This window comes from Streptococcus salivarius (assembly GCF_009738225.1).
Classification (GTDB): Bacteria; Bacillota; Bacilli; order Lactobacillales; family Streptococcaceae; genus Streptococcus.
Genome location: NZ_CP018187.1, coordinates 993,290 through 1,108,632, shown reverse-complemented (window position 1 = coordinate 1,108,632; position 115,343 = coordinate 993,290). Strand labels below are relative to the sequence as shown.

The window sequence follows — 115,343 nt, the reverse complement described above, 5'->3', positions numbered from 1 at the left end:
ACTCGTGGCACGTATTAAATCTGCCTTCCCTTCAGACAATATTTTCGCTGAAGAAAATGGCTTGGTGCATAATATCAAAGATGGAAATGTCTGGGTCTTGGATCCTATTGATGGAACGGTCAATTTTATTGTCCAACAAGATAATTTTTGTGTGATGATTGCCTACTATGAAGAGGGACAAGGAAAATTTGGTCTCATTTATAACGTCATGGCTGATCAACTTTTCTATGGTGGTGGCCAGTTTGATGTGTATTGTAATGACAAATTGCTTCCAGCCTATAAAAGTCGACCATTAGACCGTTGCCTAGTCGCTAGCAATGGAGCCATGTACGCTAAAAATTTTCATGGCTTAAAAGACCTTATTGATAAGACCTTGGGTGTTCGTGTCTACGGTGGTGCCGGTTTAAGCATGTCAAAAGTCCTATCTGGCCAAATTTTAGCTTACTTTTCAGTTATTTACCCATGGGACTATGCCGCAGCAAGTATTATGGGAGAAAAATTGGGTTATCACCTTGAGACCATTACTGGAGAACCACTGGATTATTCTAGTCGTCAAGCTGTGATGCTTGTCCCTAAAGACAGACTTGAAGAAATCAAGCATATTATGGGCTCAGAAAATTAATTTGAAACATAAAACCATACTGGACAAATCAGAACAGCAAGTTCTCTTGGTTAGTCCAGTTTTTTGATAGAAAGGAAACTATGCAATTTCCATTAGACTTTATAGAAAAATATAATAAGCTCCTTGGAGATGAAGCGAAGGACTTCTTTGCATCTTTTGATCAAGAAGCCGTATCCGCCTACCGTACCAACCCTCTTAAAAAGCAACAGAAGGACTTTCCTGATGCTATCCCTGAAACACCTTGGGGCCATTACGGTAAAATTTCCGGAAAATCTGCCGACCATGCAACTGGTTTGGTTTATTCTCAGGAACCAGCTGCTCAAATGGTTGCTCAAGTGGCAGCACCATCCAAGGGAAGTCGTGTCTTAGACTTGGCAGCTGCTCCAGGCGGAAAGTCTACTCATCTTCTTAGTTACCTAGATAATACAGGACTGCTGGTCAGCAATGAAATCAATCCAAAGCGTAGCAAAATTCTGGTTGAAAACATTGAGCGTTTTGGAGCGAGAAATGTTATTGTGACAAACACGTCAGCTGATAAACTAGCCAAAGTTTTCAAAAATTATTTTGATACGATTGTCTTTGATGGACCATGTTCTGGAGAAGGAATGTTTCGTAAGGATCCTGATGCAATCCAATATTGGCATAAGGAGTATCCTAGTGAACTGGCACAATTACAGAAGGACATCTTATCAGACGGTTTGAAAATGCTCGCTCCTGGTGGACAATTGATCTACTCAACCTGCACATGGTCTCCTGAGGAAAATGAAGGTGTTGTTACTTGGATTTTAGAAAATAATCCTGATCTTGAATTGGTGGCAATCCCTAAATTGAATGGCATGAGTGATGGAATTGATTTTCCAGAAACAGCTCGAATGTATCCACACCATTTCAAAGGTGAAGGCCAGTTTGTGGCAAAATTCCAGGATAAGCGCGTGCCTGAGCAAACACGTATCAAAGAGGGAAAATCTAACCTAAACAAGGAGCAGAAGCAACTTTGGGAAGATTTTGCAAAAAAACACCTTAAAACTAGACTGGATGGTTTGCTGCAAGTTTTTGGGGACAATCTCTACCTGCTTCCAAAAGGGCTCCCAGACCTTTCTAAAGTTAAAATCGCTCGTAACGGTTTGCATCTTGGTGTCTTCAAGAAAAAACGTTTCGAACCAAGTTTTGCTCTTGGAATTGCTTTAACATCTGATGAAGTTGTTTCAAGTATAGAGCTAAGTCAAGACCAGTTTGCCCAATACGTTTCTGGTAATGTGGTTACTCTAGATCAAACTCATCCTAACGGTTGGTATCAGCTTTTAGTGGACGGCAATGGTTTTGGGTTTGCTAAAGTTGTTGGAAATACGGTTAAAAACTACTATCCTAAAGGATTAAGATTTCACATTTAAGAACCTGTAACCAAACTTTAATATGACTTAGTTATCCTATACTTGTTATAATTAGATAGGTGTCTTTTAACAGCATATCTATGAGACACTTTCTTACTTATGTTACAAAATGTCGGAGGACAAAAATGAAAAAAACAAAAGTCCTTGCAGTGATTCTGTCACTGGCAATGGCCATGCTGGTTTTAACTGGCTGTGCCTCTTGGATTGACCGTGGCCAGTCCATTACAGCAGTTGGTTCTACGGCCCTTCAACCCCTAGTGGAGGCGGCAGCAGATGGCTTCGCTGAAAAGAACCCTGACAATATCGTTAACGTTCAGGGAGGCGGTTCTGGTACTGGACTTTCTCAAGTACAATCCGGTGCCGTTCAAATTGGTAACAGTGACCTTTTTGCCGAGGAAAAATCGGGAATTGATGCTAGTAAGCTTGTTGACTTTCAAGTTGCCGTTGCTGGGATTGCAGTTATTACAAACAAAGAAGTCTCTGTAGATAACTTGACAACAGAACAACTGCGTAAGATTTTCACTGGTGAAATCACAAACTGGAAACAGCTTGGTGGTAAAGACCTAGAGATTACTATTATTAACCGTGCAGCTAGCTCAGGATCACGCGCAACTTTCGATGCAGTGATTATGGATGGTAAATCCCCAATCCGTACCCAAGAGCAAGATTCTAACGGTATGGTTAAGTCAATTGTTGCTCAGACACCAGGTGCTATTTCATACCTATCATTTGCTTACCTTGATGATTCTGTTAAAACATTGAAGTTAAATGGATTTGAACCCAAAGCTGAAAATGTTGCAACTAACGATTGGCCGATTTGGTCCTACGAACATATGTATACCAAGGGAAAACCGGATAGCTATACCAAACAATTCTTAGATTACATGATGAGTGACGAAGTCCAAGAAAACGTCGTCGCAAAAATGGGTTACATTTCCATCCATAGCATGAAAGTTACCAAGGATGCTGATGGTAAAGTCTCAAAGAAGAGTGAGGAGTAAGCATGAAAAATGAAGAATTGGTGAAACAATTAACATCACCCTCTAAAAATTCACGCCTCGAGAAGTTTGGTAAAACAATCACTTTCCTTTGCCTGGCCTTGATTGTTTTCATCGTGGCGATGATTTTACTTTTCGTTGCTCAAAAAGGGCTGGCGACTTTCTTTGTCAATAAAGTTAGTTTGGTCGAGTTTCTCTTTAGTGGTGATTGGTCACCATCTGAAGGTAAATTCGGGGCTCTACCAATGATTTTGGGATCATTCGTAGTGACTTTGCTTTCAGCCTTGGTTGCAACCCCATTTGCCATTGGAGCAGCCATCTTTATGACTGAGATTTCTCCTAAAGGGGCTAAATTCCTACAACCCGCTATTGAACTTTTGGTCGGGATTCCATCCGTTGTTTATGGATTTATTGGTCTCCAAGTCGTGGTTCCATTTGTTCGCTTAATTTTTGGTGGAACAGGTTTTGGTATTCTTTCAGGTACCTTTGTCTTGTTCGTCATGATTCTACCAACCGTAACCTTTATGACAACAGATACGCTTCGTGCAGTGCCTCGTCACTATCGTGAAGCTAGTCTAGCAATGGGGGCTACACGCTGGCAAACGATTTGGCGTGTGACACTTAATGCGGCTAAACCAGGTATCTTCACGGCCGTTATCTTTGGTATGGCCCGTGCCTTTGGTGAAGCTCTGGCCATCCAAATGGTTGTCGGAAATTCCGCCGTGATTCCAACTTCTTTAACGACACCAGCAGCAACATTGACTTCTGTCTTGACTATGGGAATCGGAAATACAGTCATGGGTACTGTTTCAAACAATGTCCTTTGGTCTCTCGCCCTGGTGCTCTTATTGATGAGTCTTGGTTTCAATATGTTGGTGAAATTCATTACCCGTGAGAGAAAGAGAAATTATGAACGCTAAAAAAATTGATAAAATTGCCATCAGCACACTCTATGTGATTGCTGGCATTATTGTAACAATCCTGGCAGCCTTGATTCTCTATATCTTGGTTCGCGGGATACCACATATCAGCTGGTCTTTCTTGACTAGTCGATCATCATCCTACAAAGCTGGTGGAGGAATTGGGGTTCAACTCTACAACTCATTCTTCCTATTGGTTATTACTTTGATTATTTCTGTGCCTCTTTCAATGGGAGCTGGCATCTTCTTATCAGAATATGCTAAAAAAGGACGACTTACCAACTTTGTCCGTACCTGTATTGAAATCCTATCTTCACTACCTTCAGTGGTAGTCGGACTCTTTGGTTATTTGATTTTCGTTGTCCAATTTCAGTATGGATTTTCAATCCTATCAGGTGCCTTGGCCTTAACTGTCTTTAACTTGCCACAAATGACTCGTACGGTTGAAGATAGCTTAAGAACCGTTCACCATACCCAACGTGAAGCTGGCCTAGCTCTAGGTTTGTCTCGATGGGAAACTATCTGTCACGTTGTTGTTCCAGAAGCCTTACCTGGTATTGTTACTGGTATCGTTCTTGCTTCTGGTCGTATTTTCGGAGAAGCAGCAGCGCTTATCTATACAGCAGGTCAATCTGCACCAGCACTTAACTGGAGCGACTGGAATCCGCTTAGCATCTCTAGTCCAATTTCGATTTTCCGCCAAGCAGAGACACTTGCTGTTCACATCTGGAAGGTCAACTCAGAAGGTACGACACCTGACGCCACTGCAGTATCTGCTGGTTCAGCAGCAGTGCTCTTGATTTTCATTCTGATTTTCAACTTTGGTGCACGTCGTTTGGGAGCTTACCTCCATAAGAAATTAACATCCGCTTAAAGGAGTTATCATGACAAAATACAATTGGGACGAGCGTCATATTATCACCTTCCCAGAGAAGGAGCTCGCTCTTGAAACAAAGGACTTGCATGTTTACTATGGTCAAAAAGAAGCCATCAAAGGCATTGACATGCAATTCGAGAAAAATAAAATCACAGCTCTTATTGGGCCTTCAGGATGCGGTAAATCAACTTTTCTTCGTAGTCTAAACCGTATGAATGATACGATTGATATTGCCAAGGTTACTGGACAAATCCTTTATCAAGGAGTCGATGTTAACGCAAGTAATATCAATGTTTATGAAATGCGTAAACATATTGGAATGGTTTTCCAACGTCCAAATCCATTCGCCAAGTCTATTTACAGAAATATCACCTTTGCTCACGAACGTAAAGGTGTAAGAGATAAGCAAACCTTGGATGAGATTGTTGAAACATCACTTAAGCAAGCTGGACTTTGGGATCAAGTTAAAGATGACCTTCATAAATCTGCCTTTACCCTCTCAGGTGGTCAGCAGCAACGTCTTTGTATTGCAAGAGCTATTGCCGTGAAACCGCAGATTCTCCTCATGGACGAACCTGCAGCTTCATTGGACCCTGTAGCTACTATGCAGCTCGAAGAGACCATGTTTGAACTTAAGGAAGATTACTCTATTATCATCGTGACGCACAATATGCAACAAGCAGCGCGTGCTAGTGATTATACAGCATTCTTCTACCTTGGTGATCTTATCGAATATGATGAAACCAAGAAAATCTTCCAAGATGCTGCCCTACAGTCAACCAATGACTATGTATCAGGACGCTTTGGATAGAAAGGAGCACTTATGACTGAACCAATCATTTCAATTAATGATTTATCGGTGTATTTCAATAAGAAAAAAGCCCTCAATAATGTGACAATGGATTTCTATCCAAATGAAATCACGGCCCTTATCGGTCCTTCAGGATCCGGGAAATCAACCCTGCTCCGTTCTATCAACCGAATGGGAGATTTAAATCCCGAATGGACACTTACTGGTGCTGTTTCATACAACGGTCACAATGTCTACAGTCCTCGAACAGATACCGTTGAACTCCGTAAAGAAATCGGAATGGTCTTCCAACAACCCAATCCTTTTCCAATGTCAATCTATGAAAACGTGGTTTATGGCCTTCGTATCAATGGTATCAAAGATAAGGCTGTTCTTGATCAAGCAGTAGAAGAATCACTAAAGGGTGCTTCAATCTGGGAAGAGGTTAAAGACCGTCTCCATGACTCAGCACTCGGACTTTCAGGAGGGCAACAACAACGTGTCTGTATTGCTCGAGTGCTAGCCACGTCTCCAAAGGTTATCCTTCTTGATGAACCAACCTCGGCCCTCGACCCTATCTCCGCTGGTAAGATTGAGGAAACCCTCTATAACCTTAAAGAACAATACACCTTGTTGCTAGTCACTCGTTCTATGCAGCAGGCAAGTCGTATCTCACAACGAACAGCCTTTTTCCTTGATGGAGAGCTCATCGAGTATTCATCAACGAAAGACATGTTCCTAAATCCACAACATAAAGAAACTGAAGATTATATTACCGGTAAATTCGGTTAAGAAAGGACAGATTACTAAAAAAATTATGATGTTACGAACTCCCTTCGAAGAAGAATTAGAAAAACTCCACAACCAATTTTACGCTATGGGTACAGAGGTTGCAGCTCAGCTTAAGAAAGCTGTTCGTGCCTTTATCAGCCATGACCGTGATTTGGCTAAGGAAGTCATTGAAAATGACGAAATCGTCAATAACTACGAAACCAAACTTGAGAAAAAATCACTTGAAATTATCGCTCTACAGCAACCTGTATCAAGTGATTTGCGTACAGTTATCACCGCACTTAAAGCATCTAGCGATGTTGAGCGTATGGGTGACCATGCCGTTGCTATCGCTAAAGCAACCATCCGCATTAAAGGTGAAGAACGCCTAACTGAAATTGAAGCTGAAATCAAGAAAATGGGGAAAGCAGTCCGCCACATGGTCGAAGATGCTCTAGATGTTTACTTGAACAGTGACGAACGACGCGCTTATGAAATCGCAGCTTCAGATGAAATCATTGATAACTATTTCCGTGATATTCAAGCCATGACAGTAGAAGGTGTTCGTAAGAATCCAGATGCTGCCTTCGCTGCCAAAGAATATTTCCAAGTACTTATGTATTTGGAACGTATCGGTGATTATGCCCGCAATCTCTGCGAGTGGGTTGTCTACCTCAAATCTGGTAAAATCATTGAACTGTAGGCAAAGCTTCCAATCTATGTTATAATGGGTTTGTATTGAATAATTCAGACCCTTTTCTTTTGTAAAAGAGTCTAATATCGAAACATTTGTCAGTCTGTTTCGATACGAAAAGTTAGATTAGGAGTATATACGTATGACAGCATCTGTTGCTCGTTTTATCGAAAGTTTCATCCCTGAAAATTACAATCTTTTCTTGGACATTAATCGTTCTGAAAAGACCTTTACAGGGAATGTTGCCATTACAGGTGAAGCCCTTGATAACCATATCTCCCTTCACCAAAAAGACCTTACCATTAGTTCCGTTCTCTTGGATAATGAATCGTTAAACTTCCAAATGGATGATGCTAACGAAGCCTTCCATATTGAACTTCCAGAGACCGGTGTTTTGACGCTTGTCATTGAATTCTCTGGTCGTATTACAGATAATATGACAGGGATTTACCCATCATATTACACCTACAATGGTGAGAAAAAAGAAATTATTTCAACGCAGTTTGAATCTCATTTTGCGCGTGAAGCCTTCCCATCTGTTGATGAACCAGAAGCTAAAGCTACTTTTGATTTCTCATTGAAATTTGATGCTGAAGAAGGCGATATCGCTTTGTCAAATATGCCTGAGATCAATAGCCATTTGCGTGAAGAGACTGGAGTTTGGACTTTTGAGACAACCCCTCGTATGTCTACATACCTCCTTGCCTTTGGTTTTGGAGCTCTTCAAGGTAAGACAGCGAAAACACAAAACGGTACTGAAGTTGGTGTCTTCGCTACAGTTGCACAAGCTGAAAACAGCGTTGACTTTGCCCTTGATATTGCCGTTCGTGTCATTGATTTTTACGAAGACTACTTCCAAGTCAAGTATCCTATCCCATTGTCATACCATCTCGCACTTCCTGACTTCTCAGCAGGTGCCATGGAAAACTGGGGACTTGTTACCTATCGTGAAGTTTACCTTCTTGTAGATGAAAATAGCTCAGCTGCAAGTCGTCAACAAGTAGCCCTTGTAGTTGCCCACGAATTGGCTCACCAATGGTTCGGTAACCTTGTTACAATGAAATGGTGGGATGATCTCTGGCTTAACGAAAGCTTTGCCAATATGATGGAGTATGTTTCAGTAGATGCCATTGAGCCTAGCTGGAATATCTTCGAAGATTTCCAAACAACTGGTGTGCCTCATGCCCTCCAACGTGATGCTACAGACGGTGTTCAGTCTGTCCACATGGAAGTCAATCACCCAGATGAGATTAATACCCTCTTTGATAGTGCTATCGTTTATGCTAAAGGTAGCCGTCTCATGCATATGCTTCGCCGTTGGTTAGGTGACGAAGCCTTTGCTAAAGGACTTAAAGCTTACTTCGAAAAACATCAGTACAACAACACTATTGGACGAGATCTCTGGAATGCCCTCTCTGATGCTTCTGGTAAAGATGTCTCTAGTTTCATGGATACTTGGTTGGAGCAACCAGGTTACCCTGTTGTTAGTGCAGAAGTAGTTAACGACACTCTTATTCTTAGTCAAAAACAATTCTTCATTGGTGAACATGAAGATAAAGGTCGTCTTTGGGAGATTCCATTGAACACAAATTGGAAGGGGCTCCCAGACACACTCTCAGAAGAGCGTATTGAGATTCAAAATTATAACCAGCTTGCTGCTGAAAATAACGGAGCTCTTCGCCTTAATACAGCAAATACAGCACATTACATCACAGATTATCAAGGTGAACTCTTGGACCACCTCTTAGAGGAATTTGCTAACCTTGATACTGTAAGTAAACTTCAGATTTTGCAAGAACGCCGTCTTCTTGCTGAAAGTGGCCGTATCTCGTATGCAAGCCTAGTCGCTCTTCTTGATCTTGTCGAAAAAGAAGAAAGCTTCTTGATTGCTCAAGCTAAGTCTCAAATCCTCGCTGGTTTGAAACGCTTTATCGATGAGGATACAGAAGCAGAAGTGCATTACAAGGCTTTAGTACGTCGTCAATTCCAAAACGACTTTGAGCGTCTTGGTTTCGATGCCAAAGATGGAGAATCCGATGAAGACGAAATGGTTCGTCAAACAGCTCTCAGCTACTTGATTCAAGCAGACTATCAACCAGCAGTCCTTGCGGCCGCAAGTGTTTTCCAAGCTCATAAAGAGAACATTGAAAGCATCCCTGCAAGTGTCCGTGGTCTCGTTCTCATTAACCAAATGAAACAAGAAAACAGTCTAACTCTTGTTGAAGACTATGTCAATGCATATGTAACAACAAATGATAGTAATTTCCGTCGTCAATTGACTCAAGCAGTTTCATACCTTAAAAACCAAGAAGGTCTCGACTACGTGCTAGGTCAGCTTAAAGACAAACATGTCGTTAAACCTCAAGATTTGTACCTATGGTATATGAATTTCCTCAGCAAATCATTTGCACAAGAAACCGTTTGGAACTGGGCGAAAGATAACTGGGATTGGATTAAGGCAGCCCTAGGTGGCGATATGAGCTTTGATAGCTTTGTTAATATCCCAGCAGGAATCTTTAAAACGCAAGAACGTCTTGATCAATATATTGCTTTCTTCGAGCCACAAACAAGTGATAAAGCCTTAGAACGTAATATCTTGATGGGAATTAAGACAATTGCTGCACGAGTAAACTTGATTGAAAAAGAAAAAGCAGCCGTTGAATCTGCCCTTAAAGATTATTAATAAGTAAAACAAACTTTCCTTCAAGGAAAGTTTGTTTTTTGTGTGTAATATTTTACATAGATTTAGTTATGTTAACTAAGGGTCATAAAATTATTTTGACATATTTAAATTTATGTAAACTAAAAAATAACCACTCCAAATAGGAATGGTTGGGATAGCCAATTATAAATTGTCTAGAGCATTTTTTTGCTCATCATTGACGATATGAGTATAAAGATCAGTGACCTGAGTGGAAGCATGACCAAGCTGATGACTAACTAAAACTTGAGACTTGGTAGCATCATAAAGACGTGTTGCCAGAGTGTGTCGTAGTTTATGGGGAGTCACACGTATCTTGAAATCCTGAGAATATTTGGCAACCATTTTTTCGATACTTGAAGCATCAATACGGTTTGGAACACCTCGATATTCCGTTAAAAATAGGGCAAGGTCTTGCTTTTCAGCATTATAGCGTTTATCACGTATACTAAGATAATTCTCAAGATAAGGTTTTGCAAAACTTGCTACATTAACTGAGTCTCGTTTGCCACCTTTTCGAGTAACATCAATGACCATCATTTTCAGATTGATATCTTTAAGGTCCAGGTTAACAGCCTCAGAAAGTCGAACGCCTGAAGCCAGTAGCAAGGCTATTATCGCTAAATCACGTTCTTTATTCTTGTAAAACGAAGATTTTGCGCGATTTGAGAGCTTAACTTCGTATTCGTTTTCGACATAATCAAGAAATTCCATGGTTTCATCGCCTAGAAAAAGTTTTTGTTTGATATTCTCAGCACGTGCAGCCAAGGTTTCTTTCTTTTTCTTAGTTGAAACTTTTTTCATGACGTTACGATAGAAATATGGCTCACCGTCAGGACCCTCGACCTCCTCAGTTAAATACTTATAGAGACTAGATAGAGCTGAAAGCGTACGGTTAATGGTTGTTTGAGAAACTCCCTGTTTCTTGGAATAGGTATTTAAGGACGGACGTTCACGTAGATAGAGCACAAATGACTCCATGTCCTTTTTAGTTAGATTTTCCAGGGTTTTGATGTCAATTAAGGCAATATCATGAGCATCTGAAATACCTGAGTCAATCAACCAGTCAAAAAAGCGTTTATATTCCTTAAGGTATTCGTATAAGGTCGTAAAAGAATATGGAACCGATAGTTTAGACTGATAATACTCTAAGACAAACCAAGGCATAAGAGATTTGTATTCTTCAATTTTTTCGAGTAAGAGTTCACGTTTCATTTGTTTTTTTCTCCAAAATTACTTAATAGAAGTATATCACACCCTTATCTTTCTTTCAAGAAAATTACAGTTTTTCGGAAAGATGTTATAGGATATTTTCTCTTAGAGGCTTTATAGGTTTACTATCTGAATATAAAATACCACACTAGGTCAATCAGATACTAACTTCCAGAACCAATGCGAAAATATCTATATCGTTATTTCACTTTGAAAGATTTTTCCCAAGAAAAAACAACCTGGAGTTTTCCAGATTGTTCAAACAATGATTAAGCTACGATAGCTTTTGCAACCTCCTCGGTTGTCATACGTGAGAAATAATGTGTTGTGTCAATAGTTTTAAGTTTTGCCAAGACATCTTCGTACTCGTAAGGTACACCAACCAACAAGTCTTCAATATCTGATACATCTCCGATACCAAAGAAATCTCCGTAAATCTTAACAGATTTAATGATTGAATTTTCAACGTTGGCATAGGTTGAGATCTTACCAGCTGGGTAACGAACATTACGTTCTACTGTGTATTCTGGTGACTGTCCGTAAGTCCAATCCCATGTATTGAATTGTTTCTCGTAAGAATCTTGAATCTTAGCCAATTCGCTTTCAGAAAGGACGTATTCTGTCATTTCTGGGTAGAATTCTTTCATTTTTTCCAAGATTTTATCTGAGAATTCATTTACAGTGATTTTTTCTGGCAATTCGTCGACGATGTTGGTCACACGAGCACGTACAGATTTAACGCCTTTTGATTCGATTTTGTCTTTGCTGACTTTAAGGGCTTGACCAAGAACCGACATATCAACGTCAAAAAGCAAGCAACCATGGTGCATCATACGACCTTTATAATAAGCTTGAGCATTTCCACAGAACTTTTTACCATCGATTTCAAGGTCATTACGGCCAGTAAATTCAGCCTTAACTCCCAAATCAGCAAGTGTAGCGATTACAGGTTGAGAGAAAGTCTTAAAGTCAAAAGCACCTTCATCTGCCTTATTAGAGATGATGGTATAGTTCAGGTTATTCAAATCGTGATAAACAGCTCCACCACCAGACAAACGGCGAACAACCTTGATACCATGAGCATCTGTATATTCTTTGTTAATCTCTTGAATGGTATTTTGGTGTTTACCAACAATGATAGCTGGACGGTTAATCCAAAGAATGAACAATTCATCTTCATTCACCAATTCACGAAAAGCATAGGCTTCCAAAGCAATATTATAGGCAGGATCATTTGATGTATTTACGATATATTTCATGAGGTCTCCTCTTGTAATGTGATACTTATATTATAAAGGAAAACAGTGACAAAGTACACGAAGACGCCTTAGCTATAAGGATTTTCATGATATAATAGTATAAAATATATGGGGAGTTTGGACATGATACAAAATCCTAGTAAATTGAGTCTCTTTTTCTCAAGGCTAACTAATAAAATAAATAAAAAGTTCAAAATAGCCTTAGCTCTGCTTCTTTTTGTAACCCTTGGAATTTTTCTCTATAATGCCTACCAAAGAGCTTATAAGCCTTACCTCTATGATAAGGAGAATTACTATTACAAGGCTTATCATTACAGTGTCAAGAAGATAATACCTCAAAGAAAAGTTGTCAAAGATATTGAGATTGAGGTTCTACACTTCGGAAAAGACGATTTTCCAGATGATTTGTCTGCCTATAAAGTCGGCCATTATATTGATAAAGGAATTGATCCCCGAAGACTTTTCTTACATATTACTTTTACAGATAATACCAATATGACTTTACCATTTGGACAGGTGACCTCTACTGAAAACCATTATGAAGAATATCAAAACTATTTCGATCATAAAGTATTTGAAGTCGGTCCAGGCTTTGATAAAGAATGGTTTTCTAATGCGGAGAATTACAGACAAATAATTCAGCGTTTCCCTGGATTACATGATAAAACAATGGATGCCAACTTCGAATTATATCTAAGAGATTTTCTTTTTTTGATAGTCCCTGGGGATACCCTATATCAAACTGGAGCTGTCAAAGAAGGCGTCAGTAAATACCACTTTCAGTTGAAAAATCCTAAATCAGGAAAAATGCAAAGTTATTTTATCTATGGAAATGAAGGCAAAATTCCATTATGGGATTGGCAAACTCCCTTTGTTACTTTTGATAAAGATTTTGCTAACAAAGAAAGAATCCAGGAATTTTTCGATGACTACGAAATTAGAGAGTATGGAAATTATTGGAATGGCATCTACCATATACAATTCCCTCACTTAAATTCATTTAGAGGTGACAGGTACAACTTTTATAAAATGGCTTTTTACTCAGATGAATTTACAAATTTTCCACTAAGCCTTGATTTAACAGGTAAGAGCGAGAACTTTAAAATTACCATTACAGATTCATACCTACAAGAAGAATCCAGAACTGCAAAAGATCAAATCCATTATCTAAAATACTCAACATCTAAAACTTATGATGCATCAAATAAAGAAGCATATATTAATGATATATTGAATCATTATCATAACTGACAGAATTAAATTTATGTAAACACAGCTAACCATCTAAATTAGCTGTGTTTTTTTCATGAAAAAAACAAGACCATTTCTGATCTTGTTTCCTTCTATGCAACTAGATTTTTATTTTGTGTGCCAGATGTCTTTGTCATACTGTTCGATTGTACGGTCAGATGAGAAGAACCCTGCTTCAGCGATGTTGTAAACAACTTTTTTGTTCCATGCATCTTGATCTTCGTAAGCTGCGTATACTTCTTCTTTCTTGTCGATGTATTCAGCCAAGTCAATCAATGTCATAAACCAGTCTTTAGAGATGAGTTCTTTTTGGAGACGTTCCAAGCGTTCTTTATCTCCAACTTTAACGAGGTCTTCACTTACAATAAAGTCAACAGCTGCTTTGATGTTAGCATCTTTTTTGTAGTAATCACGTGATACATAACCTTCTTTTTCGTAAAGGTCGATGATTGTATCAGAGTCTTTACCGAACGTGAAGATGTTCTCTGGTCCTACCAATTCAGCAATCTCAACGTTGGCACCGTCCATTGTACCAAGAGTGAGGGCACCGTTAAGCATGAATTTCATGTTACCTGTACCTGAAGCTTCTTTAGAAGCCAATGAGATTTGTTCTGAGATATCAGTTGCTGGAATAAGGTGTTCAGCGACTGTAACGTTATAGTTTTCAACCAAGTGAACGTTGAGGTATTTGCTTACTTCTGGATCATTGTTGATGAGCTCAGAAAGTGACAAGATCAAGTGGATGATGTCTTGAGCAATAACGTAGGCAGGAGCTGCTTTACCACCAAAGATGATAGTGATTTTACGTTTTGGAAGGTTTCCTTTTTTGATTTCCAAGTATTTGTGGATGACATACAAAGCGTTCATTTGTTGACGTTTGTATTCGTGGAAACGTTTGATTTGAGTATCAATGATTGAGTTTTCATCAAGATCGATACCTTTGTTGGCTTTAAGATAACGTTTAAGTGACAACTTGTTATCATATTTGATTTCAGCCAAACGTTTGTGAACTGCTGGATCATCTGCAAAGGCAGCCAATTTTTCCAATTGTGTTGCGTCAGTAAGGTAACCATCACCAATCAATTCTTTGATGTAATCAGCAAGTTCTTGGTTTGAGAATTCCAACCAACGACGGAATGTAATACCGTTTGTTTTGTTGTTGAAGCGTTCTGGGTAAAGGTCGTAGAATGGTTTCAACTCAGAAGATTTAAGGATTTCTGTGTGAAGTGCTGCTACACCGTTAACGCTTGTAGAGAAGTGAATATCCATGTGTGCCATGTGAACACGGTTGTCTTTGTCAATGATTTGAACACGTGGATCTTCGAATTTTTCACGAATGATAGCATCCAATTTCTTGATGATAACAACAAGGTGTGGAACAACTTCTTCAAGGTAGTCAAGAGGCCATTTTTCAAGGGCTTCAGCCAAGATAGTGTGGTTTGTGTAACCAACCATTTTGCTTACGATTGCTACTGCTTCATCAAATTCAAATCCATGTTTTTCTGTCAAAAGACGGATCAATTCTGGAATTACCATTGATGGGTGAGTATCGTTGATTTGTACGTAAGCGTAATCTGGAAGGTCGTGAAGGTTAGATCCACGTTCGATAGCTTCGTCGATCAAAAGTTGAGCAGCGTTTGATACCATGAAGTATTGTTGGTAGATACGCAAGAGCTCACCTTTACGAGTTGAGTCATCTGGGTAAAGGAAGAGTGTCAAGTTCTTTTGGATTTCATCTTGATCAAAAGTGATTCCTTTATCAATCAAATCATAGTCCACACCATTGATGTCAAAGAGGTTAAGGTAGTTCTTAGTTTCTTTCTTATAACCCAAGATATCCAAACGATCCAAACGTGATTTCAATGTGAAGTTTTTGAATGGAACATCATAAGAGATATCAGTTGGTACCAACCATGATTGATCTTCAATCCAGTAGTTTGGTTCTGCATCTTGTTTGTTATCTTTGAAAACTTGTTTGAAAAGACCACAGTGGTAGTTAAGACCAACACCTTCACCGTTGATGCCAAGTGTTGCCATAGAGTCGATGAAACATGAAGCCAAACGACCCAAACCACCGTTACCAAGAGATGGTTCTGGTTCAACGTCTTCAATTTCGCTGATTGATTTACCAGCAGCATCCAATTCAGCTTTAACATCTTTGTAGATGCCCAAGTTGATCAAGTTGTTAGACAAAAGTTTACCGATCAAGAATTCAGCTGAGATATAGTAAACTTTGCGTTTGCTATCGTTTTTAGGTTTTGGAGCAGCTGCTTCTTTTACGAATTCCAACAAAAGATAGTAGATTTCTTCGTTTGAAAGGTCCTTAAGATTTTTGTTTTTTGCTTCAACATATTGTGTAAATGTAGCCATTTTATTTATTACCTCGATTATATCTTTCTGTAATGTCTGTCAAAAATTCTTTCTTGTCGACAGTGATTTCACCTGGGAGCATACGCCATTTCCAGTTTTGACCAACTGTGTTAGGGAAGTTTGTACGGCTATTTTCAGGTTTATCAAGGATATCCTGCATAGTCGCAATAGCTGTGTTGCTTACAGTAGCAAAGAGGGTGCGAAGAAGAGCACGTGTGATTGGTTCACCTTGACGACGGTTGATGTATGCATCAGTATAATCACGTTGCTCTTGCGTCAAGTTGTCGTACCAACCGTTGATTACTTCGTTATCATGTGTACCTGTGTAGGCAACTGAATGTTGTGTGTATACGTGTGGAATGTCAATGCTGTTTCCAGTAGTATCGTAGAATCCAAATTGAACGATCTTCATTCCAGGGTAACCACAGTCTGCAAGAAGTTTACGTGTCTTATCATCAATGTTACCAAGGTCTTCGGCAATGATTTTAAGATCACCCAATTCTTCTTTAACCACTTTGAAAAGGTCATAACCAGGTCCAGGAACCCATTCACCATTTTCAGCAGTTTCATCTCCTCCAGGAATTTCCCAGAAGTCAGAGAACCCTTTGAAGTGGTCAATACGCAAGTAATCATAAAGTTTAAATGATTCTTGAATACGGAATACCCACCAAGCATAATTTTCTGCTTTGTGTTTATCCCAAGCATAGATTGGGTTACCCCAAAGTTGACCAGTTGCTGAGAAGTTATCTGGTGGAACTCCTGCAATGTAACGCGGTTTACATTCAGCGTCTAGTTTGAAGAGATGTGGTTGAGTCCAAACTTCAACACTATCAGCTGAAATGTAGATTGGCATGTCACCGATGATTTGAATACCATTTTTGTTAGCATAAGCTTTTAGTTCTGCCCATTGGCTAAAGAAGAGGTATTGTACCACTTGGTGATATGTGATAACATCAGCAAGTTCTTTGCGAAGTTTCTCAAGAGTTGCTTCATCGCGTTTAACTGCTTTTTTATCATCCCAATCTTGAAGTGCTTTGTTATCGAAGTGTTCTTTGATAGCCATGAAATCAGCATAATCAGCTAACCAGTTAGCATTTTTAGTTTTAAAAGCTTCGAATCTTTTAGTTTCTTTCTTATCTGCTAAAATTGCTTTAACTGCTTTTTCAAGAATTGGACGACGTGCTTCGTAAACTTTAGCATAGTCAATAAACTCAGGGTCTGACCCAAAGTCAGCGTTTTTAACATCAGCTTTAGTTAAAAATTTGTCACGAATAAGGAAGTCCAAATCGATAAAGTGTGTATTTCCTGCTACCGCTGAGAATGATTGGTAAGGTGAATCCCCATAACTTGTTGTAGTAAGTGGCAAAATCTGCCAGTAAGTTTGTTTTGTTTCTTTTAAGAAGTCAACAAAGTCATAGGCTGCTTGACCGAAAGATCCGATCCCGTAGTCACCTGGAAGTGATGTGATGTGCATCAAAACACCGCTTGCTCGTTTGTTCATAACGTTTACCTCAAATTATTTTTTACACTTATTATTATAATGCAAACGCTTGCATTAGTCAAGAATTTTTAACAAAAAAATAAAAAAATTTATAGCTCTTTAAAATAAAGTTCGTAAAACAAGCGCTTACATTACGGGAGTATTTTCTTAAATCTTTATTTCTATTGAATTCGAAAAAATAGGTTTCTTTTTAAACGAAAAAAGTAGCCGGCTGTTTTTCTAACCAACTACTTGGATGCTCCTTAACCTATTAGGGATAAGTTCAGACGCTTTCTCTTTCTATAAGTTTAAATGGAATAATGACTTTTTGCGACTTAATCTTAGTCGCTTTAAGAATCCCAAGAAGGTTTTGAACACTTTCTTTAGCTAGTGCCTGAATATTAATGTCAAATGTGGTCAAGAAAGGATGCATGATTTCAGCAAAAGTCGAATTATTGAAAGAAATAATGGCATAATCTTCAGGAACTCTAAATCCTTGGTTGTTTAACCATTGAATGAGACGAAGGGCAATAAGGTCATCCTTAACAATCAAAGCTGTCGGAGAAAATCTTTCCAATTCCTTTTTAAAAGTCTCGATTGTTCGAGCTGAAAATACAAGTTCAGGTAAGACATCCAAATTTAGATTGTCTGCCGCTTCCTGATACCCTTGATAACGTTCCTGTCCTACTTGCCCAAATAAATCGTCTGTGACAAAACCAATCTTTCGGTGACCTTTTGCCTGTAAGTAGTTCACAGCTTCATGACCTAATTCCTTATTATCATTATCAATATAGGTTACTTTATTTTCATTATCCACTGCTGCTCCAACCACTACAAAAGGTACTTTTTGTTTTAATAAGTAATCTTTAACCGGATCTTTCTTTTCTGAATAGAGAATTATAAAGCCATCTGCCCGTTTTTGGCGATGCATGAGCTCAACTTGCTTGACTAATTCCTCTAGAGTAGCACCCGTAGCAATACTAACGACCTGAGAATGACAACTAGCCTCTTCATTGATTGCTGTTAAAATCTCCATATAGAAGGGCTGGCTGATATTTTCACGGTCTGTTAAGGGAGGAAGAACAACACCTAAACTATGAGTTAAGCCTGTTGCCAACATTTGTGCTGCTGAGTTTGGTACATAACCTAATTCTTCCATAGCTGCTCTTACTTTAATTTTTGTTTCTTCTGATATAGCCGAGTTATCTTTTAATGTCCTACTTACCGTTGATGGGCTGACTCCAGCCTTCTTAGCAACATCTTTAATTGTAGCCATTATGTCCCTCTCATTCTCATAAAATTTTCTTTATAGTCGTAAAATATAAGAACAATTATAAACTAGATGGGTGTTTTATGCAATCGTTTGCAAAAAAAATAATTTTTTTTACAAAATACTTGACAGATTGTGGAAACGGTTGCATAATGATTATCGTAAACTAAATTTCTGGAGGAAATAGAAATGAAAAAATGGCAAAAGGTATTACTTGGTAGTGCTGGATTACTTGTGGCTGGATCGCTCTTGGTAGCTTGTGGGTCAAACTCAAGCAAGAGCTCAAGTTCAGATAGCAAGACTTTGAAACTTTGGGTACCAACTGGCGCTAAGAAATCTTACTCAGATACAGTAGCACAGTTTGAAAAGAAATCTGGTTACAAAGTTGATATGGTTGAAATGGAAGATCCAAATGCTCAAGAAAACTTGACTAAGGATGCTTCTACTGCTGCAGATGTCTTCTCACTTCCACATGACCAACTCGGTAAATTGGTAGACGCTGGAGCTATCCAAGAAATCCCAGAGCAATACTCAAAAGAAATTGCTGATCAAGATACTGAGCAAGCTACTGTAGGTGCTCAATACAAAGGTAAAACTTACGCCTTCCCATACGGTATTGAAACACAAGTTACATACTACAATAAATCTAAACTTAACGAAGAAGATGTTAAATCATATGAAACAATCACTTCTAAAGCTAAATTTGGTAGCAACTTGAAAGAAGTTAATGCTTATGTAACTGGTCCTCTCTTCCTTTCAGTTGGTGACACACTCTTTGGCCCTAACGGTGAAGATGTTAAAGGGACTAACTGGGGCAATGAAGCTGGTGTGAACGTTCTTAAATTCATCGCAGCTCAAAAAGACAACAAAGGATTTGTTAATGTTGATTCAGCTAACATGATGGCTAAATTCGAAGATGGTTCTGTTGATGCTTTCCAATCAGGACCATGGGACTACGCTGCAGCTGCTAAAGCTGTCGGTAAAGACAATCTTGGTATTGCTGTTTACCCAACAGTTAATATCGGTGGTCAAGACGTTCAACAAAAAGCCTTCATGGGTGTAAAACTTTACGCAGTTAACCAAACACCATCTAAAGGTAACGCTGAACGTATTGCTGCTTCTTACCAATTGGCACAAGCTTTGACAAGCAAAGACAGTCAAAATAACCAATTCACTAATGAAGACCGTCACATCATCCCAGCCAACAAAGAAGTTCAGGCTTCTGAAGCTGTTCAAAAGGATGCACTTGCACAAGCTGTAATTACTATGGGTTCATCTGATCAGTACACAACTGTTATGCCTAAACTTAGTCAAATGTCAGTCTTCTGGACTGAAAGTGCTGCTCTTATGAGTGACGCTTATAACGGTAAAATCAAGGAAGACCAATTCCTTACTAAATTACAACAATTTGATAAAGATTTGGCAGCGGCTAAATAAGAATCCTAACAATGACAAGGTAAAGAGGTGGGTCAAGTTCCTATCCTCTTTATCTTTTATTTGTAGACAAAATAGAAACCATCACTAATCACACATTTATCTGAGGAGATATCTATGTCACAAACAATCTACGACACAACTCCTATGCGCCAAGTCTTCAAAGAAGGTACATGGGATGTCAAATTATCCTTTCTGGTAATGGGATTAGCAAACTTGGTTAACAAACAGTTTACCAAGGGATTGCTTTTCCTCCTTTCTGAGATTGCCTTCTTAGTAGCATTCGTTATTCAAATTGTCCCAGCTCTTCAAGGAATGGTTACTTTGGGAACTCAAGAACAAGGTGAGGCCGTTAAAGAAGTTAATGGCGTTAAACTTACAGTTCAGGTTGCTGGAGATAATTCAATGCTTATGTTGATTTTTGGACTTGCGTCATTAATCTTCTGTGCAGTCTTCGCTTATATTTACTGGTGTAACCTTAAAAGCGCTCGCCATCTCATAGCCCTCAAACAGTCTGGACGTAAAGTTCCTAACTTTATCGAAGACTTCAAGACCTTGGCTGATGGCCGTTTCCACATGGGTCTTATGACTGTCCCTTTGATTGGGGTTTTGCTCTTCACAATCTTGCCTTTGATTTATATGATCTGTTTGGCCTTTACTAACTTTGACCACAATCACCCAGCACCTAAATCACTCTTTGACTGGGTTGGTTTCTCAAGTTTTGGTGAAGTCTTACAAGGTCGTATGGCTGGTACTTTCTTCCCACTTTTGACATGGACCTTGATTTGGGCCGTTGCTGCAACAGCAACTACTTTCTTCTTCGGTATTGTCCTTGCCCTCTTGCTTAACACTAAGGGCCTTAAATTCAAGAAAGTATGGCGTACACTCTTTGTTATCACTATCGCCGTTCCTCAGTTTGTATCCCTTCTTTTGATGCGTAACTTCCTTAATGATCACGGTCCTTTGAATGGTTTGCTTCAAACCTTGCATCTCACTAATGGACCTATTCCGTTCTTGACTGACCCAGTTTGGGCTAAGTTCTCTATTATCTTTGTTAATATGTGGATTGGTATTCCATTCACAATGTTGGTCGCAACTGGTATCATCATGAACTTGCCAACTGAGCAGATTGAAGCAGCTGAAATTGATGGAGCAAGCAAGTTCCAAATCTTCAAGAGCATCACTTTCCCACAAATTCTCTTGATTATGGCACCATCATTGATTCAACAATTCATCGGTAATATCAATAACTTCAACGTTATCTACTTCCTTACTGGTGGTGGACCTACTAATTCTGAATACTATCAAGCGGGTTCAACTGACCTCTTGGTAACTTGGCTCTACAAACTGACTGTTAGCGCTAAAGACTACAACTTGGCATCTGTTATCGGTATCTTGATTTTCGCCATCTCTGCAACATTCAGTCTCTTGGCCTACACAAGATCATCTTCATTCAAGGAAGGGGCTGCTAAATAATGAAACGTAAGAAAAATCTATACCTAACTGGTACTTATATTCTATTGACAGTTCTAGCTGTTATCTGGTTGATTCCTATTATCTGGATCTTCCTTACAAGTTTCCGTGGTGAAGGAGCAAATGCGGTACCTTACTTCTTCCCTAAGACTTACACTTTTAATAACTACATCAAACTGTTTACCAGCGATGCTTATCCATTTGGAAAATGGTTCATCAATACCTTCATCGTTGCCACATGTACATGTATCCTCTCAACTTTGATTACCGTTGGGATGGCCTACTCACTTAGCCGTATTAAATTCAAACACAGAAATGGCTTCTTGAAATTGGCACTTGTACTTAACATGTTCCCTGGTTTCATGTCTATGATTGCGGTCTACTATATTTTGAAGGCCCTTAATTTGACACAAACCTTGACATCTTTGGTTTTGGTTTATTCTGCTGGGGCAGCACTTGGTTTCTACATTGCGAAAGGTTTCTTTGATACCATTCCTTACTCATTGGATGAATCAGCAATGATTGATGGGGCAACTCGTCTTCAAATCTTTACCAAGATTACCTTGCCACTTTCTAAACCAATCATCGTCTACACTGCCCTCATGGCCTTCATGGGACCTTGGGTAGACTTCATCTTTGCATCTGTTATCCTTGGTGACGTTAAAGATAAATATACCGTTGCCCTTGGACTCTACCAAATGCTTAACCAAGACGCTATCAATGAATGGTTCCTTCCATTTACCTCAGGTGCTATTATCATCGCCATCCCAATCACCCTTCTCTTTATCTTCATGCAGAAATACTATGTTGAAGGTGTAACCGGCGGATCAGTTAAATAATAAAGGATAAATGATATGACAACTCTTAAACTGGATAAAATTTACAAAAAATACCCAAATGCAACTCACTACTCTGTTGAAGATTTCAGTATCGACATCAAAGACAAGGAATTCATCGTTTTCGTAGGTCCTTCAGGATGTGGTAAATCAACAACTCTCCGTATGGTTGCTGGTCTTGAAGAAATCAGTGAAGGTAAACTCTATATTGATGGTGAAGTGGTTAATGACAAATCACCAAAAGACCGTGACATTGCCATGGTATTCCAAAACTACGCACTTTACCCACACATGACTGTTTATGAAAATATGGCCTTTGGTCTTAAACTTCGTAAATATAAAAAAGACGATATCGACAAACGTGTGCGTGAAGCTGCTGCTAGCCTTGGGTTGACTGAGTTCTTAGATCGTAAGCCGGCAGACCTTTCTGGTGGTCAACGTCAGCGTGTAGCTATGGGACGTGCCATCGTTCGTGATGCTAAAGTCTTCCTCATGGATGAACCTCTCTCAAACTTGGATGCTAAACTTCGTGTCACTATGCGTGCTGAAATTGCTAAAATTACTCGTAATATTGGCGCAACAACCATCTATGTTACTCACGACCAAACAGAAGCCATGACTCTTGCTGACCGTATCGTTATCATGAGTTCTACTAAAAATCCTGATGGTTCTGGTACTATCGGTCGTATCGAACAAATTGGTACACCTCAGGAACTTTACAATGAACCAGCCAACAAATTTGTTGCTGGATTTATCGGAAGTCCTGCTATGAACTTCTTCAATGTTAAGGTTGATGGCAACCGTATCACTAACTCTGAAGGCTTGGATATTGCAATTTCTGAAGGTCAAGCTAAAATCTTGAAAGAAACAGGTTATCAAGGCAAAGAAGTTATCTTTGGTATCCGTCCTGAAGATGTTTCAAGCCGTCCAATCGTTCAAGAAGTATATCCAGATGCCAATGTAGATGCTGAAGTCGTCGTTTCAGAGCTCCTTGGTGCAGAAACAATGCTTTACCTAAAACTTGGAGAAACTGAATTTGCTGCCCGTGTTGATGCGCGTGACTTCCACAATCCAGGTGAAAAAGTAAATCTTACTTTCAGTGTTGCAAAAGGTCATTTCTTCGACGCTGAGACAGAAAAACGTATCAGTTTGTAAAATAAAAAAATCAGCTCAAGAAGGCTGATTTTTTTGTATGGCATGATCAAACTACCTTTTAACTTTTACTTCCTGACACTCACTAAACAACTCTCTCAATCTATGATATAATATCCCTTGGCACCTCGACACCGCCTACGAAGGGAGGTGAGTTTGCCTATGATGGATTTACTATTCAAAACTATCATCGGACCTATTGTGGTCGGTGTTATCCTTCGTCTGATCGACAAGTGGTTAAACAAGGATAGATAGTGCTAAAAAAGACCCCGAGCTTATGTGGAAGTTAGCTTGGGGTCTTTTCTTGCCTATGATATAGACTTACTATTCAATACAAGTGTATTATGTCACAAAAGCTTAGAATTGTCAAGAAAATAGAGTATCTAGGAACTAGTCTTTCTTCCCAGTCTCTTGATCCTTTTTATCTTCATCAGTCTTATTTACAGCTGCTTTAAATTCGGCTAGCATTTTACCGATGGATTGCCCGAGTTCTGGCAAGCGTTTAGGACCAAATATGAGGAGGGCTCCTAGAACAATAATGATAAGTCCTGGGGCTCCGATATCACGTAGAATTCCCATGAGATTTCCTTTCTATTTATCTTTATATTTTCTTTGTTTACGTTTATAAATGAGCTTACTTAGAGTTACGCTAACTTCATAAAGCAAGATTAAGGGTGCCGTCATGGCCAGGTCACTGATAAAGTCAGCTGGTGTTAGAATGACCGCCAAAACCAAGAGAATAAAGTAAGCATAGCGTCTATAGTGTGTCAGAAAAACTGGTGTTATTATGCCGATAGATGTCAAAAAACTCACAACTACGGGAAGTTCAAAGAGAACAGCCAAAGGCACTGTCGTATGCAGTAAAAAACTAAGGTAGTTCTGTGCTGTAATTTGTGTATCAAAGAGCCCTTCGCCTAGTTTTAAAAGCACTTCTAAGATAGCTGGACTCACAAAATAATAACCAAAAGCCAAGCCCAATACAAAACAGACAAAAGTTGCTGGGATATAAGCAAAGATAGCACGCGCTTCATTGTCCCTTAAACCTGGTTTCACAAACTGCCAAATCTGGTAAGTGGTAAAAGGCAGCGTCACCGTAAAAGCCATAAGACTTGCTAGGTTAATGTAAATCCAAAGAATATCGTTAGGCCCTAGAACTAATAAAGGCTTGTCAAATCCTCTGGTTAGATAAGCATAGAGTTGCCCAGCAAACAACAGAGTAATACAAAAAACTAGGAAAAAGCATAACACTACTGCAATGAAACGTCTCCGAAATTCCACCAGATGCTCAACAATAGTCATCTCATCTTTATTTCTTGCCATGCTGTTTCACCGTCACAAAGGCAATAATAGCAAGAAAGATAAGTTGTGGAATCAAGACTTCCCAGCTTGGATAGATACCAGCCCAATCAATTGTTGGGAAACCACTAATCAAATGATTAGACATCATATTAGTTAACTGAAGGGCATGAAGACTGACACCGAGCATCTTGAAGGCCAAGGCATAAATCAACCAAGTCAAAATAAAGAAAATGCGGTGCGGTTTAATATAGTGACTCGCTTTAGTCATAGCCACAGCAATGATAACAAGAACTGCAATGGCTGAAGCAATACCAATCAAGAAATTAGCTGTCGTGATACGTGGGACAATACCGACATAGAAAAGAATAGTCTCGGCACCTTCACGGAAGACAGCCAAGAAACTGAGTGCAAACATGGACACAAAGCTTCCAGTAGCCGTCACCGTCTTCATCTGGCGATCCATAAAGTCATTCCACTGTTTGACTGAAGACTTGCTATGGAGCCAAATTCCAATCAGAATCATCATCGCAACTGCAAAGATACCAACGCCACCTTCAATAATTTCACGGTTAGCCCCCGAGGTCACAGCTGGAAAGACAACTTGTAAGATAACAGCTATAACTGCGCTAGCAAGAACACCAGCAATGGCTCCGCCATAAACCCATTTGAGTCCCTTACGCATCTTGGCTGCCTTAAGAGTTGTCACAAGTGCCATAACAATGAGGAGGGCTTCAACCCCTTCACGTAAGAGAATCAACATGGCATCAAAGGCATTATAAGAAGCACTTGTATCAATAGCAGATAAGTCTGTGATCAAGGCTTGCAGTTTGTCCTGATAAGCTTTTTCTTTTCCCTTAACCATGATAACAGGTGTTTCACTTTCCACACGCGTATAAAGGCTTGGATTAGTTGTGCTTACATCGCCTTCAATGGTTGGCCAGATAGTGATGAACTTCTTCATAGTTGCCGCAGCCGTTTTTTCATCACCTGCTTGGAATTGACCTAGAGCCTTTTCCAAGAGCTTAATACCATCTTTTAGGGTTAAACTTGAGCTTGTGCTATCAAGAGGGACACCCTTGATAAAGTCATCAATCCCACTCTTGAGATCATCATAAGATGACTGGATGCTGGTGAAATCAGTAGGCTCCGTCTCAATGCTACTTCGCAAAAGTGAAATGGCCGTCTCAATCTTGCCGTAGTAGGCAGTACTGTGGTCACGGACAACAGCTTCATTTCTCGTCCAAGCATTATTTAATTCACTGTAAGTTTTGCGTGTTGCAGCCAGGTCTTTGGCCGTAATGGCATCCTGTAAGTTTTTGAAATAAGGCTCTAGGCGTGTTTCAAGTTTTTCCTTTTCGGCATCTAAATCAACAGGATTTTGCTCTTTCTCAAATTTAAGAAGGGCTGACGAAATGGAGGTTAGGTCCTCTTCTGTCACGTCACCCTTAATATCAAGAGCCTTGCTAACTTTTTTACCTGCCTTGGAATCGTGATTTTCTTTTGTTTCGAAATCAGTCTTAATCTCAGCAACCAATTCCTTAGCTTTAGCTTGATCTTTATTTTGAACAGCTGTTGTCGCATCTGTAATTTTGATATAGAGGTCACTGTATGATTCAGCAGCTACTGGATAGGTCCAGAATAAGGCCAGAAGCCCAAGCAAAACGAGGAGTTTATTCAAAGAGTGCTTGACCAAGGTAGCCTCCTTTCTCCACCCCAGCAAAGCAAGCAAAGAGCCCACTTCCGATATGGGTGATGTACTCGTTCATCTTGTCTACAGCACCAAGATTGGTCTGAATTTTAACAAAACGGTCTGGATCCTTCTGGTAGGCAATGAAAATCAAACCTGAATCAAACTGGCCAGTTCTCTCATCAATGCCATCTGAATAAGAATATGAACGACGTAAGATAGGAAGGTCTACTTCTTTAGCCAAACGGACATGCGAATCTACAGGAAGTTTAGATAAATCTACTTCATCAAACTCATCTTTCTTACCAAAGGGAGCGCCTGATTCCTTGTAACGACCAAAGGTGTTTTCCTGCTCTTGCAAATTAGTACGATCCCAAGTTTCAAGGTGCATCTGTACCAGACGAAGAGCCATATAAGAACCACCCTTCATCCAATCTTTACTATCAGTCCAGACAACCTTGTCGAATTCCTTTTCTGTCGTAACATTGGCAGTACCGTCCTTGAAACCAAAAAGATTTCGAGGCGTTTCCTTGCGGTCTCCGATGGCTGCAAACCCTGATTTGCTCCACTTCATGGTGATTTTATTACGACCTTTACGAATCAGATTGCGGACAGCGTGGAAAGCTACTTGTTCATCATCTGCACAGGCTTGAATAACGATATCTCCACCCGTATACTTGTCCTGCAACTGCTCCTTAGGAAATGGAGGCAAATCACGGAAGAGCTTAGGACGTTTGGATTCTAAACCAAGTTTTTTAAGAAAATCAGCCGAAACTCCAAAAGTCAGACTCAGGCGATAGGGATTGAGTCCCACCGTTTCGCCTGTATCCGTAGGAGGCAAGAGGGCATTAGAACCATCTTTTTTGACTAACTCTCCTTCGACCAATTTACTACTATAATCGGTCCAGTCTTTAAAAAGCTGGATGACTTCTTTTTTATCGGTTGTATGAAGATCTAGCACCACCAAGTAGCAAGCCTTCTGCATAGGAGTCGTAATCCCAGCCTGGTGCTTGCCAAAGAAGCTAATATCTTCATCACCATCATAAGCCTTTTTACTTGAACTATCCTGATTAGCGAAAAAAGCAGATGCACCAGAAAGACCAAGCGCAAGCCCAGCCCCTCCAATACCTGCTTTTTTAAGAAATTCACGACGGTCCATTTTTTGATCTAAAAATTTTTCGTCAGTCATTTTTCTTACTTCCCATCTAGGATAACACCCATTTGTGATAATGGTTCACCAAGTTTAGTTACAGCTTCGGCCAATTCCTTAGTATCTGCCTCACTCAAATCTGTATAAGACTTATAGTTTTTCTCATCAGTCATGTGTTTGTCCAAAAGACCATTCACATTCTTGAATTCAGTTTCCAGAGTCTTAACAAGTTTAGCATCTTTCTTTTGGATCAACGGCTTGAAAAGTTCAAAGATTTTTTCCGCTCCCTCAATATTGGCACGGAAGTCGTAAAGATCAGTGTGTGAGAAGACCTCTTCTTCACCTGTAATCTTTTGAGTGGCAACTTCATTAAGAAGGTCTACAGCACCCGTCAGCATGATATCTGGAGTAACTTTAACAGTTGCAATTTTAGCCTTGAGTTCCTTAATATCGTTAACCAATTGATCTACATAGGCAGCTGTACCCTCTGTCGTGTTATCTTGCCACATGATACGTTCGATACGGTGGAACCCTGACCAACCGTCTTCTGATTTATTTTCGTCCATGTAATCAACCAAACGGTAGTCGATTTTCACGTCAGACTCACCAAAGCTTTCTGCAATCGGCTCTGAACGCTCGTAAGCCATACGAATCAATGGATATTGTTTCTTAGCTTCTTCAAGATTTCCTGACTTGAGGGTTTCACTGAATCCTTCAGTATCTTTCAAAAGCTGATCAATTTCGCCTTCAACGAAAGTCTTATAATCACTTGTGGCCTGCTTCAATTGCTTTTGCTCACTGGCTGTGAGTTTTGGGCTAGTTGAACTTGAATTACTTGAATTACCAGATTTGGCACAAGCCGTCAATAAAAGTCCTGATGCCAAAAGAACAACACCAAGTTTGCTAAGTTTTTTCATGAATGTCTCCTATTTTCAAGATAGTGTTCGACATTTGTCGTTATATATGTGAATCGTCGTTTTATCATTAATAAAGAACGAACGATGATAAGTCAATAATGATCTCTCGTATGTAAGAGAACATATCTAAACTAACAGAAGAAACCAGCACTGTCAACGGTTTTAGGCTATTTAAGAACTATTCTAAAGAGCAGATAAGAATGATTCTAAATAAAAGAAAACAACAGGAAATAACCTGTTGTCACTTATTTATTTCATCCGTCGTTTTCTAAGGAATCCTAGGCTAAGAATGCTTAGAAGACCTGCTAAAAAGAGTCCACGATTTGTCTTTTCACCAGTGTATGGCAGTTGTTTATCAGTCTGACGACTAGCTTCAGTCTTAGCCTGACCATTGTCACGATTAACAAGTTCAGCATCTCCAACAAGGTCCTCTTTACCTGAAGCCTTGACATTTGCTTTAGTTGCTTCAGTATCTTTACCACCAAATGACCCGGTCTTTTCAGAAGGCTGATCTACTGCCTCAGTTGGCGTCTGAGCATTAGTCAAACGAATAATAGTCGCTGTTAGTGGATCCAAGGTCAAGATGTGATTGTTGATTGTCACACCTGATAACTCACTAATTCCAGATAAATTGACTTGACTGCCATCTGCCAAAACCATATAAGATAGGCCATTTGTAATCTTGCTCAAATCAAACTGACGAGCCTTGCTATCAGCATTGACATAGACAAGGTAACGATCTCCATTCGAAGCAACAGTTTGGTATCCCAATACCAAATCTTCTTGAGCGACATTGTCCTGACCAAGAACTGTCAATAGCGTTAGACGTGCATCTACATCTGCTTTTGATTTGAAATTGAAGGCATCTGTCGACTTACGTAAGGCGATCAAACCTTTGGTAAAGGCACGCGTTTTCGTATTTTCTGGGAAGGTCTGGCTATCAGTCGCCTTAGTCCAGTCAAAATGGTTAACCGCATCACTTGAATCATAAGAATCATGGATGAAGTAAGGATAGTCAAATGGATTGCCCTTTTCATCCACTAAGAGATGTGACTTATTCGGCACCTTGTCCTCAGACACAGGATAACGGTAGGCAGGATCACGGAACTGTTTGGTGCGGCCGTATTCCTGACCAGAGTGAATAAATGGTGTTCCCTGAGCAGTCAAGACCATGAGGTTTCCTAGACGCAAGCGACGATGAATTTCAGCATTATTCTCAGGCTTGCTTGGATCCTTCTTGATTGATTGGGCAATAATATCAAAAAGGGTCAAATTATCGTGAGCAGCAATATATTGAATCACATCACCTGGAGAATCAGCCTCGAAGTTAGTTGGTTGTGCCTTGATATTGTCAAAGACCTTATTAATGTCACGTTTGCCACCTGTGATAAAGGCAGGTGTCCCCTCGTTTGGATAACCAGATTTGAGGGTGTTTCGAATATCGTCTGAAAATACAGCTACGGTATCTGTGTCTTTCATCCAAGACTGATCGGCAGGCTGAACAGCGCTGTTTTCATCGCCAGTATAAGTCACCCAGCCCTCACCAAGCATAATAAGATTTGGATTTAGAGCGCGTGCTGTATGATAAGCTTGCTCGATACTTTCAGCATCATGGTCACCCATCATATCAAAACGGAAACCATCCACCTTGTATTCTTTAGTAAGATAAGCAATCGAATCCACTAAGACACGACGACTCATATAGTGAGTCGTGCCTAGACGCCCCCCTCCAAAACTCGAACGAGGAGTGCCATCAGCATCCATAAAGTGATAATAATTTGGCTCAAGGTCTTCAAAAATAGCTGTCTTAGCTGTATGATTATAGACCACATCCAAGATAACGCCCATACCGTGGGCATGAATAGCAGCAACTAAATTCTTGAATTCTTCGATACGTTTAGCTGGTTCACTTGGGTTTTCAGAATACATACCCGTCAAAGAGAAATAGTTTTGTGGATCATAGCCCCAGTTGTAGTTACTATCACTTGATGCATAGGCATCCAAACGCTTCCCATTTTGCATTTCATTGACAAAATAGTAGCTTAATACTGGTAAAAGCTGAATATGGGTAACACCGAGATCTTTAAGATAATCCAAACGCTCTGCAAAGGCTGCAAAAGTCCCAAACTGGTGTTTCAATTCAGCTGAGATAGCCTTATCAGAAGTGAAATCTCGGACATGAGCCTCATAAATGATGGCATCTTCTCGAGATTTAAAGTTTGGAATCTTAGCGTAGTCAAGATCTTTTGGTCCATAATTAGCAGGATCTACAAAGGCAGCCTTGGCAATCTTGTGTTCAGGTCCCTTGCTGGCATCGTCACTATTCCAAGCAGCCAAAGACTTAGCATAAGGATCCAAAACGATTACTGACTGATCACCACGTTTAATGCGATATTGATAGAAATAACCTGTTAAGTTTTCCAAACCAAGATCAGTCGCAAGCAAGTCAGCTTGCCAAGTCCCTCGAGGTCCTTTGCTTAGGGCATGTTCAGCAAGAACCATGTCTTGATTATTCTTATCATAGACAATGATATCTACTTGATCTGCACTTGGTGACCAAAGTGTCACATGTGCCTTAGTACCATTCTCTTGAAGACGGGCACCCAATTCACCATCGTAACTGTAGAGCGTATCCTTCAATTGCCAACTCTCAGACGTTTTAAAACTATCATTACCCAAAGTGACCTTGTAAGGTAGATTTTCCGCAGCAAAATCACCTGTTAATGTAGCTTTTTTGAGTTTAGCATCCAACTCAAGCTGTTTAAGAGTTGCACTGTTACCATCCTTGTCTGTCACCTTTAGGTCTTTGAGAATATCCTCAGATGAAACATCTTCTAAATTGGTGAAGCTAAGTTCGATTTGGCTTGGACTAAGCTGCTGAGCTCCAGTCAAACGCACATCCTTAACAAAATAAGGGTTGGTGTAGACTGTCGTATCAGTATCTCGTACGAAAAGCTGACGAGTTTTTTTCAAGTCACTAAATTTATAATCATTTGGTTGAATTTTCACATCATCTCCTATTTTGCTCTCATCTAAGAGTAAAAATCCGATAGATTTAGCAGCCTCGGTTAGCGGAATGTCTAAATAGGCACCATACTTACCATTTGGTTGGAAATTGACACCATCAGGCCAATTACTTGGAGCGTCCTTAACATCACCCCAATACCAGACAGACTTATTACTATAGTCGCCATCCGTACGGAAATAATTGATACGAACGTGATCTTGAGGGATAGGTTGATAACTGTAAACTTGAAAATCCTTGTCAATCCAAGCCTCATTCATTTGAGGGCTAAGAATTTCCACTGCTTTATCCCCTGAAAGGTTCGTTCCAGCGGCATTATTAATAAGGAAGCTAAGTTTTTTAGGTGTTGAAGACAACTTCACATCCAAGTAGACACCATAATCATCCTGTTTGGCTTCTGCAAATGAGGTTGCTCCTGTTGGCCAAGCACCTTTCTGAGATGATGGCGTCTCCACATCATCCCAAGTCCAAAGCCCAAGTGATGCCTTATCCTGACTTGGCAACTCTTGGAAATGCAAGCGAATAGACCCCTCAGCAATAGGTTCCTCAGATGCATTAGTGAGAGCTTGACTATTATTAGTACTTACTATTTTTGGCGTGTTTTCGCTAGTTTCAGTTAGCTTGGTAGGCTCAGTACGGCTAGTATTTTCTGCTGGAAGAGAAACTGGCTCATTTTCCTTGGACACTGTGGTATTCTCAGCTGTTAGAGGAGCTGTTGGCGTTTCAGTTACTAGACCACTGGTGGTAAGACTAGAATCAGCTGATTCTACCTGTGTACTTGAGGCAGGTGTTGACACTACTTCTTCTGCCTTGACTCCATGAGTAGCAGCAAAGCTCAAAAAAACAGCTCCAATGGTTACAGAAGCCAACCCTAACTTGTACTTGCGAAGACTATAACGAAGGACTTTTTCGTCATTAGTTTGAGTATTCCTTTTCATACTAACTCCTTTTTGTTAACGTTTTCATGTTTTTTAATATACCATTTAGATTAGATTTATGCAAGCGTTTTCTCTGCGAGATTATTAAAAAGAGAGAACCATCAGATTCCCTCGATTTATTAATTATATATCAGATTAAGCAAAGATTGAGAAGAATGGTGCACCAAGTTTAGTATCCATTACATCTCGACTCTGAACACCGTGAATGTAATCCAAAGAATACCAACCATTGTTATTGGCGTTAGTTAAATTGAATAAATTTGTATTTTAGTATAAGAAAGCTAATATGTAAATTAGTTTCCTTCATATCTATAGAGGACATGACTTGAAGAAGACAACTTGATAAATTCATTTTTTAGCACCATATCACTTATAAATCCATCGAAGTTTATGTTTTGAATAAAAAGCGGTTCAGGCTTATAAACGACGATTACGTGGAGCAAGAGCTGTCTCACCAAGGTTAAATCCATCTACAGTATTGTCTACATAGTCCACATAAACGTGAGTCGTATAGTTACCAATGAGATTCTTATGATTAACAGTCGATACATTGATTTCAGTATGTGTTCCAGTAGGTGCTGTATTGTACCAAGAAAGGTTTCCTTGGTTGCTCTCAGACCATACAGCTACACGAATATTCTTAATCTGACGTCCTTGTGGAGCTTGATCAACAACAACTGTAAAACTACCTGCTTCTGAATTAACATTAGTGATATAGGTTTGCGTTTTAGTCTTAGCATTACGGAATTCAACTGTTGTCGTTGTCCCTCCTACACCAACTTGTGACCCATCATTTAAAATGTAGTACAAATGAATATTGTACAAACCTGTTGAATTTTTGTGGTTAGTAGCTTGAACATTTACCGTATAAGTACCATTAGCTTGACGTGTTGCTTCATACCAACGAATATCATCTTGTCCGTCTTTTTCAGACCAAATAGGTACTTGAACAGTGCGAACACCTTTAGGACTATAAACATCACTGATAATGACATCAAAAGTACCAGTATCATTATTGTTATTAACAACTGAAATAGTACCGACTGGCTTATTATGTTTTACGTCTACAATGGTTTCAGTGACATAATGACGTTGGTTGGCATTATCTACGATGTAAACGTCAGCACGGTAATTTCCTAGTGAATTCTTATGCTCACTAGACTTGATTGTTACACGATAACTACCATCAGATTGACGACTAGCCTTGTGCCAAACGAGATCATCTTGTCCATTAACGAGACTCCATGAAGGAACTAAAACTTCCTTAACCCCATTTGGTGCTACGATATTGCGGATAACAGCGTCAAAAGTACCTAAATCGGCATTATTATTTTCAATAAAGAGGCTTGCACTAGGACGAGTTTGAGTAACTTCTACCACTTTTTCAGTAAGGTAGAAACGTTTGTTAGAGTCATCTACAAGGTAGGCGTCGGCACGGTATTTACCAGTTGAATTCTTATGATCCGTTGCTTTGATAGTCACTCGGTAAGAACCATCGGCTTGACGAGTTGCCTTATGCCAGATAAGGTCGTCTTGACCACCAGCTAAACTCCATGAAGGAACAAGAACTTCTTTCAAACCTGTAGGAGCAACAATGTTACGAACAACGGCATCAAAAGTACCTGCTGCAGTATTGTTGTTTTCAATCGTAAGGAGACCACTTGGTCGAGCATAATCAACAGCCACTACTTTTTCAGCAATATAATGGCGATTGTTAGAGTTATCCACGATATAAGCATCGGCACGGTAATTTCCTTTAGTGCCCTTATGCTCACTTGCCTTAATGGTTACACGATAGCTGCCATCAGTTTGCTTAGTCGCCTTATGCCAAATAAGGTCGTCTTGACCATTTTCAAGACTCCATGATGGCACCAAAACTTCTTTAACACCTAGTGGTGCTGAGATATTAGTGATAACGGCGTCAAAAGTTCCAGCCTTAGCATTATTGTTTTCAATAGCAAAACTTGCTTTAGGTTTCAACTGCTCAGGTGTCTTACCAATGAAGACTTGCGTAGTTGTTCCACCAACACCCGTCAATTGACCATCTTTTTGAACATAATAAAGGTGGATATTATAAAGCCCTGTCGAGTTTTTATGCGCTGAAGCCTTAACGTTTACTGTATAAGTTCCATTATTTTGACGGTTAGCAGTATACCAGATAATGTCATCTTGACCATTAATTTCTGACCAAATTGGAACAGAGACTGTTTCAACACCATTTGGTGCTTTGACATTAGAGATGACTACATCAAAGCTACCAACAGTTGGATTATTGTTGACAATAGAAATGGTTCCACTCAAATTGCCTTGAGTTGCATCAACCTCAGCACTAGCATTAGCTGTGAAACGTCCTGTATAATCCACGCTGTGGTCGAAGACATGTTTACCTGACAAGAGATTAGCCGTAGCTGTAAACTGCCATGCACCAGTTTTGGCATTATAGCGCATGTTTTTGGCGTTCGTTGCTGTAAGAGTTGATGATGGGTACTGTGCGACCCAGAAATTTTCAATACCAAATTGAGAGGTTGAGACAGGTCCACGATAGCCTAGATTGTTCTCATCCAACCAGCTAGCACTTGTATAGAACATCAAGTTGTTGTATCCATGCTTACGCATTTCGTTAACCCAAGCTTGAGTGTTACGGTTGATATTTGGAAGCATCTTAGAGTCTTCGAAATCGTTAACCATAACAGTACTCTTTGGAAGGTTAAGGTTTTGTGCAGCTTGAATGTAGAAACGAGCCTCTGCACGTGCTTCTTCCTCTGTTGTGTATCGAGAAAAATGATAGGTAGATACTTGAAGATCGGCAATTTGAGCATTGCGAACTTGTGATGGTGCTTTAGGGTTGTTGTACCAAGTATCCTCAGTCAACTTGACAACGACACCACCAACACCTTGGCGTGCAAGAGCACGATAGTCATCTACACTGATTTCACCATTATGGCTGCTGACATCGATAAAAGTCTTCGGTTGAACCTTAAGGGTTGGCGAAGGAACATCCGTAGAATTCGTTAATTTAGCAGGTGTTGCTACAGTGCTGTTTGACGTTTCAGAATTTGTCGCACTTGTAGAAGCTGTAGCACTTTCTGAACTTACTACAGAAGTCGCAACTGAATTTGATGTTGCAGCAACAGTAGAGTTAGCTACCGAAGTTGATGCCGTTGCAGCCTCGGAACTCTGTGAAGCAGGAGACGTAGATACCGCTGGAGCACTAGCTTTTGTCACTTCACTCGAAGCTGCGGGTGCTGAAACCGTTGAACTAGGAGTTACAGGTAAGGCTGCTTCTCCACCAAAAATCTCAGCCGCTGTCGCAGGTTGATACTGATTTCCTTCAGTAATAGAAGGCGTTTGTGTTGCCACTTCGTCTGCTTGAGCAACCTGAGTAGTTACAGCCAAGAGAACAGCCGCACTAGCATAGTAGATAAAATCTTTTGTTCGCATTTAACTTTCCTTTTGCATTTGTAATACTTGAACCATTTTACCACAGAAAAACTCTCGTGGAAAGGTTATTATTAAAAATTTTCTAAATAAAATAGAAATATTATAAAATTATAAACAAACTTTCTCTCTTGATAGAAAACTCTTTAACTTATTATTCGTATGTTTCTATAAAACTATTGAAAATCCGTAACGATTTTTTCAAATAAATACAAATGAAAATGTATGAAAAAATTCCCGAACCTTTGTCCGAGAATTTAATTTATCTTTATTTACGTTTTGGTGGGTTATGGATAGCTTCTCCAAGTACATCAGCAAAGGCTTCGTACATGTTTTCAGAGAAGGTTGGGTGACCGTGGATAGATTGCAAGAGCTCATCTACAGTCAATTCATTTTCCATAATTGTTGACGCTTCGTTAATCAATTCAGCTGCAGCCGGTCCAATGATATGAACACCAAGGATTTCATGGTACTTCGCATCTGCAACGACTTTAACAAAACCTTGAGCTTCGTTTGAAGCAATAGCGCGTCCATTACCAGCAAAGCTTGATTTACCAATGAGTACATCACCATATTTAGCGCGTGCATCTTCTTCAGTAAGACCACACATTGCGACTTCTGGGTGTGTGTATACAGCAGCTGGTGTGTAGTCAAGGTGAGCCTTACGAACGTTACCATGCATAGCATTTTCAGCCGCAACTTCACCCATACGGTAAGCAGCGTGAGCAAGCATCTTAGTTCCGTTTACATCACCCGGTGCATAGATACCAGGGATTGATGTTTCTTGATAAGCATTCACTTTGATACGACCACGATCTAATTCAAGGTTAAGATTTTCAAGACCATCCAACTGAGGAACACGACCGATTGAAAGAAGGGCGCGATCAGCTACAATCTCTTCACCATTATTGAGTTTAAGGGTCAATTGGTTGTTAGCTTCAACAATTTCAGAAACACCAACAGAAGTCATAATCTTCATGCCCTTCTTAGCAAGGATTTTTTGAAGTTCAAGTGATACTTCTTTATCCATAGCAGGGATAATGCGGTCAGCCATCTCAACAACAGTTACTTCTACACCGTATGAAGCATAAACAAGACCAAGTTCGATACCAACGACACCACCACCCATAACAGCAAGTGATTTAGGCAATTCACGCAAGTCAAGGATATCATCTGATGTCATCACAAGTTGTGACTCAATTCCAGGGATATTGATACGTGAAACTTTTGATCCAGTCGCAAGGATAATATTACGTCCCTTGATTGTTTCTGAACCAATAGTAACTGTCTTATCTGGGTTAACTTGACCAAGACCATTGAAAATAGTAACCTTGTTAGCCTTCAAAAGACCTTGAACACCACCAGTAAGTGTCTTAACAACAGAGTTCTTAAAGTCAACAGTCTTATCCATATCGATAGTGTAGTTTGTTGACGCTAGGTTGATACCACGACCTGCAGCAATCTTAAGCCCATCAAGGATTTCTGCATTTTTAAGGTAGGTCTTAGTTGGAATACATCCTTTATTCAAACATGTTCCACCAAATTCAGATTTTTCAATGATAGCAACCTTACCACCAAGTTGTGCCCCACGAATGGCAGAATAGTAACCAGCAGGACCACCACCGACAACAATAATATCGTACTCATTATCAGCAAGTGGTGCTTTTTCTGCAGTAGCTGCTGGAGCAGCTGTGGCAGGAGCTTTAGGAACTTCAAGACCAGCAGATTCTAATTGAGCAGTTGCTTCTGCAACAGGTGCACTGGCTGCATTATCAGCCACAACTTCACCCTCCGCTCCAATATAACCAATAACCTCAGTAACTGGTACTGTTTCACCAGCCTGACGCGTAATCTTCAAAAGAACACCAGAATCTTCTGCTTCAAGTTCCATGTTCGTTTTATCTGACATGATTTCAAGAAGGATATCTCCCTCATTAACCACATCACCCTCTTGTTTCTTCCACTCGATGATTTCGCCTTCCTGCATGTCCACACCGAGCTTAGGCATAATAATCTCAAAAGCCATATTTTACGATACTAAGAACGCTAAAATGCGACAGAATTTTAGGAGTTTTACGTTAGTGTGCTTGCACACAAGTAAAACTATCTAAATTCCGAAGCATTTCGTTCGAGTTCAAATCGACTCGAACGCTTTAACGCCCTCTCCTTTCTATTTAAAACTTCAGTTTTCAGATATTTTTTTACTTAAATCAACAATTCCATTGGATTTTCAATCAAATGTTTTAAATCAACCATGAATTTGGCACCATTCATACCATCTACAATACGGTGGTCAATAGTCAAGCATAGCCCCATGATTGGACGTACGACAACTTCACCATCAACAACAACCGGTGTCTGAATAGTTGCTGAAACACCAAGGATAGCTGAGTTTGGTTGGTTGATGATTGGGTTAAATGACTTGGTTCCAAACATTCCCAAGTTAGTGATAGAGAAAGTAGAACCTGACATTTCTGCCGCCTTCAATTTACCAGCCTGAGCTTTCTTGATGACATCCTTAGAGGCCACCACAAAGTCAGACAAACTCATCTTATCTGCACCATGAACTACTGGTACAATCAAGCCATCATCGAGACCAACGGCAATACCGAGATTAACAAATTTGTGTAATTCGATATTTTGCGCATCATCAATCAAGGATGCATTGAGGTAACGGTGTTCCTCTTTCATAAGGGTACGCACAACTGCCAAACCAATCAAATCAGTGAAGGTTACCTTCATACCAGTCTTATTCATGATTGGATCAAGGACTTGCTTACGAAGAGCCATAAGGTTAGTCATGTCCACATCGTAGTTAAGGGTAAAGGTTGGCGCAGTTAAGTAAGAGTGCGTCATTCCCTTAGAGATAGCCTTACGCATAGCCGACATTGGGATAACTTCCACACCTTCTGGCAAGACTTTTTCTGGCTTAGCTTCAACCACAGGTGCAGCTGCAGCTTCCTTAACTTGAGCTGGGGCACTGATTGCAAGGACATCTTCCTTGGTAATCTTACCACCAAAGCCTGTTCCAGATACGTTAGCTAAATCAATACCAAGGTCCGCTGCAATCTTACGTGCCAACGGAGTTGCCTTAGGTTGAGCACCCTTAAAGTTCTCAACGTCATCAGCATGAACACGACCTTTTGCTCCAGTTCCTGGAACTTGAGCGAGGTCAATCCCCAACTCACGCGCTACTTTACGTGCTTTAGGTGTTGCACGTACTTTGCCACCTTCGTGTACGACAGGGGCTTGGGCTTGTGCTGCCACTACAGGTGCTTCCACAGTAGCAACTTCTTCAACTTGCGGAGCAGTTTCTGTAGCTGGTGCGCTCGCAGCATTATCAGCCACAACTTCACCTTCTGCTCCAATATAACCGATAACTTCAGTAACTGGTACTGTTTCACCAGCCTGACGGGTAATCTTCAATAGAACACCAGAATCTTCTGCTTCAAGTTCCATGTTCGTTTTATCTGACATGATTTCAAGAAGGATATCCCCCTCATTAACCACATCACCCTCTTGTTTCTTCCACTCGATGATTTCGCCTTCCTGCATGTCCACACCAAGCTTTGGCATAATAATCTCAAAAGCCATATTTTATGATACTAAGAACGCTAAAACGCGACAGAATTTTAGGAGTTTTACGTTAGTGTGCTTGCACACAAGTAAAACTATCTAAGATTCCAAAGCATTTCGTTTGAGTTCAAATCAACTCAAACGCTTTAACGCCCTCTCCTTTCTACTTTAAATTATATTTTCCGATACTCTCACAGTTAAAACAAGAAACACATTTTACTAGCGAGACATATCACTTAACCGTCGCTAGAAAGTTAGTTTCCTTTATTGGCCATCTTGATAATAGCAGCCTTAATCTTTTCAACATCTGGAAGAACCGCTTGTTCCAAGACACGCGCATAAGGTACAGGCACATCTTCACTTGCCAAACGTACAATTGGGTGGTCAAGGTAATCAAATGCTTCACTTTCAGTAACCATAGCAGCAATCTCACCGATGAACCCACCAGTCTTATATGCATCATTGACCAACATCAGTTTACCAGTCTTCTTAACTGACTCGAAAATCAATTCCTTATCAAGTGGGATAAGCGTACGTGGGTCAACGACCTCAACGTTAATACCTTGTTCAGCCACTTCTTCAGCAGCCTTAAGAACACGTTCCAACATACGACCATATGTGACAATAGTAAGGTCAGTCCCTTCACGCTTGATTTCCCCTTTTCCAAGTGGAATGTAGAAATCAGGATCTTGAGTCACTTCCTCTTTCTTACCGTAAAGTGCTTTTGGTTCCATGAAGATAACAATGTTATTGTCCTGAATAGCAGATTTCAAAAGACCTTTAGCGTCGTTAGCATTACCTGGAGCAACAACTTTAATCCCTGGAATGTGAGTCAACCATGACTCAAGAGATTGTGAGTGCTGTGCCGCAGAACCAATCCCTGAACCAGAAGCTACACGGAAAGTTACAGGAGTCTTCAAACCACCACCAAACATGTAGTTGTTTTTTGCACCATTATTAACGATAGCATCAAGGGCAATCGTGATGAAGTCCATGAAAGTCAAGTCAACGATTGGACGAAGACCTGTGATGGCAGATCCAACAGCTGCACCAGCGATAGCTGCCTCTGAAATTGGTGTATCTTTAACACGTTTTTCACCAAACTCTGCCAACATCCCAACTGATGTACCGAAGTCACCACCATAGATACCAACATCTTCACCCATAAGGAAGATGTTTTCGTCTTTACGCATCTCCTCGCTCATAGCAAGGTTTACTGCCTCACGCAAGGCCATCAATTTTGTTTCACTCATACTTGTATTCCTCAACCTTTCTCTTTAGTCTACCCATACATCTTCAAAGGCAACTGAAAGTTCTGGATCTGGGCTATTTTGGGCGAACTCATAAGCTGCATCAACCTCTGCCTTGACTTGGCTTTGGATAACATCTAACTCTTCAGCGCTTGCAATATTTTCAGAAACGAGATAGTCACGGTATTTAATAATTGGGTCGTTATTGTTCTTCCACTCGTCAACTTCTTCCTTAGTACGGTAAACACCTGCATCAGCAGTTGAGTGACCAAACCAACGGTAAGATTCTACCTCAACGATAGCGGGACCGTTGCCACCACGAACATGCTCAACAGCCTTGCCCATTGTTTCGTATACAGCCAAAACATCGTTACCATCTTCACAGTAGAAACCAGGAATACCATAAGCTTCCGCACGTGTATAAAGGTGAGGTGTGTTTGTTGCTTTATGGATATCCATTGAGATACCATAACGGTTATTGATGATAAAGAAGATAACCGGCAATTTCCAAGTAGCTGCCATATTGACTGACTCATGGAATGAGCCTTCATTAGTTGCACCATCTCCTGAAAAGGCCACAACAATATTTCCTGTTTCTTTGTATTGCTGAGTGAGAGCTGCACCTACGGCAAGAGCATAACCACCACCAACAATACCGTTAGTTCCGTAGTTACCTTTTTCAAAGTCAGCCAAATGCATAGAACCACCACGGCCCTTAGAAACACCTGTCGCCTTACCTGCAAGCTCCGCCATCATTTTATTCAAATCCATGTCTTGGGCAATAGATTGTCCGTGACCACGGTGATTTGAAAAGAAGATATCGTCATAGCTCAAGTGTTGAACAGCCCCAACGTTGGCTGCTTCCTCACCAACTGAAAAGTGAGTCATTCCTTGAACAAAACCACGACGAACCAATTTATTAATACGTGAATCAAATTCACGAATACGTTCCATTTTAGTGAACATCTCAAGATGTGTCTCTTTAGAAAGTTTTACCATATCGATCTCCTCTATCGAAATTTTACTATACATCTAGGATAGGTTAAAAAAACTTAATGGGCAAGAAATATGCTTGAAAAATGAAAAGCCTTACATCCTTATCACTTATAGGCAATTCGTATGCTCTTTTTGTTTGCGATATGGTATAATGATATGATTATATAGATTTTACCCGAATAGGAGAATATTTGATATTGAGTGATGTCATAATTCACGGGCTTACGGCATGTATAGCTTTTATTTTACAAATTATTATCTTCAAGGTGACCACGCAAAGGCCGCTTAGATACTGGGTTATTATTTTAGCTGGTATAGCAATTTTTGCCTCTAGTTATTTGGGCATTTTGTATCCAAAATCCGGTTTTATTGCACTAGTACTCTTTCTAGCTGCCAAATCCTACAAAAATCTAAGACATACCATTTTGGAGACTTTCTTCATACCTTTCACCTTTGCCTTAATGGTAAGATTGGTCATTTTCCTGATTATTCCAATCTTTTTCCCTTCTGTCCTAGATTACTATTATGCTGGTCCCTTTATTCTCTTGCTTGCCTTTTTGCTATGGTTTGCTCAAAGTGCCCTTCTACAGGTGGACTACTCACGAATGATGCAAATTGACAAAGCAAGACCATGGTACAAATCAACCTCTGTTGCTCTTTGTGCTCTAGCCATTATTTACTTTGCTTCTGAACTTCTTTCAACAAACATTCACTTTACCGTTGCCTTTCTTATTATTACAGCTCTGATTCTATCTGGACAGGTTAATCTCTATAGAAAGGACCTCAGTGCGCAAACACAAGAAGCTCAAGAGGAACATTCTCAGCTTCTTCAAAAATCAAGTCAGAACATCAATACTTGGTACCAGAAAAAAACTAGCCAAGAGCTCTTTATCAAGGACGAAGCTGAAAATCTCTACGATATCATCCGTTTCCAACAAAACGAGGAAGCTCAGGAGTTAATTGACTACTTGCTGACTCCGAATCCACTCGATAAAAAGATTGATCATTTTTATCGAGATAAACTTGAAAATATTAAACTCCCTGATTTGCGAGTCCTCTTTGAAGCTAAATTCCTAAAGGCAAAAGAATTGGATGTTTGGGTTAGTATGGAGGTCCCAGAACCCATTACCGTTTATCCTATTTATCCTTTAGATTGGGTATATATCCTTTCAACAATCTTGGATCACGTCATTGACCAAGCACAAGATAGCGAACAGAAATACCTTAGCTATGCTTATTTTAAAGACGAGGATAGTCAACATTTTGTCGTTGAAAGTTCAAGCACTAAAGAAGATTCAGCTATTACATCTGATTTCTCTGATCCCGAACTGAAACGCGTCAATAGTATCCTATCCACTTATCCAAACGTTAACATTGTTTCAAATACACGGGCTGGTATTTACCGCTTACAAATCGAGATTGACATGACACAAGGAGGTTACAATGATTACTAATATTATCAATCCTCTCTTACAGGCTGTTAGTTTCATTTCTATTTGGTACCTCTACCAGACTATGTCTAAGGTTAAGCCACAACGAGGACACCTCTTACTTCTATTTTTGTCCTATGTAGCTGCAGCATCCTATTTTAATCTCGTAAAAATCGTTGTAGACCCGCTTTTCTTCCTTGTTGCCGATTTGGCCCTTGTCAAAGAGCGTTCTTTCTATCATCGATTGCTTTACGCTTTTTATCCAACTATCCTTTTTGATATGGCAACACGACTACTTTCAATTGTCATTATCCCTCACGTCTTACATATCAAAGGTGATATTACCCTCAACACTAACTTACATATCTTGACCTACATCTTAGCACCATTAATCATTTACCTAATGCTTAAAATCTTCGCCGTAGACCTAAATCAGATGAGTAGTCTTGACGAAGCTTGGGCTAGACGTAACTGGTTGCGAAGCACTGCCTTCCTAGCTGTCTATTATGTCTTCTTTACTGTTATCCATGGTCTTAACAGTATTCTTCCAACAGCAAATGAACCTAAAAATTTATTTGAAATAGTTTTCAAGGTCAGTCCTAATAGTTCTGTTATCTTAGTTCTCTATATTGCCCTACTACTATGGGATTTTTACAATTGGAACCAGGCTGTCCACCAACAATCTATCGATAGACTTAACAAAGAACGTCATAAATTGTTGGGTACTATGACTAACTATAGCAAATCCTTTATCCAGATTATTATGCAAAAGCAAACGTCCTTCGACTTATTCAAGAAAAATCTCAAGGAGGTTTCTCTTGCCTTGGAAAATGAAGATACTGCCAAAGCTACTAGTCTACTTGAGATTTATAAAACGGACAATGCTAGCATTGGTAATCCAGAGACTCAAGAAAACTTGGATAGGCTTAGCAATCCAATAATATCTAGTTTCCTCTCTAACCGCATTTTAGAAATGCGAGCTGCTCATATTGATATTGCTATAAACATCAGTCCTCAGTTTGGTGAGATTCCTTTATCTGACCTCGATTTATATCAACTGCTCCAAGCTTCGGAAAGAGCGATATTTAAACTACTTCGTCCTGATATCAAAGTCAACAGTAGTTACCTTCAACTGGATCACTCACAACTCCTTGTTGTTGAATTACCAGTTTTGGCTGATAAGGTTAGCAAAGATAAAGAACTGAATGATTTAGTAAAGAGTTTGCCAAATGTTGACTATCGCATCGGTTTACATGCAGGTTATCTGACTCAAATTATTGAAATCTTTGAACCTGGTTATTAAGATTATATTTAAAAAGAGCCACTGGCTCTTTTTTTGTTACTTTATATCTCTTCTCACTAAAAATTCCTAACAGTTTAGAATGAAAGGAATTATTCGCCAAATAAAAAGACACCCAAGATCATATAGACTGAGTGTCTCTATTGATAGTAAACTCCGACTAGCGTAGCTTAGAAGGCGCCACCACCGCCTCCTCCGCCACCACCAGAGAAGCCACCGCCTCCAAAGCCACCACTACCACTATTTGAATTGATAGAAAAGCTACTTACGGTATCTGAGGCAGAAACATAAGATTCTAGATAATTGACATTATTCAGCATAATAAATGGTGTCGCAGAATAAGTAAACTCATCTAAAGATGGATTACTGAGGTGAATGTTGTATCGTTTTAGCACATCACTAACTTTTTTCGCCTGTCCATAGAGTGTCGCATAAACCAAGATACGATTCCATAGGATGACAGATTCTAATTCTGACTCTTTAAAGCTAGGAATACTCTGAATCATATTTTTAAAGCTATGCCACTGGTAATACGTTGAAATTTGAGTTGCATCAAGACATCTCTGACGACGTCTTTTCACCAAGAACCAGAATAAAACGGTAAGTCCTGCTATAGGTAGTAGTCCAAGAATATAGTAAAAACCAACTCCTGATCCAAATGCACCAAATAAGAACAAAGTTGAAAGTATACAAAACATCATTGAAAGTGCCAAAGCTGCTACTCCCAATATGTTAAATGTCTTTTCTTTCGCACTAAAATCTCTATAAATTTTAGGAAGTCCTAGTGCAATTTCCTCTTTTTCAACGCCTTTGGCTACTTGATAGCCGTCATTAGAGAATTGATATTTGACACGTTTTCCCTGAGATCGAATAGTTTCTCGCTCATAGCTTGTTCTAGCACTCTTGAATTGTTTTTCTAGAGCATCTTTATCAAGATAATAGCGCGAGAACATTTCACTATCTCTAATTTCCATGCGACCATCAAACAACATATCTAAGAATGATACTTCAAACGAAGAGAGACCTTCCTTTTCAATACGTGTCAGAATATTACTATCACCTTCTCGCCTAAAAGTGAGATAACCTCTATCAATAAAATCGAGGATGGTAGCTTGCACCATATATTTGAACTTCAAAGGACCCGTTTCTTCTTTTAGCCCTGTTTTATCGAAAGACTGATTATAAACATTCTTAGCTAAGACCAAAGGTGCTAAATCTTGAGGGGCTTCATAAAGACGTGCATCTCGAGGGAAAGAAGGCGTTCTAGTGCTATAAAGAACAATAAGGTAACAGAAAATACCAATAAGAACAAAGCTTAAAATTACAAGTGGCAAAATGACATAAAAAATGCGTCGGTAGTTTTCTTTAGACTTTTTGATATCTCTTTCTTTTTTTAGAAACTCTGCCTCATTTGTCTTATGTAATAAATAAGCCTGATTATTTTCCCGTAAAGCACTGGTCATTGGCCAGTAGGCATGTAATTCCAATTTACCTGATGATGGTAAATTGTCTACATGAACCTGATAACCTGTAGCAGTACGTTTAACCTGTGGGTCTTTTCCAAAATAGCCAGTGTGGGCGTAAAGCTCTCCTTGACTTGCATCTAGACCATCAACTGTGAAATCAACCTGTCCAAATCCTTTATCCCAATCAGAGATTGGAAACCAATTTAAAACTGCAATATCTGAATATAGATTCAACAACTGTTGGATTTGCCAAGTAACTTTGAGGACAACCCTATCACCATCTGAACCTGAATTATAAACTTTGAGTTTAACACCATCATAAGAGTCTGTTTTTTCAACTGTAATATCTGTTTTTTCTTTCCCATTTACGGTTGCTGAAACCTTGGGATCATCCATAATAGAATAACCACCAATTTTCCCCAAGGTTACATACTGACCTTTATAGTCACTATCAAAATCATAAGTCACTTCCTGAGTAAACGTCGCATTACCATCATCATGTATAGAAAGGTGACCAACATAGGAAGGTAGACTATACTCTACCTCATCCTCGTCAGCTTGAACGTGTTGCAAAGAAAGTGGCAGAAAACAGGCTAACAAAACAGTTAAAGCAAGGTATTTAACAAGACCTTTCATTATCTTTTTCATCATTTTGCTCCTTTAAGGACTAAAAAAGCAGGTGCAACACCAAGTGTCTCGATGTGCCCTGCTCTGATCTGCTATTTAGGCTTGATAAACAATCTCACCATCACAGATAGTGTATTTAACACTGCCCGTAAGTTCTTCGCCTACAAATGGTGAATTGGCTGCTTTAGACTTAAAGTCTGCTGTGACCTGACGTTTTTCCTTGTCTGCAAAAATCACAAGGTCAGCTGGTCCATTTTCAGCCAAATAACCAGCATCGAAGCCATAAAGATCAGATGGGTTGCTAGTCATTACTTTCAAGAGTTCCGTCAAGCTTAAGTGTCCTGCTTCAACCAAGTAGGTCAATCCAAGAGATAGAGATGTTTCAAGACCAGTCATTCCTGATGGTGCTTTAGTCACATCATCGACATTCTTTTCATCGGCATGGTGTGGCGCGTGGTCTGTGGCAATGACTGAGATGACTCCAGATTTCAACCCTTCGATGACGGCCTGACGGTCAGATTCCAAACGAAGTGGTGGGTTCATCTTGGCATTAGCACCTTTTGAGAGCAAGAGGTCTTCTGTCTTAGAGAAATGTTGTGGTGCCACTTCGGCTGTAACTTGTGCTCCAAGTTTTTGAGCAAATTCAACCACTTTTACAGATTCAGCTTTTGACAAGTGTTGAATATGAACATGGGCTTGTGTATCATAAGAAATCATGACATCACGCGCAATCATACTGTACTCAGCTACACCTGTTGCCCCACAAATATGGAATTCTTTTTTAGCAATATTTTCATTGAAACCGAGAATACCATTTAGATCAGGATCCTCCTCGTGAAGGCTGATAAAGGTATTATTCTCCTTAGCTAGCTCCATGGCTTTTTTGACAATACCAGCATTGGTCAATGGAATACCATCATCTGAGAATCCGACAGCACCGGCTTCAAGCAAACCCTTGAAATCAGTGATGTTTTCACCATCAAAATTCTTAGTAATAGTCGCAACAGACTTAACATGGATATTTTCCTTAGCTGCCGAAGTCAAGACCTCCTCCAAGGTTTCCTTATCTGAAATCGTTGGATTAGTGTTAGCCATCATTACAACTGTTGTAAAACCACCCGCAGCCGCTGCCAAGGCACCAGTATGAATGTCTTCCTTATGAGTTTGACCTGGCTCACGGAAGTGAACATGGATATCCACCAAGCCAGGAGCAACCACAAGACCAGTCGCATCAATGACTTGAGCATCTCCAGCTTCGATATTTTCAGCAATTTTAACGACTTTTTTACCATCAACAAGAACATCAGCTTGCGTATCCAAACCAGACTTAGGGTCTACAACACGACCATTTTTAATCAGTAACATAATCTTCCAACTTTCTATTTTACTTCAACCAATCAATTGGGGATTGGCCTTGAGATACAAGGTAGGCATTGGCTTTTGAAAATGGCTTGCTGCCAAAAAAACCACGATAGGCCGACAAGGGACTCGGATGGGCACTCTCAATAATGGCATGTTTAGAGTTAGTCACTAGTGCCTTCTTCTTACGAGCATAGCCACCCCAAAGTATAAAGACAACAGGAGTATCCTTTTGATTGAGAACCTTAATCACAGCATCTGTAAAAGGTTCCCAAACCTGACCAGCATGCCCATTTGCTTGACCTGCTGGAACTGTTAGACAGGCATTAAGCAAAAGCACCCCCTGCTCTGCCCATGACGTTAAATCATGAAAGGATCTAGGACCTAAATCTTCCTCTAATTCCTTGAGAATATTTTTCAAAGACGGGGGAGCTGGAAGGCTATCAGGTACCGAGAAGGAAAGTCCCTGTGCTTGATGAGGCCCATGATAAGGGTCCTGACCAAGGATTACCACCCGCACTTCTTCAAACGGAGTCTCCAACAAGGCATTAAAAACCTTGTCACGCGGCGGATAAACCGTCCCCTGGCTATAAACCTGGTCCATAAACTGATTTATCTTTGAAAAATAATGGTCAGGCAACTCCTCTTTCAGAAGCTTGTGCCATGTCGAATGTTCCATAAAAACCTCTTTTTAGACTGTTTTACACCCTAAATTATACCATAATTTGTAGGGAATATTCGGAAAATACTGAAAAAACACCATGATTACGAAGCATTTGCTATCAAGTTTTAAAAATACATTACTCCACAAGTTTAAAGGGCTTACAACCTTTAACTCGTTATAGTTTTATGCTATAATTTAAACTTGTATTTTAACAGAAAAGGTAACCCTATGACTACGTATGAAAATTTAAGAGCAGCCAGACGAGGTCCCATTGTCAGCATCGCTGCCTACCTTCTTCTTACCATTGCAAAACTTCTAGCTGGACACTTTTTAAATTCTAGCTCTTTGATTGCCGATGGTTTCAATAACTTGTCAGATATTTTAGGGAACGTGGCCCTACTCATTGGATTGCACCTAGCTAGTCAACCTGCTGATGCAGATCATAGGTTTGGTCATTGGAAGATTGAAGACTTATCAAGCCTAGTCACTTCCTTTATCATGTTCGTGGTAGGCTTCCAAGTCCTAATTCAAACAGTCCGAAAGATTTTTCTAAGAGAGGAAACTGTAGTCGATCCCCTTGGTGCAACCGTCGGAGTTCTTTCTGCTATCGTCATGTGTGGCGTTTACTTATACAATAAAGGACTTGCCAAAAAGCTGAAATCTAGTGCTTTGATTGCGGCCGCTAAGGATAATCTCTCCGATGCCGTAACTTCTATTGGAACGTCAATCGCCATTGTTGCAGCATCCTTCAACCTCACGATTATTGACTATATTACAGCCATTATCATTACCTCCTTCATTCTAAAGACAGCCTATGATATCTTCATGGAAGCAACCTTTAGTTTGTCAGACGGTTTCGATGAGAGAAACCTCAAAGCCTATGAGAAAGCGATTCTTGAGATTTCAAAAGTCACTAAGGTTAAGAAGCAGCGTGGCCGTTCTTATGGTAGCAACGTCTATCTTGATATTGTGGTTGAAATGAATCCTGACCTCTCTGTTTACGAGAGTCATGCCATTACTGAACAAATTGAAGAGGTTCTCAGCAAGCGTTTCTCTGTCTATGACACTGATGTCCATGTAGAACCAGCTGCTATTCCCGAAGATGAAATTTATGGCAATGTCCTTCACAAACTCTCTCGCAATGAAAAGATTATTCTGTCAAAAATTCCTGACTATGAAAATCTTTTAGCACCAGACTTCTACTTAATCGATGAAAATGGTCACCACCACAATCGTGAAGAAGTCATTGCCAATCACCAACCACTTCTCAATAATTTTGACAGCTTCAAGATGACATCTGTTAGTCAAAAAACGAAATTAATTAGTTATGAGTTGGGAGGAAATTTCCACACTAGTATCTGGCGTCGAAATGAAACCTGGTTCATGATTTACCACCAAGTCACAAGGATAAAAGATGAAAAGTAACGAGCAAGCAAGCTCGTTTTTTTCTGCTTTCAAATAGATTTTGTGTAACATTCAATAGATTCTAAAAATTACATTAAAATACTAAATGTTAGGAAAACTCTAACTTTTATATGTTATAATGAAGATGTTTGTCACTACCGAATTTAGGGTTTTTGACAGGCAAATGATATTAATAGATAAAAATAGGTTCTGCCAGCTACAGAACCCCATAGATATTAAAGGAGACACATTGTGAAAAAGAAAATTGTTGCCGTCCTTTTAGCAGCTTGTCTAGCTCTAGCACCGAGTCTGTCTAGTGCAGACGAATTGATGGATATCACACGCGCTGCTGGTTATACTGAAGCCACTGAAGCCTATCGCCCAAAATCAACCCTCTTAATCGATGGAAATACCGGAGATGTCCTCTGGGAAGAAAATGCTGATGAGGTGCGTGACCCAGCTTCTATGTCTAAGGCCATGACACTTTATTTGGTCTTTGAAGCTATGTCTAAAGGAGAGATTTCTGAAGATACTGTTATCACAGCTACTCCAACCGACCAAGCTATTGCCGATATTTACGAAATTTCAAACAACAAGATTGTTGCGGGTGTTGATTATACCGTTTCAGAACTCATCACTATGACAGCGGTGCCTTCCTCTAACGTTACAACCGTGATGCTAGCCAACTACTTGACCAATAATGATCCTGATAAATGGCTAGACATGATGAATGAGAAATCTAAAGAGCTAGGGATGACCAATACCAAATGGTTCAACGCTTCTGGTGCCGTTGCTGTTGCCTTCAAAGGTTACTACAGTCCTCAACGTTATGATAACAACCAAACCAACCAAACAACTGCGCGTGATTTGGCTATCATGACCTATAACTTCATCAAGAAATACCCTGACATTCTCAAATACACTAGCAAACCTGTTGTCACAGTTAAAAAAGGAACACCTTACGAGGAAACCTTCGAGACTTACAACTACTCTATTCCAGGTGCCAAATACGGAATTGATGGGGTTGATGGGTTGAAGACAGGATCTAGCCCAGAAGGTGCTTTCAACTATATTGATACCATCAAGCGTGGTAATCAACGTATGATTGCTGTCATCATGGGTTCTGGTGATTGGTCTGACCAAACAGGTGAAGAGATTCGTCATACCTTTGGTAATGCTCTCGTTGAGAAGATGTACAAAGACTTCTCTTACAAGAAAGTTCTTAGCAAGGGTGAACAAGAAATCGACGGTAAAAAATACAATGTCGAAAAAGACGTCTATGCCACCGTTAAAAAAGGTAAAGACCCTAAAATCTCTGTTAAAGATGATCACATTGTCATTGATAATGGTCTGAAGACAGTGTCACCTAATATCAAAGCTACTTCTGTTAAGGCAACTAAAGTTAAAGGATGGTTCGATTTTGGAAGTAACCAGAAAGATAAAAAGGCTACTAAAACAACAGATAAGAGCCAACTCCCAGTTTATTTCTGGTTGCTATGTCTTGTCCCAGTTGGACTCCTCTACTTGATTTACCATAATGAAAAAGGACGTCGTCAAAAAGTTAAAGAACGCCGTCAAGCTCGACAAATGAATAACTAAAAGAACGTGCTCAACCGAGCACGTTTTTAGTTGTCTCCAAGAAATGTTTTGAGATTAGACATATCATTACGCATTTGATCCAATCCTTCTTGATAAATGGCTTCAAACTTTTCAGGATCCTTCTCCAAACGACTAACTTCAAGTGCATGTTCTGGACGGATAGCATAAAGATTTCCAGTTTTTTCCAAAGCCTCTATCTTTTCAATACTCTTATTGTAGTGGATGTGGCGATTTGAAGCCACTTGGACAAATTCAGGATACTTACGATAAAAGAGCTTGTAGATTCGCTTACTCGTTTTAGATGGCTGTTTACGGTAGCCTTTAGGACGTGTCAGAACTACAATGAGTTTATCAAAGCCCAAATTTTCCATAAAATCAATAGGGAGACTATCAGACAGACCACCATCCATGTAGCGTTTACCCTTGTACTCGACAATTTCAGAAACCAGAGGTAAGGCGGAACTTGCCCGAAGGGCTTCCATTTGCTCAAAGACATGGTCAATCTTGATATAGTCTGGTTTTCCGGACTCAATATCTGTAGTAACCACATAGAAGGGAATACCTGAATCAGCAAAGGCCTCCTGATCAAAAACGTCCAACTCCATGGGAACCTTATAATAGGAGAATTCCTTATTAACGAAGTTACCTGTTGTCAGCCATGACCAGAAACTCATATAACGACGGTCTCCCATAAAACGCTTGTTGTAGCGAAGGGCTCTTTGGGGCTGGTTAGAAAGGTAATTAACACCAAAAAGTGCTCCAGCCGATACCGAAACAACGCCATCCACCTTCATTCCAGCTTCTAAAAAGGCATCTAATACACCAGCCGTATATAAGCCACGCATCCCCCCGCCTTCGAGGACTAAGCCAACTTTCATTCTAAAATCTCCTTTATGATTGGTTCCGCAAGGACTTGATAACCTTGTGGACTCAAGTGCAAACCATCCGTTGTATAGTTGTCATTTAACTGTCCCATGTCATCAGTAAGGTAATCAAAAAGATCGACATAGGTCACACCGGGGAGGACAGCTAATTGTTGATTTAGCTCACGTACAGTCGTATTATTTCGAATCTTAACCTTAGAAGCATACTGTGATTCTTCACTAACTGGAAAGACACTCAGCAAATAGACCTCAGTAAAGAGGGATTCCTGACGAACTGTCATGATAATATCGGAAATACGAGTGACAATATCTCGAATAGGGTAACCTCTTCCGATGTCGTTAATGCCAATCAAGAGCACCAATTTACTTGGTTCCAAATCTAAGACCTGCTTTTTAAGGTGCTCTAAAAGCCAAACCGAGTCTGTTCCTGCAATCCCACGGTTAACAAGGGGAAACTCTCGACCCAAATATTTTTTCAATGCAAAAAACTCCGTGATGGAGTCCCCTGCAAAAACGATTTGGCTTTTGTCTAACTTTTGATTTTCAGTCACAAATTTGGCTAAACGCTCTTCTTGATAGGCCACAAGCTCAGGCCTAGTTGTTTCAATCATACTTTATCCTTTTTTCTTAAATATTATACGCACTACTGTGATTAAAGCTAGAAAAGTTCCAAGTCCAAGAAATAGCCAGTCAAGATTTTCAAAACCTGATTTATTAGCCAAAAGGGCACCGGAAAGTAGAAATCCCAATGACAATAAGGCTAAAACCAGATTATTTAATACTTTCTCAAAAACTTTAATTCGACCCGAAAAGTTAATAAAATCATGGTTCACCACAATTCGTCCGTTTAAAATTTGCTCCAAGAGCTGATGCAGACGACGTGGAATGTTCTTCCCATTGCGAATCAGATAAAAGAGTTCAATCAAGATACTCTCTTTATTCAGGGCCTGCTTAAGCATGTCAGGTCCCATATTTTCTAGGAAGTAATCCTTGGCCAGAGTCATAAGATCCATATTTGGCGCTAACTCTCGGAAAATCCCCTCAATTTGAAGCGAAGCCTTCTCCAAAATGGTAATTTGAGAGGAGGCTTTAAGATGATTTTTCTGGAAAATAGCCATCAAATCCTGCAGCAAATCTGTTATAGAGAGACTTCCCAAGTCAATACCAGAATAACGACCTAACATTTGCTCTACATCTTGACTTAGGACTGCACGATTAAGACCATTATCAAATTGTGTAACGGACAAGATGGCCTTGGTCATACCATCAACATCTTGTGCGGTAAAACTGTACAGGATGTCATTTAAGGACGCACGCATCCCCACTTCCAACTCACCCATAATTCCAAAATCAATGAAATAAATCTTGCCATCACGTACCAACAGATTTCCAGGATGGGGGTCACCATGAAAATAGCCATCTTTGAAGACTTGCTTGATAAATGACAGCATAAGTTTCTTGCCCACATCTTCTAAGTCATAGCCAGCCTCAATCAGTTGGCTGTAGTGATTAAGCGGAATCCCATTGATATACTCTTCAACTATGAGGTGAGGTGTCGTGAAGGTATCATAGACCTCGGGGACACCTAGACAAGCAACAGCCCTGTTATTGGCCTTAAAGCACTTCATGGCCTCTGCTTCATTCCTGAAATCTAGTTCCTTAATTAAGGTTTCACGCAGATTTTCCAAAACCTCCTGAACATCGACCATGGGGATAAAATGTTTTGGTATATGCCGTGCAAGCTTAATGAGAAGCTGAATATCTTCCTTAACGACCTCATCAATACCAGGTCTCTGGATTTTTACAATCACTTCCTGACCAAACAATAATCTAGCTCTATGGGTCTGAGCGACAGAACCAGAAGCTAAGGGCTCTTCCGAAAAATCAAGGAAACTGTCAGAAAGCTCATTAGGTAATTCTCGCCTAATGGCAGTCATGACTTCCTCTTTATTCAAGGGAGGAACTGAGCTCTGGAGCTTTGATAATTCTTTGATATAGTTTTCTGGCAAAAGGTCAGAGCGCGTGGATAGGATTTGACCAATTTTAACAAAACTAGGTCCTAATTGCTCAAAGGCTTGGCGTAGCTTGACAGGTGTTGTCTGTTGGTCTTGAGGAAGATGCTTTTCACGATAAGAAAGGAGACCAACTGACGAGAAAACCTTCAACACATGTCTCAATCGTTTACTAGCCATTTTAGACTCCTTACATTTTATTTATTTTGACTGAGCAAAGCGTCAAGTTTTTCTTCAAGACGTTTCACATCATCCTTAGTCGCATACTCAACTGAAGATTTCTTAGCATCAAGTTTCGCTAAAAATTCTTGAGCTTCTTCCTTACTTTGACGTTTGAGCTCTTGTTCCAGTTCCTTACCTTCTTCAACAGTCAAACGCCCCTTTTCAACCAACTCTTTGACAAAGCTATCGGCCTTATCAACTGTCATAGCAGTCAACCCGATTCCAGCTAAGAGAACTTTTTTCAAATCATTCATTATCGTTACCTCCATCTAAGTAGGAAAAGCAAAGAGATAGACTCGCTACTTCTTCGGAAAATATAAGAACGCTTTCACACTTTTATTCTACCACTTTTTCAGAAAATATGTGGAATAACATAAACAAAGTTATTGTGTATTGAAATACTCTATTTTTACTCATAGCAACAGTAATCCAGATATATCAATGTTGTACTTTGATACTAAAAAAGAATCTCGAATATTTTTGAGATTCTTAACCATATTCTATTTGTAAAGGGCTTCACCATTGCTTTCGATAACAGACTTATACCAAATAAATGATTTTTTCTTATAACGAGCCAAGCTACCACTACCATCATCATTGCGATCAACGTAGATGAAGCCATAACGTTTACTGAGTTCAGCCGTTGAAGCTGATACCAAATCAATTGGCCCCCATGTCGTATAGCCCCAAAGTTCTACACCGTCTTGAAGGGCTTCGCCAACTTGAATCAAGTGTTTTTGAAGGTAATCAATACGATAATCATCTTCAACTGTTGGACCATCTGGACTGTCAACGAGAACATCCTTGGCACCTAAACCATTTTCGACGATAAACAATGGCAACTGATATCGATCATAAAAGTCATTCAAAACTAGTCGAAGACCGATTGGATCAATAGCCCAACCCCATTCAGATTTTTCAAGGTAGGGATTTTCGACACCACCTAAGATGTTGCCTTTTCCAACCTTATAGTCTTGCGGATTGTGTGCTGTTGCCACAGACATATAATATGAGAATGAAATAAAATCAACGGTATTCTTTAAGATTTCTTCATCACCTGGAGTAAATTGTATTTCAATACCATTCTCTTTGAAATAGCGTTTAATATAGTTTGGATATTTCCCACGCGCATGGATATCTGAGAAGAGATAGTTTTGATTTTCAAACTCGTGAACAGCCAACTGATCCAAAGGATTAGCTGTCATTCCATAAGCTGGCATGGCAAGAACCATACAACCAATCTTAAAGTCAGGGTTGATTTCATGACCAATCTTGGTTGCTGAAGCAGAAGCGACTAACTCATGGTGAACTGCTTGGTAAAGATCCTGTTTAGAGAGCTCTTCCATCGGCGTTGCAATCCCACCTGACATGAACGGAGCATGTAAAACAGAGTTGACTTCATTAAAGGTCAACCAATATTTGACCTTATCTTTATAACGTGTGAAGACGGTACGGACATAGTTTTCATAAAAACTAATTAATTTACGATTAGTCCATCCATTGTACTCACGCGCCAAGTTGAGTGGTGTTTCATAATGGGACAAGGTTACAAGCGGTTCGATGCCATATTTGGCCAATTCATCAAAAACCTTATCGTAGAAGGCTAGACCTGCTTCATTTGGCTCGGCATCATCACCATTTGGAAAGATACGAGTCCATGCAATTGACATGCGGAAGACCTTAAAGCCCATCTCTGCAAAAAGTGCTATGTCTTCTTTATAACGGTGATAGAAATCTATACCTTCTAGTTTTAGATTATCTGGTGTTGGTTGGTCAGTAATCAAAGGATTCAAGGCTCCGGGTTCAAAGGGAACACCGCCTTTTGGCGTTACATCCTGTACGGACAAGCCTTTGCCATCTAGGTTGTAAGCACCCTCAAACTGGTTGGCAGCTGTTGCACCACCCCAGAGAAAATCTTTTGGAAATGTATATGTCATCTTTTATCTCCTTGCATTGTTCAATTTACTCATAGTATAACGCTTAGAAAACGATTACACTTATACTATCTTATTGAAATCTGATACTATCGCACGAAAAAAAACAGAACCAAGTCTGTTTTAATTAATCATTACTTTCAAGAGCATTTGCTGCTTTGGCTCCTTCTCGCCTAACAACATTATCTTTAACAATCTGATATAGGGTTGCGGCTACTGGCACAGAAACCAACATACCCAAGATACCACCCAAGGCAGAACCTATGGTGATTGCGAAGATAACCCAAATACCAGGAAGTCCGGTAGATCCACCGACCACATAAGGATAGATGAGATTCCCTTCAAACTGCTGCAAAATAACCACGTAGGCAACAAACAAAAGCGCTAAGGTCACAGAGTGCGTCATAATCAAGATGGTACCAATCGTCACACCAATATAAGCCCCCACAACTGGAATCATTGCTGAAAAACCAATCAGGATAGAGATAGTCGCTGCGTAAGGAAAATTAAAGATACGCATCCCAATATAACACAAGGTCCCCAAAATACAAGCCTCAAGCGACTGATAGACGAAGAAATTACGGAATCGATTATTGAGAATAGCAACTACATAGTGGAAAGTCTTACCATAACTTCCTAAATAGACGTCTACCAAACGATTGACCTGATTCCCAAGTTTCTCTTTTCCAGCTAAGACATAACAAGAAAAGACAATACTGATAAAAAGATTAATCAAGGTTGATGGCAGACTCGTTAAAGAAGTCAAGAAACTGGTCAAACCATTCATGATTTGTTGAAGCAACTGAGCACTGTAGCTATTGATTAGCTCTCTAACCTGTGTCACACCACCAAAATCTTGAATAATTTTTTGCAAGGATTTGTTCTTAAGCAACCAATTAATCAAATTATTAATAGCTGAGCGGTCTTGACTAATCAAGGTGTTGATACTGTCAATCAAATCAGGAAGAACAGTGAACACGACCCAAGTAAAAACCAAACCAATGGTTCCCAATGCCGAGAGCAGAGCAATAGGACGCTTGATTTTAGCGATAAAACCAAATGGAATAAACTTGACCAGCAGTTTCTCATAAAAAGACATCAGGATATTTACCACAAAGGCAATCCCTGCTCCAACCAGGAAGGGCTGACTGGCAACGTAAATGGTGTTACAAATTGAAACAACTGTTTCCCAGTAAGTATAGATCAAGAAACAGCTGAAAAAGAGGACAGCCAACCAAATGAACTGATTTTTTGTAAATTTCATAGGCACTCCATAATTTAAAATACCTTTCCATTATACACTAAGAAAGGGTTTCTTACTATCTTTGATCATGAAAGCCACTAAAATTCCACGAACTCTTGATCATTTAAAGGATCAATCAGTTTGACAAAGTGAAAGTTCGATCCATCGTAATCAAAGACTAAGATGGCGCAATTGCCTGGACAAGACTGAAAGGCACGCTCCGGCTCCACAGCATGAAGAAAAGTCATCAAGGCTCCTGCGTGACTGACAGCCAAAATAGATTGGTTAGGATGTTTATCCACTATCTCTCTTGCACCATTTACCACTCGTTCTACAAACTGATCTTGACTTTCCCCACCAAACTGAGCATAATGGTCACCGAAATGCCCCTGAATTTGAATTTTAGGATGAAGATACTCCGGTTGCCCCTCAAAGATACCGAAGTGCATCTCTTTAAGTCCCTTAACACGTTTATAATCAGTACGCCCAGTAGCCAATTCAAGCGTATCAGAAGCTCTTTCAGTAGTCGTGCAATAATACTGATCAAAAGTCAAACCATGTTTTTCAAAATAGGCACGCACCTGACGAGCCTGGTCCTGACCTTTTTCAGTCAAAGGGGAATCACACCAACCTTGAATTCGATTGAGTGTGTTAAAAAGTGTTTGTCCATGTCGCATTAAATAGAATCGTGTCATTCTTCACCTCCATAGATATACTCTTCTTCTACTGGATTATAAACTGAGACCAGTTCAAATTGACCTTGGTCATAAGTAAAGTGTAAAATACAACAATTTTTAAGACCACGAATATCTGGAACAGGATCTAAAACACGTCTACAGAATTGCAAAATAGATGGACCATGACTAACCAGCAAGGACTTAGAACCATCGGCCACACTCTCCATGATGGCCCTAATCGTCAACTCCATACGATCCCGGACCTGGCTCGTACTCTCGCCACCAAATTGAACAAAGTAATCACCAAAGCCCTGTCCATCAGGTAAGGTTTTAGGAGTAAGATACTCTGGCTGCCCTTCAAAAGCACCAAAATCCTGTCCTTTAAGACCTTTAAGTCTTTCATAGTCTGTTCGTCCAGTCACAATTTCTAGAGTATCGCTAGCTCTCTCAGAGGTTGACGTAAAGACATGATCAAAAATTGGCTCTTGCTTAGCTAGATACTGACCAGCCTTTTTAGCCTGTTCAATCCCGACTTCCGTCAAAGGGGCATCGCAGACCCCCTGAAGCCTATGCTGAACATTAAATCGTGTTTCTCCATGCCTCATTAAATAAAATTCTTTCATAATGTTACCTCTAAACCAGAAATCGGATCAATCACCTGAAGAAGTTCCAATTGTCCTTGGTTATAATCATAAACACAAATATTACAATTCCCAAAACGTACTCCTTCAGGAAAGGCTAAGTCCATGGTAATGATTAATCCCCACAAAGCAGCTCCATGACTGACAAATAGAAGATTCTCATCACCATCTTTAGTGTGTTCTTCTGCTTTCTCTAAGACAGTCTTTAGAACCCTCTGGCCGACATCTCGAATATCTTCACCACCGTATGGGACCAAGAGATCTTCAAAGGATCGTGAACCTGGACGATGTTTGGGTAGGAGATGCTCTGGTTGAGCTTCAAAAGACCCAAAATTCATTTCTTTTATTCCCTTGAGCTGGATTACAGTGTACTCAGGCGCCACAATCTTTGCTGTGTCAGTTGCTCTCTCTTGCGTAGATGAATAGACAGCATCAAAAGAAATACCTTTCTTTGCAAAGTACTGCTTAGCTTGTTCTGCCTGACAGATTCCATTTTCAGTTAGGGGAGAGTCACACCAGCCCTGAACACGCTTTTGCGTATTAAATAATGTCTCACCATGTCGCATTAAATATAATTTCATTTCTTTACCACCCTTTTTTAATATAAACCTAAATAATCTTCTAAGATAGTCAAGACACCTTGACCTTGATCCTTATGATGCGGTGCTACTTGGTCTGCCACTTGCAAAAGAGCAGGGCTGGCATTTTCCATCGCATAAGAATGACTAGCCATACGCAGGAGCTCAATATCATTGTCACCATCACCAAAAGCCATAACATTTGCCTCATTCAAGTCCCAATGGTTAAGAAGCTGCTTAAGCCCCCAAGCCTTGTGCATGCCTTTTTGAATGAAGTCAATAGCACCAAAACCGCTTGGAACAGCGACAAGATTACCATCAAAATCACGATTAAAGGCTTGCGAAACCTGATTAGCCTCTTCAGGACTCAGCAACATGGTGATCTTTATGAAATCATCCTCTAAATCCTTCAACCTATTCAAACGGTGAATGGATGCTTCCATAGCGGCTTGCTCTTCTTCTGTTATCATCTCTTTACCAAAATGTAGTTTCGTTCCTGATAGCATATAAGCAGATTTAGCACCATTAAATATAGTCGGTTTATCTAACAAATCATAATTAAAATATCTTAGTAATTTTTCAACATCATTAAATGCCATAAACTCCTGACACAGAAGCTTGCCATAGCTAACCACCTGACCACCATTTTCGGCGACAAAATGCAGGCGGTCAAAAGTCTCCGCAAACATAGGTTTAAGGCGACTCATACTATTACCTGATGCAACGACAAAGTGCATATCACGCGCAGCCATGGCATCCAAAATCTGACTAAAACGCTCCTTATCATAGCTCCCTTTATCGTCTAAAAATGTTCCATCCATATCTGATGCAATCACCTTAATGGTCATAAAGCACCTCCTTGACTAACTTATCCCTATTATAACCCTTTTGGAAAACGCTTACCAGTACCATACTAGGAAAAACTGATACTATTCTTGGATATTTAATGGTCTTAGGATTGTTTTGTAAGCCTAGATTGTTTATAATTATAGTATGAAATTGAAGAATATTTTAAGAATACTATTTTCTCTTCTAATGATAGGTGCCATAGTTGGTGGACTGCTCTACCTCACCATCTATTTCAACAATCGAGATATTAAGAAGCTTTCCATGCCATCAAATAAGGATGGATTGAACTTTACCATAAAGAATAAAGAGCTCTTAGATCAGTCTGTCTTACTTGAAAAAGGCAATATTAAAAATGTAGACATGCAGATTCTCTCCTTCAAGAAGGACGGAAAGTATGTCCTACAAAAAGGAAGAACCGAAGATAATAATCCTGAACTCACAGAGCAAAGTATTAAGTACGAAGCTAAGCGACGAGATGCTCTTGCTCTTATCAACTCTGGTTTTTGGTCTTACGAAGGGCTAGATCGCCCTTTCGCTCAAAAGGAAATCGAATTGGGCAAAACAGGCCTTCTATATGGAGATGATCAAAATAATATCATTGCTGGAACCTATCCAAATATCGACACAGCTAAAATGTTTACCCACATGGGAAGCAACGGTTGGGATACAGGTGCCTTTGGTATTCTCATTAAAGATAAAAAAGTAGATAAAACCTGGGAAAAAGGTGATCCTGACCAACCAAATGCTCGTTCCATTTACGTAGAGACCTATGATGGTATTATCCGTATTATCCAAACCTATGGCCACAACTCCCTCAATAAGGGCTTGAATCACGAAGACATCTATAAGCTTTTAAAAAATATAGGCTACTCGAATATTCGTCTTGCCTTCCTACTAGATGGTGGGGGAACGACTCGTATGTACACGCGATCTGATAATGGTAAGGAAAAGGTTGCTGGTGCCTTTGTCGACAATAGAACCTATATTGAGTATCTCTACCTCACCAAGCGTGATACTAATGCTGCTGATCCAAATATATGGCGTGATCCAGAGCTCGTAAAAGCAGGTAAATCCAAGTCAATCACTTATGACGACTATATTGAAGCAATCTATTCAAATGGAAGAGTTCCAGGAACCCAATACCAGTTTGAAGTCTCCAAATAATGCAAAAAATCCTCACTAAAATGAGGATTTTTTATCTTATTTTAAATTGTTCAATGCAGTAAGTAGGTAGTGACCATCACGAATACCTTTACCGACACGCTTGGTATTTTCAACCAAATCTTGGTAATCAGTATCTGAAAGATTGTCAATTGTCGCCTTCAATTCATGAAGTGACTCTACTGCAATTCCACAGCCGTTCTCAAGCACAAAATGAGATAAGGCAGACTGTTTCCAAACGACAAGCGGGAATCCTGAGGCCAAGTAAAGTGACGCCTTGTGAGAGTTATTATAGCGAAGGTACTCGCCGAAAACACCACTACATGTCTCAGCACTGTCGCCATCCCAGACAAGCCCAAAACCACCCTCAAGGGCTGCAGGAAGCTCATCAGGTAGGAAGGAACCAAAGTAGTTCTCATTCTCAAGAGCTCTGCTTTCGTCGAAGCCGACACCATAAAGGTTATAAGCAGGTTCTGCAGGAAGAGAGTAAAGATAACCAGCTTTTTCTTGTGCCAAGTTACCAGCTACAATAATTGGCTGATTCTTAGTTAGACCAGTCTTCTCTTGGAAATTTGGAATCAAATAGTCGAAAATGCCAAGGCTAACAATCTTATCTGCCGCAATCCCTTTATCTACCAATACAGATTTCATAATTGGATTGTGGGCAATGATACCATCAGCTGCACCAAGAATACCTGATTCTTGAATTTGAATTCGAACCTTGTGCTTCAAAGGAAAATTCTCAACATTGACATAACGAAGAGCTTCTAAATCGTGGATAATAAAATTAACTTTTACGCCTTTTTTCTGTGCTTTTTTTACATGATGCGTTGTGAAAAAGCTATGATGAAGCATTGGGAACTGGATAAGTAACTCATCACCTTGCTTTAGTTCATTTAAGGCCTGATCAAAAGCCTTAGATTTATGAAGCTGTGCTTTAAGTGTACTCATCTCGTACCAATTACCAACTGAAAGAACCAAGGCTTGATAACCTTCTCTCTTTACAATTTCTTCAACATCATTACGAGCCTTATTACCGGCATTTTTAACATTGTTATCGTGTAAAAATTCTTCTTTTAAATAGTATTTCATCTCTTATTTCTCATTTTTCGAAAGCTGATTTTTCAGGATAGCGTTCTTTCAAGATTTCCTTAAAACGAAGGATATTCTCCTCTTTAAAGTCAACATCATCATTCACACAAAGCAGTTTTTTATGTTTATCTTTAAAGATACTCTCTAACCTATCAACTTGATTTAGATCTATCGACTCTCCAAAATTCTTTGACATAGGATAAAACTGATTACTTTCAATTTGCCAATACTGACAGATGTATTGATTGACGTCTACTCCATAGTCTCTAATTTTATTTCGTGACGTTTTATCTAATGTTGCTCCCTCAATTTCCCACAAATGTGCTAAGGTACTCTTTTTCATCGGAACAGGTAAATGCTGGTTTACATATCCCGTAGGTCCCCATGGCAAGAGTAACAGGTTTTTCAAAATCAAGGACCCATAACGGTAATTAAAGAATTTCCAAGGTGAAGATTTCAAAGCCTTCTTATTAGGAAAATGACGATAGATCAATTCAACATTATTGTGATAAGTATTCGTAAATGGTGACCAAGGAACCAAAGCATCATATACAGCTAAAAGTTTAGGTTGACCATTTTTATAAAAATCGGAAGGCCGACTGTCTCCAATCAAGTACATATCATCATTGAAATAGAGATAGTTTTCCGACAAGCCTTCGATACGATGGAGATTAAGCTCAATTGCTGCTGAATTGTAAGTAGGTAAATACTCTTTAGGGATAAATTCCTTATGAGTTACCAATTTAAGTTTTGGATGCTCCAAGTTCAACCATTCAGGTTTTTGTCCATTGGTGACTAAGTAAACACGATTTACCCAAGGAGCATGCTTTTCAATCATTCGAAACCAGTAATTAAAAATGCCATAATCACGATAACGTTGCTCTCCATCAATTTCTTGGTCCAAATCTGCAACTTGACCAATCACAGCTTGCTTCTCACGGATAAACTCTGGATCACTACCATCAACCCAGAGAACAACGATATCAATCTTTTCTTGTGTCATTTAGTAAATTCTTTCTCAACGACTTCCAAGGCACGCTCAATGACCACGTGCATGTCGTAGTATTTATAATCTGCAAGACGACCACAGAAGATAACCTTGTCATTTTTCTCAGCTTCTTCTTGGTACTTAGCAAACATGGCATTGTTCTTTTCATCATTGATTGGGTAATATGGTTCATCTCCACGTTTCCAATCAGCTGGGTATTCACGTGTAATAACTGTCTTAGGTTGTGTACCATACTCAAAGTGCTTATGCTCAATGATACGAGTATAAGGAATCTTACGCTCTGTGTAGTTGACCACGGCATTTCCTTGATGATTTTCTTCATCCAAGACTTCGTGTTCAAAACGAAGACTGCGATACTCCAACTCACCATGTTTATAATCAAAGTACTGGTCAATCATTCCTGTAAAGACAACTTTTTCAGCTGAAGCTTCAAGCTCTTCACGATTGGCAAAGAAGTCGACTCCAAGCTCTACTTCTACATCTCCAAGCATATTTTCAATGATGACATTGTAACCACCGATCGGAATTCCTTGGTAACGGTCATTAAAGTAGTTATTATCAAAAGTCAAACGGACTGGGAGACGTTTGATGATAAATGGTGGAAGGTCTGTGGCAGAACGTCCCCATTGTTTTTCAGTGTATCCCTTAATCAACTTTTCGTAGATATCTGGGCCAATCAACTTGATAGCTTGTTCTTCCAAGTTTTTAGGCTCAACATCTTTCATATCAGCCGTTTGCTCAGCTATCTTGTCCTTAACTTCTTGCGGAGTCTTAGTGCCCCACATAGCATAAAATGTATTCATGTTAAATGGAAGGTTGTAAAGACTGCCCTTGTAGTTAGCAATTGGTGAGTTGATATAGTTATTAAACTCAGCAAATTGGTTGACATAATCCCAAACTTTTTTATTTGAGGTATGGAAAATGTGAGCACCATACTTGTGAACGTTGATACCTTCAACATCTTCACAGTAAATATTGCCACCGATGTGATCACGCTTGTCAATCACTTTTACTTTTTTGCCACGTTTTGTAGCTTCATGTGCGAAGATTGCTCCAGACAAACCAGCACCAACGATAAGATAATCGTACATTATAAACTCCTTTTTATAATTTAACTATTCGATTGATATAAGGGATTTTCATTAATATCATACTTATTAGAAAACTAATCACTAATGTGAAAACAGGGAAAAATAAGTGTGCACCTTCTATGTTAAACCCTATCAACTTTTGCCATATTTGCATAACATAGGTATGTATAATAAATACCCCCATCGTTTGGACTGATAACAAGTAGATCATTCTATGTTTAGAAGCATCAATGGTTAGCGTCAATAAGGTAAGAAATAGTCCTAAACTAATTACTTTTACCAAAAGATTGTCATAAAAATATTCAGCAAAAAGATTATGATAAGTAGTTTTTGCTATGAAAAATAATATTATCGGTGAAATCAATAACAAAAGTATGCTAACTATTTTCATCCATCCCTTAAAGATTGATTTTAAATTATCTATATTGAATTGTGCTACAAAACCACCTAAAATGTAGTAAAAGAACCAAGTCCATAATCTAAACGTCTGTATAACATAAATTTGGACTGGCATTTGAAGCAAAAAATTTATCAATTCAAAAATCAAACCAATAATTGTTAATACAGATAGAAAGTATAAATAACTTCTTTTTGAATGTAAATACTTCTTCAATATCGGCAAGCATAAATAAATAAGTATTAGTGAGCCGAAAAACCAAAATTGGAAGAAATAACCCTTTTGTATCAAAGAAGCCAAAATTTTTTTAATTGGATTAATTGTGAAGTCTCTTTTAAGAAACCAAATGATAACGGTCCATGAAGACACTGTTATTAGAACCCATTTTATTTTATGTAGTATATAGGGATATGTTATCTTGCTCTTACCCAATAATAAATAACCATTTACCATAAAAAACAAGGGAATTGAATAAGTACCTAGATAATATAAATAAGATGAGTAATTCCATCGCCCTGTTTCCTTAAACCCTGGCATCGTAGTATGAAGAAAAACAACTCCTATACAAGCAATTACTTTTATCAAGTCTAAGTTTATATTCCGTGTTTTCTTCATTTCTAATTTTTTCCTATTATTTCTTTTAATTCTTTAACATCTACCACTTTCAAAACTAGAATAGCAAGAAGGTAAATGAGGCCACCAAGCACTGCATACACAAGAACATTTAAAGTAGGTGGAAAATGCAAGAATGGTTTTGCACTTAGCAACAAGCCATACATCATAGCAGATGCGCATACAATTTTTGCCATAGACTCAAGAATCGGTACTTCCTTGAGGTAAGGAAGGCTGAAGTACAATTGAATGAACCATACCAAAGCCTCTGTTAGAACAGATACAATTGAGGCCCCAACAAAGCCAAATGGAGGAATTAACAAGAGATTAAGTCCAACACTGACAACAGCCGGAATAGTCGTAGAGAGCATAAACTCACGATGTTTATTGTGTGGAATCAAAATCTGGATTCCCATAATATTTGTCCAACCAATAAAGAACATCCTAAAGACCATGATGGCAATGGCAATATTAGCTGCTTGGAAGTCCTTTCCTAGGAAAAAACTAACAAAGTCTTTATTGACAACCAAGAGACCAGAAATAATTGGGAAAATGACGAGATTATAAATCAAGAAAGAGAATTCATGCATCTTGTTAACAGCCTTATAGTCTCCACTAGACAAAAGACCAGATACCCTTGGAAGCATTACACTTCCCAATGAAGTCACCAACGTCAACAAAATATTAATTATTTTCAAAGCCTGATCATAAATCCCTACATCATTTGTCGATGACAAGGCACCCAACATTGTACGATCCAAAGTCACGTATAGTGAAATGGCAACCTGAGGGAGAAACAGCAAAATAACAGGTTTAAGATGTTTCTTAGCATAGGATAAATCAAATTGTGGTTCTCCAATGTAAGGTCTCGCTGGTAACCACATACTTAATTGCCCAAGCAATTCAAAGAAGGTCAATAGGAAAACATAGAGATACAAATCACCAGGTGTTTTCACAAATAGGAAGATAGAAATAACTCCTAAAACCTTTACCGTTGTATTCCTTGCGGTAATACGACGAAAATCCTCCAAACCTTGGAATAACCAAGAAATATCCATTCCTTTCGATATCAAGCTTAATCCTAAGATATAAGCCACCATATTTTGCATACCAGGAAAGAACAAACATAATGATGTATACAAGACAAGAGACAAAATAGTCGCAATCAATTGGAGGGTATAAATACCCCAGAAATTTTTACGAATATCCTTTCGATGTCCTGAAATCTCTTTAGTACCATAGTTAGCAACACCTAAAGTTGCCAAAAGAATAAAGTAGGTCACAATCGAATTAAAGTAACCATAAGTACCTAAATCCTTTGAACTAAAAATCCTAGTAACATAAGGTGTCGTAATGATTGGTAAAACAATGACCAGTAATTGATAGGAAAGATTGTAGGCGTAATTTTTTAAAACTTTCATATGTATATGACTCTGTTTAGACTTTCTAAATGATATAGCTCTGTTTCAATTACAAAAAATCTTTATCAGTCTTCATCACAAAGAGTCGACTAATCAATAAGATAAGAGGTGAGTAACGAAGAACAAGCATTTGCGGATCAAACATGCCATGAATAATCATAACACCTAAGCAAGCAAGGACAATATCTTTTCGATTAGTCACAAAATAATTCATGACACGTGTTAAAGCAAATAACATAAATGCACTAACAACCAATCCATCAATTACGAGTAACTGCACAAACGAGCTATCAATAAAGTTATAGTTACTTGAAAAATTACCGAAGATGTCCATGGTTGTAAATGAAATTGGTCGACCTAATAAGGAAACTCCGAAGTTTCGGAATCCTTGAACACTCAGTCTTAGACGATTATGTGTAAATTGGTCAACAAGATGGAATAAATCACCAGTTGAATAGAAACAGAAATAGAGGATTATAGCCAATGCTATAATAACACCATATTTGGCAAGATTTGCTGTTATAACATTACTATCTATGAAATCAAATTTAAAGACCTTAAGACTAATAAAAACATAAGTCAAAATCAAGAGACTTAGATAAAGTGGACTTGAGGTTGAGGTCTGTTGGTACATATAAAACGTAGCAAATAGTAGAGCTAACAACTCTATATAAGTAACCTTCTTTCCTCTAAACATAAGATAACTACATAGGGCAAAAAACATACGTTGAGAAGCAAAGGAAACATAGTTAAATCCTAAACTATAACGATAACCACTATCAGCACTCATCAACATATTAGAAATAATGCCCATCTTACTAGCTAGAATAGTTACAAACAGCACTAAAAAGGTGGCGAAGGAGAAAGTCCCTAATAACTTCTTGAACTCTATATCCCTAGCTGAAAAAACCAACAGTAAAACGTTTAAATCAGGAAGACCATCTCGATTTTTTGACACAATTAACATGGTCAAGGTAAATAATAGGAAAATTATTAATTCCTTCAAGTGGTATCTGAAATAATTTATGGTATCAGGAAGATTAATGAGTTCCTTTATCGTAATCATAACTATTGTAAAATATAGCAAGATACGATAGAGTGACAAAAAACCATCCACCCTTACAAAATAAGTTGTAGTTACCAGAGATGCAAATAATACCCAAATAAAAAGAGTAAATAAATAGATTTTCTCTGAGATAAAGCGACTGCTATTCACAAGTACTTTCCATACCTTTCAATTATTCTTATAAATGTTGTAATAACATCTGTATTTTTTTAAGATAAATCAGAACAACATACATTCGACATTTCAACAACAGTTTTATGAGTGGATTCAATGCAGAAGAATCATTCTTTATAAAATCCTCTATCTCTCGTCTTTCACATGTATCTTTAACGAGCTTAACTTTTCTATTTACAGATAAATTCTGTTTCGTTATATTGTAGATGTTACTCATCAGTATTCTTGCTTTTACAGTATTAACAAGCACTGAACTATCCAAATTCCAGTCAGAAAGTAGATTATCAACCATCTTCAATTCTTGAAGCTGATACTGAAGACGTTTGGGGTTATAGCCCGACATGGCGGAACCTTTTCTACCAATGACATAAACATAGTAGGAATCTTGAGAAAGATAAATCTTTTTGACTTCACGATAAAGATCAAGATTAAAGCGGACATCTTCACCTAACTCATACTGCTCAAAAGAAAGGTTATTTTCAAGAAGAAATTCTCTGCGATATATCTTATTCCAAACTGTGTAAAGCATATCCGATAGGAAAAGTTCTTTAAATATCTTGATAAAACCATCCTTGTCGTAATTCCCTTTAAATGGAAGTGACTTTTCAGTACGATGCTTCTCAGTTAAATCTTCCTCAAAAGAATTGTAATAACTAAAAACAGCCAAATCCAAATCTAACACTAGCTTATCAGCAAAATCAGCAAAGAGATTACCAACAAGATAATCATCACTATCAACGAAGTAGATAAACTCTCCCCTGGCTTTGGACAAGCCAAAATTACGTGCCGAACCAACACCGTGGTTCTCAATATGATAGACTGAGATATTTGAGTACTCGTTAGCATAAGTATCGCAAACACTGCCACTACTATCCGTAGACCCATTGTCTACCACTATAATTTCCAAGTCATCATAGTTCTGAGAAATAATACTTTTTAAACAACGGTGAATATATTTCTCAACATTATAAACTGGAATAATAACAGAATATTTCAAAATAGACTCCTAAATCATATCAGAAAATGTTTTGAATACTGAAAGCCAGTTTTAATACTTTAAGTCTAAACAGTATATATTTTAACTTATTTGGTTGATTTTTCATTTGAGAAAGAGAAACACTATTCTTAAGTAACTCTTGTTTCACTTGATTAGTAATATCTATATATTTTTTATCTAATTTAGATTTATATAAACTTGCCAAGATATGAATCAAGCCATTCACATAATATAGCTGTGAAATTTGTAATTCTTCTTGATTTAATCGTGAACGAACAAAATCAGAATAGAAAATATCTTTATAAAATTCAAACATATCACTAAACTTCCGCTCATTCCAAGACTGTGTAATGGAATCAGGATTATCAATTAAATAGTGATAATACTTTTGATTGGTAGCAAAGACATTCTCAGCTGAAAGAAAAAGCTTGTAATTCGTTCCCAAGTCTTCATAATATTTTCCTTTTGGAAAAGAAATATTATTATCAATAAATAGAGACTTTTTATATATTTTGTCGTTGGCAAAACCTGTGATATAACTATGCTTGAGCATTTGGACAAAAGCATCTTTACCTTCAAACACTTGAGTTACTAATGGATCTGAAACTATAGGATCTTCTTCACCCTTCACAAACTCACGGTTAAAAGAAACGATATCAAACTCTTGGGATTCCAACACCTCTGCTAATTCTTTAAATGTTTGTGGTTCAAGCCAGTCATCAGAATCAGGGAAATAAACATAGTCACCCTTAGCATGTGAAATACCAGTATTGCGAGCTTCAGAAAGCCCACCATTCTCCTTATGAATAACTGAGATAAAGTCATACGATTTAACATAGTCATCACAAATCTTAGGAGAATTATCAGTACTTCCATCATCTACAAGTAAGATGTCATAGTTCTTCCACTCTTGAATAAGGATACTCTCAATACAACGTTTTAAATACTTTTCGACATTATAAACTGGAATGACAACAGTTAAAAGTGGTTTCATGGATTCTTCACCTTAATTTTTATTTTATGTTAAATCTTCACCACCCTTATTCAACCAGGTAACAGCATTAAAATAGCGGTGGTAGGTTTTTAAATCAATTCCAACATGTCCTTGCTTCTCTGCTGATTTAAAGTGGACCAATGAAGGTAGGTCACTGTAATTCTTCGAAGAGAAAATCACCTTACTCTTGTATGGAAGTTCTTCAAACTCTTTCATCAGCTCGTAAGTACAGGCATCATTATCATTGAACTTGAAATACAAATTATCCCAATGTATTCTTTCTAAACGACGATTCCATTTTTGAGTTGCTTCTTCTTCATCAGCATAATGCAGGAAATGAAGTTCAATATCATCAAGAAGTGCTAGAGGATAGGCATTATCAAAGTCTTTGATGTATTTCGATTCCTTAACAAATGTCAAAGGAATATTACCACTCAAATAGTGTTTTAAATTCTTTAGCATCTTGATGTAATCAGGAGAAAAGACAAACATCCCTACAAATGGAGTTTGATAAGGTAAGCCCAATTCCTGATAGACTTTTCCAGCCCAACAATTATCACAAATGATCGTAAAATTTTTATTCTTAAGTCTTCGTCTAGGAATAAAATTAATAATTGGATAAACGATTGGTTATAATTTATTTTTTAGTGTTTCACTGTTCATATTAGTACTTCTTAGAACTTCTTTTTATTTCTTATATAGCTCTGAGAAATTACGAATATAACTTTGTAATGAGAAGAGTTCTTTTTGGCGTTTAACAGAGGCCTTGCCAAATTGCTCTCTCTTCTCAGTGTTATCAGCCAATTCTTGGATGGTCTTAGACAATTCTGCATGCTGATTTGGTGTGGCAAGAAGGCCGTTTTCGCCTTCTTTAACCATTTCACAGACACCACCATGACGGTAGCCGACTACAGGTTTGCCACAAGCCATTGATTCGAGAACTACAGTTGGTAGAGGATCTGGATTGGTACTTGGCAAGACAAAGATATCAAACATATTATAGAGCTCTGTCGTCTTGCTATAATAATCGATGCGCTTAATTTGTCCAGCTACTGGTGAGTCTGATATTGCCTTTTCCAACTCATCAACACGCCACTCTTCACCTTCAAAAGCACTCCCTGCCAGAAAGGCTATTGCTTTTGGATTAGCCTTTAAGATTGGAGTCACTGCTTCCAAGAAATCGCCTTGACCTTTCCAAGCATTCACTCGACCAACCATTCCGATAACAAAGGCATCCTGTGCAATACCAAACAGGTCACGAACTGCGCTGGCATCCATTTCATGATAGACGGCATTGTCAACACCATTATAGATGACCTGAACTTGGTCATTTTTTACAAAGCGAGACTGCTTCACGTGGTTGGCCACAGCATTTGAAACTGTCACAATCGTATCAGCATAATGCCCCATCAAAAAGTTGATGAAATCAGAGATTGCTTTTGGTTTGACGATAATCTCGTGAACATGCCAAATCAAAGGAAGTTTCAACTTACGTTTGAGATAAATTCCCTCAAGTACCGCAGTCGTATTATTGTGAATAAGAGTAATGCCATTTTCCTTAGCATATTTAGTAATTTGCTTTGAATAACGATTATAAGAGCCAAAATACTCAAGAATTCCCTTAGGATTAAAATACTTCCGGCGCAAGATTGGATAATCGATAACTTTTACCTTAGCACCAACCTTTTCCAATGCACCCACTAAGACGCCATCGTTGGGCAAGATGACATGAGCCTCAAAGGCTTCTTTATCCAATCCTTTAATAAGCTCCAACAAAACCTTATCAGCACCATACATTTCGGCACCAGCGTGAAGATATAAAATTTTCTGCATTTCTATCCTTTAAATACTTTCTCGTAGTCTGTAACAATTTTTTCCCAAGTAAAGGCTTCTTCGATACGTTTACTTGATTTTTGATTGAGGTCTGCGATAGCTTGTGCATCCAATTGTTCAGCTTGATTAATGACACTTGCCAATTGGTCTTTTTTCCAATAGAGAGCACCATCTTCACCGACTTCACGGTTAAAGCCAACATCCAACAAGAGATTGAGCTTAGTTGACTCAAGTGCCTCAAGAAGTGATGGATTGGTTCCACCTACCTCATGACCATGGAAATAAGCAAAGGCATTCTCACGAATGTACTTGAGCAATTCTTGGTCATAAACAGTTCCGACAAACTTCACACGAGAATCCTTGTCAAAACCAGTTTCCTGGCGCAACTTGTCGTAAAATTTGTTTTCTTCAACATTGGTAATGAGAACAAAATCCTTATCGGAGCTAGACGCCATAAAACCACGAATCATAGCCTCATAGTTATTTTCAGGCACAAAACGTCCTACAACAAGATAATAATTGTTTTCAATAACACCCTTTTCGAAGTACCATGTGCGTACCTTATCATCAACCTTAGTCAATCGAGATTTAGTTGTATCAGTTCCATAGGCAATATAGGTTGTCTGAGGACGATACTTCGCATAATCATTTTGAATATAAGATTCAATGTTTTTACTATCACAAATCAAGAGATCTGCATGTTTAACCATGAGTTGCTCTGAAATTTTCCAATACTTACGAACCGGAAGACTCCACTTTGCACGAAGCCATTCATGACCATCCGGGTTAACCATAAGGGTACCACCGATAGCCTTGATTTTCTTTTTAATACCTGAGATAAATGGACCAATTCGGCAGGCCAAAACATAGAAGATTGGTGCTTGATCATTATTTTCCTTAGCAATCTCAATGGCCTTATTAAGAGCTGCGATGTCATAAGCGATGGCACGTACGGGCCCGATATTTGGGACGTCAATATTGTAGCATTTAGCACCGTTATGTTCGAAAGTATCTGCTGTAATTCCTGATTTAGCAGAATTTTCACGCATACAAGCTACATAATATTGGATATCTTTGTCTTGTTGGAACTCTGTCAACTTCTCAACAAAGGTCTCAAATCCACCATATTTTGCTGGAATTCCCTTAGAACCAACGATATAAACTGTTTTTGTCATTTAATCACCATTAAAAGAAATGGAGAAAGCCATCACTTTGCTCCATCCTTCATTACTACTACTTTAATTGTTTTCAATAATATTTTGATATCGCGCCAGATTGTCCATCCGTCCATATAAGCAACGTCTAGTTTTACAACTTCATCAAAATCAGTAATTTCACTTCGACCACTTACTTGCCAAAGACCAGTAATACCTGGTTTAAAGCTGAGGCGACGTTTTTGTTCCGGTGTATAAGATTCGTACTCATCCAATGTTGGTGGACGTGTTCCTACCAAGCTCATATCACCTTTTAGAACATTCCAAAATTGTGGAAGTTCATCAAGACTCGTTTTACGAATGAAATGTCCAATTTTGGTAATACGTGGATCATTGTCCATCTTAAACATACCACCAGACATTTGATTCTGTGCCATCAAATTCTTCTTGATTTCTTCCGCATCAACACGCATAGAACGGAATTTATAAAACTTGAAGATACGTCCATTTTCTCCCACACGATCTTGAGCAAAAATAGCTGGCCCTCCATCTTTACGAATAAGAGGATAAAGGAAGATTCCAACAATACCACAGAGCACCAAACCAACTAGAGCTCCACAGATATCGAGGAAGCGTTTCGCCAAGATATCTCCATAGCTATAAAAATGCGTAGAAAACGTAACAACTTTGAAAGGACCCAATTGTTGGATACGTTTTTCTCCCTGACTCATAAATTCAAGGGCATTCAAATTAATGGATACTGGGATTCCCATAAGTTCAAATGGTGACGCATAATCCCAAATCTTGTACTGCTCACTTGGCAGATTAATCAAAACTTGGTCTACTACTGAGTGTGTCGCATATTCAATCAAATTTTCAGGTTTAACACTCTTGATAAATGGATCAGTAAAATAAGGATTATCCAAGACACAAACTGCTGTAATCCTACCATCCATATTGTCCTTCATACGAGATAAAACATTATCAAGACGTGCCTGATCAGAAATCAAGAGAATATTCTTGTTACTTTTACGACGTGTATAGATAGAAGAGCGGAAATACTTAAGAACAGTATTTGTAACGTATAAGAGAACACCTGAAATCAGAGTAACATAAAGAAGTCCGCGACGTGAGATAGAAAAACTTCCATCTGCAAAAAACGAGAGAAAAGTTGCAATTAGAGCAAATATGAAACAATATTTGACAGTTGCAATGAGTTCATCCAAGTAGCCTCTATACTTAAGATTTTCATAATAACTACTAATATAGTAAGACACTACATGTACGACACCTAAAAGGACAATGCTTCCTTGGGTAATCTCTGTATATGGTATTTTACTAGCTACCATGGCTGCGAAAACAACCACAACCAACTGTATAATACCAATTTCAATGCGACGAATTTCTTGTTTTTCTTTCACTCTAAACCCCTTTTTAATCTGTTAAGGTATAAGGAGCCGCATCATCCCCATTAATGCTATCCTTTTCTACGACGATGTGCTCTTGAATGACCTTCTTTTTGGTCTGATTTTTTCCCGTACTCACCATATGATCCGTAAGAACCATATGATCCATATTTATCAACTGTCATGTCAACTTTATTAAGGACGACACCTAAGAACTGAGAACCACTTTGTTCCAATTGTTCGACCGCCTTAGTTACGAAACGACGTTTAATTTTTCCAGCTGCTGTAACCAAAAGACTGGCATCAGCCTGATGGGCAATAATAACAGCATCAATGACCAAACCAATTGGTGGCGTATCAATGATGACATAATCATAACGACTACGAGCAACTTCCATCAAATGTCTAAAATTGTCATTTTGCAAAAGACTTGTTGGATTAGGTGGTACAGGACCAGATGCAATGACATCCAAACCAGAAATATCAGTTTGACAAATCGTTTCATTTAAATCAGCATTTCCAGAAAGGAAATTTGAAAGGCCTTTATAAGGCTCATTTGATTTAAATGTACCTGACAAAACAGAGTTACGGGTATCCGCATCAATGAGAAGTGTTCGGAGCCCAACACTAGCAAATGAAATCGCCAAGTTAACAGATGTCGTTGATTTTCCTTCACCAGCTTCAACAGAGCTAACCGCAATCACTTTCATCTGAGCACCAGAAAATTGAATATTTGTGCGAATGGCATTGTAATACTCTTCTGTTTGTTTGGCAAAGTTTTCTTTAGATTTTACTAACTTTAATAGAGGCATTTCTTCTCCTTAAATTTTATCTGTATCAGGGACAATTCCAAGAAGTGTCATTCCAAGGGCATCTTCCACATCTTCTGGACGGCGAATACGATCATCTAGGATTTCACGTACCAACACACCAACCACTGCAAGGAATCCTCCAAGCACTGCTCCAAGAAGCACATTACGTTTGATATTTGGTGAAGATGGTGACTCTGGCAATTTAGCTTCTTCAAGCGTTGTGACATCTTCAACTTTTGTCACGTTCTTGATTTTTTCTGAAGCAACTTCACGAACCTTATTGGCAAGTGTTTGCGCATCTTGACCAGTTTTAGCATTAACAGAAATTGAAATAAGACGAGTATCAGTAGGAATATTAACTGAAATCATTTTAGCAAGTTCTGCTTCTGTCATATTCAATTTTTCATCTTTGATAACTTCTGACAAGACATCGTTTGATGTAATAATTTCTTTGTAGTCTTTTGTCAAAAATGTACCGGCCTGCAAGTCTTGAGCAGAAAGGTTTTTGCCATCATTAGCTTGATTAACCACATAAATACGTGTAGACGATGTATATGTTGGCTGAATGAGGAAGTATGTTCCTAAGAAGGCAAAGACAGCGACATAAAAGGCTGTAAATAAAATAAATACTTTTTTAGTCCAAAGTTTTTGCAATAGTGCAAGTACATCGATTTCAACACGCTTCGTGTTTTCCTGAGTCATAGTTTCTCCTATATATATTGATTTTCAAGTAGTGTTTGTGGATTTTCGATAAAAAGGTTACGAGCACGTCTCGTTCCGTAAGTCTTTTCGATAATAGCGTAAGCATCTTTCATAAATGGTGGTCTTGGACCAAGATTATGCATGTCACTAGCAACCATATGAACCAAATTTTTCTCCAAGAAATAACGAACACGTTTTTTTCTTACTTTATCTTTATCTCCAAAGAGCTTTGGTTTTAGAACATGAGAGCTATTAACTTGTGTATAGCACCCCATGTTGATGATTTCTCGAACACGGTCAGCATTTTCTTCGAGGGCATCATAGCGCTCAATATGAGCAACAATAGGCGTTACCCCCGCTCGCAAAACATTACTAAGCCCACTATGAATTTCTTTCCAAGATGTGCGAGCACTAAACTCAATCAAAGCAAATTGAGTGTTATGCATACGCGGAATAAGATTCTGTTCAAGTTTCTCCACAATGTCTGAGGTGTAATAAAGTTCACCACCATAATAAATAGTTAAGTCTGGATAAAGTGCTTCTGCTTCTGCTTTTACCTTAGAAAAGTTGGCAAAAATTTTATCCTCTGGAGTCTCAAACATCCCCTTACGACGGTGAGATGTTGAAACAATCTTACGTACCCCTTGGGCATAGCTTTCACCAATGAGGTCTAAACTTTCTTCTAAAGTTTTAGGACCATCATCAACATCAAAAACAATATGTGAGTGAACGTCAATCACTTATTTTTCCTCCATCAGATTTTTGATAGCTTGAGAGGCACTTGCCACACTCGAATCATCTAGTTTCATCATATAAAGACTAGAATTTGGCATAGCATAAGAGGTCAATTGACCAGTAGAACCAGTACCAGTTACTGCTTGAGAAGTCACCGTAAATTTAGAACCAGAATCAAGTTGTGTATTGGCCAAAGCATTAATGGTATCTAGAGACATATTCGTTTGAACAGAGTCTTGAAGATTGTTAACAATTGAAGTAAAGTTTGATACTGAATTTAGTGAAGCCAACTTGTTTACAATCGCAGAAATAACTTTCTCCTGGTTTTTACCACGGTCATTATCTCCGCCATCTAAACTATAGCGTTCACGAACAAATCCAAGTGCTTGCTCTGAATTCATTTGGATATCACCAACTGGGAAATCAAACTTCCCATGAAGACTTGTGAAAGCTTGATCATTATGGACTGTCACACCACCAAGTTGGTCAATCAACTTAAGAAAAGATGTGAAGTTAATTCGTGCATAGTAATCAATCTTAATACCATAAAGATTTTCCAGAGTTTGTTCAGATGTTTCAACGCCATAAATACCTGCGTGGGTTAATTTATCATACTGGTCTGCCCCACCACCAGGAATCTTAACGTATGCATCACGTGGAGTAGTCGTCAAGAGAATCTTATGTGTATTCATGTTTACTGTCATAATGATATTGACATCTGAACGTGACACTGTTGAAATCGAACCGTAGGTATCAATACCACTAATATAAATATTGAAGACTTTTGAATCTACTTGTTTTGCAGAGTTGCTATTCTTCTTTTTAATTTTATAAGTATAAATTGTTTTTAGATTTGAAGCATAATTACTATCGACAGACTCTAATAGGCTAGCATAAGAGCCACTCAAGACCATAGCTTTAGATTTGCCAGACTTAAGATTATCATAAGCTTCTTGATATGAGGCAACATCATCAACTTTAACATCAACTTTTTTATCTTTTTTGAGAGCTGACATCAAGGTCTCGATATTGTTCTTATCAACCTTAGTAGGTGCCTGTACGCTAGTAAGCTGGCTCACATCTTTGATGTCACTTTCCTTAGGAACCACGATGCTCATTTCTACTTCAGAAAATGCTGCCGTCTGATTCATACGGTTAGTGATGTCAATCATTTGTTTAAAACCAAAAATACCAACCAGAGAAACTAGCGAGAAGATAACCAGTACAACCGTTGTCACTAGTGGTGATTTCTTAGTCTTCTGAAGGAAGATGCTAATAGCAAGAACTACCAACAAACCAATGGTGATAATGATGTTCAAAAACCTAAAGGATAGGAAATTATAATTGAACATGGTGAATAATAAGACCAATGCTAAAATAGCATACAGAATGGTCAACCCAACGTTGACCATCCCCCACGATCTATTACTCGTACGTTTTTGCTTACGATTCGTACGCGAACTCATATAAATTGCTCCTATAAATTAAAATTAGACATTTCCCATTATCATTATAACATTACTATAACTTCATTTCAATTGTCATTCTTTTTAAAAAAGAAGAAACCGTTTTTCATTATGATATCAAGCATTTAATTTCTATCATTTTTCATTGTTTTGTAAGTTGTTTTTCACATTTTTAGCGGTTGTTTTTTAAATTGTCGGATATTTACTTATTCCTTAAAAGCATCTTTCTTCCGAATATTTTTATTTTTTTATAGTAGTTTGAAAAATTTTAACCTATTGTCACTTCGAACAAATATTAGCTACAACACAAAAGGACGACCAAATGGCGTCCTTTTACAAACTAGTCTGTAATTAGTGTTTCAAGACCAACTTTCATCATGTCAGTGAAAGTATTTTGACGTTCCTCAGCTGTTGTGTCCTCATCTGGATTAACCAAACTATCAGAAATAGTCATGATGGCAAGAGCATCTACTTGGTGTTGAGCTGCAAGGTAGTAAAGTGCTGCTGCTTCCATTTCTACAGCTTTCACACCCCATTTACCAAGCTCGATGTTCTTTTCACCATAGTTCGAATAGAAGACGTCAGAAGACAAGACATTACCAACATGTGTAGTCATACCAAGCTCTTTAGCAATGTGGTAAGCCTTATCTAAGAGATTGAAACTTGCAATTTGTGGGAAATCGTATTGTGGCCAATCATTACGAATAATGTTAGAGTTTGTCGCTGCCGCTTGTGCTAGAACTAACTCACGAACGTGAACATCCTCATTCAATGAACCAGCAGTTCCCACACGGATCAATTTTTTTACCCCGTAGTTAACAATAAGCTCACGAGCATAGATAGAGATAGATGGCATCCCCATTCCAGTTCCCATTACTGAGACACGTTCACCTTTGTATGTTCCTGTGTAACCAAACATATTACGAACTTCATTGAAACATACAGCGTCTTCGAGGAAATTCTCGGCAATGAATTTCGCACGTAAAGGATCTCCAGGTAGGAGAATTTTATCAGCAATTTCACCTTGCTTAGCAGCAATATGGATAGACATAATATAAGATACCAAGGGCGTTAAAGAGGCAAAGTAAAAATAGGAAATCCGACAAAGATGCTTCGCATCTAGGAGGATTTATCTTTTTTACACAGACTCTAGCCCGGGTTCAGTTTCAAACCCGAACTACCCTTCCTTTCATTTTTTATATACAGGACAGGCGACAGAGAACAAAGTAATAATAGGAAACTGACGACGCATTATAAATGCTAGACAGTTTATCTTTTTACTTCGTTCTCCGCCCGTATTCAATTTAGTGAATACAGTTAACCCGTCCTTTCTATTTTTTGATGGTAAAAGAGCAACCTGAACACACTATCTACCATTCTTAATTTTTATTTTTAAACAATTTTTCTACTATTATATAGTTGATAAATAATTACTTTTTTTAAAGTGGATTAAGCTTGAGTCAATGAATCAAGAAAATCATATAACTTCTTGTTCATTTCTGAATAATCGTTGGTACGCAATTGTTCAGGTGTTTGAACAAAAGGTAACTCCTTATTTTGCTTACGCAAGTGTTCTTCGCCATCCGCAGCTATGAGCAAATCAATGGCTTGGGAATCAAACTCTAGGTGTGCTTGGAAGGCATAGTGTTTAGGACTAAAGCGAATAATTTGACGTGGACAACCTTGACTAGTAGCAAGAACAACTGCATTATCAGTCAATCCAGGCATATCACCATGCCAGTGGCCAGTATTGAGAGTTGTGCCAAAACCTTTGACATGCTCATCAGCTAATCCATCATCCGTAAGTGTTATTGGAAACACACCAATTTCGCGTTCTGGACTATGCTCATACTTACCACCATAGGCTACAGACAGAAGCTGAGCTCCCAAACATACACCAACAATATAGATATCAGCAGCAATTGCTTTTTGCATAAATGCAATCTCAGCGTTTGGGTCATAATAAGGAAAGGTCTGACGATCCTCATCAGGTGACTGAGGACCACCCATCACAATTAGAAAATCAATACCTTCAACGGTTTCAGGAAGGACCTCTTCCTCATATACCTTGGTTGATGTGATATTATGCCCACGGTCTTGAGCCCATTTTAAATAGGCTCCTGGAACTTCAAACGTTTCGTGTAAGATAAAATGAATATTCATTGTTTTTTCTTCCATCTATTATTAATTATCCTTGATAGTAGACCCGCTAAGATTAGAGGAACTGCTACCAGCCCTCCTTGACCGGTAAAACCTATAACTAAGGCTATTCCCGTCAGAGGAGCATCCAAAGTTGTTACTAAAAATATGGTTGCACCAAGTAACATTCCTAGATTAGGATTTAGGAATAAACCAAAAGTCTCAAGACACCTTGTTAATAAGAAACCCGATCCGACACCTAAAGTAAACGAAGGCGTCAGTGTCCCTCCATAAGTACCTGACCATAGCAACAAGCATACAATAAGCCCTTTGATTACTAGCAAAATCGGAAGGTATTCCGAAGTTCCTCCAGAAAACACCCATTGTGCTAGAACCTGACCATTTCCCATGATTATAGGATAGAAAGCTACAATACCACCTAATATTATAAAAGAGACGGGCATGGTCCAGAGAATATGTTTATCTGTTATACGACTTTTACTCGCCTTTTTAGCTAAAACCTTAAATATAAGAGCAAGCGGAGTTACAAACAGCGTCAAAACAAGAAGCTGTATCAGACTAGTAGGATGTAAGCTTACTTTATCAACTAAATATATAGCTTTCCCACCAACAATTGGACGAGCACAATAAGCTGACAAATAGGTTGTCACAAGAATGATACCAATGTTTTTCAGTTTCCAAGCAACTCCCAAAGTTTCCAAAACAAACAGTGTACTGGCAAAGGGAACTTGGTAAACCGCAGCTAAACCTGCTCCTGCACCACATGCAATCATGAGTTGTCTTTCAGGAATTTCTAAACCCAGTTTTTTTGATAAACTGCCAGCACATAAGGCACCTAATTCTCGTGGAGCTGCTTCCTTGCCTACCGAAGCACCTGCTCCAACGATTGCTACCTGCACCAAAGCATGTAGACTTTGGCCAAGAAAATTTGGACTCTTCTTGCCAACGAGTTGCTTAGCCTTTCTAATGGAAAGAAGGGACACTCGACGCTGAAGGAAATACCAAAAGATACTAGATAAGACACCAGCTACCACTATAACTACGAAACGTCGATAAGCACTTATAGAGTTAAATTGTAACAAGAGATCTGACGTATCGTTACCAAAAGCAAGAAATTTTATAAAATCTAAAAGATAGTGGCAAAGAATACCAATCAGACCAGAAGCTATTCCGGTTGTCAAAACAGCTAAACTTAACCTAATCGACTTGGGGAGCCAAGTCAAACTCTTTCTCTCTTTATTACCCATATATTAGAGTATGGCTAAAATTGCTTTAACCAACTTTTCCTACTGTCTTTAGAGTAGGGTCAATCCCTTCTTTGTTTTTATTTCATAGTAAAGCAATCTCGTGCTGAATTAGAAAAACTAAAACTAGCTTTCATTCTTTGACCTTTTTAACTATATTCTAGTCTTAATGATTTTGTTCTATGTTATAAGTAGTTTATCTCTGAATGACCTAAAGTTGTTCTTAACAAAGCAAGTGGCAAACTGTAAATTGTTTTATTATATTGCGACACCATTTCATTGTAGTATAATTTTTGATTAGCCACAAGTACTTCTGACTCTTTAATCTCAGCAATCAAATCCTTTATACTTTGATCAGCTGTAATATTTGTATCTCTTTCGATTTCCTCTATAATTTTATTCTTCGTTTCCTCTAGTTTAGTAGAGTATTCATGTTTAGAAAAATTGCCAGACTCACCGTAAGACTTCCGCTTAGATTCTGAATGATTAGCTTTGTTTTCATCGTTAGTCAAATTGTTGACAGACTTTTTTTCCTCTAACAATTCTGAAACATTTTTTCTAACAGACATTTTTAACTCATGGTCTACAATCTTATCAGTCAGTTCTCGCAGTTGTACAATCAATTTTTCCACATACTGCTCTTTAATTTCAATTGCACTGTATGATGATTTAATTGACTCTTTTAAGTTAACAACTTTATGGTATTGAAATAGAAACACTATTATGATATAGCTTAAAACTGCAAATACGATAGATGCTCCTTGAAATGGTTCATAATCTATCTCACTACCACTTGTATCTATAGCAGAAAATATAACCAACCAAACCATGGTCAGGAAAGCAATTATAAAAACTCCACGAATGATACGAAATAATGGATTACTCATTAAGTTTGACATCAATTATTCCTTTTTAAAGTTCAGCTAGAATAGCTTTCAGTAAGCCTTTGAAATCCCCTTTAACACGTTCTGTCACTTCCACAACTTCTTCGTGATTGAGTTCTTCTTGGAAACCAGCCGCAAAGTTGGTAATACATGAAATACCAAGAACTTTCAAACCAGAATGTGCTGCAACAATGACTTCAGGGACAGTTGACATCCCAACAGCATCTGCACCAAGAGTCTTATAAGCACGAATTTCAGCTGGAGTTTCGTAAGTTGGACCAGTCACACCGATATAGACACCATCATCTAATTTAATGCCCAATTTGTCAGCAACTCGATGTGCAGTCTCACGGTATTCTGGAGTATACGATTTAGACATATCAGGGAAACGAGGACCAAAATCATCCAAGTTTTCACCAATCAATGGGTTTTGACCAGTCATGTTGATGTGGTCAGTGATGGCCATCAAAGTGCCTGGACCAAAGCCGATACCACCTGCTGCATTGGTTACAACAACTCCTTCGCATCCAAGAGCTTTCATAACACGTACAGGGAAAGTAACTACTTCAAGCGGATTTCCTTCATAAAAATGGAAACGTCCTTGAAGAGCTAAAACCTTACGTCCAGACAAAGTTCCATAAACAAGTTTTCCAGCATGACCGACAACCGTTGACTGTCCCCAGTTTGGAATATCCGCATAGTCAATGACAACTGCGTCTTCAACTTCTTCAGCCAACCCGCCAAGTCCAGAACCCAAAATTAAACCAAACTCAGGTTTTTCAATTCCTTTGCTTTCCAAAAATGCTTGAGTAACTCTAATTTTTTCAAGTAGCGACATGTTAATTCTCCCTTAATTTTATTTCATTCTTAAAAAGTGACCAATTTTTGAAAATGTTCTTGCATTTCGAATGGTTATATAAGGATAAAAAGGTGCTTTCAATAGCTTCTTATGATAAGCCGTTTGGTTATAGCTTGATTTATCAAATTTACCCCAGTAGATCCCAAGTTGACCAAGATGAATAATTTCATCTCCCAACTCTAAAGACTCAATAACATTCCTCATTTCGTTCTTATCAAGTCTTTCAGTATATAAGAGCACATCTTTTCTATAGAAATCATCTTCCCACCACTTAGGTAAAGATGCCACTTCATTTTGGTAATCTTCTAGAGTAAAAAGAGAAAACACCTTAATAAATGGATAAGTCTTATTAAGAAATCTCTCTAAAACTAAGAGGAGTTCCACTTTCATCAAGGATGAATCGAAGAAAAAATTTCCACTATTTATATAGGAAGAAACATTTGACATCCCAAGTTCTTTTAACTCATGACAAAATTCTTCCATGACTACCTTGTGACGACCACCAACGTTTATCCCACGAACCAAAAATGCATAGCGCTTCATTTTAGACAAGTTTATCCAAGAAGCTTTCACCAATCATGGCTTTATCTACACCAAAGTTTTCAGCGACAGTTGCTGAGATGTCAGAGAAATGACCTACTGGAATAAGTCCATTTCCTTTGAATGATGGGCTATAAGCCAAGAAAGGAATATATTCACGAGTATGGTCTGTACCTGCATAAGTTGGATCATTTCCGTGGTCTGCTGTAATCATCAAGAGATCATCTTCACGCATGGCAGCAATGATTTCAGGCAAACGTTGGTCAAATTCGTGCAAACAATCACGATATCCATGTGGATCACGACGGTGTCCATAAAGGGCATCGAAGTCTACCAAGTTTGTGAATGAGAAGCCATGTTTGAAATCTTCAGAAGTCATAGCTTTAATCAAATTATCAATACCATGGCTATTTGATTTGTTGTGGCCCATATCGTGGTTAATACCAGCTCCGTTGAAAATATCATTGATTTTACCAACGGCATAAGTATCAATACCAGCTTCATTCAATTTATCCAAAACAGTGGGTGCAAATGGTGAAACAGCCAAATCTCGACGATTAGATGTACGAGTGAAGTTTCCAGGCTCACCAACGTAAGGACGAGCAATGATACGCCCTAGAAGAGCTGGACGCTCAAGGGTAATTGAACGCGCATATTCACAAATACGATACAACTCATCCAATGGAATAATATCTTCGTGTGCAGCAATTTGAAGAACTGGGTCAGCTGAAGTATAAATAATCAATTCACCAGTTTCCATTTGACGAGGTCCAAAGTCTTCAATAACAGCTGTACCTGAGTATGGTTTATTAGCTTCACGAATGACTTTACGACCTGAGAATTCCTCAATTTTAGTGAGAATTTCTTCTGGGAATCCGTTCCAGAAGGTATCAAAAGGTTCAGTAATATTGAGACCCATGATTTCCCAGTGACCAGTCATCGTATCCTTACCAAGAGAAACTTCCTGCAATTTTGTTGCATAACCAGTTGGGTTACTTTCTGCTGATACTGTTTTCAAAGGTGTTTCACGAGGAATATTTCCTAGACCAAGCTTAGCCATATTTGGCACATTCAATCCTACTGATTTAGAGATATGACCAAGGGTATCTGAAGCACCATCTGGCACACCTGCATTGACAAAGTCATTGGCATCTGGAGCAGCACCAATTCCTACTGAATCAAGAACGACTAAATGCATTCGGTTAAATTTGGACATAACAACACCACAAAGAGATAAAATCTTTTCGAAATTACCTCTTGCCTTTCTATATTATTTAATAGTTTGACAAAAATTAATTAGTTTTCCTCATTAAAAGTGAGGGGAAATCAAAATTGGACTAGGCCTTGACTTCAACAACCTTAACACCGTCTTTTCCTGCAACGATGACTTTGTTAACCATACCATTGAACAATCCATGATCGACAACACCTGTCATAGCTTTTAGTTCTTCACCAAGAGCTACTGGATTTTCAATCTTACCTAAATCAAGATCGATGATATAGTTCTTCATATCTGTAACAAAGCGATTACCTTCCTCCGTAAGTCGGAATGATGGCTTATAGCCCTTCGAATCAAAGACACGATAGAGACGATCAGCACCATATTGAACCACTTCAACTGGTAATTTGAAAGCACCTAATTGATTAACCATTTTTGACTCATCAACTACCCAGATATATTCTTTCGTAGGTGTAGCGACGATTTTTTCCATCAGAAGGGCACCACCGCCACCTTTAATCCCATTGAGTTGAGGGTCTACTTCGTCGGCGCCATCAACAGTAACATCAATACTGTCAATATCATCCACTGCCTTCAAAGGAATACCTAAGCCTTCAGCTTGTTTAGTGGTTTGACTTGATGTCGTTACTCCAACAACACTAAGGCCTTCTTCCTTAATACGACGGCCAATTTCCTCCACGAAGAAATAAGCTGTTGACCCTGTACCGAGTCCAACAACCATTCCATCTTCAACGTATTTGGCAGCGGTTACGCCAGCGATTTTCTTAAGTTCTTCCATGCTCGTCTCCTTGCATCTTTCTATAATAGTCGTTCAAAACAATTATAACATGTTTCAACAGTAAATAGAAATGATACGAGGGAGTAAAACCTAGCAAAAATAAAAACTAGATTCTATTTAGAATCTAGTTTTGATGGGGAACTAATTTAATAGCACCACTTAATCTTCTTTACGACGTTTGAAGAATCCTACAAAGGCTGCAAAAATCATTGAAAGAAGTCCAATAAATCCAGCATTGCTAGTGTGCTCACCAGTTTGTGGCAACTCAGCTTGAGGCACTACAGGAACTTCAGTATCTGGAGTTGGTGTAGTTGGCGGTGTCACTGGAGTTGGAGGAGTAACAGGTGTTGGTGGTGTTTGTGGAGTCGGTGGTGTTGGTGGTACCACGTGAGACTCTCTCTCAACGACATAGTTCTTGTGCCATACAACACTTGGTTTTTCAGGAGTTTTAGGTTCTACTGGTTTAGCAGGAACTTCAACTACTTTTGGTGTTGGTGGCGTTGGTGCCGTTGGACCTGTTGGTGGTGTTGGTGCTTGTGGTTTACCAGGTACTTCAACCACTTTTGGTGTTGGTGGCGTTGGTGCCGTTGGACCTGTTGGTGGTGTTGGTGCTTGTGGTTTACCAGGTACTTCAACTACCTCTGGAGTTGGTGGCGTTGGCGCCACTGGCTCTTTTGGTGGTGTTGGTGGTGTTGGTGCTTGTGGATTGATACCAACTGTTTTAATAACTGGTTTAACCGGTGCTGTCGGTGGTGTTGGTGCCTTAGGCTCTTCAGGTTTTTCACCTGGATTCTTAGGCAAACCAAGATTAGAGTTGATTGCGAACCAATATACTGTTGGTGCACCATCAGCATTTGCACCTTCAGCAGTAAATACCAAGTGACCATTTGTCATCTTGATACCTGCACCTCCATAATAGAGGTAAGGTGAATCAGCGTTATCCCAACCTGTCAATTCAGACGTTGTCTCACCATTAAAGACTGCACCATGGTCAATGTATTGGTTATCATTGACTGATGTTACTTCTTTAGTAGCAGCATCATAAGTAACTGATGATTTTGGAATAGCGATGAATTGGTTATCACCAATATTTACATATTCTTGGTGACGTGTTGATTGGTATTTTTTCTTAGGTGTGAATGTAATCAAACCAGTTTCAGCAGAAACGCTGTACGAACCAATAACATCATCCTTATCACCAAATGTATAATCTTGGTTACCAAGAGCGTGTCCATTACCACTACCTGAAGCATTAAGAGTTGTTACATCAGATGGAATTTCACGTGAGACAACCCATTCTGAACCATTCCAGTCAGTGATAGGAACAACTACCTTAAGTGGGTTCTCATCAGAAATGTTAACAGTAGCGCCACCGAAATCAGCGTATCCAGATTTAGTAACAACTTCACCGTTTTGGATTGCCAAAGTAGAGCCATCTGCGTAAGGATTATATGTACCGCGGATAGTATTACCATTAACGTCTTTCGCTTCTACTGTAAGTGGACGTGGGCGCTCAGATGTTTCAACATAAGCTGCACCATTCCAGTGGTTTAGTGAGTTAAGTGCTACGATAGCATTACGCTCACTAAGGTTGAACATTTTACCATCTTTATCGTAAAACTCAACATCTACTGCTACTTTAACTGGTTTATCTTGATCAGTTGATGCACCAACTGTCATAGTTACTGTTGGATCCTTACTGATTTTCGCGATACCTTTTCCGTCGTTTGATGGAAGGCTAACAATTTCGTAGCGGTAAACAACACGTTTGATTGCTGATGCTTCATTCTCAACAATCATGCTTGATTGGTTCAAACCATCATAAGTAACAACAAATTTGTCACCTTCTTTAACTTGAACCCACTCGTCTTCAGTATTTGTCCATGGGCTATTTGAAACAATGTCAGATGCTTGTAACTTGTTAGAGTCATATTGGAAAACATTACTTGTGTTAAGACGCTCTTGTGCTTCTTTTGTCAAGTAGTTGCTTACACCTTCAACTTTGTGTGTTGCATCGTTTTCACGTTGGAAGGTCAATTCTTGAACAACTTCAGCATCTTTAAGGTTACGATATACAGGATCATTCATGTATTTATCGTAAGCTGTTTTAGCTTCTTGGTATTGTTTAAGTGCTGTTTGGTAGACAGCTAATTTGTTTTGATACTCAAGGTACTCTTGGTCATATTTAGCTTTTTGCTCATTGTAGACAACCAAGGCTGCTTCGTATTTAGCTTTAGCATCTGCATTGTATTTTTCAATAGCTTGTTTTGTTTCAAGATCTGCTTCATAAGCTGTTTTCTTAGCGTTATAAAGTTCAAGATTCTTGTCATATGCTGCTTTTTCTACATCATATTTAGCTTTTGCTTCATTATATGCTGCAAGCTCAGTTTGATATTTAGCTTCAGCTTCAGCGTTACGTTTTTCAGTAACAACTTTTTCAGCTACTTTATTATCATAATTAGCTTTTTCAGCATTGTATTTGGCTTTATCGCTATTGTACTGTGCAAGAGCTGCTTCATAATCAGCTTTTGCTTGGTTATAAGTTGCCAATTCTGCTTGGTATTTAGCTGCAGACAAGGCATTTTCTTTATCAGCTACTTCTTTTTCTGCTACCTTAGCATCATAAGTAACTTTCTTAGTCTTGTACTCTGAAAGGGCTGAGTCATAAGCTTGCTTAGCAATTTGGTATTGCTCTGAAGCTTTATCATAAGCTGTTTTTTCAGTATCATATTTAGCCTGAGCTTCAGCATTTGTTTTATCAGCAAGTGCTTTCTCAGCTAATTTGGCATCGTAGTTTGCTTTTGCTTTATCATAGTCAGCTTTATCTGACTTGTATTGTTCTTTAGCCGCTTTATAATCTGAAACGACTGTATTGATTTTCTCTGCTTGTGCTTTATTATCTGCAGCAGCTGCTTCAACAGTTTCTTTGGTTTGAGCAGGTTCTTCCTTAACCTCAACCCCTTCGTTAGTTGCAGCTGTTTTTGCAGCTTCTAAGCTTGTATTTGTTACTTCACTCGTTGTAACAGTTGTGTTGCCTTCTTCAGTAACGTTAACAACCTTCTTCTCAGTTGAATCTGCTACGGCAGAAGTGCTTTCTTCAACAGCATCTGTTGCTTCAACTGCTGGTGTTACTGAATCTGTAGTTGTTGATACTTCATCAGCGCTTGCATTTGAAGCTCCTACTGCAAGAACTGCAGTCCCCAAAAGAACAGAAGCCGCACCAAGGCTAGACTTTCTGAGTGAATAACGTTGTAATTCCTTTTTCCCCATTTAAATTACGTCCTTCTATATTTAGTTATGTTCATATTCTAACAAAAGAAAGAACCTTGTCAATTTGAGATATCTCATAAAAACATCCATTCCTTTAAATTCTATTAGATTCTTAAATTCAAATACTTTTTAATATCAAAGTATTTGATAGATAAAACCCTATAATAAATAGTGTTTTCGTTGTAAATAGAAGGTTTAATTTTATAATATACAGGATGATTCACTTTAATGTTTTTTTATTGAAAAAATCATGAAAAACAAGCGATAATAAGCTTTCATTTTGATTTTCATTGTGATATTTAGCTTTCGGATAGCTATCTACCTAGATTCTCTCCTTTATCTTCCTATATTTATTAGTTTGGTAGTGTAAAATAAGTTGTGTAAACACAAAAGGAATAAATCTGTTATAGTAGAGTTGCAACACATTACTAGAAAGAGATTTATTCCTATGGCTCAGTTTACCAACATATTTTACTTAACATCCTAGCCCAAAAGCAAGATATTGATGAATTTTTCCATACTTCTCTTGAAACAGCTATGAATGATCTCCTTCAATCAGAATTGTCAGCCTTTTTAGGGTATGAGCCTTACGAAAAAGTAGGCTATATTTCTGGTAATAGTCGTAACGGAACCTATTCACGGAAATTTGAAACCAAATATGGGACTGTTCAGTTAACTATTCCAAGAGAGTGTAATGGGAACTTTAGTCCATCTTTGATACCTGCTTATGGGCGTAGAGATGACCACTTGGAAGAGATGGTTATCAAACTCTATCAAACCGGTGTAACGACTCGAGAAATTAGTGACATCATCGAGCGAATGTATGGTCATCACTATAGTCCTGCCACAATTTCTAATATCTCAAAAGCAACTCAGGAGAATGTCGCTGCTTTTCATGAGCAAAGCTTAGAAGCCAATTACTCTGTTTTATTTCTTGACAGAACCTATCTTCCATTAAGACGTGGAACCGTTAGTAAAGAATGTATTCATATCGCACTTGGCGTTACACCAGAAGGACAGAAGGCTGTTCTTGGATATGAGATTGCCCCAAAATGAAAACAATGCTTCTTGGTCCACCCTGTTAGACAAGCTTCAAAACCAAGGAATCCAACAGGTTTCTCTTGTAGTGACCGATGGCTTCAAGGGGCTTGAGCAGATTATCAGTCAGGCTTACCCATTAGCTAAACAACAACGTTGCTTAATTCATATTAGACGAAATCTAGCTAGTAAAGTGAAACGAGCAGATAGAGCGGTTATTCTGGAGCAATTTAAAACGATTTATCGTGCTGAAAATTTAGAAATGGCAGTGCAAGCTTTAGAGGACTTTATCGCCGAATGGAAACCAAAGTATAGGAAAGTCATGGAAAGTCTGGAGAATACGGATAATCTTTTAACTTTTTATCAGTTTCCCTACCAGATTTGGCACAGCATTAATTCGACAAACCTCATTGAGTCTCTTAACAAAGAAATCAAACGTCAAACGAAAAAGCAGGTTCTTTTCCCTAACGAGGAGGCTCTGGAACGTTATTTAGTTATCCTGTTTGAAGATTATAATTTCAAGCAAAGTCAACGCATCTATAAAGGGTTTGGCCAATGTTCTGACACACTTGAAAGCTAATTTGATTAACATTCTTCAACTCTACTTGAGTGTTTACACATAATTATTGACAGTATCTTTTATATGTTACTTCTTCTGAAAATTAGAATTAAGTGGCTGTAGATAAGTTTAATATTAGATTTTTTATTAATTATTTTTCCCGAATAATTTATTAAACCATCAAAAAAAGCCCCAAAGGGCTAAAATCTTTACAATATTTGGGTATGTTCTGATAGTTGCTTCATTGATTTGAAACAATACCAAATGACAATCCAAGTGCAGATATCAGACATCATCGACTTAAGATTTTTTTGACCAAGGCCTTCAAATCTGGAACTACTTCTTCCATAAACCATGGATTTTTTGCTTGCCAAATATTATTTCGAGGAGAAGGATGAACGAGAGGGAAAAACTCTGGTAGATAATCTTTGTAATGCTTAACTGTATCTGTTAATTTTGCTGACGATTTTTGATGTAAATAGTAATGCTGTGCATAATTACCTACTAAAATCGTCAATTGGATATCAGGAGCTAAAGCAAGAACTTTCTCATGCCACTTATCTGCAAATCCTTTGCGAGGAGGTAAATCACCTGATTTACCATGACCTGGGAAATAAAAATCCATTGGTACAATAGCAAACATACCAGATTCATAGAATTCTTCGCGTGAAACCCCCATCCAATCCCTGAGATTATCACCACTAGGATCATTCCAGTAAAGGCCAGACTCTTGGGCACGAATACCAGGAGCTTGTCCAACGATATTAATCCGAGCCGTTTTTGGAATGGAAAACAAGGGTTTTATACCTTGTTCCGTATAAACTTTATTTTGTTCATCAGCCATAATGGCTTGTGTTAATTCATCGAGTGTTTCCATATTTTCCTCCTCAAAAAAGAGACAAAACTGTCTCTCTTTTTTATTTGATTAACTCATAGATAGCTTCTGCATAAATGGCAGCTGCACGGTACAAGTCTTCAACCTCAGTAAACTCATTCGCTTGGTGCATAGTGTTGACATAACCAGGGAACATAGCTCCATAGGCAACACCACGTTTTAGGAGACGTCCAAATGTCCCACCACCAATAATTTGTTCATGACCTTTAAGTCCTGTTTGTTTCTCATAGACTGAAAGAAGAGTCTCTACCATAGGATCATCAACTGGTACATAATGTGGCACATGACCATGTTCTGAGAGACTAACTGCCTTAGGACCTTCAAGTTTTTCAAGACCATCCTTAATAGCGTCCGTATCAACCCCTTGAGGGTAGCGGAAATTCAAAGCGATTGTATTATCTGCTGATTCCTTATTGAAATGAAACACCCCAGCATTCATGGTCAATTCACCCATCTTAGGATCTGTGTAAGCAAGACCTACTTTTTCACCAAAGAAATCTTTATGCAATGTTTCAGCAATTAAATCCAAATACTTTTTAGCATTACCTTGAAAATCAAATTGGCTAAGGAAGAGTGCCAAGTAGGTTGCTCCATTAATACCATTTTGAGGCATCATACCATGAGCAGATTTCCCATGAATAGTCACATGAAAAATACCTGCTTCTTCAATCACTTGACCAGTCACCTCTTGGTCAGCAACAAAGTCTTTTAATTTAGCCTCGATTTCTTTCAAAGTGATAGGTCCAGTGAAATCTGCACTTGCAGATTCAGGAACCATATTTTCACGCAAACCACCATTAAAAGACACAAGGCTAAATTCTCCATCATTTTGACCTTCAAAATGGAGATAAGCTGTAATATTACCCTTTTCACCATTGATAATTGGAAATTCTGCATCAGGTGAAAAACCAAAATCAGGATCTTTCAACCCATTATGAGCGAAGTAATAATCCATATCGCCCCAACCAGATTCTTCATCAGTACCAACAATGAAACGCACACGCTTAGATACTGGAAGCTCGAGTTCTTTAATAATTTTCAAGGCATAGTAACAAGCCATTGTTGGGCCTTTATCATCTGATGACCCACGAGCATAAAGTTTGCCATCTTTGATTACAGGTTCATAAGGATCTGTATCCCAACCACTCCCAGCTGGAACTACATCCAAGTGTGCAAAGATACCCAATACTTCATCACCTTGACCAAATTCAAAGTCACCAGCATAATTATCAATATTACGAGTTTTATAACCATCACGTTCAGCTAAAGCAAGAAAATGTTCCAAAGCTTTTACTGGTCCAGGACCAAATGGGTGCTTATCATCAACCTTACTGTCATCACGTTCTGAGTTAATACGCAAAAGACCAAAAAGGTCCTCCATCAAGGCATCTTTGCGCTTATCAACTTCGGCACGAAAATCAATTGTCATAATTTACTCCTTACTGTCTCTAGTTAGCACTATTTTACCATTTTTAGTAAGAGTTTTCATCCCTTATAAACAAAGCCAATAAAAAATGCAATCCCTTACCGAATGTCAAAAGACTTCATACCATCTTTAATAGAATGTGAAAAATTCCTAAATCAGGAACACTCGAATCTAAAGTAATAGCATTTATATCAGCTAAGAGGTAAAGCTCTTGACTATCTAGCTCTTTATACTTTAGACCCTCCTATTAGGAATCAGCACATTGTAGCATTTTGATAATATCATTTCAAGAATTTCCATAAACTTTAGAATATTCTCTTCATTAATGCTATAATAGGACTATCAAAACTAAGGAGATGCATTATGCCATTTGTAAAGATTGATCTCTTTGAAGGTCGTACTGAAGAACAAAAAATCGAACTTGCTCGCGAAGTTACTGAGGTTGTATCACGTGTTGCCAAAGCACCTAAAGAAGCCATTCATGTTTTCATTAATGATATGCCAGAGGGAACTTACTACCCACATGGTGAAATGAAGAAGAAAAACTAATCATCATTAAGCAGTCACATCCGTGGCTGCTTTTGATATAAAAAAACTGGAAAGAAACTCCAGTTTTTTTATATTATCGTTGGTAATTCATCATCGTCGTCAAAATTCTCAACGACTTCTTCACCAGGCAATGGTTTTTGTAGTTTTCCCAAGATAAAACGTGAGATTGGACCAACCACTAGAAAATTAAGTGGTAAAGCCATGATAACATTTGTCAACCAAGCACGACCATAGGATAATAGCGTCACCGACTGACTGTTGTAAACTAATCCATAGAATGACATAAACGTTACCATAAATAGCGCCATGGTTCCAGAAATCACTAAAATCTTTGCCCATCGTTTATCATGGGCTTTTACTTTATGCAAAATTGCAAATGCTATTGTTTTGGCTAGTGGTCCCACCAAAAGCATATCAAGTAAGAAAGCAACCACAAATCCAGGAAGATAACCTTGGAAAAAGTGACCCCAAGCAAAGGGAACTACTCCAGTCCAATCAAGGATGAGAAGATTCCAGAGACTCATCCCACAGACCATCATTCCACACATCAAAAACGTAAAAAGCAAAGCTTCTTTAAAATTACGAGGCATTAAAATTCTCCATTTCTAAAAGTTCTCTTTTAGCATATCAAAAATATTTTTTCCTCGTAAGTTAAATTTCTCTCATGAAAACGTATTATTTTAGGATAGTTTCCATTTCTGTATATCTCGGTTTCATACCTAAACGTTCGTAAAAACGTAGAGCACCTGCATTATCATTCCATACGTGAAGTGTCAGATTATAACAACCTAGCTCCTTAGCATAGTCCAAGGCAAATTGGTAAAGCTTTTCTCCTAATTTTTGACCTCGAGCATCCTTATCAACACATAAATCATCAATAAAAAGAGTCTTAACAGCCTTTTGTGGACCATCTTTTTCAGTTTCTTCTTTAATCATTAAGAAAAGATGGCCCAAGATACGCCCTTCGTCATCCTCGTACACAAACACAGGTTTTTTTGAATCATTAATTACTGCTTCTAACTCTGCATCTGTAAATTTACTGCCTTCTGACTTAAAAACATCAGGGCGTGCTTGATGATGAACAATAAGAATCTGCTCCAATAATTCCTGCAATCTTGGAATATCTTCAAATTTTGCTAAACGAATCATGATTACCCCCACAAAAAAAGATGGGAAAGACCCACCTTAATTCTTATTTACCAAGTTTTGCTTTAGCTGCATCTGCAAGAGCTGTGAAAGCTGCTGCATCTTTAACTGCCAAATCAGCAAGCATTTTACGGTTAACTTCGATTTCAGCCAATTTCAAACCGTGCATCAATTGTGAGTATGACAAACCATTCAAACGAGCTGCCGCATTGATACGTGTGATCCAAAGTTTACGGAAATCACGTTTCTTTTGACGACGGTCACGGTATGCATAGTAGTAAGAGTTCATTACTTGTTCTTTTGCAGTACGGAACAAGATGTGTTTTGCACCATAGTAACCTTTAGCAAGTTTCAATACACGTTTACGACGTTTGCGTGATACAACGCCACCTTTAACACGAGCCATTTATATATTCCTCCGAATTAATTCTAGTTTAGTTAAATTGTAATGCTTGTAGCGAATTAACGCATTTGTGAAAGCATTGATTTGATACGTTTAAAGTCACCTGAATGTACCATTGATGCTTTACGAAGGTGACGACGTTGTTTTTTAGTTTTACCGTGGAAACGGTGAGATGTGAAGGCACGGAAGCGTTTCAATCCACCTGAACCTGTACGTTTGAAACGTTTAGCTGATGCGCGGTGTGTTTTTTGTTTTGGCATTTTAAAATTCTCCTCTTAAAATAGTGTTAGTTTGACAATTATTTTTTGTCAGGAATTGGTGCAAGTTGCATGAACATTTGACGTCCATCCATCTTCGCTCTTTGCTCAATAATCGCAATATCTTGCGTTTTTTTAGCAAATTCCGCCAAGACCTTAGCTCCGATTTCTTTGTGAGTAATCATACGACCTTTAAATCGGATAGAAACTTTAACCTTGTTTCCTTTTTCAAGGAATTTACGGCCATTACGAAGTTTAGTTTCAAAGTCACCTTTATCAATAACTGGACTCAAACGAACTTCCTTAACGGTAACAACGCTTTGTTTCTTACGTTGTTCTTTTTGTTTCTTTTGATACTCAAATTTGAACTTACCGTAGTCCATAATCTTCGCAACAGGTGGCGTAGCTTGTGGTTGGATGAGAACCAAGTCAACATTTGCATCATCTGCAATAGCTTGTGCTTCTGACAATGGTTTAATTCCCAATTGTTCACCATCAAGACCAACAAGACGAACTTCGCGAACGCGAATTTCATCGTTAATGAATAGATCTTTCTTAGCTATGATCTTCACCTCTTTATTTTTTTAGAGAAAAACAAAGCGGACTTGATATACAAGCCCGCACACATAATATCCCTAGAGGGATTTGACATGTTGGGCCAGACAACCTAAGTCGCAAGGCGAGAAGTTCTCACTTCTGCTTTTCTCATTGTTAATAGTATAACAAGTGAGTCATCCTTTGTCAATAATTTTTTTTGCTTTTTCTTGAATAAATTCCACAACACCATTAATAGACACACCTGTAGTATCAAAAGTGATGGCATCTTCCGCTGGTTTAAGAGGTGACACCTTACGATGACTATCTTTATAGTCACGTTCAGCAATTTCTTTTTTTAGAGTCTCAAGGTCAGCAGGGATACCTTTTTCGATATTTTCCTTATAACGACGTTCCGCACGTTCATCAACTGAAGCAATCAAGAAAATCTTGAGTTCTGCATCAGGCAAAACCACGGTTCCGATATCACGACCATCCATGATAATAGCCCCATCTTGAGCGATACGTTGTTGTTGCGCAACGAGTTCTTGACGCACTTCAGGAATAGCTGCGACCCAAGAAACATTATTTGTAACTTGGTTATCACGAATTGGGTGTGTAATATCGACATCACCTACATAAACTTGCTGACTACCATCTGCTGCTTTTCCGAATGAAATCGGATATTGAGATAGTTGCTCCAAAATTTCTGGTACATTTTCCTCAGTTAAACCATTCTGCAAGGCCAAATAAGTTGCAGATCGGTACATGGCACCTGTGTCAAGATAAGTATAGCCAAGATTTTTTGCAATAATCTTGGCTACTGTACTTTTTCCACTTGACGCAGGACCATCAATAGCAATTCTAATATCTTTCATGATGTTCCTTTGCTTTAAAAATTATTGAACGTTAACGACGTCACCTGGGTTAGCATACCAGTAACCATTTGTCATGTGATCAGGGTTAAGACGTTCCAATTCATCTACAGAAATACCTGCACGTGCGGCGATTGAACCAGCACCTTCACCAGATTGAACAACAATTGATGAACCATCTGCTGCTGCCGTAGCGCTTGATGGTGTTGTCTCAGCTGACTCAGTTGCATCTTCTTTTACTACATGTTTAGAAGAGCTTGATGCTTTAGTTGAAGATGATTTTTCTTTTGAAGATTTTTCTGTATTAGATTTCTCACTTTCCTCATCTTTGTTTGAGTCTTTCTCGCTAGATGAAGATTTAACAACTTTGCTAGTTGATGATGAGTAGAATCCAGATGATTCCTTAGATTCCGCAGTTTTGTTTCCACCGACATTTGAAGTATAGAAAACAAAGAACAAAATACATACAACAATAACAAAGAATAATCCAAGCAAGACTGTCAAGAATGATGAATTAATGAAGCCGCCACCTTTTTCGCGTTTTTCATCAGAAGGAGTTACATCCTCTTCTTCTTCATAATCCTCAAACTCATCTTCATCATCTAGAAAATCAGCGTCAACTACTTCTTCCAACTCTTCGTCAGAAACCTTATCTTCCCATGGTTTTTTACTCATGATATTCTCCTTGTAAAAACAATAAATCTATTTTAAAATAATACTATGAAAGTATCATTAATTCCAGAAAAATGTATCGCTTGTGGTTTGTGCCAAACCTACTCTCCCGTCTTCGATTATGATGACGAAGGTATTGTTAGGTTCAGAGATAGCGACCAACTCAATCAAATTATTGAAAACACCCCTGAGACTTTGACTGCTGTCAAGTCTTGTCCCACTAAAGCCCTTATTTGCGAAGTTTAAGCTTGAGGGCTTTTTTTGATTCCTCATAAAAGGCAAAGTAATCAAAGTTAGTCATATGATCCAATAGCTCTACCTCACCTTTGAAATCAGGGTGAAGCGCTAAAGCATCTAAGAAATATTTCTTTGGCCACTTTCTCATATAAAACTGACGTTTTTTACCATTTTTAAAAATAAGGCTCAAGCCAGTTTTAATAACTTCGACTTTTTCAATATCACTAATTTTCACTTTGCGTGGTTTAAAAATATTGAAAGAAACAATACGCAGAATCCCATGATCTTCAATAATAAAGTAACGATGGAATCCTAAACCAAACAAGGCAACGAAAATAGTGAAGAGCATCAAAATATGTGAGGGCACCGAGTACAACTCGAACAGAAGGGCCGCCGCAATAAAGATTGGCGTGATGGCTAAAGACCAGTAGATGATTAGCCAAGATAATTCGGGTTGCCAATGGTAACGATACTTGCCGAAAATTTTAATCATCTCAGCACCTCCATTACTTCTAATTTTACCATAAAATCAGTATTTAGCAAGCTCTATTAAGGTTTACTGACAATTCCAAGAATAACATCTACGGCTTTTTCCATTGTCTGCAAGGAAACAAACTCATATCGACCATGCATATTTTCGCCCCCAGCAAAAAGGTTTGGAGTTGGAATACCCATAAATGAAATCTTTGAACCATCTGTTCCACCACGAATGGGTTCAATAACTGGCGTAATATCCAATTCCTCCATAACTCCTTTAGCCAACTCAACAGGCGTCATATCTTTTTCAATAACCTGACGCATATTATAGTATTGATCTTTGAGTACCAAATCAACTCGTGTCTGACCATAAGTTTTATTCATTTCATCGGCAATCTTTTGGAAGGCTGCTTTACGACTTTCAAAAGACTCTGTTTCAAAATCACGGATGATATAAGATGCTTTTGCTTCTTCGACAGTACCTGTCATGGTTTGAAGATGGTTGAAACCTTGATAGCCATCTGTCAACTCAGGGCGTTCTTCTGCTGGTAACTGATTATGAAAATCAATTGCCAACTGCAGGGCATTGACCATTTGGTCTTTTGCTGTTCCAGGATGAACATTACGTCCATGGAAGGTAAGTTCTGCTCCCGCAGCAGAGAAAGTCTCATACTGTAATTCACCCAAAGGTCCACCGTCAACTGTGTAGGCAAAATCGACATCAAAATCTTCAACATCAAATTTATCTGCGCCAATTCCGATTTCTTCATCGGGACCAAAGCCTACACGAATCTCACAATGTTTGATTTCAGGATGAGCCTTCAAATAAGCCAAGGCTGTCATAATCTCAGCAATACCAGATTTATCATCAGCTCCAAGAAGAGTTGTGCCATCTGTCGTAATAAGTGTCTGACCGACATAATTCTTGAGATTTGGAAAATCAGCTGGGTCTAGGTTATAACCTGAACTTCCAAGGGGAATAACACCTCCATCATAGGAATCAATGACTTGAGGGGACACTCCTTCTGCATTAAAATCAGCAGTATCCATATGAGAGATGAAACCAATCTTACGTGTTAACTGGTCGTCGTTAGCCGGAAGGGTTGCCACTAGGTAACCATTACTTTCCAAATAATGGATGTTACTTAAACCTAGTTCTTCTAATTCTGGTTTTAGAACCTTCAAGGCAAAATCTACCTGGCTTTGTGTTGTTGGTGTTCTTGTCGCATTTTCGTCACTACGTGTATTGATTTTAACGTAACGTAAAAAACGCTCTAAGAGTAAATCGTAGCCCATAAGCACTCCTTTAGTTGTATTTAGTATTTACCTCAATTATAGCATAAAAACCCATCATATTGATGGGTTAACCATATAACTTAAACTTTAGATTCTTTTTCGTAGTAAGACTTAATCCCTGCCACAATTGCGTTAGCTAAAGTCTCTTGATAAGAAGAGGTATTCAAGCGAGCGGCTTCTTGAGGATTTGACAAGAAACCTAGTTCTAGAAGGACTGCCGGCGCTGTTGTTTCTCGCAAGACCGCAAAGGTGCGACGCTTAACGCCCTGATTCTGAGCTCCAGTTGCGTTAATAAGGCTAGACTGAATAGCATTTGCCAGGGTATCGCTCATACTCAAACGAGTCGGATTAGCATGGTAGGTCGCATTAATGCGTGATGGGTATTCTGCATAAGGTTGGTAATAATAAGTCTCGATTCCCTGTGCTGCTGAACTGCCTGAAGCATTGATGTGGATACTTACGAAGATATCTGATTCAGAGGCATTAGCTGCACGAGAGCGATCCGTCAAATCAACATAGGTATCGCTGGTACGTGTGGTCACAACTTGATAGCCTTCTGCTTCTAATTTGGCCTTAACTCGGCTTTGGATAGCCAAGGTCAAGCTCTTTTCAGAAATACCAAAGTACGAAGCTCCTGGATCATAGCCACCATGGCCAGCATCTAGATAAACAACCTTATTTAAAACATCGTAGTTTCCTCTTGATGCCGAACCGATTTTCTTAGGGGCTACCACATCAGCTGAAGTTGCTCCAAAGCCAATATTCTTACCTGAAGAATCAACAATATAGCCATGAACGATATACTTGCCTGAATTCCATTTGTGCTGACTGGCTGAAATAGTCACCTTGTAGGAACCATCATCCTGTTTTGTGGCATTATGCCAAACAAGATCATCCTGACCATTTTGCTCAGACCAAACAGGTATTACCACACCTGAAATACCACTTGGATTCGTCAGATTGGTGATAAGAACGTCAAAAGTTCCACGATTTTTATCATTATTGGTAATAGTCAATGTTCCTTGAGTCTTAGTAATATCAAGTGTCACTTGTTTGCCACCTAGGCCAATGAATTTACCATCATTGTCAACCAAATAGACATGAGAATTATAAAGGCCGCTATCTCCCTTATGGTTGCTTGAACGAACAGTTACCTTATAGTCTCCATTAGCTTGCTTAGCTGCCTTGTACCAAATGATATCATCTTGACCGTTCTTTTCTGACCAAGTTGGAACTAGGACTTCTTTGAAGCCACGTGGCGCAATCAAGTTTGAGATAACAAGATCATAGCTACCAGTAGCATTGTTGAGACCAGTGATAGCAAGGTCAGCTTTAGGATATTGACTCTCTACTCCTTCATTTTCTACGGTAGAAATGGAATTATTACACATTGCATCCCATTCATTAAGTTTATAGGCCTCGATCAAACGGATAAGTTTCCCTGGATAACTTGGATCTGTCGCATATCCTGCATTCTTCAGTTCTTGAGCCGCAATGCGATAATCTGTTTCATTCACAACTTTTCGATAATTGTCTTTTCGCCACTCGGTACTCGTGAAAAATTTTGCATGGTCTACTACACTATCATTCCATGAGGCATATTTTCGAAAAGCAGCATTGACTGTGATATAGTCACCATTAAGATATTCCTGTGTAGGTACAGTTACTATTTCTCCATGCCAGTCCTCTGAATCTTTAATGCCAAAAAGATTATTGTTGGGAACCTTAGCAAGTTCAGAGCTTCCCCAACCACTTTCTAGAATAGCTTGCGCTGCCGTGATAGATGGAAGGATTCCTTCTTTGGCTCCATCCATGGCTCCTTGCTTAATGGCACTAAGAAAATGACGTTGATTCTGGTCAATTTCGCTAAGATCATCTACCTCTTGATAAGAGCTTGTGGTCACAGAACTATTGGTTAAGACAGCTATTTTTGAAGAATCTTCTAGACTTGTTTGCTTCTCCTCTAATACCTCTTCACTTTGTAGATTCATTTGACTCGTTGAATCATCGTGTACTCCGACTTCAGAATAGCTTGCCACATGATTATCAGTACTTTCTTTCAAAGATGAAAATGTGACAGTTGGCGACAACATTTCATCTGCTTTCGCCGAATGACCAGACATTCCTAAAAATAAGATTGTCAGCATGACACCGCACAGTCCATAAGCTTTACTTTTCTTAAATCCAAAATGAAATCCTAATTGCATCTTAATTTCCTTCTCTACTTACAATTTCTGCTAATTCATTTTAAAACGATGAAACTACCAGTATCATAACGTCATAATATGAACCATCACCAATTTATTCGCAAAAAAAGCTAGAAACTTATCAAAAGTTCCTAGCTTTTTAGTAGTATTGAAATATTAATCGACATCAACGAAACCAAAACGTGATAGAGGATACAATCTGAAAGAGATGACACCTTTAATTTGATCTTTGTCAATGAGACCAAACTTACGACTATCATCTGTATTACGACGATTATCGTTCAGTACAAGGTACTGCCCCTTTTCAATCTTAGTTTGTTTATTATCTGTCAATGTTGCAATGGAAAAATCATCAGTGAAGAAATTCCCAGGTGAAACTGTCGCCAAATAAGCTGATTTCCCCTTACTAATATAGGCTTCGTCAACTGACTTATCATTAACATAAAGGAAATCATCCATAGCTGTCACGCTCTTACCCTCATCAGCAATAACACGCCCAATGTATTCTTTACCATTAACTGTATAAAGAATAAAATCTTTTTTCTGAGGCTCAACATTTTTATTGAAAGTAACATAGTCACCAGCATGAATATAGTCATTAGCCTGACCTTCAGTCACACGGTGTGTTGAGAAGACAAAAGCTCTCAACAACAAAATCACTACAATGGCAAGAACTGCTATGATAATATTTCGAATTAAATCTCTCTTAACCATACTCACTCCTTATGGGTTCTAATAAAATCATAACATAAATAGAGAAATAAAAAAAGAGGGAGTGAGCAAGCTCGATGTATCTCTCCCTCTCTTAAAACCAATGATTAAAACGTTTCACAGCTTAATAGTCCTCAAGAAATGTTTGCATATTGACATCATCTGGAACTAAGGCAAGGTATTTTTCAGCCGTTGCACGCGCCTGATCCCTGTAACCAAATTCACGCAAAATATATGCATAATCATGGAGGAATTCAGGATTTTCAGATAAATCTTTAGCCAAATCTTGATAGATTGGAAAAGCTTCTTCTTCATCATCAAGTGCTTGGTAGGCCTTGGCAATGTTCCAACGAGCCAAAACAGAATCAACTTCATAATCGGCTAAAGCCACTAGATCCTCGTAACGTTCTTCTTCCAAATAGAACGTACTTAAACGCAAGATAATCTCATCTTGGTCCTCAGCCAATGGCAAAGCTTGCTTCAAATAAGATTCAGCAGATTGAGTGTCATGCAACTCGTAGGATAACTGTGACGCTAGCAAAAGTAATTGAACATCAAAGGCATTTTTAGAAATCCCTTGTTGTGCCATTCGTAAAGCTTCTTCGGTTTTATGTTCTGCATGTAACGACAAGGCGTAAATATACTCATAACCTTCGAAGTCAGCAGACATGGTTTCTATCTGCTTAAAGTAAAAATTAGCTTTTTGATACTCTTCTTGATCATAGAGCAAAGTGGCTAACTCAAAAGCAACGGTATCATCGTACTCAATTTCAATAGCTTTTTCCAAAAATTCACGAGCAGCTTCAAACTTTCCAAGACTGGCATAAGCCTTACCAATGCGTTCATAAGTAGAAACGCCAGTCATCGCAAGAAGGTCACGATTATCTAATTTAGCATAGTAATGAATAGCTTGTTCAAAATTTCCAAGTTCAAACTCCATCTCAGCCAAACCAAAAATAATCAATGAGTCATCTGATAATTGACTTGCCTCCAACAACTTATCACGTGCCACATCAGTTAAGCCCTCCATTTGGTAGAGGTCAGCCTTTACAATTAAAGCAGACAAATAGTCGTCAGAGTCTTCAGGTATGGCATCCAAATAGAGAAAAGCCTCTTCAATATCACCATCTTCGGCAGCAATTTGTGCTAGATTGACATTAACCTCTGGAAAATCAAAGCGAACTTTTTCGTAAATTTCCTGTGCCTGTGGTAAGAAACCAATAGATTCTAAATATTGGCCCAACTCAACAAGAACCTCTGCAGGGTCCTCTCGTAAAGCTTTTTTAAAATATTTGTCCGCGTGGTCTAAATCTTGGTTTCCAATAGAGGCAACCATTTTTTCACTATTTAACATCGTCTTTTTGTCCTTCATTTTCTAAATCATCTTGATAAAGATTACTTACAGAACGGTACCAATCAAAAATCTCTCTAACAACAACCTTGACAGAGGCATAAATTGGAATCCCCAATAAGACGCCCCAAACACCGTAAAGAGAACCTGCTGTCAAGAGAATAAACATAATGGTAATCGGGTGAATACTAAGTTTATTCCCCAAAACGAGTGGAGAAACAAAACGTCCCTCAATAGTTTGCTCAATGAAGAAAATGATGAGGACCTTGATCAACATAGCGGGTCCTTGCACCAGTCCCATGATTATAACTGGTACCATAGCAAGAAAGCTTCCCAGATAAGGAACCATGTTTAGAAAACCTGCCATAATACCGAAAGTCATACCATATCGAAGACCTACAATCTTAAACATAATACAGAACATGATGGCAACAACAATAGCGACTGTAACCTGACCTTGAACATACCCTTCGAGCTGACTATTAATATCTGAAAGCATACGAACAGTTGTTTCACGAAAGCGAGTTGGTAAGGCTGAGACAAAGCTATGTTTCATCTTTTGGCTATCTCTTAAAAGGTAGAAGAGAATGAAAGGTGCCAAAATGATAGCTACTGTCACCCTTGCTACTGTGCTCGCAAAAGTTCCAACCCATGTCAAAGCCGATGAAGAAAAGTTCTCAGCATAATTGACCATTCTCGCTGAGAAATCACTAAGCATGGACTCTAAATCACCATGGAAGTTAGAAAGAATAGGCAGATTAATCCAACGTTCCGTTTCACTATTGGCACGTGCAATATATGATGGTGCATTTCGTATCAAAATCAAAATTTGATTTTGTAAGCTTGGAATAGCTGTTGAAATCCCCCAAACCAAGAGCAAGCCAAGGATAGCGTAGATGACCAAGATAGACATGGTTCGACTCAATCCCGTTCTTTCTACAAGTAGTACCAAAGGTTTTATTAAATAATAAAGGAGCATGGAAATAACCAATGGCAACATAATAATGGTCATAAACTGGATGACGGGTGAAAAAATGGGACTAATCTTGGTAAAAATCAAAACCGTCAAACCAATCAAAAGTAAGATGAAAAAGGCTACGACAGCCTGATTATTCAATATCCACTTAAAAAACCATGTTTCTGAAAAATCTTCTGTTTTTTTACGCTTCATAGTTCCTCCCTATTTATCATAAAATGTTACAGTTTTATCTACCAAGTTCTGGTTACGATCGTAGCTAAATTTTGCAGAGAAGAATGGTCTATCTTCAAGGATCCACTTAAAAATCTCATAGTCACCTTCCCAAGTTGGTTTAGATAAGACCTCATCATATGGTACCCATTCAAGCGTTCCTTCACGAGACTCCTCATCTGAGATGAGTTCTCCTTCAAAACCAGTTACCTTAAAGACATAGGTGTACCAATCATGACCAGGGGTAAATTCTGGGAAGGTAATCATACCTTTAAAATCCATCTCAGTCACTGTAAAATGTGTTTCCTCGAGAATTTCACGACGAGCACATTCATCTGGTGTCTCTCCAACTTCTAGTTTTCCCCCGACAGAAATCCACTTTCCTTCATGAACATCATTAGGCTTTTTATTACGATGTAGGAGCAAAAGCTCCTTTCCATTGTCAATATAACAAATGGTAGCTAACTTTGTCATAATGCATCTCTTTTCCAATGTTTTTTAAATATTATACCAAATATGGGATTGGATTTGGGCTTTGAGCAGACGATTTTGAGATATAGTTGAAAATCTGCTTTTATGAATCTCCGGACAAACAAAAAGAGAACCAAAATAGTTCTCCTTTAATCTCTTAGTATTTCAAATAACGGCGCATTGCCATACGTGACCCAATCGAACCAATAATAATACCGACTGCGAAGAGGGTTCCGATAACCGCATAGACAAACCACTCTGGATCATACATCGAAATACCACCTTTGACAAAATCTGGATTCAAAGATGAGTAAACCATGTGATACAAAAGATAAATGAGCCCAGAAGGAATGATGGCACCAAGTGCTCCAATCCAAGCACCTTCCATCAAGTAGGGACGACGAATATATGAATTCTTAGCACCTACCAAACGCATGATTTGAATTTCAGTCGCACGTGACATAATGGTAATACGGATGGTATTTGAAATCAATAGGACAGCCACAATAGTTAAGAGTGCTGTGGCAATGATTCCCCAAAATTGAACACGTTTCATAGTGGACATCAGAATTTCAGTATCTGAGCCACCAAAGTTAGCATTATCAACACCCTGAATAGCTTTTGCTTCCTTGGCAACTCGACTGACATCATCTGGTGATTTCGTTTGGACGATGTAAACATCTGAAAGAGGGTTGGCATCTCCAGTAGCTGTCTCGAAACTTGAACCCATTGTTTCAATCAGTTGTTTCTTTTGTTCTTCTTTACTAGAGAAAGTAACCTTATCTACACCTTTGATTTTGGTCAAAGTATCATAAATCTTATGGTAGTCTTTATTAGCAACAATCTGTCCAGAAAGTTCCTTGACTGTTTTCGAGGCATCTGATGAATCTGGATCCAAGTAGACATTGACCTGAATATTCTTTTCAATATCTGAAGCCAATTTCTGCGTATTTAAAATAACAGAGCCAAAGACACCTAAAAGTGAAAGAACAATCATCACCGAAAATACTGCCGTAAGTGTCGACAATAGATTACGTTTGAGATTCTTAATCGATTCTCCTAAATGGCGGAAAAAGCGTCTAATCATGGTAACCGTACTCTCCTTCCTCTTCATCACGAACAATACGTCCTTCTTCAATCGCTACGACACGATGACGAAGGTTATTAACGATAGTTGAGTTATGGGTTGCCATTATAATGGTAGTCCCTTGCAAGTTAATACGTTCAAGGACTTGCATAATTTCCCATGAAATCTCTGGGTCCAAGTTCCCTGTTGGTTCATCCGCAATCAACACTTTTGGATTATTGACGATAGCACGCGCAATAGCGACACGTTGTTGCTCACCACCAGACAATTGATTTGGGAATGAACGCATCTTGTGTTTAAGACCAACCAACTCGAGAACCTCTGTCACCCGTTTCTTGATATGACGAGGTTTCTCACCAATAACTTCCATGGCATATGCAACGTTTTCAAAAGCTGTTTTCTTTGGAAGGAGTTTATAATCCTGGAAAACAACTCCAATAGAACGTCTTAAGAGTGGAACATCTTTCTTACGAAGTCGGGTTAAATCAAACTCTCCAACCTTCATAGAACCACTCGTTAATTTTTCTTCTTGGTAGAACAAGCGAATTAAACTTGATTTACCAGCACCAGAAGGGCCGACTAAGTAAACAAACTCCCCAGAGTTAACAGACAAATCAATGTGTCTAAGGGCTGTTGTTGACTTATCATACTTCTTAGTAACATCTTTTAATTCAATAAGAGCCATAATGTCAGTATTCAACTACTAAAATAGCTGAAGCCTTCCTTTCATTGAGATAGAGTATCTAAATACTTAAAAAAAGTATATCATTACTATTCTTCCATACGCCACTTGAGGTAGGCATCGATGAAGCCTTCAATATCTCCATCCATTACCTTATCAACCTGGGCAACTTCATAGCCTGTACGGTGATCTTTAACCATGGTATATGGCGTGAAAACGTATGAGCGAATTTGACTTCCCCAAGTGATTTCTTTCTTATCACCTTTCAAAGCATTCACTTCTTCTGCTTTCTTTTCTTGCTCCATTTGATAGAGCTTAGCTTGTAGCATCTTCATCGCACGGTCGCGGTTTCCGTATTGTGTACGGTCGACCGTTGAAGCTACAACAATACCTGTTGGAATGTGGGTCAAACGCACACCTGTAGAAACCTTGTTGACGTTCTGACCACCTGCACCACCTGAGCGGAATGTATCCATCTTGATATCATCATCACGAATCTCAACTTCAATGGTATCATCCAATTCAGGCATGACTTCCACTGATGTAAATGAGGTATGACGACGTTTGGCAGAGTCAAATGGTGAAATACGAACCAAACGGTGGACACCCATTTCTGACTTGAGGAAACCATAAGCATTAGGTCCTTCAAAAGCAAGGGTTACAGATTTGATTCCAGCCTCATCACCCGCCTGATAATCCAAAGTTTCTACCTTGAAACCTTTGGCATTTCCATAACGTTGGTACATACGGAGCAACATATCAGCCCAGTCTTGAGCTTCTGTCCCACCAGAGCCTGGGTGAATTTCCAGGATCGCATTGTTATGATCATATGGTTCAGACAAGAGCAATGTCATCTCGTAACTTGTCATAATCTTATCAAGTTTTTCGAGTGTTTCTTCAAGCTCTTCTTGAACACTATCATCTTCTTCCAACATTTCTAAATAAAGCTCTGTCTCGTCAGAGAGTTCTTGCATATTGTTGAAAGTTTCGTATTTCATTTTTAGCTCATTTAACTCTTGTGAGGTCTTTTGAGCTGCAATATTATCATCCCAAAAGTCTGGCTCAGTCATTCGGTTTTCGAGGAGCGCAATATCCTCTTCCAAACGATCTAAGTCAAAGAGACCTCCCGAAGCTCACGAGCTTCTCTTGATTTTCAGAGATTTTTTGGCGAATTTCTGCCACTTCCATGGATAGGTTTCCTCCATTTTATAGTATTATGCTTAATTCTAGCATAAATCACTTAAATTTGCCATTTTGCACACACAAGCTCCCACTCTGCTTGGGATTCTTCATCCTTAGGTGACAGTTCCCTCATGTAATCTAACATAGCCTCATCGGGTTTCTTAACAATCTCACCGAGAGCCCAAATGGCAGTCGCCGTATGGATGGGATTATTATTCTTATCAATTATCTCCATCAGTTTGACTATAGCATTGCGATCATGTAGGTTAGCCAAGGCAATAATAGCATTACGTTGAAGAATATTCTTCCCGCGCCATGAACCGGCAATCATCCCAAATTTCTCCTTGAAAGATTTGTTGGTCAGCTCAAGAAAAGGAAGTAATTCGGGCATGGCAAGCTCAGGATCAATGTCCGAAGCCAGTGGATTATCGATACCTCTGTTATATGGACAGGAAATCTGACAAATGTCACAACCATAGATAACAGTCTTTATCTTCTTTCGAAACTCCATATCCATCATGCCTTTATCCTGTGTTTGAAAGGATAGACAACGACGGGCATTCATAGTCCCATCGCCGATGAGACAAGATGTCGGACAGGCATCCAGACAACGACGGCAATCCCCACAACCATAATCAACTTCTTGGTCTGGTTCAATCTCTAGATTAGTGATAAGCTCGCCAAGATACATGTAGGACCCGTATTCTTTCGAAATCACTAGTCCATTCTTCCCGATAAAGCCTATTCCAGCTCGCTTGGCCACTGCTGTATCGACCAGAGCTCCAGTATCCACCATACCTTTATATTCGAAGTTTTCCGTCAGTTTTTCAATACCTTCTGCAAGGCGTTTTAGTTTGTCCTGCAAAACATAGTGATAATCTAGACCCCATGAATTTGGAGTGATTTTGCCACGCTTATATTCTGTTTTTTGAGGTTGTTGTGGCAGCTTATGCGGATAGGCAACTGCAATGGAAATGATGGTTTTAGCTGATTCCAAGGTCAACTTAGGATAAATACGCTCTTCAATATTTTTATGTTCAAAACCTGTTGTTCGCCCTTCTTCGATACCAAGTCGAAGGGATTTTTCCAGATAGGCGAAATCATCGGCGGTTGTAAAACCAATTTTTGAAATGCCAATCTCCTTGGCCATCTTTTGTATTTCTAATTTGATATCCATATTCTTATCATAATGAAATTGTAGTCTAAGGGCAAGTATTTTCCACCATCTTCATTTACAGACAAGCCTTAACCTTTTTGTTACAATGTTTCTATGACGAGACTTGCAATAATGAGTGATTTACATATTGATATAAATCACTTTGAAACATATGAAATTGATACTCTTATAAAGTGCCTAAAAAATCAAGAGGTTAGCCATCTCCATATCGCTGGTGATATTTCTAACCATTATTTTATCGACACAAAACCCTTTCTACGAAAACTGTCTAAGGAGGTCAAGGTCACCTATAATTTAGGCAATCATGATATGCTTGATTTAGAAGATGACCTTATTGATAATCTTGATTTTCAGGTGATAAATTTAGGTAGTAAGACATTATTGGCTTTTCACGGGTGGTATGACTATTCCTATTCAGATGAAACGTTAGATAAGATTCTTAAACGTAAGAAACAACTTTGGTTCGACCGACGACTTAAACGATTGGGGACTGATCCGGATATCTGTCAAACTAGTCTTAAAAGGCTAGATAATGTCTTAAGTGAGTTAGACACTAGTAACCTTATAGTTGCCATGCACTTTGTTCCTCACAGCCGCTTTACCATGACGCATCAACGTTTCACACCTTTTAATGCCTACTTAGGCTCGGAAAAATTCCACCAGATTTTCGCCAAGTATGGCGTTAAAGATGTTGTTTTTGGTCATGCCCACCGCAGTTATGGGACGGTAACTATTGATGGCGTAACCTATCACTCGCGTCCTCTTGGATACCGACGAGAATGGGATTTAACCATCGACTTTGTTTCCAATCACCCTGAACTCAATCCTACTGGAACATGGAACCTCTCCAAACGTTACAACCTGGTCAAGAAACGGTCGGAGTTTTTAGAATATGAAAAAAAGGAACTGGCAAATGAGTTCCTTTCATCCATGACACTATTTGATTTGTAGAACGACCCTTTAGGAGTCGTTTTTTAGTCGGTGAAAAATCCCTGCTTTTGAAGGTCCTTCAAGGTATTCGCACGATTGGCAACGGATTGATCCATTGTCTTTGCAATCTGTGTTGTAAATTCATCAACTCTGTTATTGAGATCACGAAGGTCATAATACTCATGAACTTCAGCGTCGTAATCTTTTAGCTCCTCTAAGGGATGTTCTAAGTCCCGATAATAATTTTCCATATGGATGACGTGACGGGGTAAACGAGGTTTAAGCTGCGGTTCTTGATCTGGCCAACCAACTGCTAATCCTACTGCTGGATAGACATACTTTGGAAGTTTGAGAAGCTCTGAAAGTTTAGCGTTATCATTCAAGATACTGCCAAGGTAAACTGTTCCCATACCTAAACTCTCAGCAGCTACTACCATATTTTGAGCCGCTATCATAGCATCCGAGAAGGCCGAAATAAAGCGTTCAGGACTACCTTGGACCAAGGCTTCAGCGCCTTTTGCCTCTGCAATCAGTGTGTTACGTCTTTGGTCCACAACAAATACAAATAGATGTCCAGCATTTGGAATATAAGGCTGGTTGGCAATCTCTGCAATTTCTTTCTTCAATATTTCATCAGTAATACTGATAATCGAATAGGACTGTCTAAAATTACTCGTTGCTGTATGTCTGGCAACATCAACCAAAAGGGTAACTTCTTCTCGTGTCAAAGCTAGAGGTTTAAATTGACGGATGCTACGGTGATTGAGTTGTGTCTTAATAGTCTCGTTCATGGCCTTCTCCTTAACTTGTGATCATTTCTCTTCAATTATAAACAAGACTCCTCCTGAATTCAAGATGTGATAAGAAAAAGCCAGAGACCATTATCTCTGACTTTATGTCTTAAATAGCGTTCTTATCCTTACCAAGGGCACGTTGAATAGCTTTGACTAATTCAACCAATACCACAATCAAGAAAGAACCTACAATAACTGAAAGCCATTGTGTCAGACTAAGGTGTGACACATGGAAGAGGTTATTAAATCCAGGCACTACAATAGTTGCCATCAAAAGAACGAAGGCTACTGGAATTGCCCAGTTGAAAGTCTTGTTTCTAAAGAGACCAACTTTAAAGACTGATTGATACACAGATTTAACGTTAAAGGCATGGAGCAACTGAATTAATCCAAGTGTTGCAAAAGCCATTGTAAGGGCATCCGCATGAATTTCTGCTTGTGTATGGTGCTCTGGGAAGACAAGGCCCCAACCATATACTGCAAGAACGAGGATGGTTTGGAAAACACCTTGATACATGATAGCACCGAAGACACCACCATCAAAGAAGTTCGATTGACGTCCACGAGGTTTATGAGTCATAATACCTGGTTCTGCTGGCTCAACACCAAGAGCGATGGCTGGAAGGGTGTCTGTTACCAAGTTAATCCAGAGAAGGTGTACTGGTTGTAGCACATCCCAACCAAACAGTGTGGCAAAGAAGATAATAAAGACTTCGGCCATGTTGGCTGACAAGAGGTACTGGATTGATTTTTGAATATTTGAGAAGACTTTACGCCCTTCTTCTACGGCAACGATGATTGTCGCAAAGTTATCATCGGCAAGGACCATATCAGAAGCTCCCTTAGAAACCTCTGTACCTGTGATTCCCATACCGATACCAATATCAGCTGTTTTAAGTGATGGTGCATCATTAACCCCGTCACCTGTCATAGCAACAACCTTGCCATCATTTTGCCAAGCCTTGACGATACGAACCTTGTGTTCAGGAGACACACGCGCATAGACAGAGTACTGTTTGAAGACTTTCTGGAATTCTTCATCAGAAAGCTCATTAAGCTCAGCGCCAGTAAAGACATGATCTTCCGTATCATTTGGATCGATGATCCCGAGACGCTTGGCAATGGCTTCTGCCGTATCTTGGTGGTCACCCGTGATCATGATTGGACGGATACCCGCTTCTTTAGCGACACGAACAGCTTCTGCAGCCTCAGGACGTTCTGGGTCAATCATACCTACCAAGCCTGAGAAAATCAAATCAGACTCAACAATCTCAGATTCCAAAGTTGGGATTTCGTTGCTTGTCTTATAAGCCATCATCAAGACACGAAGAGCTTGTTTTGCCAAGTCCTTATTAGTTGCAAGGATAGCTTGTTTATCTTCATCCGTGATAGGACGAACCTCACCATTGATTTCAATACGAGACACGCGTTTTAGCAATTGGTCAGGGGCACCCTTGACAGCGATAAAGTATGAACCGTCTGCTTCCTTATGGATGGTAGACATGAGTTTACGCTCAGAGTCAAATGGCAACTCTGCCACACGAGGCTCTGATTTCAAGACGTCACGAACATCAAAGTTGTGGTCCAAACCAAATTGAACAAGGGCTGTTTCCGTTGGATCCCCAATTAGCTTACCATCTGGGTCCACCTTGGTATCATTGGCAAAGTTCATAATACGAAGGGTTGTATTGTCAGCACCAAGTTCAGTAGTAGCGCTTTGCAATTGACCGTTTGTATAGACTTTTTCAACAGTCATTTGGTTCATGGTTAAGGTACCAGTCTTATCTGATGCGATAATCTCAGTTGAACCAAGAGTCTCAACAGCTGGCAATTTACGCACAATTGAATTGCGTTTGGCAAGACTCGTTGTTCCAAGTGACAAGAGAATCGTTACAATAGCAGGCAAACCTTCAGGAATCGCTGCAACGGCTAGAGCAACGGCAACCATCAAACCTTCAAGGGGCTGTTCACCACGAATGAAGACACTAACCAAGAATGTCACTAAGGCAATAGCAATAATAAGATAAGTCAAAGTCTTAGACAATTGCTCCAAACTTTGCTTCAACGGCGTTTGTGATTCGTCCGCATTAGCTAGCATATCAGCAATCTTACCAACTTCAGTATACATACCAGTATTGGTAACCACTCCAGTACCACGACCGTAAGTAACGTTTGAGTTTTGGTACCCCATATTCACACGGTCACCAATTCCGGCTTCTGCTTCAACCGTCTCAGTAATATCCTTTTCAACTGGAACGGATTCACCTGTAAGGGCAGCTTCTTCAATCTTAAGTGAGGCAGCTTCGAGCAAACGCATATCAGCTGGAACAACATCACCAGCTTCAAGCAAGACGATATCTCCAGGAACCAATTCGCGTGAATCAATTTCAACCACATTGCCATCACGACGCACACGAGCCAGAGGGCTTGACATGTTTTTAAGAGCTTCAATAGCCGCTTCTGCTTGTCCTTCTTGATAAACACCAAAGGCTGCATTCAAAACAACAACGGCTAAAATAATGCAGGCATCGGTCAGACCATGCATACCTTCTGTAATAACAGAAAGGGCGGCTGCGACAAGCAAGATGATAATCATCAAATCTTTAAACTGATCGATGAATTTTGACAAGAGGCTGCGTTTTTCACCTTCATCCAACTCGTTATAGCCATAGGCATCCAATCGTTCCTTGGCTTGTGCAGTAGACAAACCATCAATGGAAGTGTCCAAGCTTTTTAGGACTTCTTCCTCTCCTTGTGTATAAAACAAGGCTTTACTTTGTTCTTTCGACAAAATAATCTCCTCCTTCTCTATAGGGAAAAATGGCTAACAAGACTCTTTTTATATAAAAAATTATACAAAAAGAGACTTGTTTAATTAAAAACAAGTCTCGCTGTTTAAGAATATGCCGGAAATGTAAAATTTCGTAATGACGACATAATCGCAACTGTTAATCAAATCTCATGATTAAAGTCGCCTGCTACTCCCTTATTTGTACTTTACATTTTATCATAAATTATTCTTTATTCAAGCAAAATGATTCTATTTTTTCAAAAATTAAAACCAAGAAACCTCTAATTCATAATCAGCAAAAACGTCTTCTGTTTCTGGATGTTTCAATTGATAATGAACATCAACTGTTTGGCCATTCGGGTCATGTGCAAATAGACTAGTATCTGTTAGAAAATGCTGGGTACCAAGCGGTGTCGGAATGTGGACTAAGGCAGGTACCTTAGCAGAAAAACGCATAATGGATTTAGGATTAGAAAAGCGTGTCATCACCAGCTCTTCCTGATTCAACTTAATAACCACTTTTTCTTTCTCGGAATTATGGTGAACAAGATAAGTAAAATCTCCTTTTTCCATAACCTCACAAGTGTGGATTTCTTCGATAATCTCCGTTTGATCGCCTACTTTTATTTTGTTTTTAATTTTAA

The 115,343-nt window shown here is 38.9% G+C and carries 100 protein-coding genes, 1 pseudogene and 1 other annotated feature (2 of these 102 running past the window's edge); of the genes and pseudogenes, 24 read left to right on the top strand and 77 right to left on the bottom strand.

Annotation, left to right across the window (positions count from 1 at the left end; all coding sequences use genetic code 11):
• The 9 genes from BSR19_RS05480 to BSR19_RS05440 form a co-directional block, all read left to right on the top strand.
• Positions 1 to 622: the 3' portion of an inositol monophosphatase family protein gene (locus BSR19_RS05480; RefSeq protein WP_084871369.1), read on the top strand. It extends 146 nt beyond the left edge of the window; only the last 622 of its 768 coding nucleotides appear in the window; the start codon falls outside the window, past its left edge; it ends in the stop codon at positions 620 to 622.
• An 80-nt stretch (positions 623 to 702) separates the two neighbouring features.
• Positions 703 to 2,013 (top strand): RsmF rRNA methyltransferase first C-terminal domain-containing protein, encoded by a 1,311-nt coding sequence (locus BSR19_RS05475; protein WP_156246709.1) that lies wholly within the window; start codon positions 703 to 705, stop codon positions 2,011 to 2,013.
• 125 nt (positions 2,014 to 2,138) lie between these two features.
• Entirely contained in the window at positions 2,139 to 3,014 is an 876-nt protein-coding gene (locus BSR19_RS05470) for a phosphate ABC transporter substrate-binding protein PstS family protein (RefSeq protein WP_139724285.1), read from the top strand.
• Positions 3,015 to 3,016: 2 nt separating this feature from the next.
• A complete protein-coding gene (gene pstC / locus BSR19_RS05465; RefSeq protein ID WP_002890959.1) occupies positions 3,017 to 3,931 on the top strand; it encodes a phosphate ABC transporter permease subunit PstC in 915 nt (304 codons plus the stop codon).
• Positions 3,921 to 4,805 carry a phosphate ABC transporter permease PstA gene (gene pstA / locus BSR19_RS05460; RefSeq protein ID WP_013990602.1) on the top strand — a complete coding sequence of 295 codons (885 nt, stop codon included), beginning with the start codon at positions 3,921 to 3,923 and terminating at the stop codon, positions 4,803 to 4,805. Before pstC ends, pstA begins: the two co-directional genes overlap by 11 nt.
• Before the next feature lie 10 nt (positions 4,806 to 4,815).
• A complete protein-coding gene (gene pstB, locus BSR19_RS05455) occupies positions 4,816 to 5,619 on the top strand; it encodes a phosphate ABC transporter ATP-binding protein PstB (protein WP_003092580.1) in 804 nt (267 codons plus the stop codon).
• A 12-nt stretch (positions 5,620 to 5,631) separates the two neighbouring features.
• Positions 5,632 to 6,390, top strand: a complete 759-nt coding sequence (gene pstB / locus BSR19_RS05450; protein ID WP_002890956.1) for a phosphate ABC transporter ATP-binding protein PstB — start codon at positions 5,632 to 5,634, stop codon at positions 6,388 to 6,390.
• Positions 6,391 to 6,418: 28 nt separating this feature from the next.
• Positions 6,419 to 7,072 (top strand): phosphate signaling complex protein PhoU, encoded by a 654-nt coding sequence (gene phoU / locus BSR19_RS05445; protein ID WP_004182526.1) that lies wholly within the window; start codon positions 6,419 to 6,421, stop codon positions 7,070 to 7,072.
• A gap of 133 nt (positions 7,073 to 7,205) precedes the next feature.
• Positions 7,206 to 9,746 carry a M1 family metallopeptidase gene (locus BSR19_RS05440; protein WP_156246708.1) on the top strand — a complete coding sequence of 847 codons (2,541 nt, stop codon included), beginning with the start codon at positions 7,206 to 7,208 and terminating at the stop codon, positions 9,744 to 9,746.
• Between the two features lie 162 nt (positions 9,747 to 9,908).
• Here BSR19_RS05440 and xerS read toward each other — a convergent pair whose 3' ends face one another.
• The gene (gene xerS / locus BSR19_RS05435) at positions 9,909 to 10,979 is read right to left on the bottom strand and encodes a tyrosine recombinase XerS (protein ID WP_156246707.1); all 1,071 of its coding nucleotides are present in this window, start codon (positions 10,977 to 10,979) and stop codon (positions 9,909 to 9,911) included.
• A gap of 266 nt (positions 10,980 to 11,245) precedes the next feature.
• Positions 11,246 to 12,235, bottom strand: a complete 990-nt coding sequence (locus tag BSR19_RS05430; protein ID WP_049545534.1) for a lipoate--protein ligase — start codon at positions 12,233 to 12,235, stop codon at positions 11,246 to 11,248.
• Positions 12,236 to 12,358: 123 nt separating this feature from the next.
• On the opposite strand from BSR19_RS05430, the gene BSR19_RS05425 reads away from it, so the two are divergent.
• Positions 12,359 to 13,486, top strand: coding sequence for a hypothetical protein (locus BSR19_RS05425; protein ID WP_230315718.1), 1,128 nt, complete (start codon positions 12,359 to 12,361; stop codon positions 13,484 to 13,486).
• A 108-nt stretch (positions 13,487 to 13,594) separates the two neighbouring features.
• On the opposite strand, the gene glgP is transcribed toward BSR19_RS05425, so the two are convergent.
• From glgP to BSR19_RS05410, 3 genes are all read right to left on the bottom strand, one after another.
• Positions 13,595 to 15,856, bottom strand: a complete 2,262-nt coding sequence (gene glgP / locus BSR19_RS05420; protein WP_060775862.1) for a glycogen/starch/alpha-glucan family phosphorylase — start codon at positions 15,854 to 15,856, stop codon at positions 13,595 to 13,597.
• Position 15,857: 1 nt separating this feature from the next.
• Positions 15,858 to 17,357 carry a 4-alpha-glucanotransferase gene (gene malQ, locus BSR19_RS05415; RefSeq protein WP_156246706.1) on the bottom strand — a complete coding sequence of 500 codons (1,500 nt, stop codon included), beginning with the start codon at positions 17,355 to 17,357 and terminating at the stop codon, positions 15,858 to 15,860.
• Positions 17,358 to 17,619: 262 nt separating this feature from the next.
• Positions 17,620 to 18,612, bottom strand: a complete 993-nt coding sequence (locus BSR19_RS05410; RefSeq protein ID WP_064524459.1) for a LacI family DNA-binding transcriptional regulator — start codon at positions 18,610 to 18,612, stop codon at positions 17,620 to 17,622.
• Between the two features lie 183 nt (positions 18,613 to 18,795).
• Between BSR19_RS05410 and BSR19_RS05405 the strand changes: the two genes are divergently transcribed.
• The 5 genes from BSR19_RS05405 (at position 18,796) to BSR19_RS05385 (ending at position 23,756) form a co-directional block, all read left to right on the top strand.
• Complete coding sequence (locus BSR19_RS05405) at positions 18,796 to 20,043, top strand: extracellular solute-binding protein (protein WP_060973274.1); 1,248 nt, start codon at positions 18,796 to 18,798, stop codon at positions 20,041 to 20,043.
• 114 nt (positions 20,044 to 20,157) lie between these two features.
• Entirely contained in the window at positions 20,158 to 21,516 is a 1,359-nt protein-coding gene (locus tag BSR19_RS05400; protein WP_080612024.1) for a carbohydrate ABC transporter permease, read from the top strand.
• Entirely contained in the window at positions 21,516 to 22,352 is an 837-nt protein-coding gene (locus tag BSR19_RS05395) for a sugar ABC transporter permease (RefSeq protein ID WP_021144180.1), read from the top strand. The genes BSR19_RS05400 and BSR19_RS05395 overlap by 1 nt, the downstream gene beginning before the upstream one ends.
• 15 nt (positions 22,353 to 22,367) lie before the next feature.
• Positions 22,368 to 23,504 (top strand): ABC transporter ATP-binding protein, encoded by a 1,137-nt coding sequence (locus BSR19_RS05390; RefSeq protein WP_038676008.1) that lies wholly within the window; start codon positions 22,368 to 22,370, stop codon positions 23,502 to 23,504.
• 159 nt (positions 23,505 to 23,663) lie between these two features.
• A complete protein-coding gene (locus BSR19_RS05385; RefSeq protein WP_004182539.1) occupies positions 23,664 to 23,756 on the top strand; it encodes a type I toxin-antitoxin system Fst family toxin in 93 nt (30 codons plus the stop codon).
• Positions 23,757 to 23,891: 135 nt separating this feature from the next.
• Here the strand turns inward: BSR19_RS05385 and BSR19_RS05380 are convergent, their stop codons facing one another.
• From BSR19_RS05380 to BSR19_RS05330, 11 genes are all read right to left on the bottom strand, one after another.
• Positions 23,892 to 24,080, bottom strand: a complete 189-nt coding sequence (locus BSR19_RS05380; protein ID WP_002890941.1) for a twin-arginine translocase TatA/TatE family subunit — start codon at positions 24,078 to 24,080, stop codon at positions 23,892 to 23,894.
• Between the two features lie 12 nt (positions 24,081 to 24,092).
• Complete coding sequence (gene tatC / locus BSR19_RS05375) at positions 24,093 to 24,821, bottom strand: twin-arginine translocase subunit TatC (RefSeq protein WP_060973271.1); 729 nt, start codon at positions 24,819 to 24,821, stop codon at positions 24,093 to 24,095.
• The gene (locus BSR19_RS05370; RefSeq protein WP_060973270.1) at positions 24,808 to 26,493 is read right to left on the bottom strand and encodes an FTR1 family iron permease; all 1,686 of its coding nucleotides are present in this window, start codon (positions 26,491 to 26,493) and stop codon (positions 24,808 to 24,810) included. Before BSR19_RS05370 ends, tatC begins: the two co-directional genes overlap by 14 nt.
• Positions 26,471 to 27,676 (bottom strand): iron uptake transporter deferrochelatase/peroxidase subunit, encoded by a 1,206-nt coding sequence (gene efeB, locus BSR19_RS05365; protein WP_037600625.1) that lies wholly within the window; start codon positions 27,674 to 27,676, stop codon positions 26,471 to 26,473. Before efeB ends, BSR19_RS05370 begins: the two co-directional genes overlap by 23 nt.
• A 5-nt stretch (positions 27,677 to 27,681) precedes the next feature.
• Entirely contained in the window at positions 27,682 to 28,554 is an 873-nt protein-coding gene (gene efeO, locus BSR19_RS05360) for an iron uptake system protein EfeO (protein WP_013990617.1), read from the bottom strand.
• 249 nt (positions 28,555 to 28,803) lie between these two features.
• Positions 28,804 to 32,517, bottom strand: coding sequence for a pullulanase (locus BSR19_RS05355; protein WP_156246705.1), 3,714 nt, complete (start codon positions 32,515 to 32,517; stop codon positions 28,804 to 28,806).
• 417 nt (positions 32,518 to 32,934) lie between these two features.
• Complete coding sequence (locus BSR19_RS05350; RefSeq protein ID WP_082759661.1) at positions 32,935 to 35,958, bottom strand: GBS Bsp-like repeat-containing protein; 3,024 nt, start codon at positions 35,956 to 35,958, stop codon at positions 32,935 to 32,937.
• A 265-nt stretch (positions 35,959 to 36,223) separates the two neighbouring features.
• Positions 36,224 to 37,981 (bottom strand): dihydrolipoyl dehydrogenase, encoded by a 1,758-nt coding sequence (lpdA, locus tag BSR19_RS05345; RefSeq protein ID WP_049546003.1) that lies wholly within the window; start codon positions 37,979 to 37,981, stop codon positions 36,224 to 36,226.
• 179 nt (positions 37,982 to 38,160) lie between these two features.
• Positions 38,161 to 39,549: a dihydrolipoamide acetyltransferase gene (locus BSR19_RS05340; RefSeq protein ID WP_156246704.1), complete on the bottom strand. Its 1,389-nt coding sequence runs from the start codon at positions 39,547 to 39,549 to the stop codon at positions 38,161 to 38,163.
• A gap of 236 nt (positions 39,550 to 39,785) precedes the next feature.
• The gene (locus BSR19_RS05335; protein WP_013990622.1) at positions 39,786 to 40,784 is read right to left on the bottom strand and encodes an alpha-ketoacid dehydrogenase subunit beta; all 999 of its coding nucleotides are present in this window, start codon (positions 40,782 to 40,784) and stop codon (positions 39,786 to 39,788) included.
• A gap of 24 nt (positions 40,785 to 40,808) precedes the next feature.
• Positions 40,809 to 41,780, bottom strand: coding sequence for a thiamine pyrophosphate-dependent dehydrogenase E1 component subunit alpha (locus tag BSR19_RS05330; RefSeq protein ID WP_060972898.1), 972 nt, complete (start codon positions 41,778 to 41,780; stop codon positions 40,809 to 40,811).
• Positions 41,781 to 42,238: 458 nt separating this feature from the next.
• Here BSR19_RS05330 and BSR19_RS05325 point away from each other — a divergent pair, with 458 nt between their 5' ends.
• Together BSR19_RS05325 and BSR19_RS05320 are read left to right on the top strand one after the other, a co-directional pair.
• The gene (locus BSR19_RS05325) at positions 42,239 to 43,231 is read left to right on the top strand and encodes an ATP-binding protein (protein ID WP_231605980.1); all 993 of its coding nucleotides are present in this window, start codon (positions 42,239 to 42,241) and stop codon (positions 43,229 to 43,231) included.
• Positions 43,221 to 44,510 (top strand): hypothetical protein, encoded by a 1,290-nt coding sequence (locus BSR19_RS05320; RefSeq protein ID WP_060972900.1) that lies wholly within the window; start codon positions 43,221 to 43,223, stop codon positions 44,508 to 44,510. The genes BSR19_RS05325 and BSR19_RS05320 overlap by 11 nt, the downstream gene beginning before the upstream one ends.
• A 167-nt stretch (positions 44,511 to 44,677) precedes the next feature.
• Here the strand turns inward: BSR19_RS05320 and BSR19_RS05315 are convergent, their stop codons facing one another.
• The 3 genes from BSR19_RS05315 to BSR19_RS05305 all read right to left on the bottom strand — a co-directional run bounded on the left by BSR19_RS05315 (position 44,678) and on the right by BSR19_RS05305 (position 48,638).
• Complete coding sequence (locus BSR19_RS05315; RefSeq protein ID WP_060972901.1) at positions 44,678 to 46,621, bottom strand: DUF2207 domain-containing protein; 1,944 nt, start codon at positions 46,619 to 46,621, stop codon at positions 44,678 to 44,680.
• A gap of 75 nt (positions 46,622 to 46,696) precedes the next feature.
• Entirely contained in the window at positions 46,697 to 47,965 is a 1,269-nt protein-coding gene (locus BSR19_RS05310; RefSeq protein WP_060972902.1) for a dihydroorotase, read from the bottom strand.
• Between the two features lie 19 nt (positions 47,966 to 47,984).
• Positions 47,985 to 48,638 carry a uracil-DNA glycosylase gene (locus BSR19_RS05305; RefSeq protein ID WP_049545851.1) on the bottom strand — a complete coding sequence of 218 codons (654 nt, stop codon included), beginning with the start codon at positions 48,636 to 48,638 and terminating at the stop codon, positions 47,985 to 47,987.
• Positions 48,639 to 48,851: 213 nt separating this feature from the next.
• Between BSR19_RS05305 and BSR19_RS05300 the strand changes: the two genes are divergently transcribed.
• Both BSR19_RS05300 and BSR19_RS05295 read left to right on the top strand, forming a co-directional pair.
• Positions 48,852 to 50,048 (top strand): cation diffusion facilitator family transporter, encoded by a 1,197-nt coding sequence (locus BSR19_RS05300; RefSeq protein WP_060972903.1) that lies wholly within the window; start codon positions 48,852 to 48,854, stop codon positions 50,046 to 50,048.
• Between the two features lie 231 nt (positions 50,049 to 50,279).
• Entirely contained in the window at positions 50,280 to 51,626 is a 1,347-nt protein-coding gene (locus BSR19_RS05295) for a D-alanyl-D-alanine carboxypeptidase (RefSeq protein ID WP_060972904.1), read from the top strand.
• Between the two features lie 26 nt (positions 51,627 to 51,652).
• On the opposite strand, the gene BSR19_RS05290 is transcribed toward BSR19_RS05295, so the two are convergent.
• The 10 genes from BSR19_RS05290 to BSR19_RS05245 form a co-directional block, all read right to left on the bottom strand.
• Entirely contained in the window at positions 51,653 to 52,504 is an 852-nt protein-coding gene (locus BSR19_RS05290; RefSeq protein WP_060972905.1) for a patatin-like phospholipase family protein, read from the bottom strand.
• Entirely contained in the window at positions 52,501 to 53,121 is a 621-nt protein-coding gene (locus BSR19_RS05285; protein WP_060972906.1) for an SGNH/GDSL hydrolase family protein, read from the bottom strand. The genes BSR19_RS05290 and BSR19_RS05285 overlap by 4 nt, the downstream gene beginning before the upstream one ends.
• Positions 53,122 to 53,124: 3 nt before the next feature.
• Positions 53,125 to 54,702, bottom strand: a complete 1,578-nt coding sequence (locus BSR19_RS05280) for an ABC1 kinase family protein (protein ID WP_060972907.1) — start codon at positions 54,700 to 54,702, stop codon at positions 53,125 to 53,127.
• Positions 54,703 to 54,719: 17 nt separating this feature from the next.
• On the bottom strand, positions 54,720 to 54,998 hold the full coding sequence (locus BSR19_RS05275) for a phasin family protein (protein WP_013990645.1): 279 nt from the start codon (positions 54,996 to 54,998) through the stop codon (positions 54,720 to 54,722).
• Between the two features lie 246 nt (positions 54,999 to 55,244).
• Positions 55,245 to 56,681, bottom strand: a complete 1,437-nt coding sequence (locus BSR19_RS05270) for a glycoside hydrolase family 1 protein (RefSeq protein WP_156246703.1) — start codon at positions 56,679 to 56,681, stop codon at positions 55,245 to 55,247.
• A 124-nt stretch (positions 56,682 to 56,805) separates the two neighbouring features.
• Positions 56,806 to 57,942: an AI-2E family transporter gene (locus BSR19_RS05265; RefSeq protein ID WP_156246702.1), complete on the bottom strand. Its 1,137-nt coding sequence runs from the start codon at positions 57,940 to 57,942 to the stop codon at positions 56,806 to 56,808.
• A 77-nt stretch (positions 57,943 to 58,019) separates the two neighbouring features.
• Positions 58,020 to 58,616 carry a histidine phosphatase family protein gene (locus tag BSR19_RS05260; protein WP_060972908.1) on the bottom strand — a complete coding sequence of 199 codons (597 nt, stop codon included), beginning with the start codon at positions 58,614 to 58,616 and terminating at the stop codon, positions 58,020 to 58,022.
• The gene (locus BSR19_RS05255) at positions 58,613 to 59,221 is read right to left on the bottom strand and encodes a histidine phosphatase family protein (RefSeq protein ID WP_060972909.1); all 609 of its coding nucleotides are present in this window, start codon (positions 59,219 to 59,221) and stop codon (positions 58,613 to 58,615) included. The genes BSR19_RS05260 and BSR19_RS05255 overlap by 4 nt, the downstream gene beginning before the upstream one ends.
• Entirely contained in the window at positions 59,218 to 59,820 is a 603-nt protein-coding gene (locus BSR19_RS05250; RefSeq protein ID WP_060972910.1) for a histidine phosphatase family protein, read from the bottom strand. The genes BSR19_RS05255 and BSR19_RS05250 overlap by 4 nt, the downstream gene beginning before the upstream one ends.
• A gap of 17 nt (positions 59,821 to 59,837) precedes the next feature.
• Complete coding sequence (locus BSR19_RS05245) at positions 59,838 to 60,665, bottom strand: Cof-type HAD-IIB family hydrolase (RefSeq protein ID WP_060972911.1); 828 nt, start codon at positions 60,663 to 60,665, stop codon at positions 59,838 to 59,840.
• A gap of 145 nt (positions 60,666 to 60,810) precedes the next feature.
• On the opposite strand from BSR19_RS05245, the gene BSR19_RS05240 reads away from it, so the two are divergent.
• Entirely contained in the window at positions 60,811 to 61,830 is a 1,020-nt protein-coding gene (locus tag BSR19_RS05240) for a phosphodiester glycosidase family protein (RefSeq protein ID WP_197092255.1), read from the top strand.
• Between the two features lie 36 nt (positions 61,831 to 61,866).
• On the opposite strand, the gene BSR19_RS05235 is transcribed toward BSR19_RS05240, so the two are convergent.
• The 25 genes from BSR19_RS05235 to BSR19_RS05115 all read right to left on the bottom strand — a co-directional run bounded on the left by BSR19_RS05235 (position 61,867) and on the right by BSR19_RS05115 (position 89,763).
• Complete coding sequence (locus BSR19_RS05235) at positions 61,867 to 62,919, bottom strand: sugar transferase (RefSeq protein WP_156246701.1); 1,053 nt, start codon at positions 62,917 to 62,919, stop codon at positions 61,867 to 61,869.
• Between the two features lie 10 nt (positions 62,920 to 62,929).
• Positions 62,930 to 63,922 carry a stealth family protein gene (locus BSR19_RS05230; RefSeq protein ID WP_156246700.1) on the bottom strand — a complete coding sequence of 331 codons (993 nt, stop codon included), beginning with the start codon at positions 63,920 to 63,922 and terminating at the stop codon, positions 62,930 to 62,932.
• Positions 63,919 to 65,019 (bottom strand): UDP-galactopyranose mutase, encoded by a 1,101-nt coding sequence (gene glf, locus BSR19_RS05225; protein WP_156246699.1) that lies wholly within the window; start codon positions 65,017 to 65,019, stop codon positions 63,919 to 63,921. The genes BSR19_RS05230 and glf overlap by 4 nt, the downstream gene beginning before the upstream one ends.
• A gap of 13 nt (positions 65,020 to 65,032) precedes the next feature.
• Complete coding sequence (locus BSR19_RS05220) at positions 65,033 to 66,031, bottom strand: acyltransferase (protein WP_156246698.1); 999 nt, start codon at positions 66,029 to 66,031, stop codon at positions 65,033 to 65,035.
• Positions 66,032 to 66,033: 2 nt separating this feature from the next.
• Entirely contained in the window at positions 66,034 to 67,449 is a 1,416-nt protein-coding gene (locus tag BSR19_RS05215; RefSeq protein ID WP_156246697.1) for a flippase, read from the bottom strand.
• Between the two features lie 49 nt (positions 67,450 to 67,498).
• Positions 67,499 to 68,665, bottom strand: a complete 1,167-nt coding sequence (locus tag BSR19_RS05210) for a hypothetical protein (RefSeq protein WP_060972918.1) — start codon at positions 68,663 to 68,665, stop codon at positions 67,499 to 67,501.
• A 28-nt stretch (positions 68,666 to 68,693) separates the two neighbouring features.
• The gene (locus BSR19_RS05205; RefSeq protein ID WP_060972919.1) at positions 68,694 to 69,686 is read right to left on the bottom strand and encodes a glycosyltransferase family 2 protein; all 993 of its coding nucleotides are present in this window, start codon (positions 69,684 to 69,686) and stop codon (positions 68,694 to 68,696) included.
• A gap of 19 nt (positions 69,687 to 69,705) precedes the next feature.
• Positions 69,706 to 70,680, bottom strand: a complete 975-nt coding sequence (locus BSR19_RS05200; RefSeq protein ID WP_060972920.1) for a glycosyltransferase — start codon at positions 70,678 to 70,680, stop codon at positions 69,706 to 69,708.
• Positions 70,681 to 70,704: 24 nt separating this feature from the next.
• On the bottom strand, positions 70,705 to 71,307 hold the full coding sequence (locus BSR19_RS05195; protein ID WP_331462067.1) for a DUF1919 domain-containing protein: 603 nt from the start codon (positions 71,305 to 71,307) through the stop codon (positions 70,705 to 70,707).
• A 60-nt stretch (positions 71,308 to 71,367) separates the two neighbouring features.
• Positions 71,368 to 72,513 carry a glycosyltransferase family 4 protein gene (locus tag BSR19_RS05190; protein WP_156246696.1) on the bottom strand — a complete coding sequence of 382 codons (1,146 nt, stop codon included), beginning with the start codon at positions 72,511 to 72,513 and terminating at the stop codon, positions 71,368 to 71,370.
• A gap of 2 nt (positions 72,514 to 72,515) precedes the next feature.
• Complete coding sequence (gene cps2T, locus BSR19_RS05185) at positions 72,516 to 73,688, bottom strand: beta 1-4 rhamnosyltransferase Cps2T (protein ID WP_156246695.1); 1,173 nt, start codon at positions 73,686 to 73,688, stop codon at positions 72,516 to 72,518.
• A gap of 32 nt (positions 73,689 to 73,720) precedes the next feature.
• Positions 73,721 to 75,088 carry a sugar transferase gene (locus BSR19_RS05180; RefSeq protein ID WP_156246694.1) on the bottom strand — a complete coding sequence of 456 codons (1,368 nt, stop codon included), beginning with the start codon at positions 75,086 to 75,088 and terminating at the stop codon, positions 73,721 to 73,723.
• Positions 75,089 to 75,144: 56 nt separating this feature from the next.
• Positions 75,145 to 75,885: a tyrosine-protein kinase gene (locus BSR19_RS05175; protein ID WP_002890888.1), complete on the bottom strand. Its 741-nt coding sequence runs from the start codon at positions 75,883 to 75,885 to the stop codon at positions 75,145 to 75,147.
• A gap of 9 nt (positions 75,886 to 75,894) precedes the next feature.
• On the bottom strand, positions 75,895 to 76,587 hold the full coding sequence (locus tag BSR19_RS05170; protein WP_048790943.1) for a capsular polysaccharide biosynthesis protein: 693 nt from the start codon (positions 76,585 to 76,587) through the stop codon (positions 75,895 to 75,897).
• 8 nt (positions 76,588 to 76,595) lie between these two features.
• Positions 76,596 to 77,327, bottom strand: a complete 732-nt coding sequence (cps4B, locus tag BSR19_RS05165; RefSeq protein ID WP_156246693.1) for a capsular polysaccharide biosynthesis protein Cps4B — start codon at positions 77,325 to 77,327, stop codon at positions 76,596 to 76,598.
• The gene (cpsA, locus tag BSR19_RS05160; protein ID WP_156246692.1) at positions 77,328 to 78,788 is read right to left on the bottom strand and encodes an LCP family glycopolymer transferase CpsA; all 1,461 of its coding nucleotides are present in this window, start codon (positions 78,786 to 78,788) and stop codon (positions 77,328 to 77,330) included. It lies immediately after the preceding gene.
• A gap of 340 nt (positions 78,789 to 79,128) precedes the next feature.
• A complete protein-coding gene (gene deoD, locus BSR19_RS05155; RefSeq protein ID WP_156246691.1) occupies positions 79,129 to 79,839 on the bottom strand; it encodes a purine-nucleoside phosphorylase in 711 nt (236 codons plus the stop codon).
• Positions 79,840 to 80,237: 398 nt separating this feature from the next.
• Positions 80,238 to 80,951 carry a type 1 glutamine amidotransferase gene (locus BSR19_RS05150; protein ID WP_037601325.1) on the bottom strand — a complete coding sequence of 238 codons (714 nt, stop codon included), beginning with the start codon at positions 80,949 to 80,951 and terminating at the stop codon, positions 80,238 to 80,240.
• A complete protein-coding gene (locus BSR19_RS05145) occupies positions 80,948 to 82,195 on the bottom strand; it encodes a chloride channel protein (protein WP_156246690.1) in 1,248 nt (415 codons plus the stop codon). The genes BSR19_RS05150 and BSR19_RS05145 overlap by 4 nt, the downstream gene beginning before the upstream one ends.
• A gap of 182 nt (positions 82,196 to 82,377) precedes the next feature.
• A complete protein-coding gene (locus BSR19_RS05140; protein WP_073950435.1) occupies positions 82,378 to 83,091 on the bottom strand; it encodes a LemA family protein in 714 nt (237 codons plus the stop codon).
• Positions 83,092 to 83,104: 13 nt separating this feature from the next.
• Positions 83,105 to 83,914, bottom strand: a complete 810-nt coding sequence (locus BSR19_RS05135; protein ID WP_060972927.1) for a purine-nucleoside phosphorylase — start codon at positions 83,912 to 83,914, stop codon at positions 83,105 to 83,107.
• Positions 83,915 to 83,932: 18 nt separating this feature from the next.
• On the bottom strand, positions 83,933 to 84,478 hold the full coding sequence (locus BSR19_RS05130; RefSeq protein WP_060972928.1) for a DUF1697 domain-containing protein: 546 nt from the start codon (positions 84,476 to 84,478) through the stop codon (positions 83,933 to 83,935).
• A gap of 1 nt (position 84,479) precedes the next feature.
• Positions 84,480 to 85,691 (bottom strand): phosphopentomutase, encoded by a 1,212-nt coding sequence (locus tag BSR19_RS05125; protein WP_060972929.1) that lies wholly within the window; start codon positions 85,689 to 85,691, stop codon positions 84,480 to 84,482.
• A gap of 121 nt (positions 85,692 to 85,812) precedes the next feature.
• Complete coding sequence (gene rpiA, locus BSR19_RS05120; protein WP_060972930.1) at positions 85,813 to 86,493, bottom strand: ribose-5-phosphate isomerase RpiA; 681 nt, start codon at positions 86,491 to 86,493, stop codon at positions 85,813 to 85,815.
• A gap of 159 nt (positions 86,494 to 86,652) precedes the next feature.
• Complete coding sequence (locus BSR19_RS05115) at positions 86,653 to 89,763, bottom strand: LPXTG cell wall anchor domain-containing protein (RefSeq protein ID WP_156246689.1); 3,111 nt, start codon at positions 89,761 to 89,763, stop codon at positions 86,653 to 86,655.
• 468 nt (positions 89,764 to 90,231) lie between these two features.
• Between BSR19_RS05115 and BSR19_RS05110 the strand changes: the two are divergent.
• A pseudogene (locus tag BSR19_RS05110) lies at positions 90,232 to 91,381 on the top strand (IS256 family transposase).
• A 271-nt stretch (positions 91,382 to 91,652) separates the two neighbouring features.
• Here BSR19_RS05110 and BSR19_RS05105 read toward each other — a convergent pair.
• Both BSR19_RS05105 and pepV read right to left on the bottom strand, forming a co-directional pair.
• Positions 91,653 to 92,237 (bottom strand): uracil-DNA glycosylase family protein, encoded by a 585-nt coding sequence (locus tag BSR19_RS05105; protein WP_060972405.1) that lies wholly within the window; start codon positions 92,235 to 92,237, stop codon positions 91,653 to 91,655.
• Between the two features lie 40 nt (positions 92,238 to 92,277).
• Entirely contained in the window at positions 92,278 to 93,684 is a 1,407-nt protein-coding gene (pepV, locus tag BSR19_RS05100) for a dipeptidase PepV (RefSeq protein ID WP_060972406.1), read from the bottom strand.
• Between the two features lie 360 nt (positions 93,685 to 94,044).
• Here pepV and BSR19_RS05095 point away from each other — a divergent pair, with 360 nt between their 5' ends.
• Positions 94,045 to 94,230, top strand: coding sequence for a 4-oxalocrotonate tautomerase (locus BSR19_RS05095; protein WP_002885057.1), 186 nt, complete (start codon positions 94,045 to 94,047; stop codon positions 94,228 to 94,230).
• Between the two features lie 68 nt (positions 94,231 to 94,298).
• Here the strand turns inward: BSR19_RS05095 and BSR19_RS11600 are convergent, their stop codons facing one another.
• The 7 genes from BSR19_RS11600 to BSR19_RS05060 form a co-directional block, all read right to left on the bottom strand.
• A complete protein-coding gene (locus BSR19_RS11600; protein WP_002890867.1) occupies positions 94,299 to 94,820 on the bottom strand; it encodes a hypothetical protein in 522 nt (173 codons plus the stop codon).
• A gap of 85 nt (positions 94,821 to 94,905) precedes the next feature.
• Positions 94,906 to 95,379 (bottom strand): GNAT family N-acetyltransferase, encoded by a 474-nt coding sequence (locus BSR19_RS05085; protein ID WP_073690063.1) that lies wholly within the window; start codon positions 95,377 to 95,379, stop codon positions 94,906 to 94,908.
• A gap of 43 nt (positions 95,380 to 95,422) precedes the next feature.
• Positions 95,423 to 95,782, bottom strand: coding sequence for a 50S ribosomal protein L20 (gene rplT, locus BSR19_RS05080; protein WP_156246688.1), 360 nt, complete (start codon positions 95,780 to 95,782; stop codon positions 95,423 to 95,425).
• Between the two features lie 56 nt (positions 95,783 to 95,838).
• Positions 95,839 to 96,039 (bottom strand): 50S ribosomal protein L35, encoded by a 201-nt coding sequence (gene rpmI / locus BSR19_RS05075; RefSeq protein ID WP_002885093.1) that lies wholly within the window; start codon positions 96,037 to 96,039, stop codon positions 95,839 to 95,841.
• A 38-nt stretch (positions 96,040 to 96,077) separates the two neighbouring features.
• On the bottom strand, positions 96,078 to 96,608 hold the full coding sequence (gene infC / locus BSR19_RS05070) for a translation initiation factor IF-3 (RefSeq protein WP_156246687.1): 531 nt from the start codon (positions 96,606 to 96,608) through the stop codon (positions 96,078 to 96,080).
• A 13-nt stretch (positions 96,609 to 96,621) separates the two neighbouring features.
• Positions 96,622 to 96,744 (bottom strand) — a sequence feature (ribosomal protein L20 leader region).
• Between the two features lie 23 nt (positions 96,745 to 96,767).
• The gene (cmk, locus tag BSR19_RS05065) at positions 96,768 to 97,448 is read right to left on the bottom strand and encodes a (d)CMP kinase (RefSeq protein WP_156246686.1); all 681 of its coding nucleotides are present in this window, start codon (positions 97,446 to 97,448) and stop codon (positions 96,768 to 96,770) included.
• A gap of 21 nt (positions 97,449 to 97,469) precedes the next feature.
• Positions 97,470 to 98,120, bottom strand: coding sequence for an SAG1386/EF1546 family surface-associated protein (locus BSR19_RS05060; protein ID WP_073685942.1), 651 nt, complete (start codon positions 98,118 to 98,120; stop codon positions 97,470 to 97,472).
• A gap of 45 nt (positions 98,121 to 98,165) precedes the next feature.
• Between BSR19_RS05060 and BSR19_RS05055 the strand changes: the two genes are divergently transcribed.
• A complete protein-coding gene (locus BSR19_RS05055) occupies positions 98,166 to 98,363 on the top strand; it encodes a ferredoxin (protein ID WP_002890861.1) in 198 nt (65 codons plus the stop codon).
• On the opposite strand, the gene BSR19_RS05050 is transcribed toward BSR19_RS05055, so the two are convergent.
• From BSR19_RS05050 to queG, 11 genes are all read right to left on the bottom strand, one after another.
• Positions 98,347 to 98,847, bottom strand: coding sequence for an EbsA family protein (locus tag BSR19_RS05050; protein ID WP_002890860.1), 501 nt, complete (start codon positions 98,845 to 98,847; stop codon positions 98,347 to 98,349). The genes BSR19_RS05055 and BSR19_RS05050 overlap by 17 nt on opposite strands.
• A 56-nt stretch (positions 98,848 to 98,903) precedes the next feature.
• Positions 98,904 to 100,127, bottom strand: coding sequence for a peptidase T (gene pepT, locus BSR19_RS05045; RefSeq protein ID WP_156246685.1), 1,224 nt, complete (start codon positions 100,125 to 100,127; stop codon positions 98,904 to 98,906).
• Between the two features lie 80 nt (positions 100,128 to 100,207).
• Positions 100,208 to 102,334 (bottom strand): GBS Bsp-like repeat-containing protein, encoded by a 2,127-nt coding sequence (locus tag BSR19_RS05040; RefSeq protein ID WP_156246684.1) that lies wholly within the window; start codon positions 102,332 to 102,334, stop codon positions 100,208 to 100,210.
• A 156-nt stretch (positions 102,335 to 102,490) separates the two neighbouring features.
• Complete coding sequence (gene lepB, locus BSR19_RS05035; RefSeq protein WP_037597744.1) at positions 102,491 to 103,048, bottom strand: signal peptidase I; 558 nt, start codon at positions 103,046 to 103,048, stop codon at positions 102,491 to 102,493.
• A gap of 121 nt (positions 103,049 to 103,169) precedes the next feature.
• On the bottom strand, positions 103,170 to 104,399 hold the full coding sequence (locus tag BSR19_RS05030; RefSeq protein ID WP_156246683.1) for a tetratricopeptide repeat protein: 1,230 nt from the start codon (positions 104,397 to 104,399) through the stop codon (positions 103,170 to 103,172).
• Positions 104,389 to 105,567, bottom strand: coding sequence for an AI-2E family transporter (locus tag BSR19_RS05025; protein WP_156246682.1), 1,179 nt, complete (start codon positions 105,565 to 105,567; stop codon positions 104,389 to 104,391). Before BSR19_RS05025 ends, BSR19_RS05030 begins: the two co-directional genes overlap by 11 nt.
• Before the next feature lie 9 nt (positions 105,568 to 105,576).
• Complete coding sequence (locus tag BSR19_RS05020) at positions 105,577 to 106,059, bottom strand: NUDIX hydrolase (protein ID WP_156246681.1); 483 nt, start codon at positions 106,057 to 106,059, stop codon at positions 105,577 to 105,579.
• A gap of 154 nt (positions 106,060 to 106,213) precedes the next feature.
• Positions 106,214 to 107,143 (bottom strand): permease-like cell division protein FtsX, encoded by a 930-nt coding sequence (gene ftsX, locus BSR19_RS05015; RefSeq protein WP_118058331.1) that lies wholly within the window; start codon positions 107,141 to 107,143, stop codon positions 106,214 to 106,216.
• Complete coding sequence (gene ftsE, locus BSR19_RS05010; protein WP_013990672.1) at positions 107,136 to 107,828, bottom strand: cell division ATP-binding protein FtsE; 693 nt, start codon at positions 107,826 to 107,828, stop codon at positions 107,136 to 107,138. Before ftsE ends, ftsX begins: the two co-directional genes overlap by 8 nt.
• 86 nt (positions 107,829 to 107,914) lie before the next feature.
• Positions 107,915 to 109,013, bottom strand: a protein-coding gene (gene prfB, locus BSR19_RS05005) for a peptide chain release factor 2 (protein WP_155198606.1) whose coding sequence is annotated in 2 segments (ribosomal slippage) — positions 107,915 to 108,940 and positions 108,942 to 109,013 — 1,098 coding nt in all. Because the reading frame shifts where the segments join, the coding sequence is not laid out codon by codon here.
• A gap of 52 nt (positions 109,014 to 109,065) precedes the next feature.
• Entirely contained in the window at positions 109,066 to 110,184 is a 1,119-nt protein-coding gene (gene queG, locus BSR19_RS05000) for a tRNA epoxyqueuosine(34) reductase QueG (protein ID WP_156246680.1), read from the bottom strand.
• 93 nt (positions 110,185 to 110,277) lie between these two features.
• Between queG and BSR19_RS04995 the strand changes: the two genes are divergently transcribed.
• Complete coding sequence (locus tag BSR19_RS04995) at positions 110,278 to 111,135, top strand: metallophosphoesterase (protein ID WP_156246679.1); 858 nt, start codon at positions 110,278 to 110,280, stop codon at positions 111,133 to 111,135.
• A 23-nt stretch (positions 111,136 to 111,158) separates the two neighbouring features.
• On the opposite strand, the gene BSR19_RS04990 is transcribed toward BSR19_RS04995, so the two are convergent.
• The 3 genes from BSR19_RS04990 to BSR19_RS04980 form a co-directional block, all read right to left on the bottom strand.
• Positions 111,159 to 111,905 (bottom strand): NADPH-dependent oxidoreductase, encoded by a 747-nt coding sequence (locus tag BSR19_RS04990; RefSeq protein WP_156246678.1) that lies wholly within the window; start codon positions 111,903 to 111,905, stop codon positions 111,159 to 111,161.
• A 109-nt stretch (positions 111,906 to 112,014) separates the two neighbouring features.
• The gene (locus BSR19_RS04985) at positions 112,015 to 114,699 is read right to left on the bottom strand and encodes a cation-translocating P-type ATPase (protein ID WP_156246677.1); all 2,685 of its coding nucleotides are present in this window, start codon (positions 114,697 to 114,699) and stop codon (positions 112,015 to 112,017) included.
• 264 nt (positions 114,700 to 114,963) lie between these two features.
• Positions 114,964 to 115,343 carry the 3' portion of a YwiB family protein gene (locus BSR19_RS04980; protein WP_156246676.1) on the bottom strand. Its footprint extends 7 nt past the window's final position, so the window shows 380 of its 387 coding nt (coding positions 8-387); its start codon lies beyond the right edge, outside the window — the gene reads right to left on this strand; its stop codon occupies positions 114,964 to 114,966.

Bases quoted from the DNA above. Each gene is read 5' to 3' on its own strand.
- BSR19_RS05475 (WP_156246709.1), top strand. From the start codon at position 703: ATGCAATTTCCATTAGACTTTATAGAAAAATATAATAAGCTCCTTGGA.
- BSR19_RS05470 (WP_139724285.1), top strand. From the start codon at position 2,139: ATGAAAAAAACAAAAGTCCTTGCAGTGATTCTGTCACTGGCAATGGCC.
- pstC (WP_002890959.1), top strand. From the start codon at position 3,017: ATGAAAAATGAAGAATTGGTGAAACAATTAACATCACCCTCTAAAAAT.
- pstA (WP_013990602.1), top strand. From the start codon at position 3,921: ATGAACGCTAAAAAAATTGATAAAATTGCCATCAGCACACTCTATGTG.
- pstB (WP_003092580.1), top strand. From the start codon at position 4,816: ATGACAAAATACAATTGGGACGAGCGTCATATTATCACCTTCCCAGAG.
- pstB (WP_002890956.1), top strand. From the start codon at position 5,632: ATGACTGAACCAATCATTTCAATTAATGATTTATCGGTGTATTTCAAT.
- phoU (WP_004182526.1), top strand. From the start codon at position 6,419: ATGTTACGAACTCCCTTCGAAGAAGAATTAGAAAAACTCCACAACCAA.
- BSR19_RS05440 (WP_156246708.1), top strand. From the start codon at position 7,206: ATGACAGCATCTGTTGCTCGTTTTATCGAAAGTTTCATCCCTGAAAAT.
- xerS (WP_156246707.1), bottom strand. From the start codon at position 10,979: ATGAAACGTGAACTCTTACTCGAAAAAATTGAAGAATACAAATCTCTT.
- BSR19_RS05430 (WP_049545534.1), bottom strand. From the start codon at position 12,235: ATGAAATATATCGTAAATACATCAAATGATCCTGCCTATAATATTGCT.
- BSR19_RS05425 (WP_230315718.1), top strand. From the start codon at position 12,359: ATGATACAAAATCCTAGTAAATTGAGTCTCTTTTTCTCAAGGCTAACT.
- glgP (WP_060775862.1), bottom strand. From the start codon at position 15,856: ATGGCTACATTTACACAATATGTTGAAGCAAAAAACAAAAATCTTAAG.
- malQ (WP_156246706.1), bottom strand. From the start codon at position 17,357: ATGAACAAACGAGCAAGCGGTGTTTTGATGCACATCACATCACTTCCA.
- BSR19_RS05410 (WP_064524459.1), bottom strand. From the start codon at position 18,612: ATGGCTACAATTAAAGATGTTGCTAAGAAGGCTGGAGTCAGCCCATCA.
- BSR19_RS05405 (WP_060973274.1), top strand. From the start codon at position 18,796: ATGAAAAAATGGCAAAAGGTATTACTTGGTAGTGCTGGATTACTTGTG.
- BSR19_RS05400 (WP_080612024.1), top strand. From the start codon at position 20,158: ATGTCACAAACAATCTACGACACAACTCCTATGCGCCAAGTCTTCAAA.
- BSR19_RS05395 (WP_021144180.1), top strand. From the start codon at position 21,516: ATGAAACGTAAGAAAAATCTATACCTAACTGGTACTTATATTCTATTG.
- BSR19_RS05390 (WP_038676008.1), top strand. From the start codon at position 22,368: ATGACAACTCTTAAACTGGATAAAATTTACAAAAAATACCCAAATGCA.
- BSR19_RS05385 (WP_004182539.1), top strand. From the start codon at position 23,664: ATGATGGATTTACTATTCAAAACTATCATCGGACCTATTGTGGTCGGT.
- BSR19_RS05380 (WP_002890941.1), bottom strand. From the start codon at position 24,080: ATGGGAATTCTACGTGATATCGGAGCCCCAGGACTTATCATTATTGTT.
- tatC (WP_060973271.1), bottom strand. From the start codon at position 24,821: ATGGCAAGAAATAAAGATGAGATGACTATTGTTGAGCATCTGGTGGAA.
- efeB (WP_037600625.1), bottom strand. From the start codon at position 27,676: ATGACTGACGAAAAATTTTTAGATCAAAAAATGGACCGTCGTGAATTT.
- efeO (WP_013990617.1), bottom strand. From the start codon at position 28,554: ATGAAAAAACTTAGCAAACTTGGTGTTGTTCTTTTGGCATCAGGACTT.
- BSR19_RS05355 (WP_156246705.1), bottom strand. From the start codon at position 32,517: ATGAAAAGGAATACTCAAACTAATGACGAAAAAGTCCTTCGTTATAGT.
- BSR19_RS05350 (WP_082759661.1), bottom strand. From the start codon at position 35,958: ATGCGAACAAAAGATTTTATCTACTATGCTAGTGCGGCTGTTCTCTTG.
- lpdA (WP_049546003.1), bottom strand. From the start codon at position 37,981: ATGGCTTTTGAGATTATTATGCCTAAGCTCGGTGTGGACATGCAGGAA.
- BSR19_RS05340 (WP_156246704.1), bottom strand. From the start codon at position 39,549: ATGGCTTTTGAGATTATTATGCCAAAGCTTGGTGTGGACATGCAGGAA.
- BSR19_RS05335 (WP_013990622.1), bottom strand. From the start codon at position 40,784: ATGAGTGAAACAAAATTGATGGCCTTGCGTGAGGCAGTAAACCTTGCT.
- BSR19_RS05330 (WP_060972898.1), bottom strand. From the start codon at position 41,780: ATGGTAAAACTTTCTAAAGAGACACATCTTGAGATGTTCACTAAAATG.
- BSR19_RS05325 (WP_231605980.1), top strand. From the start codon at position 42,239: ATGGTAAGATTGGTCATTTTCCTGATTATTCCAATCTTTTTCCCTTCT.
- BSR19_RS05320 (WP_060972900.1), top strand. From the start codon at position 43,221: ATGATTACTAATATTATCAATCCTCTCTTACAGGCTGTTAGTTTCATT.
- BSR19_RS05315 (WP_060972901.1), bottom strand. From the start codon at position 46,621: ATGAAAAAGATAATGAAAGGTCTTGTTAAATACCTTGCTTTAACTGTT.
- BSR19_RS05310 (WP_060972902.1), bottom strand. From the start codon at position 47,965: ATGTTACTGATTAAAAATGGTCGTGTTGTAGACCCTAAGTCTGGTTTG.
- BSR19_RS05305 (WP_049545851.1), bottom strand. From the start codon at position 48,638: ATGGAACATTCGACATGGCACAAGCTTCTGAAAGAGGAGTTGCCTGAC.
- BSR19_RS05300 (WP_060972903.1), top strand. From the start codon at position 48,852: ATGACTACGTATGAAAATTTAAGAGCAGCCAGACGAGGTCCCATTGTC.
- BSR19_RS05290 (WP_060972905.1), bottom strand. From the start codon at position 52,504: ATGAAAGTTGGCTTAGTCCTCGAAGGCGGGGGGATGCGTGGCTTATAT.
- BSR19_RS05285 (WP_060972906.1), bottom strand. From the start codon at position 53,121: ATGATTGAAACAACTAGGCCTGAGCTTGTGGCCTATCAAGAAGAGCGT.
- BSR19_RS05280 (WP_060972907.1), bottom strand. From the start codon at position 54,702: ATGGCTAGTAAACGATTGAGACATGTGTTGAAGGTTTTCTCGTCAGTT.
- BSR19_RS05275 (WP_013990645.1), bottom strand. From the start codon at position 54,998: ATGAATGATTTGAAAAAAGTTCTCTTAGCTGGAATCGGGTTGACTGCT.
- BSR19_RS05270 (WP_156246703.1), bottom strand. From the start codon at position 56,681: ATGACATATACATTTCCAAAAGATTTTCTCTGGGGTGGTGCAACAGCT.
- BSR19_RS05265 (WP_156246702.1), bottom strand. From the start codon at position 57,942: ATGAAATTTACAAAAAATCAGTTCATTTGGTTGGCTGTCCTCTTTTTC.
- BSR19_RS05260 (WP_060972908.1), bottom strand. From the start codon at position 58,616: ATGACACGATTCTATTTAATGCGACATGGACAAACACTTTTTAACACA.
- BSR19_RS05255 (WP_060972909.1), bottom strand. From the start codon at position 59,221: ATGAAAGAATTTTATTTAATGAGGCATGGAGAAACACGATTTAATGTT.
- BSR19_RS05250 (WP_060972910.1), bottom strand. From the start codon at position 59,820: ATGAAATTATATTTAATGCGACATGGTGAGACATTATTTAATACGCAA.
- BSR19_RS05245 (WP_060972911.1), bottom strand. From the start codon at position 60,665: ATGACCATTAAGGTGATTGCATCAGATATGGATGGAACATTTTTAGAC.
- BSR19_RS05240 (WP_197092255.1), top strand. From the start codon at position 60,811: ATGAAATTGAAGAATATTTTAAGAATACTATTTTCTCTTCTAATGATA.
- BSR19_RS05235 (WP_156246701.1), bottom strand. From the start codon at position 62,919: ATGAAATACTATTTAAAAGAAGAATTTTTACACGATAACAATGTTAAA.
- BSR19_RS05230 (WP_156246700.1), bottom strand. From the start codon at position 63,922: ATGACACAAGAAAAGATTGATATCGTTGTTCTCTGGGTTGATGGTAGT.
- glf (WP_156246699.1), bottom strand. From the start codon at position 65,019: ATGTACGATTATCTTATCGTTGGTGCTGGTTTGTCTGGAGCAATCTTC.
- BSR19_RS05220 (WP_156246698.1), bottom strand. From the start codon at position 66,031: ATGAAGAAAACACGGAATATAAACTTAGACTTGATAAAAGTAATTGCT.
- BSR19_RS05215 (WP_156246697.1), bottom strand. From the start codon at position 67,449: ATGAAAGTTTTAAAAAATTACGCCTACAATCTTTCCTATCAATTACTG.
- BSR19_RS05200 (WP_060972920.1), bottom strand. From the start codon at position 70,680: ATGAAACCACTTTTAACTGTTGTCATTCCAGTTTATAATGTCGAAAAG.
- BSR19_RS05190 (WP_156246696.1), bottom strand. From the start codon at position 72,513: ATGCAGAAAATTTTATATCTTCACGCTGGTGCCGAAATGTATGGTGCT.
- cps2T (WP_156246695.1), bottom strand. From the start codon at position 73,688: ATGACAAAAACAGTTTATATCGTTGGTTCTAAGGGAATTCCAGCAAAA.
- BSR19_RS05175 (WP_002890888.1), bottom strand. From the start codon at position 75,885: ATGCCTCTATTAAAGTTAGTAAAATCTAAAGAAAACTTTGCCAAACAA.
- BSR19_RS05170 (WP_048790943.1), bottom strand. From the start codon at position 76,587: ATGACTCAGGAAAACACGAAGCGTGTTGAAATCGATGTACTTGCACTA.
- cpsA (WP_156246692.1), bottom strand. From the start codon at position 78,788: ATGAGTTCGCGTACGAATCGTAAGCAAAAACGTACGAGTAATAGATCG.
- deoD (WP_156246691.1), bottom strand. From the start codon at position 79,839: ATGTCTATCCATATTGCTGCTAAGCAAGGTGAAATTGCTGATAAAATT.
- BSR19_RS05150 (WP_037601325.1), bottom strand. From the start codon at position 80,951: ATGAATATTCATTTTATCTTACACGAAACGTTTGAAGTTCCAGGAGCC.
- BSR19_RS05145 (WP_156246690.1), bottom strand. From the start codon at position 82,195: ATGGGTAATAAAGAGAGAAAGAGTTTGACTTGGCTCCCCAAGTCGATT.
- BSR19_RS05140 (WP_073950435.1), bottom strand. From the start codon at position 83,091: ATGTCAAACTTAATGAGTAATCCATTATTTCGTATCATTCGTGGAGTT.
- BSR19_RS05135 (WP_060972927.1), bottom strand. From the start codon at position 83,914: ATGTCGCTACTTGAAAAAATTAGAGTTACTCAAGCATTTTTGGAAAGC.
- BSR19_RS05130 (WP_060972928.1), bottom strand. From the start codon at position 84,478: ATGAAGCGCTATGCATTTTTGGTTCGTGGGATAAACGTTGGTGGTCGT.
- BSR19_RS05125 (WP_060972929.1), bottom strand. From the start codon at position 85,691: ATGTCCAAATTTAACCGAATGCATTTAGTCGTTCTTGATTCAGTAGGA.
- rpiA (WP_060972930.1), bottom strand. From the start codon at position 86,493: ATGGAAGAACTTAAGAAAATCGCTGGCGTAACCGCTGCCAAATACGTT.
- BSR19_RS05115 (WP_156246689.1), bottom strand. From the start codon at position 89,763: ATGGGGAAAAAGGAATTACAACGTTATTCACTCAGAAAGTCTAGCCTT.
- BSR19_RS05105 (WP_060972405.1), bottom strand. From the start codon at position 92,237: ATGGAAACACTCGATGAATTAACACAAGCCATTATGGCTGATGAACAA.
- pepV (WP_060972406.1), bottom strand. From the start codon at position 93,684: ATGACAATTGATTTTCGTGCCGAAGTTGATAAGCGCAAAGATGCCTTG.
- BSR19_RS05095 (WP_002885057.1), top strand. From the start codon at position 94,045: ATGCCATTTGTAAAGATTGATCTCTTTGAAGGTCGTACTGAAGAACAA.
- BSR19_RS11600 (WP_002890867.1), bottom strand. From the start codon at position 94,820: ATGCCTCGTAATTTTAAAGAAGCTTTGCTTTTTACGTTTTTGATGTGT.
- BSR19_RS05085 (WP_073690063.1), bottom strand. From the start codon at position 95,379: ATGATTCGTTTAGCAAAATTTGAAGATATTCCAAGATTGCAGGAATTA.
- rplT (WP_156246688.1), bottom strand. From the start codon at position 95,782: ATGGCTCGTGTTAAAGGTGGCGTTGTATCACGCAAACGTCGTAAACGT.
- rpmI (WP_002885093.1), bottom strand. From the start codon at position 96,039: ATGCCAAAACAAAAAACACACCGCGCATCAGCTAAACGTTTCAAACGT.
- cmk (WP_156246686.1), bottom strand. From the start codon at position 97,448: ATGAAAGATATTAGAATTGCTATTGATGGTCCTGCGTCAAGTGGAAAA.
- BSR19_RS05060 (WP_073685942.1), bottom strand. From the start codon at position 98,120: ATGAGTAAAAAACCATGGGAAGATAAGGTTTCTGACGAAGAGTTGGAA.
- BSR19_RS05055 (WP_002890861.1), top strand. From the start codon at position 98,166: ATGAAAGTATCATTAATTCCAGAAAAATGTATCGCTTGTGGTTTGTGC.
- BSR19_RS05050 (WP_002890860.1), bottom strand. From the start codon at position 98,847: ATGATTAAAATTTTCGGCAAGTATCGTTACCATTGGCAACCCGAATTA.
- pepT (WP_156246685.1), bottom strand. From the start codon at position 100,127: ATGGGCTACGATTTACTCTTAGAGCGTTTTTTACGTTACGTTAAAATC.
- BSR19_RS05040 (WP_156246684.1), bottom strand. From the start codon at position 102,334: ATGCAATTAGGATTTCATTTTGGATTTAAGAAAAGTAAAGCTTATGGA.
- lepB (WP_037597744.1), bottom strand. From the start codon at position 103,048: ATGGTTAAGAGAGATTTAATTCGAAATATTATCATAGCAGTTCTTGCC.
- BSR19_RS05030 (WP_156246683.1), bottom strand. From the start codon at position 104,399: ATGTTAAATAGTGAAAAAATGGTTGCCTCTATTGGAAACCAAGATTTA.
- BSR19_RS05025 (WP_156246682.1), bottom strand. From the start codon at position 105,567: ATGAAGCGTAAAAAAACAGAAGATTTTTCAGAAACATGGTTTTTTAAG.
- BSR19_RS05020 (WP_156246681.1), bottom strand. From the start codon at position 106,059: ATGACAAAGTTAGCTACCATTTGTTATATTGACAATGGAAAGGAGCTT.
- ftsX (WP_118058331.1), bottom strand. From the start codon at position 107,143: ATGATTAGACGCTTTTTCCGCCATTTAGGAGAATCGATTAAGAATCTC.
- ftsE (WP_013990672.1), bottom strand. From the start codon at position 107,828: ATGGCTCTTATTGAATTAAAAGATGTTACTAAGAAGTATGATAAGTCA.
- queG (WP_156246680.1), bottom strand. From the start codon at position 110,184: ATGGATATCAAATTAGAAATACAAAAGATGGCCAAGGAGATTGGCATT.
- BSR19_RS04995 (WP_156246679.1), top strand. From the start codon at position 110,278: ATGACGAGACTTGCAATAATGAGTGATTTACATATTGATATAAATCAC.
- BSR19_RS04990 (WP_156246678.1), bottom strand. From the start codon at position 111,905: ATGAACGAGACTATTAAGACACAACTCAATCACCGTAGCATCCGTCAA.